We start from the raw sequence: 113,754 nt of genomic DNA, 5'->3' as shown, positions 1-113,754 counted from the left end.
CGGCGACGAACGCTCCCTCGTAGAGCATCGCCGCGGCCTCGGTGAAGGGCGTGAGGTCGAGTTCGCGGATCACGTCGCCTGCCGTGCTGAGCTGGGCCACCGCCTCCTCGTACGCCTGTGCCCAGCCCTCGTCCAGTTCGCCGAGCTGCTCACGCGGGGGGACCGCGATCCGCCAGGGGCCGGGGCGGCGGCCGGGGAGGGACGGGGCGGTGCCCGTCGTCATGTGCGCGAGGGCCTGTTCGGCCTCCGGGAGGGTGCGGGCGAAGACCGTCACGCAGTCGATCGAGGCGCAGGCCGGGACGACACCGGTGGTGGGGACCAGGCCCCGGGTCGGCTTGAGCCCCACGATGCCGTTGAAGGCGGCCGGGACCCGGCCCGAGCCCGCGGTGTCGGTGCCGAGGGCGAAGTCCACGATGCCCAGGGCCACGGCGACCGCCGAGCCGGAGCTGGAGCCTCCGCTGATCCGCGACGGGTCGTGGGCGTTGCGGACCGCGCCGTACGGGGAGCGGGTGCCGACCAGGCCCGTCGCGAACTGGTCCAGGTTCGTGGTGCCGAGCACGAGCGCGCCCGCCGCGCGCAGGGCGGCGACCACCGGGGCATCGGCCTCGGGGTGGTAGGCGTACGACGGACAGCCCGCCGTCGTGGGCAGCCCGGCCACGTCGATGTTGCCCTTGGCGGCGAACAGGCGGCCCGCGAGCGGCAGTTGCTCGCCCTGCGCGAGTCGTTCGTCGATCGCCGCGGCCTCCCGTTCGACCTCCTCCCGCGGGCGCAGGTCGATCCAGATCTCGGGGCGGTCCACGGCCTCGACTCGGTCGTAGGCGGCCCGTACCCGGGTGATGGTGGTGGACATGGTGCGCTCCTCTTTCACTGTGCGGGCGGGGCCAGGACGAGCAGTGCCGTCCCCGCCTCCACCTGGTCGCCCGGCCTGGCCAGGATCTCCGTGACCACGCCGTCGGCCGGCGCGTGCACCCTGGACTCCATCTTCATCGCCTCCAGGGCGAGGAGCGGCTGCCCGGCCGTCACCTCGTCCCCCGGCTCGACGTTCAACTGCCATACGGAGGCCGCGAACTCGGCCTCGATCAGACGGCCTCCCGCAGGCACGGCGATGTCGGCGGGAGCGGCCGCGGGTACGGCGGCCGACTCGGCCCGGGCGAACTCGCCCGCCGCCTCCCACGCGTCCCGCTCGGCGCCGAAGGCCGCCTGCTGACGGGTCCTGAACTCCCCGATGGACTGCGCGTGTTCCGCCAGGAAGGCCTGGTACTCGGCGAGCGAGAAGGTGCCGTCCTCGATGCGGGGCACGAAGCGTCCGGACGTGATGTCGGCGCGCAGCTCCAGGAGTTCGTCCGCCTCCACCGGGTACCACTTGATCCGGTCGAAGAAGCGCAGCAGCCAGGGCGAGCCCGGCTCGAAGGCGCCGCGCTGCTGCCAGGGCGACCACACCTGGGTCGTCCGGCCCACGAACTGGTAGCCGCCGGGGCCCTCCATGCCGTAGACGCAGAGATACGCGCCGCCGATGCCGACCGAGTTCTCGGCGGTCCAGGTGCGGGCCGGGTTGTACTTCGTGGTCACCAGGCGGTGGCGCGGGTCGAGGGGGGTGGCCACGGGGGCACCCAGGTAGACGTCTCCCAGGCCCAGGACGAGGTACTCGGCGTCGAAGACCGTGCGGTACACGTCGTCCACCGAGTCCAGGCCGTTGACGCGGCGGATGAACTCGATGTTCCAGGGGCACCAGGGGGCGTCGTCGCGGACGCCCGCCATGTAGCGGGCGATCGCCTCGCGGGTGGCGGGGTCGTCCCAGGAGAGGGGGAGGTGGACCGTGCGGGAGGGCACGACCAGTTGGTCGGACGGGGGGAGCGAGGCGGTGATCTCCCTTACAGAGGTGAGGAGTTGCTCTTGCGGGACGCGGCCCGGGTCCGTCTGGATCTGGAGGGAGCGGATACCGGGGGTGAGGTCGGTGATGCCGTCCGGGCCGCGCTCGGCCACCGCCTCCATCAGGGCATGGACCCGCATGCGGAGGGCCAGGTCCAGCTGCATGGGGCCGAACTCGACCAGCAGGTTGTCGTCGCCGCTGCGGCGGTAGGTCACATCGCCGTCGCGGGCGAGGATGCCGCCGTCCACGATGACCGGGCGTTCCGTTCCGTCCGTGTTCACGGGTACGAAGCGCACGGTGTCGCCCGGGCGCAGCTGGCCCAGTTTCCAGCGCTCGGTGCTGAGCACGGTCGCCGGGCAGACGAAGCCGCCGAGGGAGGGGCCGTCGGGGCCGAGCAGGACCGGCATGTCACCGGTGTAGTCGACCGCTCCGACCGAGTAGGGGGTGTCGTGGATGTTGGACGGGTGCAGGCCCGCCTCGCCGCCGTCGGTGCGGGCCCAGCGGGGTTTGGGGCCGACCAGGCGGACGCCGGTGCGGGCCGAGTTGAAGTGGACCTTCCAGTCGGCGGCGTAGAAGTCGCGGATGTCGTACTCGGTGAAGAACTCCGGTGCGGCGTGGGGTCCTTCGACGGCGGCGATGCGCCAGGTGGAGGTGTAGGAGGGGCGGTCGAGGGCCGGGGTGGTGGCCACGGCCGCGTCGGTGCCCGGCGTGCGGGGCGTGCCCACCGTCGGGGGCGTGCCCGTTGCCTGGGGCGTGCCCGCCGTCCGGGGCGTGCCCGTTGCCTGGGGCGTGCCCGTGCTGTCGATGCCGCCGTGCAGTACGTCTCCCGTGCGCAGGGCCCGTCCGCCGTGGCCGCCGAAGCGGCCCAGGGTGAAGGTGCTCGCGCTGCCGAGGAAGGCGGGGATGTCGAGCCCGCCGGCGAGGAGGACGTAGGTGCGCAGGCCGTGCTCGGCCGGTGCGCCCACCTCCAGGGTGCCGCCCGCCGGCACCCGGACCGGCTCCCACTGTGCGACCGGGGTGCCGTCCACGGTGACCGGGGCCGGGGCGCCCGTCACACAGACGGTCGTGGGGCGGGTGAACCGCAACGCCGGCCCCTGCAAGGTGCATTCGAGTCCGGGGGCGCCTTCCGGGTTGCCGAGCGCCAGGTTGCCGAGCCGGAAGGAGCGGTCGTCCATGGGGCCGCTCGGCGGCACGCCGACCTGCCAGTAGCCGGTACGGCCCGGCCAGTCCTGGACCGTGGTGAGGGTGCCGGCGGTCACGACCTCGATGCGCGGGGTCGGGTCGGTCACGCGGGCCAGGGTCGCCGTAGAGTGGGCCGCGGCCTGGAACGCGCTGTCCGACAGAGCCGCCCGGACCAGGCCCAGGTTGGTCTCGATGCCGTCGACGCGGGTGCGGGCCAGCGCCTCGTCCAGCCTGCGCAGCGCGTGGGCGCGGTCGGGGCCGTAGGCGATGATCTTCGCGAGCATCGGGTCGTACGACGTCGTCACCTCGGTGCCGGTCTCCACCCAGCCGTCGACGCGGACCCCGGTGGGGAACTCGACCCGCGTCAACAGGCCCGCGCTGGGCCGGTGTTCGCGCGAGGGGTCCTCGGCGTAGAGGCGGGCCTCGACGGCGTGACCGCGCGGGGAGCCGGGTTCGCGCACCACGTCCCGCTCGCCGCGGGCCAGCCGGAGCATCCACGCGACCAGGTCGACGCCGTAGATCTCCTCGGTGACCGGATGCTCGACCTGGAGGCGGGTGTTGACCTCCAGGAAGTAGGCCTCCTCGCGGGCCGCGTCGTACACGAACTCGACGGTGCCCGCGGAGCGGTAGCCGACCGAGGCGCACAAGTCGCGTGCGCTGGAGGCGAGTTGTGTGCGGACGTGGCCGGGCAGGTCAGGGGCCGGTGCCTCCTCCAGGACCTTCTGGTTGCGGCGCTGGAGGGAGCAGTCGCGGTCGCCGAAGGTGACGACCGTGCCCTCGCCGTCGCCGAAGACCTGCACCTCGACATGGCGGGCCCGCTCGACGAGCCGCTCCAGGAAGACCCCGGCGGAGGAGAAGGAGGCCGCGGCGACGCGCTGCACCCGGTCCCAGGCGTCGGTCAGTTCGGCGGCGGAGTGGCAGGCCGACATGCCGATGCCGCCGCCCCCGCCGGTGGCCTTGAGCATCACGGGGTAGCCGATGGTCTCCGCCGCCTCCAGGGCGTCCTCGACCGACGGCAGCAGGTCCGTGCCCGGCGCCAGCGGCACTCCCGCGGCCTGTGCCGCCGCCCGTGCGGTGTGCTTGGCTCCGAACAGCTCCAGTTGCCGGGGCGTGGGGCCGACGAACACGATCCCCGCCGCTTCGCACCGGCGCGCGAACTCGGCGTCCTCGGACAGGAATCCGTAGCCGGGGTGGACGGCACCCGCGCCCGAGTCCTTGGCCGCCTTCAGGACGAGGTCGGCGTCGAGGTACGACTCCTTCGCGGGGGCCGGGCCCAGGCGTACGGCGGTGTCGGCGAGGCGGACGTGGGGGGCGGAGCGGTCGGCGTCGGAGTACACCGCGACGGTTCTCAGGCCGAGTTGGCGGGCGGTGCGGATGATGCGGACGGCTATCTCGCCGCGGTTGGCGACGAGGAGGGTGTTGAAGGTCATGCGCCGGCCCCGATCGCGGTCTGTACGGCGCCGGTGGTGGTCCCGGCGGCGCCGGTGGTGGCTCCCGCAGCGCCGGTGGTGGTCCCAGCGGTTCCGGTGAGACCTCCCGCAGCGCCGGTGGTGGCTCCCGTGGCTTCGATGGTCATCTCCACCGGCGTGGGGTCGAAGCCGTTGCAAGGGTTGTTGATCTGGGGGCAGTTGGAGACGAGGACGAGGACGTCGCGCTCGGCACGCAGGGTCAGGGAGAGGCCGGGGGCGGAGATGCCGTCGACGATGCCGAGGGTGCCGTCCTGCTCGACGGGCACGTTCATGTACCAGTTGATGTTGGAGACCAGGTCGCGCTTGCCGAGGCCGTGCTTCGCGCCCTCCGCGAGGAAGTTGTCCACGCAGGCGTGCTGCGACCAGGTGTGGTGGCCGTAGCGCAGGGTGTTGGACTCCTTGGAGCAGGCGCCGCCGACCGTGTCGTGGCGGCCCACGTCGTCGGCGGTGACCGTCATCAGCGGGGTGTGCTCGTTGGACATCAGCACGCTGCCGGTGGTGAGGAAGATGCCGCCCTGTGCCTGGATGGTGTCGGGGGCGCTGTAGCGGACGGCCGTGTCGTGGGCGTCGTAGACGAGGAAGTCGACGGCCTGGTTGCCGCGCAGGTCGGTGACGGTGAGCGACTCGCCCTCGCGGATGACGGCGGACCAGGCGGCGCGGGCCGGGACGACCGCCGTCCTGAGCGGTGCTCCGGCCTTCGAGAGGGTCTCCTCGGGCTTCGGGAGTGTCTCCTCGGGCTTCATGCGCGTCCCTTCGAGGCGAGGAAGTCGGCGGTGTTGAGGAAGGCGCGGCGGCCTTCGGGGGTGGCGTCCCAGAGCGGGTCGCCGGGGCGGGTGGGCTCGGCACGCCAGGCGAGCACTTCGAGGGGAGTGCTGACGTAGTCGGGGCGCGGGTCGGCGGGGTGCGGGACGTTCGCGATCAGAACGGTCACGTCCTGCTCGGCGCGGAGGGTGACACCGGCGCCGGGGCCCGCCGAGCCGGTGAAGTCCAGCGTGCCGTCCTCGCGGATCCGCACGCCCTGGAAGAAGGAGAGGGAGGGCGGCAGGTCACGGGGGTCGAGGCCGTTCTTCGCCGCCGCCAGCTTGAAGAGTTCGCGGCCGGCGGGGGAGGGGCTCTGCGGGGTGCCGTCGCCGTAGCGCTCGGTGTTGCGGACCAGGGTGGAGGTGCCGCACAGGGCATCGTGTCGGCCGGAGGTGTCCTGGGTGACGCTCGCGAGGACGCGGCCCTGGTCGGACAGCAGGAGCTGGCCCTCGCCGAGGTAGGCGTTCCACTGGACCTTGACAGTGTCGGCGACGTTGAGGCGCTCCCAGGGGCGGCCGTCCGCGTACAGCAGGAGGTGGGCGCAGGCGTCCCCGCGGAGGTCGGTGAGGCGGAGCTCGGTGCCGCGGGCCAGGACGCGGTGGGTGTAGTTGCCGCCCGCGACGGTCTCCGCCCACACCAGGTGGCCCGCCGCGCAGGGAGGGTCCGGCCAGGCCGCGGCGGGGACGACGGGCATGGCTTCGGCGCGGGTGCCGTCCTGTGCGCGGGCGTGGTCTCGCGCTCCGTAGGTGGTCTCTGTGGCCATGGCGGGACCTCCGGCTGCGGGGGATTTCTGTCGCTTGACAGAAATTAGGGGCGCGGCGGGTCGGGGGGGTTGCTCGGGTGTTGCCGGTTGGTTACCGGGGGCTCACGGGGGTGTGGGCTGGGGCGTGGTGGGGATTCGGGTGCGGCTTGGCGGGCGCGGGGGCGGGGTTGGGTGCGGGGTGGCGGGTGGCTGCGGGTGCGGGCTCATGCGGGGTGGGGTGGGTTCGCTCACGATGTGTCCCGGGTGTCGCTTGAGGCGCCCTCTGCCAGGGGCGGGCGGGCCTCGCGCGCCGCGGGCGTGGCCTAACGGAGTCCTCCGCACCGTGTCGGATTCCTCCGGACCGTGTCGGATTCCTCCGGACCGAGCCGAGCCCTCCTGCCCGTGGCGGGACTGTGCGAGGTCGGTCGGAGATCGTCGCGTGCCCTGTGTGCGAGGATCGAACGCATGGGTACGACAGGTGGTGCGGCGGAGTCGGGGCGGCGGGTCGGGAGGCCCCGTGCTGCTCGGCGGCCGGAGAGCGGGCTCGCGCCGCGTGCGGAACTCCTCGTCGCCGCCGCCGAGTTGTTCACCACCCTCGGCTACGCCGCCACCAGCACCCGTGCCGTCGCCGAGCGGGCCGGCATGCGGCAGGCGTCCATGTACCACTACGTCTCCGGCAAGGAGGAACTCCTCGCCGAGCTCCTGGAGTCCACCGTCACGCCCTCGTTGGCGTACGCCCGCGAACTGCTCGCCGACGACACGGTTGAGCCCGAGCGCCGGCTGTGGGAGCTGTGCCGTGCGGACGTCGAGGTGCTGTGCGGGGGGCCGTACAACCTCGGCGGCCTCTATCTGCTGCCGGAGGTGCGCACGGAGCGGTTCGCCGGCTTCCACGCCGTCCGCGCCGAACTCAAGGACGCCTACCGCCAGTCGATCGCGGCGACGGTCGCGGGCGGCGCCCTCGCCAAGACCGAACTCGACCTCCGTACGGACCTCGTGTTCGGCCTGATCGAGGGCGTGATCCTCGTCCACCGCTCCGATCCCGAGCGCCCGGTCTCCGTCTTCGCGGAAGCCACCGCGGACGCGGCGCTGCGGATCGCCGGGGTCTGAGGCCGCCGGAAGACTCCAGCAAGACGTCGGAAGGCTCCAGGAAGACACCGGGAGGCTCCCGGAAGACGCCGGAGGCGTTCGTCACCCGCCACGGTGAGTGAGTTTCGCACTCCCGTGCCTCATGACTCACCGTGTGCGATTGATGCCTGTGCGTGTAAATGGGCCGAGGGTACTCCAGTCCGGATGTCCGTTTCAGGCGCTTGCTGAATATGACACGGCGATGATCCGGTCGGACTAAGCTCGCCCGCAGCGCACCGAGTTGATGTGTATTCGTGCGCTTGTTCCCTATATGTGCGACTCCCCGTCGATACGTCTCAGAGGGCCCACATGGTGAGTGTTCAGTCCCCCCCAGGACGCCGTGAACTGCCGTATGCGCGCGTGCTGTTGCTCCCCGCCATAGTCATGGCCGCGGCGACCGGGGCCGCCGTCGCGGCAGTGCAGCAGTCCGCGCGGGTCGCCGTGGGCGGCTGCGGTGTCGTCGCCACATTGCTGGTGATCGCGGTGGCGGCAGAAGCCGTCCGGCGCGGTCGTGAACTGCGCGAGCAGCGCATCGAGCACGACGGTCGCGTCGCCGCGCTCCAGCAGCGCATCGCCGACCACGACCGGGAGCAGATCCGGTTCGCGAAGGAGATCGCTCCGGCGGCCCTGGACCGGATGCGGCGCGGAAGTTCCCCCGGAGAGGTGATTCGCCGGCTCGGTGAGATCGACCCCTCATGGGCCGACCTGCCCGACGCGCAGATCCGCCTCCTCAAGACGGTGCTCCACATCGTGGACACCGAGGACATCATGCGGGACGCCGCACAGCGCTCCTTCGTGAACATCGCCCGCCGCGTCCAGGCCATCGTGCACCAACAGGCCAACGAACTGCGGGAGATGGAGGAGGACCACGGCCGCAACCCCGAGGTCTTCGACGACCTCCTGCGCATCGACCACGGCACCGCGCTGATCGGCCGCCTCGCCGACTCCATCTCCGTCCTCGGCGGCGGCCGCCCCGGCCGGCAGTGGCCCGAGCCCGTCGCGCTCTACAGCGTGCTGCGCGGTGCCATGTCCCGGATCCTGGAGTACCGACGCATCGACCTGACCTCGATCGCCAAGGTCAACGTCAAGGGCACCGCGGTGGAGCCCGTGATCCACGCGGCGGCCGAACTCCTCGACAACGCCACGCGCTACTCGCCGCCGCAGAGCAAGGTCCACGTCACCGCCACCGAGGTGCAGACCGGCGTCTGCATCGAGATCGAGGACGCCGGCGTCAGCCTCAGCGAGGAGGCCCGCCTCAGGGCCGAGGGCATGCTGGAACGCGCCAAGGCGGGCGTGGACTTCCAGGACCTCGGGGAGTCGCCGCGCCTCGGCCTCGCCGTCGTGGGCCGGCTCTGCGCGGCGTACGACATGCAGGTCTCGCTGCGTGCCTCCGCGTACGGCGGGGTCCGCGCGATCCTCGTCGTACCCAGCAACATGCTCACCGACGAGCCCGGTGTCGGACTCGCGCACGGCATCGGCGCCACCGCCGTGCCCAAGGCCGAACTCGGCGCGCTGCCCGGCCCCAAGCGCACGATCAAGAAGCGCCGGCCCACCAGCCCCAAGTTCACGACACCGGTGTCCATGGAGGACGACGTCCCCGAGGTCACCGAGTGGACCGCCAACGGGCTTCCGCAGCGCCGCAGTCGGGTCAAGGCCTCCTTCACGCAGCGCTACGCCGAGCAGGCCGAGATCGAACGCGCCGAGCGGGAAGGCCGCCCGACCATCTGGTCGACGGCCCGGCGCGAGCCCGAACCCGAGCCGAAGCCGGACGACACCCCGCCGGGCCTGTGGGTCCAGGCGTTCATGGACGGCCTCAAGCGCCCCACCTCTTCAGCAGTCACCCAAGCGACCGACGAACCGGCCCGTACCGAGGCCGAAGACGAGGGGAACCTCAAGTGATCCAGCAGCGAGGCAACTTCGACTGGATGCTCCAGGACCTCGCCAAAGGCGTTCCGGGCATCCAGATGATCGTGGTGCTCTCCGCCGACGGCCTGCGCATCGCCCGGCACGGCGGCGACCCGGACACCGCCGACCGCGTCGCGGCCGCCTGCGCGGGCCTCCAGAGCCTGGCGGGGGCCGTCGCAAGCGAGATCCCGGGCAGCGACGGCAAGATGAAGATGGTCCTCATCGAGATCCACGGCGGCTACTTCTACCTGATGGCCGCGGGTCCCAACGCCTATCTGGCGGTGCTCTCCGACATCATCACCGAGCCCGGCCACATGAGCGCCCGCATGAGCGACCTGGTCGTCCGGATCGGCGCGCACCTCACCAGTCCGCCCCGGCGCAACGGGCAGACCGTATGACTCCTCCGCAACGCCGACGGCGATTCCCCAAGACCAGTCCGGAACCGGCACCGCAACCCCCGCAGGAGGGCCAGGACACCCCCGAGGGACCCAAGAAGAACCCCGAGCGGCTGTACGTCATCACCGGCCCCGACGGGACCGAGCGCTCGGAACTCGACCTGGTCACCTTAATCGTGGCGCACGCCGACCCACCGCCCTCCGCCACGCCTGAGCAGGCGGCGCTGCTCAGGCTCTGCACGGCCCCCCTGTCCGTGGCCGAGCTGTCCGCCTATCTCAGCCTGCCGTTCAGCGTGGTGACCGTCCTGCTCACCGAGCTGCTGACGGCCGAACTGGTCACGGCCCGCGCCCCTGTGATCCGCCAGGCGCTGGCCGACCGTTCCCTCCTCGAAGCGGTGATGCATGGACTTCAACGGCTCTGACACCATCCCTGGTCCACGAACCGAGGACCACCTGCCCCACACCGCCCAGGCCGCGGTGAAGATCGTCATCGTCGGCGGCTTCGGCGTCGGCAAGACGACCATGGTCGGCTCGGTCAGCGAGATCAAACCGCTGACCACCGAGGAGACCATGACCCAGGCCGGCATCGGCGTCGACGACAACTACGGCTCCGAGACCAAGACGGCCACCACCGTGGCCATGGACTTCGGCCGCATCAGCATCACCGAGCAACTGGTGCTCTACCTCTTCGGCACCCCGGGCCAGGAACGCTTCTGGTTCCTCTGGAACGGCCTGTTCGAAGGCGCACTCGGCGCGGTGGTCCTGGTGGACACACGGCGGCTCGAGGTCAGTTTCGACGTCATGGGGCGGCTGGAGGAACGCGGCGTCCCGTTCGTCGTGGCCGTCAACACCTTCCCGGACGGCCCACGCCACGACATCGAGGAACTGCGCACCGCGCTCGACCTGAGCCCGGAGATCCCGATCGTCGAATGCGACGCGCGACGGCGGGCGTCGAGCCGGGACGTGCTGATGACCCTGATGAAGTTCCTCCATTCGCTGGCGGTGGAGAAGGCTCCTGTGTGAGCCGGCGCTCAGTGCAGCCCTACTGCCGCAGCCCTCTCCCACGCTCCCGTCCTCGCTCGGCCCGCGCGGGCCGAGCCGCCCCATGCCTCCCTTCAGACCAGATCGACTCAGCTTCGGAGCGACAATCGTGACGCCTGAACCCATTTCTCCGGCCGGTACGGACGCCCCCCTGACCGCCCCGCCCCCTGGCTGCCCCGCGCACGGCGTCGGCGTCGGCGGGCTGCGTCGGCTGTACGGCCCGGGGGCGGAGAACCTGGAGGCCCTGTACGAGGAACTCCGCGCCGAGCATGGGCCGGTGGCGCCCGCGCTGCTCCACGATGACGTGCCGATCTGGGTGGTGCTCGGCCACAGCGAGAACATGCAACTGCTGCGCTCTCCCTCGCACTACAGCCGGGACACCCGGTTGTGGACCCCAATGCTGGACGGCGCGGTCCGGCCCGACCACCCGCTCATGCCCCACCTCGCCTGGCAGCCCCTCTGCTGCTACGCGGAGGGCGACGAGCACCTGCGGTTGCGCGGCGCGGTCGGCGGCGCCATCTCGACCATCGACCACCGGGGCATCCGCCGCCACATCAACCGCGCGACTCAGCACCTCGTGAACAAGTTCTGTGAGCGAGGTGAGGCGGACCTGGTCAGCCAGTTCGCCGAACGTCTGCCGATGATGGTGATGTGCGAGATCCTCGGCATGCCCGAGGAGTACAACGACCGGCTGGTAGCGGCGGCCCGCGACCTGCCCAAGGGCACCGAGACGGCCATCGAGAGCAACGCGTACATCATGGACGTCCTCACACGGCTCACCGTTCGCCGCCGGGCCGCACTCGAGGACGACTTCACGAGCCACCTCATCAACCACCCGGCTGGGCTCAACGACGAGGAGGTGAGCCAGCACCTGCGCCTGATCCTGATCGTCGCCTACGAGAGCACGGCCAACCTTCTCGCCAACGTACTGCGGGTGGTGCTCACCGACCCGCGGTTCCGCGCGCAGCTCAACGGCGGCCAGATGACGGTGCCCCAAGCGGTGGAGCAGTCCATGTGGGACGAGCCGCCCTTCAGCACCGTACTCGGCTACTTCGCCAAGCAGGATGCCGAGCTGGGAGGCCAGCGTATTCGTAAGGGCGACGGCCTCCTCATGGGTATCGCGCCGGGAAACGTCGACCCGCGCGTCCGCCCCGACACCAAGGCCAACATGCAGGGCAACCGCTCCCACCTCGCCTTCAGCGGCGGTCCCCACGAGTGCCCGGGTCAGGACATCGGCCGCGCCATCGCCGACGTGGGCGTCGACGCACTGCTGACCCGGCTTCCCGACGCCGAACTCGCCATTGACGAGGATGAGTTGGAGTGGCAGGAAAGCATCTCCAACAGGCACCTGGTGACCCTGCCGGTGCAGTTCGCGCCCAAGTCCCAGCAGGACGTCATGGCGCCCCCGGCGCACCGGACGCCATCCCAGCGCTCCAGCGACTGGCAGATCAGCTCGCCCCCGCCGCAGGCTGCTGCTCCGGAGCCCAGTGTGCCCGCCCCTGCGCCCACACCCGAGCCGATCCGGCAGCCCGCCGGGCTCTTCCAGCGTCTCCTGCGCTGGTGGCGTGGCGACTGAGCCCTCGGCACCGGGGTCAACCCGTCGCCCACTCCTCGTAGGACGACCATGCCCGCAGTACGCGCCGGCTGACGAACCGGTGCTCGCGTCCCGTCACCGGGTCGGTGAACTCAAGTGCACGCGCCAGGAGTTGGAGCGGGCGCCGGAAGTCCCCAGGTGCCAGGGGGTCGGTGATCACCGGGTAAAGGGGGTCGCCGAGGATCGGCACACCCAGGGCGCTCATGTGCACCCGCAGCTGGTGCGTCTGCCCGGTACCCGGCGTGAGCCGGTACCGGGCACGCTCGCCCCGGATCTCCTGCAACTCGATCAGGGTGACGGCGTTGGGTTCCCCCTCGACCTCCTGCGCTGTCAGGACTCCGCGCTCCTTCACAATGCGGCTGCGCACGGTGCGGGGCAGGGCCAGCGCCGGGTCGTACGGGGCCACGGCTTCGTACTCCTTCGCCACCCGTCTGTCCCGGAAGAGGGACTGGTAGGTGCCGCGCTCCTCAGGTCGCACGGTGAACATCACCAGTCCGGCCGTCAGACGGTCGAGCCGGTGTGCGGCGCCCAGCGTGGGGATGGCCAGTTCGCGGCGCAGCCGTGCCAGGGCCGTCTCGGCGACATGGCTGCCGCGGGGGGTGGTGGCGAGGAAGTGCGGTTTGTCGGCGACCACCAGGTGTTCGTCCCGGTAGACGACGTCGATCGGGAACGGGACACGTTCCTCCGCGGGCAGTTCCCGGTGGAACCACACGAACATGCCCGGCACGTACGCCGTGTCGCGCGTCACCGGGCCGCCGGCGACATCCACGATCTGCCCCGCCTCCAACATCCCGTCGATGATCTCGACCTGAGCCGCGAGCCGCGCCACGAGATGGTCCCGCACGGTTGCCCAGGAGTCACCTGGTGGCAGCCGCACCCGCACCGGATCGACCCCGTCGCGCTGCGGCAGGGGAGAGGGCGGGGGCGGAGTGCGGCGTCTCATCGTTGTCGAGTCTATGAGGCGGAACTGACGGAGGGCCGTGGCTATGTCGGGAACCTGCTCGGTGGGCGAGCCGGATGTTGTCCTTGCTCACGGCTGGGGGCGCATGCCGAACCAGCCGGTTTCGGGCCGGAGCCGATAGCGCGGAGTCTCCTGATGCCAGTGAAGACTGCCGCTGATCCACAGGGCCAAGTCCTCCAGCGACTCTTCGACGACCTCCCATTCCGTATCGGTGACCTCGTAGAAATCACGCATGGTGCGCAGGTCGCCGCAGGCGGTCAGAAAGTCGGCGGTGGCTTCGTGAATCATGCGGGCTGCCTTGCTGGCGGCCTCACCCCAGGAACCTCGTCGAGCCTCGCGAAGCACGGCGGTGAGATGGTCGGAGTCGCCTACCGCACAATCCTTGGGTAATGAGTACAGATCATTGGTCCAGCCAATCGCGTCGTTCGCGGCGAATCGCACCATGCGGTACAAGTCGCTCGCGGCCACGCTTTCGGGCAGTTCCCGGTCATGGCCGACTTCCAGGAGGTCGAAGGTCATCTCGGCCCCTGAGTGCAACCTTCGGCGGCGGATATAAGTTGGCACGCTCACGAGTGCGCGACGGCCTTGCCGGTGTGGGCGCGCGCGGAGAGAGAGGGCCAGCCAATCCCGGTAGTGGGAGCGGTATCGACTGCGCCACGCCCGCGAACGTGCTGGTGCTGTCCGGAGCCACAGGTCCGCAGCGGCTGCGGCCAGCGGTCCTTGAGGTTGCGACCGGACTCCGAGGTCCACCGGCATTTGCGCCAGTAGATCCGCGGCCAGCGCGTGCGCCTGTCCGTCGTCGGTGCCCGGGTGGTCAAGGACGTCGTCAACCATCCAGTTGTGGCCGTGCCACCACGCCACCGTCTCCAGGCTGCGTACCCGGGGATAGGTGTAGCCGGCGAAACGGGCGAAGCCGCTGTGCGCGAATCGTTCTCGCTGCCGGGTATCCATGAACAGGCCATGGGAGGCTGCCCATTGAAGGAGGCTTTCCTCTGCGTGATCGGCGTCCGGGTGCATTCGCACTTCGACCGGACCATGGAGAGGGGGAGCGCTGAAACCCTCCGGCATCATGAGAGCATCATTGGCAATCGTCATGATGACGCTTCCCCCCTTTCATCATCGCTGCCGGGGTGATGTGAGTCTTTCTTCCCACCTCGTTTCCTCAGAACCGGGGGTAGTTCAGCGCCTCCAACCGGGCAGCCGAGTTCATCGGTGCAGAGACGCAACTGAGCAGGGCCAGAGCCTTTCACGATGCCCTCCGAATGGCGGAGTCGACCAAGTCCGTGAACTACGCGCTGTACTCCGTACGCCGGATGCGGCGTGTCCGACATGTACAAAAAAGCATCTGTTGCCGAGCCGGCCGCACAGGGCTATGCCAACCGCATACCGGCCGATGCCGTCAGCCGTGGCCTCCGAAGCGGACGCCGGACGGCGTTGACCATACCTGGGCGCCACGGCCACGACAGCAGCGTCGCGGCCGTGGATCATCTCAACCTTCCGGTGTCCCCGTGGGTTTCGTCAACGGTTCAGGGTGGCCGGAAAAGCGACCAGGGCTTCGGCACGCAGCGCCGCCTAGAGCAGGCCGGGCACCAGCCGGTGTTGCGTTCTCGGTAAGCCTCCGAAGGCTCGGACCGGCAGAGACCGACAGCCATGACTGCACCGCTTCGCATTCGTACAGCGACGCACCCACCACACCGGTGCGTCGTGCGGCACACGTTCCGGAGACGCACAGCCGTCAGACGCAGGCATTCGGCCACCACCCCACGGGCCCGGGTGCGACACCGCTCATGCTCGCAATTGCCCTGACAGCCCACCACTTCGCACCATGCGACGATTTCTGGCCGGGCAACAGGGGGCGCAGCCCCGGCGCACGGTGCGGAGTCCCTGGCCGCCGGATGCACGGCCGCGCATTTCAGCCTGCCGGTGCGCTGCGGGTACCACCCCCGTTTGCGGCAGTTGGGGAGCAAGGTGACCTCGGAGGCGGGACGTCCGCATCCAACGGCCTTGATCTGGAGCGTGGTTGGGCGGGCGAGGGTCAGTGGGGGTCGGGGGTCCTCTTGCGTCGGCGGAAAAACCTTTGGGGCGGGCTTCGCGTCGTTGGCAGGATGCGGGCCATGCCGTATCTCACCGCACCGGTCCTGCTCCCCGGCACCCTCTCCGCCACCCTCCAGCCCACCCTCCCCACCCACGACGGGCTGCTCCTGCGACCCTGGCGTCCCGAGGACGCGCCCGCCGTCCACGCCGCGTTCCAGGACCCGGCGATGCACCAGTGGCACGCCCGTGCCGCCGACTCCGTGGAAGAGGTCGGCGGCTGGATCGAGGAGTGGACGGCGGCCTGGGCCGGGGAGACGGCGGCGCAGTGGGCCGTCGTGGAATCCGGCACCGATCTGCTGCTGGGCCGGGTGGCCCTGCGGGAGATCCGTCTCTCCGACGGACAGGCCGAGATGGCGTACTGGACGACCGTCGGGGCTCGCGGACGCGGTGTCGCGGCTCGTGCCGCCGCCGCGCTCGCCCGCTGGGCCCTCGACGACATCGGGTTCCACCGCCTCGAACTGCTCCACGCCGTCCGCAACGAGGCCTCCTGCCGTGTCGCCGCCAAGACCGGGTTCGCGCTGGAGGGAACCAAGCGCAGCGCGGTCCTGCATCCCGACGGCTGGCACGACATGCATCTCCACGCCCGCGTGAGCGACGACCCGAAGGGGCCGCGAGCGGGGGAGCGCTAGGCCGGCGTGCGCCTGCGCAGCGCTCGCCAGGCCACTCCCGCCGCCAGTGTCGCGGCCAGGAACAGCACCGTGAACCACTGGAAGTACCAGTGGCCGCCCGCCGGGTCGTACACCTCCGCCCTCGGCCAGGCCAGGTTGACGGTCATGAGGAGGCCGTAGAGGAGGGCCAGGACGTTGACCGGTGTGCCCCAGCGGCCCAGGGAGAACAGGCGGGCGCCCGTCTCGTCCGTGCCCGACGAGGTGAACTCGCCCTTCACGCGGCGGACCAGCAGGGGGCCCGTGACCATCGCGTACGCCAGGTACAGCATCACGATGCAGGTCGTGCCGATCGCGAGGAACGCCTCGGGCGAGGCGAAGTTGAGGAGGAGCAGCGCGGCCGCCAGGGCACCGACCACCAGGGCGGGCGCGGTGGGCATGCCCGTGCGCGGGTTCACCCGGGCCAGGCGGGCCGCGAAGGGCAGTTGGCCGTCGCGGGCCATCGAGAAGAGCATCCGGCAGGCCGCCGTCTGGATGGCCAGGGTCGCCACGGCGATCGCCACCACCACGTCGGCCAGCAGCACCTTGCCGACCCCGTCGCCGAGGCTGCTCGTCAGGACGTAGCTGAGGCCGTCGACCCCCAGGTGGCCGTCCGTCAGGCTGGGCGCCGCCAGGAGGCCGCCCAGGACGATCAGGCCGCCCAGCAGGCCCGCCGCGCCCAGGGCGGTGAGGATCGTGCGCGGTGCCGTGCGGCGGGGGTTGTGGGTCTCCTCGCTCATCTCGCCCGCGCTGTCGAAACCGATCATCACGTACGCCGCCGTGAACGAACCGATGAGCAGGGCGCCGAACAGACCGTTCTGCGGGATGCCCTCGGTGTGGAAGGTGATGCTCGGCGTGCGCTCGGAGTGCGTCAGCAGCAGCACGATGATCAGCACCGCACCGATGATCTCGGCGGTCACGCCGACCCGGTTGATCAGGGACATCACCCGGTTGTCCACGACGTTCACGAGGGTCGTCAGGACCAGGAGGAGCACGCCCAGGACGGCCGCGTTCGCCGCCCCGTCCGCCGAGGTCGGCGCCGGGTCGGTGCCGACCAGCTGGAAGCCGGACCAGATCGCCGGCAGCACCATCTGCAATGCCAGTGCGGCCGCCGCGACGACCACGATCTGCCCGATCACCATGATCCAGCCGGCGAACCAGCCGAACGTGGGGGTCGAGAGGCGGGACGACCACTGGTAGATCGCGCCCGAGATCGGGTAGCGCGCCGCGAGTTCCGCGAAGCAGGCCGCCACCAGCAGCTGACCGACCAGTACCGCCGGCCAGGCCCAGAAGAAGACCGGGCCGCCGAAGGAGTACCCGAAGGCGAAGAACTGGAAGACGGTCGTCAGGACCGAGATGAAGGAGAAGCCCGCCGCGAAGGACGCGTACCGGCCCAGGCTGCGGTGCAGCTCCTGGCGGTAGCCGAACTCGGCGAGGGACCGGTCGTCGGAGGAGGGGGAAGGGGAGTGGGGCGGATCGGGGCGGACATCGGAGGGACTGGTCGTCGTCACGGCGGCACCTGCCTTCGGCGGGCGAATTCCTGTCGGGCGACAGAAATTAGGTAGGCGCTGTTTCGGGTGCGTGACGCGGTCGTGTCGGAGGTGGGCCCAAGTCCTCACGGCCGGGGCGAACGGGTTCGCTCGGGCCGCGGCGAGTCCGTCGCAGGGCTGGACGAGGCCGACGCGGTCCCCCGGGCACGGCGAAGCGGCGGCACCTCGAAGGTGCCGCCGCCTGGGAAACCGTAACGCCGAAGCCGAGGCCGAGACCCAGGTTGAAGCCGCCGTATGCCTGAGCCGCCGTACGGCTGGGCCGCCGTACGCCTAAGCCGCCGGGGCCGTCCCCTCCTGCTCCGCCTCGATGCGCGCGTTCCACTCCCGCTTGGAGGCCTGCCAGCCGTCCTCGTTGTGGCCCAGGCGCCAGTAGCCGGAGATCGAGAGGTCCTCGCGCGGGATCTCGCGCTCGACCCGCAGCAGATGGCGCAGCTGCTTCACGAAGTGCGCCTCGCCGTGCACGAACGCGCACAGCCGGCCCTCCGGGAACTCCAGTGCGCGTACGGCCTCCACCAGCCGCTCGCCGACCGGGCGGGAGCCGCGGTGCAGCCAGACGACCTCCACGTCGGAGTCGATCTTCTGCTCCTCCTCGGGCCCGGAGACCTCGATGAAGGCGTGCGCGCGGGTGCCGTCGGGCAGCGACTCCAGGGAGCGGGCGATCGCGGGCAGCGCGCTCTCGTCGCCCACGAGCAGGTGCCAGTCGGCGTCCGGGTTCGGGGTGTAGGCGCCGCCCGGGCCCATGAAGTGCACGGTCGCGCCGGGCTGGACGCGGGTCGCCCAGGGGCCGGCGAGGCCCTCGTCGCCGTGGATCACGAAGTCCAGGGTGAGCTCGCGGTGTTCGGCGTCCCAGTGGCGCACGGTGTAGGTGCGGGTCACGGGCCACTGCTCGCGCGGGAACTCCTCGCGGATGCGCTCCATGTCGAAGGGTTCGGGGTAGGTGGCGCCCCCGGCCGGGAAAAGGATCTTGACGTAGTGGTCGGTGCAGGTGTCCGCCGCGAAGTCGGCGAGTCCGTCGCCGCCGAGCACCACGCGCTGCATGTGCGGGGTGAGGCGCTCGGTGCGGACCACCTGTGCGGAGCGAGGTTTCCGCGGCTTGCGTCCCGGTCCTTCTGCCATGGCGGCCTCCCAGTCCATATGCTTAGGCTTGCCTAAGTTAGCATCAACCCCCCTGGCGACGACGTGCCACTCGTGGAAAGCGAGGGCAATATTTACGCGCCCGGACCCACCATCGGCCCCGGAATCACGCGCCCAACGTCGCCACCCGCCCCCGCGTCACGCGCCCAGCGTCGCCACCAGCCGATGCAGTGACCCGCCCAGCCCCCACCGCGTCCCCAGCGCGTCCAGCATCTCCGGATCACGCGGTGCGCGCGGCAGCGCGGTCTCGACCTGCGGCAGCGGGACGTCACCGGCCACCCGCACGACCTTCGGCGCCACGGCCACGTACGGCCGCGACTCGTCCAGCCGCTTGCGCTGCGACGGCGTGAGCTTGGCCTTGGGATCCTCGACCGCGGCCATGATCCCCGCCAGGTCCCCGAACTCGGCGAGCAGCTTGGCCGCCGTCTTCTCGCCGATCCCGGGCACGCCCGGCAGACCGTCGCTCGGGTCGCCGCGCAGCAGCGCCAGGTCCGCGTACCCACGGCCGTCGACCCCATACTTCTCGCGCAGCCAGGTCTCGTCGGTCAACTGGAGCGTGCCGACGCCCTTGAGGGGGTACAGCACGCGCACCTCGCGCTCGTCGTCGACCAGCTGGTACAGGTCGCGGTCGCCGGTGACGATGTCGACCGGGCCCTTCGCCAGCGCGGTGAACGTGCCGATCACGTCGTCCGCCTCGTAGCCGGCCACGCCCACCCGCGCGATGCCGAGCGCGTCCAGGACGGCCTCGATGATCGGGACCTGCGGGGAGAGGGTGTCCGGCACCTCCTCCTCGTCCGGGCCGACCTCGTGCTCCTCGGCGACGCGGTGCGCCTTGTAGGACGGGATCAGGTCGACCCGCCACTGCGGGCGCCAGTCGGCGTCCATGCAGGCCACCAGGGCGTCGGGATGGTGGTCCTTGACCAGGCGGTCGATGAATTCGAGGAGGCCGCGCACGGCGTTCACCGGCGTGCCGTCCGGCGCCTTCACGGACTCCGGCACGCCGAAGTAGGCACGGAAGTAGAGCGAGGCGGTGTCGAGGAGCATCAGTCGTCCGGTCACGCCTCGCATCATGCCGTACGGCACCGACAGCGGCTGTCCTCGCCGTACGGCACCGACACCGGCCGTCGCCGCTCGACCCGTCCGGCGTGTGTGCGTCCTGTGAACCCCGACATCGGCGTGTTTGGCCGAAAGGCACATGGGCAGGCGCGGCCTCGGAGCGAGGCAGGTTGCATCTTCAATTGTTCGCGGCCCCTCGTCTCCCGCCCAGTGGTCCAGAGTCAAGAGGTACGCGTGTCATCACGGCTTGAGGCAGAGCAGCTGTACAAGGTCTTCGGAAGACGGCCCCAGGAGGCCGTCGAGCGGCTCCGCGAGGGCGCCGACCGGGAGAGCCTGCGCGCCGAGGGCATCACCGCCGCGGTCGTCGACGCCTCCTTCACCGTGGACCCGGGTGAGATCTTCGTCGTCATGGGCCTGTCCGGCTCCGGCAAGTCCACCCTGCTGCGCATGCTCAACGGCCTCCTGGAGCCGACCGCGGGCCATGTCCGCTTCGACGGCCAGGACCTCACCGCGCTCACCGACCGCGAACTGCGGGCCGTACGAGCCCAGAAGATCAGCATGGTCTTCCAGCACTTCGCGCTCTTCCCGCACCGCAGCGTCCTGGAGAACGCCGCCTACGGCCTCGCCGTCCAGGGCGTCGCCAAGGCCGAGCGCCTCGAACGGGCCACCGAGGCCCTGGAGCTGTGCGGGCTCAATGGCTGGGAGCAGTCCTGGCCCGACGAGCTGTCCGGCGGCATGCAGCAGCGCGTGGGCCTGGCCCGCGCCCTCGCCACCGACGCCGACCTGCTCCTGATGGACGAGTCCTTCAGCGCGCTCGACCCGCTGATCCGCCGGGACATGCAGGACCAGCTGCTCCAGCTCCAGAAGACCCTGAGGAAGACCATCGTCTTCATCACCCACGACCTCAACGAGGCCATGCGGCTCGGTGACCGCGTCGCCGTCATGCGCGACGGCCGGATCGTCCAGATCGGCAGCGCGGAGGACATCCTGGTACGGCCCGCCGACGACTACGTGGCCTCCTTCACCAAGGACGTCGACCGCTCCCGCGTGCTCACCGCGGCCGCGGTGATGGACACCGACCTGGGCAGCGCCGAGGCCGACTGCGACTGCGCGGACGACTGCGAGACCGCGACGCCCGACACGCCGTTCACCGAACTCTGCGCGATCAGCGCGCGCTCCACGCACCCGGTGGCCGTCCTCGACGACGAGCGCCGGCTCGTCGGGGTGGTGCCCCAGCAGCGGCTGGTGGGCTTCCTCGGGGACGAGGAGGCCGCCCATGCCTAGGATTCCGCTCGGCGACTGGGTCAACGACACCGTCGACTGGCTGCTCGACCACGTGGCCTGGCTCTTCGACTTCTTCAAGACCGTCTTCACCGGCACCTACGACGGCATCGACACCGTCCTCCAGGCGCCCCAGCCTCTGCTCCTCGCGGGCATTTTCGCCGTGATCGCCTTCTGGCTGCGCGGCACCCTCGCCGGCCTCCTCACCTTCGCGGGCTTCGCCTTCATCGACTCCCTCGACCTGTGGGAGGACGCGATGACGACCCTCTCGCTGGTCCTCGTCGCCACGATCATCGCGCTGGTCATTGCCGTGCCCGTGGGTATCTGGGCGGCCCGCTCGGACCGCGTCGGCGGGCTGGTGCGGCCGGTCCTGGACTTCATGCAGACGCTGCCCGCGATGATCTACCTCATCCCGGCGATCCTGTTCTTCGGCACCGGCGCCTCCGCGGGCATCGTCGCGACCCTGATCTTCGCGCTCGCCCCCGGTGTCCGTATGACCGAGCTCGGCATCCGCCAGGTCGACAAGGAGCTCGTCGAGGCCGCCGAGGCGTTCGGCACCACACCGCGCGACACCCTCCTGCGCGTCCAGCTGCCGCTGGCCCTGCCCACCGTGATGGCCGGCGTCAACCAGGTCATCATGCTCGGCCTGTCCATGGCCGCGATCGCCGGCATGGTCGGCACCGGCGGCCTCGGCGGTGACGTCAACGAGGCCATCGGCCAGCTCAACGTCGGCCTCGGCTCCGAGGCCGGTGTCGCCATCGTGATCCTCGCGATCTACCTCGACCGCATGACGAGCGCGCTCGGCACCCAGGTCTCCCCGCTGGGCCGTCGTGCCGCCGCCAAGGCCCGTGCGACCCAGGGCCTCAGGATCTGGTCCTACCGGCCCAGCCCCCAGATCGCCGTGGTCGGTGTCGTCGTGCTCGCCCTCGTGGCGGGCGGTATGGGAATCTTCGGCAGTACCTCCAGTGAGGCCACGGCCGTCTCCGACGGCAAGGACGTCGGCCAGGGCAAGAAGATCAGCATCGGCTACGTCCCCTGGGACGACGGAGTCGCCTCCACCTTCCTCTGGAAGGAGGTCCTGGAGGAGCGCGGCTACCAGGTCGACGCCGAGCAGTTCGACGCGGGACCGCTCTACACCTCCGTCGCCTCCGGCAACGTCGACTTCATGACGGGCGCCTGGCTGCCCACGACCCACGAGCAGTACTGGAAGAAGTACGGGGGCAAGCTCGACGACCTCGGCGCCTGGTACGACAGGACGTCTCTCGAGCTGACCGTCCCGTCGTACATGAAGGACGTCAGCTCCCTCGCCGACCTCAAGGGCAAGGCCTCGCGGTTCGGCGGGAAGATCACCGGCATCGAGTCCAGCGCCGGTGAGACGGCCCTGCTCAAGAGCAAGGTCCTCAAGGCGTACGGCCTCGACAAGGAGTACGAGGTCGTCGACAGCTCCACGCCCGCCATGCTGGCCGAGCTGAAGCGGGCGTACGCCAAGAAGGCCCCGATCGTCGTTCCGCTCTGGTCGCCGCACTGGGCGTACAACGACTACGACCTGAAGAAGCTCAAGGACCCCAAGGGCGCCTGGGGCTCGGGCGACGGCATCCACACGGTGGCCCGCAAGGGCTTCGCCGAGGACGACCCGGTCGTCGGACGGTGGCTGAAGGACTTCAAGCTGGACGAGAAGCAGCTCACCGGCCTGGAGGCAGAGATCAACAAGGCCGGCAAGGGCAGGCAGCAGGACGCCGTCCGGGCCTGGCTCAAGCAGCACCCCGGCCTGGTCGACAAGCTGGCTCCCGTCCAGAAGACGGCGGCGGAGACCAAGCGGCCGGTGAACGTGGCCTGGTTCCCCTGGGACGAGGACATCGCCGTCACCTACCTGTGGAAGAACGTCCTCGAGAAGCGCGGCTACCGGCTCGACCTCAAGCAGATGGACGTCGGCCCGGTCTACACCGGCCTCGCCTCCGGGGACCTGGACGTCAACTTCGACGCCTGGCTGCCGTACGCGCAGAAGAACTACTGGGACCAGAGCAAGGACAAGCTCAAGGACCTCGGCACCTGGTACCGGCCGACGTCCCTGGAGGTCGCCGTGCCCTCGTACGTCAAGGGTGTGAAGTCGTACGAGGATCTCAAGGGCAAGGCCTCGGAATTCGGCGGGAAGATCATCGGGATCGAGCCGGGCACCGGCGAGATGAACCTCCTCAAGACCAAGGTCCTGCCGGGCTACGGCCTGGACAAGGAGTACGACGTCGTCGACGGCTCCACGCCCGCGATGCTGGCCGAGCTCAAGCGGGCGTACGCCAAGAAGCAGCCCGTCGCCGTCGTCCTGTGGTCGCCGCACTGGGCGTACAGCCAGTACGACCTGACCAAGCTGAAGGACGACAAGAAGCTCTTCGGCGAGGGCAACACCATCCGGACCATCTCGAACGAGGACTTCCCCTCGCGCTACCCGCAGCTCACCCGGTGGATCAAGGGCTTCCACATGAGTGAGGCGGAGCTCGGCAGTCTGGAGGCCGAGATCAACGAGCGCGGCCAGGGTCACGAGGAGCAGGCGGTCGCCGCCTGGCTCCAGGAGCACCCGGAGATGGTCGGGCGGATGACACCGTCATAACCGCTCCCCGAGCACGGTAAGGATCCGGCCAACCACATAGAGCTACGCCATCGCCCGAACTCTGGTGCCGACTAGGGGACTTGACGGGCCGAGGGCGGGCGCGTGACCAAAACCCGGCCCCCTGGAACACTTCCAGGGGGCCCTTCGGCTGGCGCGAAGTGTGAGGTACGGTCACCCGCCGTATGACATCGATGTGAAGGCCGCATGAAACAGTTTGCCGAACATGCGTAGGGTGCAGACAACTCATCAGGGGACGGGCCACGGGACCGACGAGCGGAGGAGGGAGCCGGAGCCATGGGCGACCACAAAGAACAGCCCCTTCGGGTCGGCGCGGCCGTGCGCCGCAGGCGCCGCGCGCTGGAGCTCACCCTCGCCGTCGTCGCCGAGCGCAGCGGCCTCTCGGTGCCCTTCCTGAGCCAGATCGAGAACGAACGCGCCCGCCCCAGCCGGGGCTCCCTGGAGAAGGTCGCCGACGCGCTGCGCACCACGGCCGTCGAACTCCTCGCCGCCGCCGACCCGGCGTGCAGCGTCGACGTCGTGCACGCCGACGGGCCCGAGCCGGACGGTCTGCCCCGGATGCGTTCCCTGGTGCGCGGCCACCACCAGATGCACGCCCAGGAGTTCACCGGCGACCATGACGCCGGGCGCGAGTTCCAGTACCGCAACGACCAGCTGATGTACGTCGCAGACGGCGCGGTGGACGTCGAGGCGGAGGGCCGCGCCTACCGTCTGGGCCGCGGCGACACCCTGTACCTGACCGGCGGGGTACGGCACCGCTGGCGGGCGACCGTGGCCGACACCCGGGTGGTCGTCGTCGCCGTCGCCGAGCACATCGAGGCGGTCCAGGACCGGCCCCGGCAGTGAGAGTCGTCTCCCTCGTCCCCTCGCTCACCGAGGCGATCGCCGCCTCGGCACCCGGCGCCCTGGTCGGCGCCACCGACTGGTGCACCCATCCGGCCGACCTCGACGTTGCCCGGATCGGCGGCACCAAGAACCCGAAGCTGGAGCGGATCGTCTCCCTCGCCCCCGATCTCGTGATCGCCAACGAGGAGGAGAACCGGGCGCCGGACCTCGCCGCGCTGCGGGAAGCGGGCCTTGAGGTCCTGGTCACGGAGGTGCGGGACGTCCCGGGGGCCTTCCGGGAACTGGCGAGGGTCGTCGAGGCGTGCGGAGTCTCCGTACGGCCGAGCTGGCTGGACGAGGCCGAGGAGGCCTGGTCCACCCAGGTGCTTCCCGCGCCTCGGGCAACGGCGGTCGTGCCGATCTGGCGCCGGCCCTGGATGGTCCTCGGCCGGGACACCTTCGCGGGCGACGTCCTGGCCCGCCTGGGCGTGGACCACCTCTACGTCGACCACGAGGACCGCTATCCCAAGGTCCCGCTGGAGGAGCTGCGGGCGGCGGCCCCCGACGTGGTCGTGCTGCCCGACGAGCCCTACCGCTTCACGCCCGACGACGGTCCGGAGGCCTTTCCCGGCCTGCCCTGCGCCCTCGTCAGCGGGCGGCACCTGACGTGGTACGGGCCGTCACTGGCCGAAGCACCACGGGCGCTGGGCGAGGCCCTGCGAGCAGCGCTCCGCTGACCAGGCCCCGCGCGGTGTGCAGGGCGGCCGTGCCCCAGGCGGCCACCAGGACGCCGTACAGCCCGACGGCGAGCCACGCGTAGACGACGAGTCCCGTGTGCCGGGCGAGCGCCTCGGCGCCCGTGACACAGGTGCCGACCGGGAAGGTGAACGCCCACCAGGTCATCGAGAACCGCATCCCGAGCCGCCACGCCCGGACGACGTGCGCGGCGGCGAGCGCCAGCCACAGCAGCGCGAACCCCATGACCGGGACGCCGTACAGGACCGCGAGGGCGCCGAAGCCCTGGCTGTAGGGGTCGGGGACGACACCGGGGGCCACGTCGGCGAACTTGCCGACGGCGGTGGTGGACTGGCCGAGCGGACCGAGGACGAGGAAGAGCGTCGGGGTGAGCGCGAGCGGGAGCGGTCCGCCGGTGAGGACCCGGGCGAAGACGAGCGGCAGCATGAGCAGGGTCGCGAGGAGGCTGAGCCCGAACATCGCCAGACAGGCGAGGAGCAGGGTCTCGCGGGGTTGCCCGGCCGGCAGATGCGGCACCAGGAGCGGCCCGAGCGCGGCGGACACCATGGGCGCGACGAGCGGCAGCAGCCACACGGGAGTGGCCTCTCGCGGGTCCGCCCTGTGGTGCACGGCCATGAGGTACGGCACGACGAGGGCGGCCGCGAGCCCCAGGGCCGTACCGGCGGTGAACAGCACGGCGTCGAGCGCGACCGCGGCTGTCGTCCCGATCCAGTACCGGCCGACGGTGAGGGCGCCACCGCCGACCGCCAGGAGGGCCATCGCGAGGCAGCCGTAGAAGGGGGCCGTGGCGGGGTCGAGGAGGTGGGCGCGGGCCTGGTCGGCGTGGTGGCGCCAGTGCAGGGCGCGGGCGCCGAGGAGGACGAGCAGGAGGGCGAGGGACAGCAGCCAGACGGCGGCGCAGATCGTGCGGGCGCCGGGGAGGTGCACGGGGAGCGCGACGCCTGCGGTGGCGACGATCGCGGTGCCCATGACGGTGGCGTACCAGTTCGGCCCGAGGTGACGGACGGCGGTGACCATGTCTTCACGGTGCCGTCGGGGGCGGGCCGCCACCAGGGAGGATGGCTCTATGAGGACATAAGCTGGTCTTATGAGCGGTGGCAGCGGTGGCACGGGTGACAGCGGAGTCGAGGGGCTGCGGCCGACGGTGGGCGGGATGCTCGCGCACCGGGTGCCCGATCTCGGCGCGCTGGAGTTGCTGCTGGCCGTGGCGCGGCTGGGCAGTCTGGGCGGGGCGGCGCGGGAGCTCGGCATCACGCAGCCCGCCGCGAGCAGCCGGATCCGCTCGATGGAACGGCAGCTGGGAGTCGCCCTGGTCGACCGTTCGCCCCGCGGGTCCCGGCTCACCGACGCGGGCGCGCTGGTCACCGACTGGGCCCGGCGGATCGTGGAGGCGGCGGAGGCCTTCGACGCGGGGGCGCAGGCGCTGCGGGACCGCCGGGACTCCCGGCTGCGGGTGGCGGCGAGCATGACGATCGCGGAGTACCTGCTGCCGGGGTGGCTCCTCGCCCTGCGCGCGGGGCGTCCGGACACGGCGGTGTCGCTGCACGCGGGCAACTCGGCGACGGTGGCGGAGCGGTTGCTGTCGGACGAGGCGGACCTGGGATTCGTGGAGGGCCTGACCGTTCCCTCCGGTCTCGACTCGGTGGTGATAGGCCACGACCACCTGATCGTGGTGACGTCCCCGGCCCACCCCTGGGCCCGCCGACGACGCCCCCTGGAGGCCGGCGAGCTCGCCGCGACCCCGCTGATCCTCCGCGAGAAGGGCTCGGGCACCCGCCAGGTCCTGGACGCGGCCCTGGGCGGCCTGGCCCGTCCGCTCATCGAGCTCTCGTCCACCACGGCGGTCAAGGCCGCGGCGGTCGGCGGGGCGGGACCCGCGGTCCTGAGCGAACTCGCGGTCGGAGAGGAACTGGCGATGCGGCGCCTGGTCGCGGTCCCCGTGGCGGACGTCTCCCTGGCCAGGGATCTGCGCGCGGTATGGCCCACGGGCCACCGCCCGGTGGGCCCGGCGAGGGACCTGCTGTCGCTGACGCGGGTCTAGGACCGGGCCGGAGAACGGCGCTGACGCCGGCCCAGGACTGACACGGGTCTAGGACCGGGTCGCCGCCGACACCAACGCCTGCATCACCCTCAGGTCCCCGCCCATCTCCGGGTGCCACTGCACCCCCAGCACCCAGGGCGGGCCCGGGAGTTCGACGGCCTCCACCGTGCCGTCCGCGGCCTGCGCCGACACCGTGAGGCCGGTTCCGAGGCGGTCCACGGCCTGGTGGTGGTAGGTCGGCACGGAGGTCTCCTCCGGGACGACGGTGCCGTACAGCGTGCCCGGCACGGGCTTGACGGTGTGATGGCCGAAGACGCCCGGCACCTGCGCGTGGCCGTCGATGTGCTGGACGAGGGTGCCGCCGAGGGCGACGTTGAGGAGCTGCATGCCCCGGCAGATGCCGAGGAGCGGCAGGCCGGCCGCCAGCGCCTCCTTGATCAGCGCCAGTTCCCAGGCGTCCCGGGCGCGGGCGGGCGGACCCGTGCGCGGGTCGGGGGTGGCGCCGTAGTGGACCGGCTCCACGTCCGGCCCGCCCGCGATGACCAGGCCGTCCAAGCGGGCCACCGTCGCCGCCGCGTGCTCGGGGGCGTCCGGCGGGAGCATCGCGGCGAGGCCGCCCGCGCGCTGCACGAGCCGCGGATACCCGGCCGGCAGCAGCGCCGCCTCCAGCTCCCACAGGCCCCAGCGCGTACCGGCCTCCAGATAGGTGCTGACGCCGATCAGCGGTCGTACGGTCACTCGGCCCTCCCAGGCTTGCAATGGCCCACGGTCATACCTTTGTGCCTCGGTGGGGCCGGAAGCAAGGTCACGCCAGAAATCCCCGCAGCAGTGCCGCCGTACCCGCGCAGTGCTCCCGCATCATCTCCCGCGCCCCGTCCGCGTCCCCGTCCAGGACCGCCTCGACCAGCGCCGCGTGCTGGCGCTGGGAGTGCTCCAGGTTGCGGACCAGCAGCGGTATGCAGTCCAGGAGGTCGTTCACCGAGGCCCGTACCGCCGCGTACTGGGCGGTCAGGGTCGGTGAGCCGCACAGCTCCGCCAGGGTGAGGTGCAGCAGCGTGTCCAAACGGCGGTAGTCGGTCAGCGGGGCCTCCTGGGTGGCGGCCAGCGCCTCCCGCAGCCGCCGCGCCTGCTCGTCGGTGAGACCGTGCGTCGCGCACAGCCCCGCCGCGCCCACCTCCAGCACCTCCCGGAAGCGCAGCACGTCCTCGATGTCCGACTCCGCCATCCGGCGCCGCAGTTCCTCCTCGCCGACCGCGTCCGGCGTACGGGGCAGCACGAACGTGCCGCCGTACCGCCCGCGCCGCGACTCCACGAGCCCCTGGTCCTGGAGCACCTTCAGCACCTCGCGCAGCGTCACCCGGCTGATCCCGAGCCGCTCCGCGAGTTCCCGCTCGGCCGGCAGCCGCTCGCCCCCCGGCACCAGCCCGAGCCGCACGACCTGGAGGATCTGCTCCAGCGCCTCCTCGAAGCCGTTGCCCGCCCTGACCGGCCGCAGCACCGGAGTCAACCGGTCGTCCGGCCCGCCGTCAGCGTCCACCGACATCTGGCCGACCCCCCTTCCCAAGCAATGGTCGTGAGCAATACCTTATGGCTCCCGACCCGGTCGGAAAAACGCAGTAGCCGAAGGAGTTCTCCCGTGGCAGACCGCACACCCCCGCTCAGCGTCGAGGAGCTGCACGCCTTCGTCGCGAGCGGTGAGATCGACACTGTCGTCCTGGCCTTCCCCGACATGCAAGGCCGTCTCCAGGGCAAGCGGTTCGCCGCCCGTTTCTTCCTCGACGAGGTGCTCCACCACGGCACCGAGGGCTGCAACTACCTCCTCGCCGTCGACACCGAGATGAACACCGTCGACGGCTACGCGATGTCCTCCTGGGACCGCGGCTACGGCGACTTCGCCATGCACCCCGACCTCGCCACCCTGCGCCGCGTCCCCTGGAACGCCGGTACGGCCATGCTGATCGCCGACCTCGCCTGGGAGGACGGCTCGCCGGTCGTCGCCGCGCCCCGCCAGATCCTGCGGCGCCAGCTGGAGCGGCTCGCCGAGCACGGCTTCACCGCCCAGGTCGGCACCGAGCTGGAGTTCATCGTCTTCAAGGACACCTACGAGCAGGCCTGGGACGCCAACTACCGAGGCCTGACCCCGGCGAACCAGTACAACATCGACTACTCGGTCCTCGGCACCGGCCGCATCGAGCCCCTGCTCCGCCGGATCCGCAACGAGATGGCCGCCGCCGGGCTCACCGTCGAGTCCGCCAAGGGCGAGTGCAACCCCGGCCAGCACGAGATCGCCTTCCGCTACGACGAGGCCCTCACCACCTGCGACCAGCACGCGATCTACAAGACCGGCGCCAAGGAGATCGCCGCCCAGGAGGGCGTCTCCCTCACCTTCATGGCCAAGTACAACGAGCGCGAGGGCAACTCCTGCCACATCCACCTCTCGCTCGCCGACGCGGCCGGCAACAACGCGATGGCCGGCCCGGACGGCATGTCCGACGTCATGCGGTACTTCCTCGCCGGACAGCTCGCGGCCCTGCGCGACTTCTCGCTGCTCTACGCCCCCAACATCAACTCCTACAAGCGGTTCCAGCCGGGCTCCTTCGCCCCCACCGCCGTCGCCTGGGGCCACGACAACCGCACCTGCGCGCTGCGGGTCGTCGGCCACGGCCGCTCGATGCGCTTCGAGAACCGGCTGCCCGGCGGGGACGTCAACCCGCACCTCGCGGTCGCCGGGCTCGTCGCGGCCGGCCTGTACGGCATCGAGCACAAGCTGGAGCTGCCCGAGGTCTGCACGGGCAACGCCTACACCGGCGAGTACGACCATGTCCCCACCACCCTGCGCGAGGCCGCCGAGCTGTGGGAGAACAGCCCCATCGCCAAGGCCGCCTTCGGTGACGAGGTCGTCGCGCACTACCGCAACATGGCCCGCGTCGAGCTGGACGCCTTCGACGCGGCCGTGACCGACTGGGAGCTGCGCCGCTCCTTCGAACGCCTGTGATCCCGAGTGTCCGAGAAAGGTCCTGCGTTGTCGCACGAGCACGATCCGACCGTCGAGCATGAGCTGACCGTCCTCAACCCGGCCACCGAGGAGGTCGTCGCCACCGTCCCCGCCGCCACCGCCGCCGATGTGGACGCGGCCGTGGCGCGCGCGGCCAAGGCGCAGGAGGGGTGGGCCCAGGCGGCGCCCGCCGACCGGGCCCGGCTGCTGCGCCGGTTCGCCGACGTCGTCGACCAGCACGTCGAGGAACTGGCCCGGCTGGAGGTCCGCGAGGCCGGCCATCTGCTCGGCAACGCCCGCTGGGAGGCCGGCAACGTCCGTGACCTGCTGGAGTACGCGGCCGGGGGAGTGGAGCGGCTCAGCGGCCGCCAGATTCCGGTGCCGGGCGGCCTCGACATCACCCTCCTCGAACCCCTGGGCGTGGTCGGCGTCATCGCGCCCTGGAACTTCCCCCTGCCCATCGCCGCCTGGGGTACGGCCCCCGCGCTCGCCGCCGGCAACGCGGTGCTCCTCAAGCCCGCCGAGACGACCCCGCTGACCGCACTCCGCCTCGCCGAACTCGCCCTGGAGGCAGGGCTCCCGGAAGGCCTCCTCCAGGTGCTCCCCGGCCACGGCCCGGTCGCGGGGACCGCGCTGGTCGAGCACCCCGGTGTCGCGAAGATCGTGTTCACCGGCTCCACCCGCACCGGCCGCGACGTCATGGAGCGCTGCGCCCGCCAGGTCAAACCGGTCACCCTCGAACTCGGCGGCAAGAGCCCCAACATCGTCTTCGCCGACGCGGACCTGCGCACCGCCGTCGACCCCTTCTCCTTCCTCGACAACTCCGGCCAGGACTGCTGCGCCCGGACCCGGATCCTGGTCCAGGAGCCGGTCTACGACGAGGTCCGCGAGCTGCTCGCCGAGGCCGTGGCCTCCGTGGTCGTGGGCGACCCCGCCGACGAGCGGACCCAGATGGGCCCGCTGATCTCCCGTCAGCAACTGGATCGCGTACGGCAGTTGGTGCCCGCCGACGCTCCCGGTCTGCGGGGCAGCGCGCCCGACGGGCCCGGCTTCTGGTTCGCGCCGACCGTCCTCACCGGCGAGGCGCCCGACTCCGCCGCCGCCTGCGAGGAGATCTTCGGACCGGTCGCCGTCCTGCTGCCCTTCACCGACGAGGCCGACGCGATCCGGCTCGCCAACGACACCCCCTACGGCCTCTCCGGCTCCCTCTGGACCCGCGACCTGGGCCGCGCCCTGCGCGTCTCCCGGGCGGTGAAGGCCGGCAACCTGTCCGTCAACTCCCACTCCAGCGTCCGCTACTGGACCCCCTTCGGCGGCTACAAGCAGTCCGGACTCGGCCGCGAGCTCGGCCCGGACGCCCTGACCGCCTTCACCGAAACCAAGAACGTCTTCATCAGCACGGAAGGCCCCGCACAGTGACCTCTTCGACCTCTCCGTCCTCTTCGAGCGACCAGATCGTGTGCCGTCGTCTCGTCGGCCGGACCGCCGTCGTCACCGGAGCCGGCAGCGGCATCGGTCTCGCCACCGCCCGCCGGCTCGCCTCCGAGGGCGCCAACGTCGTGTGCGCCGACGTCGACGAGGCCCGTGGCAAGGCCGCCGCCGAGGAGGTCGGCGGACTCTTCGTCAAGGTCGACGTCACCGACCAGGAGCAGGTCGAGGCGCTGTTCAGGACGGCGTACGACACCTACGGCAGCGTCGACATCGCCTTCAACAACGCCGGCATCTCCCCGCCCGACGACGACTCCATCCTGGAGACCGGCCTGGAGGCCTGGAAGCGGGTCCAGGAGGTCAACCTGACCTCCGTGTACCTGTGCTGCAAGGCCGCGATCCCCTACATGCGGCAGCAGGGCAAGGGCTCGATCATCAACACGGCGTCCTTCGTGGCGAGGATGGGCGCGGCCACGTCCCAGATCTCCTACACCGCCTCCAAGGGCGGCGTGCTGGCCATGTCCCGTGAGCTGGGCGTGCAGTTCGCGCGCGAGGGCATCCGGGTCAACGCCCTGTGCCCCGGCCCGGTCAACACCCCGCTCCTCCAGGAACTGTTCGCCAAGGACCCCGAGCGCGCCGCCCGCCGTCTGGTCCACATCCCGGTCGGGCGGTTCGCCGAGGCCGAGGAGATCGCCGCCGCCGTCGCCTTCCTGGCCAGCGACGACTCCTCCTTCGTCAACGCCAGCGACTTCCTCGTCGACGGCGGCATCTCGGGGGCGTACGTCACGCCGCTGTAGGGCGGGCCGGGGGGACTGCGTCCAGTCGCCGGCCTTCAGGCCGGGGACGGCACTGGGCCCGGGGCGGCACCGCCGTCGTCGTGCGCTTCGTGGGGGGCCGCCAACCGGAAGGGCCGCCGGTCACCGACAGGGGCCGGATCACCTGGTGGATCCGGCCCCTCGACCGCCGACCACCTGGAGGATCCGGTTCGTCGACCGCCGACCACCTGGAGGATCCGGTTCGTCGACCGCCGACCTACAGGAACGTGTGGCCTTCGCCGCGGTACGTCGGGACGGTCGCCGTCACCGCGTCCCCCTCGATCAGCCGCAGCACCTCGAACCGCTCGCACAGCTCACCGGCCTTGGCGTGCCGGAACCACACCTTGTCGCCGATCAGCAGGTCGTCCGCGGGTGCGCCGAGCAGCGGTGTCTGCACCTCGCCGGGCCCCTCCTGGGGGTCGTACTTCAGGCCCTCCGGCAGATACGGCACCGGCAGCCGGTCGGGTCCGGCCGCACCCGAGGCCGGGTAGCCGCCGCCGAGGACGGTCACCACGCCCACGCCCGGCCGGCGCACGACGGGCTGGGCGAACAGGGCCGCCGGACGCCCGCTGAAGGACGTGTAGTTGTCGAACAGCCGCGGCACGTACAGCCCCGACCCGGCCCCGATCTCCGTGACCGAGTCCTCCGCCGCGGTGTGCTGCACACTGCCGGTCCCACCGCCGTTGACGAACTCCAGATCCGGTACGACGGCCCGCACCGCGCGCACCACCGCGGCCCGCCGCTCCGCGAGCTCCTTGCGGGCGGTGGCCTGCATCAGCCGTACGGCACGGGAACGCAGCGGCCGCCCGGCCACCGAGTCACCGACACCGGCGATGTGCCCCTCGTAGGCCATGATCCCCACGACCTTGAACCCGGGGCGCCGGGCCACCGCGCGGGCCATGTCGGCGACCTGGGCGGGGGAGTGCAGCGGCGAACGCCGGGCGCCGACGCGGACCTTGCCGCCGAGGAGCTTCAGCGAGGTGTCCAACTCCAGGCAGACCCGGATGACTTCGGTGCCGCCGGCCCGGGCCGCGTCGATGAAGGCGAGCTGCGCGGGGTCGTCGACCATGACCGTCACGGCGGCGGCGAGCTTGGGATCGGCGGCGAGTTCGGCGTATCCGGCGCGGTCGGCGGACGGGTAGGCGAGCAGCACGTCGTCGAAACCGCTCCTGGCCAGCCACAGGGACTCGGCGAGGGTGAAGGACATGATGCCCGCGAAGCCGTCCTTCGCCAGGACCCGTTCGAGCAGGGCCCGGCACCGCACGGACTTGCTGGCGACGCGGATCGGTTTGCCCGCAGCCCGGCGGACGAGGTCGTCCGCGTTGGCGTCGAAGGCGTCCAGGTCCACGATCGCGAGGGGGGCGTCGAGATGGGCGGTGGCCCGGTCGTAACGGGCCCGGTCGGCGGCGCGCGCAGTCATGAACGAAGCCTGCCAGACAGGATTACCGCAGGGTAGGGGGACGTTCCGGGCAGATGCCCCCGGCCTGGTGGACTGGTTCCCGGTCGGCCCGCCACAACCCGTAGAGTGACGCGCACGTACGCAGGGCTGTTCGCCCTCCCGACGCCGCCGCGCCGGGATGCCGGACCTCCCGTGCGGGTATGCGTGCCCGGACGGCGGTCGTCCACACCGACGACACCGACGCGGGGCCCGCGCGAGACCGAACGGCCCGGACATGAGGAAACGGGGGGTGCATGAGCACGGACGCACGCCGCGCCTCGATTCCTCCACGGCCGGCTCAGCCGCCGAGGGCGGGAGAGGGCGAGTCCGGTTCCGCTTCCGCCCCGGCGCCGTCGTACCAGCCGTCCTCCCGGTCGTCGGAGGAGGCGGCGGGCCGGGAATCCGGGGCGTCCGGCGGCCGTGTGACGGACACCACGGAAACCACTGAATGGCAGGCCTTCGGCGAACGCGTCCGACGCGGCGCGGCAGCGCCGGGGCGGCCGAGCTTCGGCGGCTTCGACTGGCAGGGAGCCGGAGAGAACGCCGGCCGCACATCCGACGGCGCGGGCAGCGCGCCGGGCGGGGACCGGGTTTCCATGCCGAACCCCACGCCGCGCCCCCCGATACGCACCCCGAACGCCGAGGGCGCCGTTTCCACGCCGTCCGGCACGGCCACGGGCGTGGGTGCTGTGCCGACGCCGTCCGGCAGTCAGGCGGGCGTGGGTGCCGTGCCGACGCAGAGCGGCAGCCAGACGGCCGGGGGTGCTGTGCCATCGCCGTCCGGTAGTCAGGCGGGCGTGGGTGCCGTGCCGTCGCAGAGCGGCAGTCAGGCGAGCGTAGGTGCCGTGCCGTCGCAGAGCGGCGTCGACGACCGGCCCGCTTCCGGCGCTCAGGGTGCCTACCGTCCCGGCTCGCCGAAGCCGGGTGTCTCGTTCTCCGACAGTGCTCCGCCGCCGCCCCCCGCTTCGGCCCGCTTCCCGGACACGCCCCCGCCTCCCGGCGCCGGTGCGGGTCGTCCGGCCCCTCGCTCGACGGGCGCGCGGACGTCCGGCCCCGGTCCCATGCCACCCGAGTCAGGGCCCGGTGCCCCCTCGCACGGCGCCGAACCGACGGTGCCCGGTGCCGTGCCGCCCCGGCCGACTTCCCGGCCCTCGGTGCCGCCGGCCCGTCCCGGTGCCCCCGCCGAGGCCGCCTCCGAGACGACCTTCCGGATGCGGCCGGTACCCGGCGGCAGGGAGACCGGTGAGGGACGTACGGGCTCGCCGTCCGCGGCCGCCGAAGCGCGGACCACCCCGTCGGGCGGCCCCGCGACCCCGCCCAAACCCAAGACGCGCCCCGACGCCACGCCACCCGTGCCCGACACCAGCCGCACGGCCTCCGGACCCGTGCGCCCGTTCGTGGACTCCCCCCGCACCGCCCCCGGCCGTCCCGCGGCCGACGCGGGCGGAACCGGTTCCGTGCGCCCGTTCGTGGACCCCAGCCGTACCGTTCCCGACCGTCCCCCGGCCGACGCGGGCGGAACCGGTTCCGTGCGCCCGTTCGTGGACCCCAGCCGTACCGTTCCCGACCGTCCCGCAGCCGGCGCGGGCCGAGCTGCTTCCGGGACCGGCCACCTCTCCGCGGACCCGGGCCGTGCCGCTCGCTCCGCGGCCATGCCCCCGCCCCCGGCTGCCCCACCGCGCCCCCCTTCGAGCCCCACCCCCATGCCCGCCACGCCCCCCGCACCCACCCAACCCCCCTCCAACCAGGCGGCATCGGCCCCGGGACCCCGCGCCACCCCCCTCTCGCCCGACCCCGCCCTCTCCTGGAGCGCCTCGCTGCCCCCGCAGGCCGGACCTCCCGGCAGCGGGCGGCCCGTCGTGTCGTTCGGGGAGCCCGAGGTCGGCTACCGGGAGCGGTCGTGGCGGTTGCGGATCCCGCTGAGGATCGCCGCCGCTGCCGGGTCCGTCGTGCTCGGTCTCGGGCTCATCGGCGGTGCCGTGACCGGGAGTTGGCTGATCGGGGACTCGGGCGAGGACGGCGGCGGCGACCGCTTCGCGCAGGCCGGTGAACTCTGGCACAGCGTGCCCGTGGACCAGCTGTTCCCGCCGACCGTGGACGGCCAGGGCGCCGGTCCCGGCGGAGCCGACCGCACGTGGACGCGGATCGCCGTCGCCCCCGACAGCGGCTGCACCGGCGCGTTCGACCCCCTGCTGCGCAAGGCCCTCGCCCCCGTCGGCTGCGAACGCCTGCTGCGCGCCACCTACACGGACGCCACCCAGAGCTACGTCACCACCGTCGGCCTGCTGTTCACCGACGCCGACGCCACCGCCATGCGCGAGCTCGACCAGCGCTTCACGAAAGAGGGCCTGGACAAGCGCACCGACCTGATGCCCCTCCCGTACGCCGCGAAGAACACCCTCGCCGCCGACTTCGGCGCACGGCAGCGGGGCTCGTGGACGATCTCCGTCCTCACCGACGCCCCGGTCGTCGCCTACGCGGTCTCCGGCTGGGTGGACGGCCGTGCCGTCGACACCCCGGAGCCCGCCGCGAAGGCCATGGAGCCGGGCGACACCAGCCCCGCCGCGCAAGCCGGGCTCGGCAACGAGGCCAAGGGCCTGGCCGACCGTGTCGAACGCGCCCTGCGCAAGACCGTCATCTCGCCCTCGGAGCAGCCGTCATGAGCGTCACGACCCGCAGGGCAGGTCTCCTGAGCGTCCTCCTCGCCGCCTCCGTCGCCCTCGTCCCGCCCACCGCCGCGCACGCCGACGGCATCCGCGCCAAGCAGTGGGCCCTGGACGCCATGCACACCCAGCAGGCCTGGCAGACCACCAAGGGCGCCGGTGTCACCGTCGCCGTCCTGGACACCGGCGTCGAGAACGACCACCCCGACCTCGTCGGCAACGTCCTCACCGGCAAGGACATGATCGGCTTCGGAGCCGTACGGGGGCAGCGGCCCTGGGCCCGCCACGGCACCGCCATGGCCGGCATCATCGCCGGCCACGGGCACGGCGTCGGCAACGACGACGGTGTCATGGGCATCGCCCCCGAGGCCAAGATCCTCCCCGTGCGCGTGATCCTGGAGGACGACGACCCGGCCCGTGCCAAAGCCCGCAACACCCGGGGCAACGCGCTCGCCGAGGGCATCCGCTGGGCCGCCGACCACGGCGCGAACGTCATCAACCTCTCCCTCGGCGACGACTCGGCCTCCGCGCACCCCGAGGCCGGCGAGGACGACGCCGTCCAGTACGCCCTCAGGAAGGGCGCCGTCGTGGTCGCCTCGGCCGGCAACGGTGGCGAGAAGGGCGACCACATCTCCTACCCGGCGGCCTACCCGGGCGTCATCGCGGCCACGGCCGTCGACAAGTTCGGCACCCGCGCCTCCTTCTCCACCCGCCGCTGGTACGCCACGGTCGCCGCCCCCGGCGACGACGTCGTCATCGCCGATCCCGACCACAAGTACTACGAGGGCTGGGGCACCAGCGCAGCCTCCGCGTTCGTGTCCGGCGCGGTCGCCCTGATCAAGGCCGCGCACCCGGACCTGACGCCGGCCCAGATCAAGCGCCTCCTGGAGGAGACGGCCCGCAACGCCCCCGCCGGCGGCCGGGACGACTCCCGCGGCTTCGGCTTCGTCGACCCCGCGGCCGCGCTCAAGGCTGCGGCCCGGCTGCGGCCGTACGACCTCCAGCCGGCCGCCTACGGCGAGAAGTACTTCGGTTCGGGCCCGGACACCGCCACCTCGCAGGACGACACGGCGAGTTGGGCAGCCCCGCTGGCGGGAGGCGTCGGCGTCGGCCTGCTGGTCGTCGCGGTGGTCCTGTGGCGCGGCCGCCGACGCTCCCACGAGGACTTCTGAAACAGCCGCGGCTCAGCGGGACACGGCCGCGGCTCAGCGGGACACGGCCGCGGCCGACGCCCCCGTATCCGTATCCGACTCCGTGAACACCGACACCGCCGCCTTCGCCGCCGCCTCCACCAGCGAAATCCCCTCCGCCTGCGTGGAGTTGCCGTTCGACAGCACGGCCACCAGATACGCGTGCCCGTCAACCGTGACCCTGCCGATGCTGTTCACGTCCCACAGCCCGGTCGTACTGCGGGGCAGCCACCCGTTCTTCAGCGCGAACCCGGAGCCGTCGGCCGCGGCGGAGACCCCCCACCGCTGATCGGCCTCGATCTGGCCCATCAGCCCCTGGAGATACGACCGCGAGGCCTGGTTCAGCGCGGAGTCGTCCCCGAACACCTGCTGGAGCAGCGCGAGTTGGTCGGCCGCCGTGGTCTGCGTCAGTCCCCACAGCGCGCCGTCACCCCCCTCGGTGCCGGTCAACCCGAACGTCCTGTTGGCGGCGTCGAGCCCCGCCGCCTTTCCGATCGCGTCCCACAGTGCCGACGCCGAGGCGTTGTCGCTGTTCTCGATCATCGAGGTGGCGTACGCCTTCTCCCGGGCGCTGAGCGAGGTCCCGGCCTCCTGGTGCCGGAGCAGCAGCGCGGCCAGGATGTCGACCTTCACGATGCTCGCCGTGTCGAAGGCGCCCTCGCCGTACACCGCGCTGTCGCCGGAGTCCACGTCGAGCACCGCCACCGACACCTTGGCCCGGCCCGGCACGGTCACCGACTTCATGGCAGTCGCGAGCCGCTCGTCGAAGTCCACCACCGGCTCCGCCACGGCCGCCTCCTGAGTCGTGGTCGCCGGCGGCGGGGAGGCCGACGGCGTCGCGGCCGACGATACGGCCCCGGCTCCCGAGTGCGCCTGCGCCTTCACGTAGACCGTCCCCGCGGCCGTCGCGCCGACCACGGCGACCGAGGCCAGCGCGAGGGACAGCAGAGGCCGGTGGGACCTGCGGGCGCGGCGCCTTGTGGCTCTGGAGGACTCCATGGCGCCGATGCTCGGGCCGCCGACTGTGCGGGACGTTGGACGGACGTTAGAGCTGTGTCAGCGATCGCTGAAAAACCTGTGAAAGCCGTCACGGACCGGTTTCCGGGCCCGCACAACCGCAAGAGCAACCCCCCGATAGGGTCGGTGACCGTGGCGAACAAGAACATTCCCGACCCCGGCTTCTCCGACGACGACGGCTCCGCCGATCCACGGCTGAGCGCGGCGCTCGCGGCCTGGGCCGAGGACCGCGCCGCCGTGGGCCCCGTCCTGGAGGCGCTCAAGGGCGCCCGGCTGCTCGTCCCGGTGGTCGCCGTGCTCGGCGAGGTCGAGGAGGACGAGAACGGACTGCGCCGCGAGAAGACCAGCGACATGGCCGTGCCGACGCTGAAGGCCGGATCCCGGACCGCCCTGCCCGCCTTCACGTCCACCGACTCCCTGGCCCGCTGGGACCCCGAGGCCCGCCCCGTCGCCGTCCCCCTGCACCAGGCGCTCCAGGCGGCGGCGCACGAGAGGGCGGACACCGTCGTACTGGACCTGGCAGGACCGGTGCCCTTCGAGCTGACCGGTTCCGCCCTGCTGGCGCTGGCCGAGGGCCGCTCGAACGCCGATCCGCTGGCCGATCCGGCCGTGATCGGGGCCGTACGGGACGCCGTGGCCGCCGAGTCCGCCGTGCTGCGCGCGCACCTCGGGCCGGGGCAGGCGGACGGCACCCTGGCCCTCGTGCTGGAGCCGTCCGCGACGCCCGCGGACGCCGCACGGGCCGTGGCCGAGCGCCTGGCCGCCGACGAGACGCTGAGGGCCCGCCTGGTGCGCGGCCTCGACCTTGCAGTCCTGCCGGCCGGGGCCACGCCTCCGGGCGAGCCCTTGTACGTACGGGGATGAAGCACGTACGGGGATGAAGCACGTACGGCATGACCCGGCCGTAGGTCCGGGTCATCCCAGGGAGCCGACCTAGCCGTAGATCGGCCCGGTGTACTTCTCCCCGGGGCCCTGGCCCGGCTCGTCCGGGACCAGGGAGGCCTCGCGGAAGGCCAGCTGGAGGGACTTCAGACCGTCCCGCAGCGGGGCCGCGTGGAAGGAGCTGATCTCCGTGGTGGACGCGTCCAGCAGGCCGGCCAGGGCGGTCACCAGCTTGCGGGCCTCGTCCAGGTCCTTGTACTTGTCGCCCTCCTCGGTCAGACCGAGCTTCACGGCGGCGGCGCTCATCAGATTGACGGCGACCGTCACGATCACCTCGACGGCGGGGACCTCCGCGATGTCGCGGGTCATCTCGTCGAAGCCGGGGGAGTCAGGGGACGCGGGAGGGGTGTCACTCATGTCCCACACGATAGGGCCCGGTGCAGGCCGGTTCGCACCACCCCCTGGATGCTGCTAACCTTGTGTGACGACCGGCCGGACACACTTGTGTGTAAGTGTGACCGGCCCACAAGTGGAGGCTCCGATCTCCCACCCGACCCCCCTTCGGGGAGGCGGGTCACCCCGGTCAGGCGGCCACCATCGTTCCGTACGGACGATGGAGTCGCCCGAAAGCGCGCCCCGCGTCCTCGCGGCGGTGCTCCGGCAGTGTTTGGAGCCCCGTCTGTGATCGTCCGGGGCATTTTTTGTGCTTCGGCGCGGTTAGGTCTTTAGGAAAAAGACATACGCGGCTGTCCGCCAGACCGCCGTGTGGTGCTAACCGAGGAGGATCCATCAGCGCCGAGCCCCGCATCAACGACCGGATTCGCGTTCCCGAGGTGCGACTTGTCGGTCCCAGTGGCGAGCAGGTGGGCATCGTCCCGCTGGCCAAGGCACTGGAGCTTGCGCAGGAGTACGACCTGGACCTGGTCGAGGTCGCGGCGAACGCCCGTCCGCCCGTGTGCAAGCTCATGGACTACGGGAAGTTCAAGTACGAGTCGGCCATGAAGGCCCGTGAGGCGCGCAAGAACCAGGCGCACACGGTCATCAAGGAGATGAAGCTCCGGCCGAAGATCGACCCGCACGACTATGACACCAAGAAGGGTCACGTCGTCCGGTTCCTCAAGCAGGGCGACAAGGTCAAGATCACGATCATGTTCCGTGGTCGCGAGCAGTCCCGGCCGGAACTCGGCTACCGACTGCTTCAGCGTCTCGCGGAGGACGTCCAGGACCTCGGTTTCGTCGAGTCGAACCCGAAGCAGGACGGCCGGAACATGATCATGGTTCTCGGTCCGCACAAGAAGAAGACCGAGGCGATGGCCGAGGCCCGCCAGGCGCAGGAAGCCCGCAAGGCAGACGCGAAGGCCAACCCCGGCAAGTCGCAGAACGCCGCGGAGTCCGACCACGACGAGGTCGTGGCCGACGTCGAGGCTCCTGCCGAGGCATCCGCCGAGGCGTGATCCGACGGGACGCGAGTCCCCGACGACATAACCGACACAACACGACGTTCCACCGTGCCCGGTTTCACGACCGGGCACCGGAACGCCACCGACGAGGAGAGAACGGCGCTATGCCGAAGAACAAGTCGCACAGCGGTGCCAGCAAGCGCTTCAAGATCACCGGCTCCGGCAAGGTGCTCCGCGAGCGCGCCGGCAAGCGCCACCTGCTCGAGCACAAGTCGTCCCGTGTGACGCGTCGCCTCACCGGCAACGCCGAGATGGCCCCGGGCGACGCCGCGAAGATCAAGAAGCTTCTCGGCAAGTGAGGCCGGGCGCCCAGCGCCTGAAGCACCTCTAGACCGGGACCCAATCGATACCGGGCCGTGTGAGTCCAACCACGGCCCCGCTACAAGGAGTTAACAAGTGGCACGCGTCAAGCGGGCAGTCAACGCCCACAAGAAGCGCCGGGCGATCCTCGAGGCGGCCTCCGGCTACCGCGGTCAGCGTTCGCGCCTGTACCGCAAGGCCAAGGAGCAGGTCACCCACTCGCTGGTCTACAACTACAACGACCGCAAGAAGCGCAAGGGTGACTTCCGCCAGCTGTGGATCCAGCGCATCAACGCCGCTGCCCGCGCCAACGGCATCACGTACAACCGCTTCATCCAGGGTCTGAAGGCCGCGAACATCGAGGTCGACCGCAAGATCCTGGCCGAGCTGGCCGTCAACGACGCGACCGCGTTCGCCGCGCTGGTCGAGGTGGCGCAGAAGGCCCTGCCGGACGACGTCAACGCCCCCAAGGCGGCCTGACGCCGCGCTGGGCCCAGGCCGAGTGACTGAACGGACCCGCGGGCTTCTGCCTGCGGGTCCGTTGCGTTGAACAGCGGGTTCTCTGCTGCGGGCCCGCCGCGTCGAACCGATGGTGAGAGTGAGTCCGATGAGTGCTGCCCCCGAGCTGATCTCCCCCCGTTCCGCCCGCGTCTCGGCGGCCCGGCGGCTCGCCCGGCGGAACTTCCGGGGCAAGGAGCGGCTGTTCCTGGCCGAGGGGCCGCAGGCCGTGCGGGAGGCCGCGGGGCACGGACTGGTGGAACTGTTCGCCACCGTGGAGGCGGCGGAGCGGTACGCCGACATCATCGAGGACGCGCGCGCCGTGGGCGCCCGGGTGCACCTCGCCGCCGAGGACGTCATCGCCGACATCTCCACGACCGTCACCCCGCAGGGCCTCGTCGGCGTCTGCCGGTTCCTGGACACCCCCTTCGAGGAGATCCTCGCCGCGCGGCCGAAGCTCGTCGCCGTGCTCGCCAACGTGCGGGACCCTGGCAACGCCGGCACCGTCCTGCGCTGCGCCGACGCCGCCGGCGCCGAGGCCGTCGTACTGACCGACGCGTCCGTCGACCTCTACAACCCCAAGGCCGTACGCGCCTCCGTGGGCTCCCTGTTCCACCTGCCCGTCGCCGTCGGGGTCCCCGTGGAAGAGGCCGTCGAGGGGCTCAAGCGGGCCGGGGTGCGCATCCTCGCCGCCGACGGGGCCGGTACCGACGACCTCGACGACGAACTCGACCAGGGCACCATGGGCGGCCCGACCGCCTGGGTGTTCGGCAACGAGGCCTGGGGGCTCCCGGAGGAGACCCGCGCCCTCGCGGACGCCGTGGTGCGCGTCCCGATCCACGGGAAGGCCGAGAGCCTGAACCTCGCCACCGCCGCCGCCGTATGTCTCTATGCGTCAGCCCGTGCACAGCGCGCCTCCGGAGGGTGCCGCTCCGTCACCGAGAACCAGTAGGGTGACCAGCTCGGGGGCCCCTCAGACGCCTGAGAGGTGGGGTGCGGGGATGAGTGTCGGCACGAGGAGCGCGCACGGCGTGTCCGAGGCCAGCGCCGGTGGTCTCGTCGAGCTCGGCATCGATCCCGACCAGCTGCCCGACGGGCTGGTCGTCGCGGACGAACAGGGCCGGGTGATCTGCTTCAACGCCGCCGCGGCCCGCATCACGGCCCTCCCCGCCGAGGACGCCCTCGGACAGCGGCTGGAGAAGGCCCTCCCCTTAGAGGACCTGGAGGGCCGGCGCTGGTGGCAGCTGACCGATCCCTACGGCGGCCTCGCCATCCGCAGCCGGCAGCCCGAGCGGAACCTGCTGCTGCCCGGCGGCCGTGAGGTCCTGGTCTGCGCTCAGTACGTGCGCACCGAGCCCACCGGACCCGTCCACCGGGTCGTCGTGACCCTCCGGGACACCGAGGCCCGCCGCCGTACCGAACGCAGCCACGCCGAGCTGATCGCCACCGTGGCCCACGAGCTGCGCTCCCCGCTCACCTCCGTCAAGGGCTTCACCGCGACCCTCCTCGCCAAGTGGGAGAGGTTCACCGACGACCAGAAACGGCTGATGCTGGAGACCGTCGACGCGGACGCCGACCGGGTCACCCGGCTCATCGCCGAGCTGCTCGACATCTCCCGCATCGACTCCGGGCGCCTCGAGGTGCGTCGCCAGCCCGTCGACATCGGCGCCGCCGTCGGCCGCCACATCCAGGCGTACGTCGCCGCGGGCCTCGCCGCCGACCGGTTCCTGCTGCGCCTCGAACAGCCGCTGCCCGCGCTCTGGGCCGACCCCGACAAGATCGACCAGGTGCTCAGCAACCTGCTGGAAAATGCGGTGCGGCACGGCGAGGGAACCGTCACGATTGACATCACGCCCACGGCGTCCCCCCGGGAAGGGGAGGACACCGGTACGTCGGTCACGGTGAGCGACGAGGGCCCCGGCATCCCGGAGGAGTCCATGAACCGCGTCTTCACCCGCTTCTGGCGGGGCAGCAAGCGCGGCGGCACCGGACTCGGGCTGTACATCGTCAAGGGCATCGTCGAGGCCCACGGCGGCACCATCACGGTCGGCCGCGCCCCCGAGGGCGGCGCTGAGTTCCGATTTACGTTGCCTGTGAGCGCTCCGGCCTATCTGAGCTGAGTGCCCGCGGGCTCATTCGTACAGCTCCACCCCGTTAGACTCGGCCTTTGGCACCCATGTGTCCTGCACACGGCCCTCTGCGCCGCTCACGGGGACCATCCGCCAGCCAACCGGAAGCACGGGAAGAGATGTCGGCACCGAATAAGTCGTACGACCCGGTAGAGGTCGAGGCCTTGAAACCGGAAGAGATCGAGCGCATGCGGGACGAGGCGCTCGCCGCCTTCACCGCCGCGGACTCGCTCGAAGCGCTCCAGGAGGCCAAGGTCGCCCACACCGGCGGTACCTCCCCGCTGGCGCTCGCCAACCGCGAGATCGGCGCCCTGCCCCCGCACGCCAAGGCCGCCGCGGGCAAGCTCGTCGGCCAGGCCCGGGGCGCGGTGAACAAGGCCCTCGCCGGACGCCAGTCCGAGCTGGAGGCCGAGCGGGACCAGCGCGTGCTGGTCGAGGAGGCGGTGGACGTCACGCTGCCGTACGACCGCGTACCGGCCGGCGCCCGGCACCCGCTCACCACCCTCTCCGAGCGCATCGAGGACGTCTTCGTGGCCATGGGCTACGAGGTCGCCGAGGGCCCGCAGGTCGAGGCCGAGTGGTTCAACTTCGACGCGCTGAACATCGGCCCGGACCACCCGGCCCGCGGCGAGCAGGACACCTTCTTCGTCCAAGGCCCCGAGGGCGGCACCGAGTCCGGGGTCGTGCTGCGCACCCACACCTCGCCCGTGCAGATCCGCTCGCTGCTCTCCCGAGAGCTGCCGGTCTACGTGATCTGCCCCGGTGTCGTCTACCGCACCGACGAGCTGGACGCCACGCACACCCCGGTCTTCCGCCAGGTCGAGCTGCTCGCCGTCGACGAGGGCCTGACCATGGCCGACCTCAAGGGCACCCTGGACCACATGGTCCAGGCGCTGTTCGGCGAGGGCATGAAGACCCGGCTGCGCCCGAACTTCTTCCCCTTCACCGAGCCGTCCGCCGAGATGGACATGGTGTGCTATGTCTGCCGCGGCGAGTCCGTCGGCAACCCGGACCGCCCCTGCCGTACCTGCTCCTCCGAGGGCTGGATCGAGCTCGGCGGCTGCGGGATGGTCAACCCCAAGGTGCTCACCGCGTGCGGCGTGGACCCGGAGAAGTACAGCGGCTTCGCCTTCGGGTTCGGCATCGAGCGGATGCTGATGTTCCGCCACAACGTCGAGGACATGCGAGACATGGTCGAGGGTGACGTCCGGTTCACCCGGCCGTTCGGGATGGAGATCTGATGCGGGTCCCGCTTTCTTGGCTGCGGGAGTACGTCGACCTGCCGGCGACCGAAACCGGCCGTGACGTCCAGGCCAAGCTCGTTTCCGCGGGTCTTGAGGTCGAGACCGTCGAGCACCTCGGCGCCGACCTCAAGGGCCCCCTGGTCGTAGGCCAGGTCCTGACCATCGAGGAGCTGGAGGGTTTCAAGAAGCCGATCCGCTTCTGCACGGTCGACGTCGGCCAGGCCAACGGCACCGGCGAGCCCCAGGAGATCGTCTGCGGCGCCCGGAACTTCTCCGTCGGCGACAAGGTCGTGGTCGTGCTCCCGGGTGCCACGCTGCCCGGCGGCTTCTCGATCTCCGCCCGCAAGACGTACGGCAAGACCTCCCACGGCATGATCTGCTCCGGCGACGAGCTGGGCATGGGCGACGACGGCAGCCACGGCATCATCGTGCTGCCCCCGGAGACCGAGGTCGGCAAGGACGCCATCGAGCTCCTGGAACTGGTCGACGAGGTCCTGGACATCGCCGTCACCGCCAACCGCGGCGACTGCCTGTCCATCCGGGGCGTGGCCCGCGAGGCCGCCATCGCCTACGGCCTGCCGCTGAGCGACCCCGCGCTGCTCGACGTGCCCGGCCCGAACGCCTACGGCTACCCGGTCGAGGTCTCCGACCCGCTCGGCTGCGACCGCTTCACCGCGCGCACCGTCACCGGTCTGAGCCCCGAGGCGCGCTCGCCGATCTGGCTCCAGCGCCGGCTCCAGAAGGTCGGCATGCGCCCGATCTCGCTCGCCGTCGACGTCACCAACTACGTGATGATGGAAGTCGGCCAGCCGCTGCACGCCTACGACCGCTCCCTGGTCCAGGGCACCATCGGCGTCCGCCGGGCGGCCGAGGGCGAGCAGATCAAGACCCTCGACGGCGTCGAGCGGAAGCTGCACGCCGAGGACCTGGTCATCACCGACGAGCGCGGCCCGATCGGCCTCGCCGGCGTGATGGGCGGCGCCAACACCGAGATCGCCGACCACTCCGAGGCCGAGGGCACGACCGACGTCGTCATCGAGGCCGCGCACTTCGACGCGGTCTCCATCGCGCGTACGGCCCGTCGCCACAAGCTGTCCTCCGAGGCGTCCCGGCGCTTCGAGCGCGGTGTCGACCCGGCCGCCGCCGCGGCCGCCGCACAGCGCACCGTGGACCTGCTGGTGCTGCTCGCGGGCGGCACCGCCGAGGCCGGCGTCACCGAGGTCGTCACCCCGTCGGCCCCGCACACCATCAGCGTCCCGGCGGACCACCCCGACAAGGTCGCGGGCGTCTCCTACGGCCGCGAGACCGTCGTACGGCGGCTCCAGGAGGTCGGCTGCGACGTGTACGGGCAGGACGAGCTGATCGTCACCGTGCCGTCCTGGCGTCCCGACCTCCAGGAGATCAACGACCTGGCCGAAGAGGTCATCCGCCTGGAGGGCTACGAGAACCTGCCCTCCACGCTGCCCAGGCCCCCCGCGGGCCGCGGCCTGACCCGGCGCCAGCGGCTGCACCGCCGGGTGGGCCGGGTGCTGGCCGGTGCCGGGTACGTCGAGGCGCCGAACTACCCCTTCCTCGGTGAGCAGGTCTTCGACCAGCTGCTGCTGGACGCGGACGACCCGAAGCGCCGGGTCGTGAAGCTCACCAACCCGCTCAACGACGAGGAGCCCGCGCTCCGTACGTCCCTGCTGCCGGGCCTGTTCGGGGCGCTGCGGCGCAACGACGGGCGGGGCTCGCACGATCTGGCGCTGTTCGAGACGGGGCTGGTCTTCCTGCCGCGCGAGGAGCAGAAGATCGCCGCGGTGCTGCCGGTGGACCGGCGTCCCACCGACGAGGAGATCGCCGAGCTGGACGCCGCGCTGCCCGAGCAGCCCCGCCATGTGGCCGTGGTGCTCGCCGGTGCGCGCGAGCAGGCCGGCTGGTGGGGCAAGGGCCGTCCGGCCGACTGGGCGGACGCGGTCGAGGCGGCACGGGTCGTCGCCCGCGAGGCCGGGGCCGAACTGGTCGTCCGCGGTGGGCAGTACGGGCCGTGGCACCCGGGTCGGTGCGCCGAGCTGGTGGTCGGCGACACCGTCGTCGGTCACGCCGGTGAACTGCACCCGCGGGTCGTGAAGGCGTTCGGGCTGCCCGCGCGCACATCGGCGATGGAGCTGGACCTGGACGCCCTGGAGGCGGCCGGCGACGACACCCCGCAGGCGCCGCGCATCTCCACGTTCCCGGTGGCCACGCAGGATGTCGCGCTGGTCGTGGACAAGTTCGTGCCGCATGCCGAGGTCGAGGCGGCGCTGCGTGAGGGCGCGGGTGAACTCCTGGAAGGGATCCGGCTGTTCGACGTGTACGAGAACGAGGAGCAGCTGGGTGACGGTCGGAAGTCGCTGGCGTACGCGCTGCGGTTCAGGGCCGGTGATCGGACTCTGACCGTGGATGAGGCTTCGGCGGCTCGGGATGCGGCGGTTGCGCTTGCGGGGGAGCGGACGGGAGCTGTGCTGAGGGCCTAGGCGCCGTCGGGGTGCTGCGGAAGTCTGGCGGCTGCGGCTGCGTCGTGGCTTGTCGCGCAGTTCCCCGCGCCCCTGGGGGGTGCGGGGCTGCGCCCCGGCACCCCCCATATCCGGTCACCTCACTCGATAGGGTGAGTTCTTCCGGCGATCTGGTCCCTTTGGTCCATACGCTCGACAGAATCGGACCGGCCTTTCGAGGCCGGTCCGATTGCGTGTGCAGGGCCTAGTTGGGGGGCCATCGGCATGATGCGCTTCAAGGCTGCGGTTCCCCGGCGGGGATTGCTGCGCCGTGTGCTCTCGGTGGGGCTGCCCACCATGTGGGGTGCCGTCGCGATCACCTACAAACTGACCTGCCCGCTCGCCCAGGAGAACGGCCTCGGGGCACGGGTCGCCACCAGCGCCGTGTTCTTCGCCGTGGGCACCGGGCTGATCATCCACGTCCGGCGCGCCCTGCTCCGCGAACTGCGACAGGCCCGGCAGATCGCGGGAGCCGCCCAGAGCGTGCTGCTGCGGCCGCTGCCCCCGCGCATCGACGGCCTCACCGTCGCCGCCGCCCAGCTCTCCGCCGACCGGGGCGCCACCATCGGCGGCGACCTGTACGAGGTCGTCGCGACCGAACACGGCGTGCGGGCCGTCATGGGCGACGTGCGCGGCCACGGCCTCGCCGCCATCGGTACGGCGGCCGCGGTCCTCGGCAGCTTCCGCGAGGCCGTCCACGACGAACCCGACCTCGGCGGAGTGCTTCGCAGACTGGACCGCGCACTCGCCCGCCACCTCCGCGACCGCGCCGAGCGGGACGGCACGGCCGCGGAGGACTTCGTGACCGTGCTGTTGCTGGAGATCGGGCGGGACGGTGAGCTCAGGGCCCTGAACTGCGGTCACCCGTGGCCGTACTTGCTCAGCGGGTCGGTCGTCGAACCGCTCTCCTGCGCGGACCCGATGCCGCCCCTGGGCCCCTTCCCCCTGCCCGCCGACATATCTGGTCTCCAGTGCGGCCACCTGCTGCCGGGAGAGACCCTGGTCCTGCACACGGACGGCGCGGAGGACGCGAGAGACGCTCTTGGCCGCTTCTTTTCCCTGCCGGGGGCCCTGCAAGGGTCCGCGGGGGCTGCGCCGCAGGCGGTGTTGGGCCGGGTCTTCACGGCGTTGCTGAACCACACGGGCAGCACGCCGAAGGATGACGTGGCCTTACTGGCACTTCGCAACGACCGTCAACCGCAACCCCCTAAAGGGGCGCGGGGAACTGCGCGACCAGCCACGAAGCACCCGCAGCCGACAACGCACCTCTAGCCGCACCCCAGATGTCGCACCGTCAAGCCGCCGGCCAGGCCACCGCACTGTACGAGGGGGAGCCGGCGGCCCGGCCGAGGCCTCTTGCGAGGCATTTCAGTCAACCGGCCCGAAACTCTCCGCAACAGCGCGCACACCCTGCGGATTCGCGCACTCCGATCACACCCCGTGTGAAGGCGGACCCACTAATCTGACGGCACCGAGCCACCCGGGGGGCATTCATGCAGCCCAACACTCTGCTCGACGCGATCCTGGACGAAGCCGGGATCTCGCACGCGGGGCTTGCCGCACATGTGAACCAGGCCGGCAGGGCACGCGGCCTCGCACTCAGGTACGAACACACCGCTGTGGCGCGGTGGTTGAAGGGCCAGCGTCCGCGGGGCCAGGTGCCCGACCTGATCTGCGAGGTGCTGGCCGGCCGGCTCCGACGCCCCGTCACCCTCGACGACATCGGCCTCGGCGTGCCCGGTGAGCCCTCCGCCCCGCACGGCACCTCGCTGTCCGGCTTCGTGGAGCGGGCCACCGCCCTGTGGCGCTCCGACGAGCAGCAGCGCCCGCACATCCTGGGCGCCCCCGCGGTCACCGGCACCCCCGCGGTCATGCCGGTGTGGGAGTGGGAGAACCCGCCCGAGGACGTCGACGTCTCCCGCGGCGGCCGGCACCGCGTCACCCGCGCCGACATAGAGATGCTGCGCGCGGCCCGCACCCACTACGAGCAGATGTACCGCAAGGCCGGCGGGGTGGCGACGCGGAGCCGGATCGTCGGCTTCCTCAACGCCGAGGCGGCCCCGTTGCTGCGCGGCAGCTACACCGACGAGACGGGCCGCCAACTGCACCGGGCCACCGGCGGGCTGGTGGCCGTCGCCGGCATCTGCGCCTACGACTCCGACGCGCACGGTCTCGCCCAGCGCTACTTCCACCAGGCCCTCAGGCTCGCCAAGGCCAGCGGGGACAGGGGGCTCGGCGCCTATGTGATCGCGCTGCTGGTCAACCAGTCCCTGTTCATGCGGGAGTACCGCCAGGCGGTCGCCTTCGCCGAGGCCGCGCTGCGGGCCGCCGGCAAGCACATCACCCCCGCGCTCGCCTGCGACCTCTACGCGATGCAGGCCAAGGCGTACGCCCACCTCGGCGACGGCACCACCGCGCTGTCCTGCATCCGGCGGGCCGAGCAGGCCGCCGAACGCATCCGGCGCGGATACGAACCCGACGAGACGGGCTATGTCCAGCCGGGACTCGTCAACGTCCAGGTGGCGGAGGCGCTGCTCAGTCTCGGTGAACTCGCGGCCGCCGCCGCGCACGCCGCGGCCGCCGTCGACAACCCCGCCCACGACCGGGGCCGGGTGCACCGGCTCGCGATGCTCAGCACGATCGAACTGCGCCAGGGCAACGCCGACAAGGCGGTGGCCACCGCCGTGCAGATGGCGGAACAGGCACGGGGAATGGAGTCCCAGCGCCTGCGCGACAGACTCAGAGCGGTCCGTGAGCATCTGGTCCGGAGCGGCTGCGCGGGCACGTCCGAGGCAGCCGAACTGATCGACGGCGCACTGCGCGTGCCCCTGTAGGTCGGCACGCGGACGCCGACACCCCACAGTCCCTGCTGCGATATTGCCACTTACTCGACGGAAGGTGGCAGAACCGTGCAGTGGACGAAACAGAACGAACAAACCGTGTATGAAAACCGCTGGTTCAGCGTCAATCTCGCCGATGTCGCCCTACCGGACGGGCGGCACCTCGACCACTTCCTGATACGGCTGAGGCCGGTCGCGGTCGCCACGGTGGTGAACGAGGCCAACGAGGTCCTGCTGCTGTGGCGGCACCGCTTCATCACCGACAGCTGGGGCTGGGAGCTCGCCGCGGGCGTGGTCGAGGACGGAGAGGACATCGCCGTGGCAGCCGCCAGGGAACTCGAGGAGGAGACCGGCTGGCGGCCGGGGCCGCTCCAGCACCTGATGAGCGTGGAGCCCTCCAACGGGCTCACCGACGCCGTGCACCACATCTACTGGGCCGACGAGGGCGAGTACATCGGGCACCCCGTGGACGACTTCGAGTCGGACCGCCGGGAGTGGGTCCCGCTGAAGCTCGTTCCCGACATGGTCGCCCGTGGGGAGGTCCCGGCCGCCAACATGGCGGCCGCGTTACTGCTGTTGCACCATCTGAGGCTCGGTCAGGACATCCTGTCCTGATCCCCCACCCGGCCGGCCCGAGGCGTCAGTGTCCGAAGGCCTGCCAGACCGCCACGACGAGCGCGCCCACGGCGGTGATCGCCGCGACCGCGGGGAGCGGCCAGCGGGCGTGCTCCAGGGCGATGATCCGTGCGCTCAGATCGTCGATCTCCTTGTCCGTCTCCTTCGTACGATGACTGAGAAGGGCGAGGCCGCCCTCGACCCGTGCGTACGCGACGTCGAGGCGACGTCGTAACTCTGCGAGTTCTCCATGGACCACGGGATGCTCCGGTTCGGCGGTCACAGGTCCGCTCCTTTCCGTAGTCGTCACATCCCTTGCATGCGCATCAAGAGTCAACTCGCCTGGTGGGTGCGTGGGGAGAGTGTGCGAGGGGCATATGCGGGCCCGGGGCGCACACGGTGTGTGAATGACACGGGCCCGGCGCTTCGAGGAGAGCCGGGCCCATGGCCGTAGCACTGTGTCATCGGCACCCTGGAACGGACAGGGTGCCGGCCGGGCACAGGGGGTACGGGTCAGCCGTAGGTGTAGAAGCCCGAGCCGGACTTGCGGCCCAGCCGGCCCGCGTCGACCATGCGCTGCAGGAGCGGGGGAGCGGCGTACAGCGGCTCCTTGTACTCCTCGTACATCGAGAAGGCGACCGAGGCCACGGTGTCCAGGCCGATCAGGTCGGAGAGCTTCAGCGGGCCCATCGGGTGGGCGCAGCCGAGCTCCATGCCGTTGTCGATGTCCTCGCGGCTCGCAATCCCCGACTCGAACATCCGGATCGCGGACAGCAGATACGGGATCAGCAGCGCGTTGACCACGAAGCCGGAGCGGTCCTGGGCGCGGATGGCGTGCTTGCCGAGGAGCTTCTCGGCGAAGGCCTGGGCGCGGGCCAGGGTGCCCTCGGAGGTGGTGAGCGCCGGGATCAGCTCGACGAGCTTCTGCACCGGGGCCGGGTTGAAGAAGTGGATGCCGACGACCTGGTCGGGCCGCGAGGTGGCCACCGCCAGCTTCACCAGCGGGATGGAGGAGGTGTTGGAGGCCAGGATGGCGTCCGGGCGGGTCACCACCTGGTCGAGCACCTGGAAGATCTCGGTCTTCACCTGCTCGTTCTCCACCACGGCCTCGATGACGAGGTCCCGGTCCGCGAACTCGCCGAGATCGGTGGTGAAGGAGAGCCGGGCCTGGGTGGCGGCCAGCTCGTCCGCGCTGATCTTGCCGCGTTCGGCGGCCTTGGTGAGGGAGTTGAACAGCCGGGTGCGGCCGATCTCCAGGGCCTCGCCGGTGGTCTCGGCGACCTTCACGTCCAGACCGGCGCGGGCGCACACCTCGGCGATGCCCGCCCCCATCTGGCCGCAGCCCACCACTCCGACGCGCGCGATGTCTCCCGCCGGGAAGTCCGTCACTTCGTACCTTTCGCTGGTCTTCGCCTGCCGGCAGGTTCGCCGTGGTCCGGCTCCTGCTCCGTTCGAGCACGTTACTCCCAAGTATCGATGATCGATCGCCTGGGGCGGTCATCCGTCGGGCATTCTGGGGCGCTGAGACGATCCGTGACCGAGCGGATCCATGGTGTTGGGGGAGTGTGCACATGGGACGTCTGTCGCGCCGGGCCTTCGCGCTGGCCGCGTTGTCGACCCTCACGACGGCCTCGGGAGCGGTGGCCGCGCCCCGGCGTCCGTGGTGGCTGCCGACCGAGATGCGGGGCGTGTGGCTGGCCACCGTGTCCAACCGGGACTGGCCCTCCAAGCCCGGGCTGACCGCCGCACAGCAGCGCGCCGAGCTGATCGCCCACCTCGACCGGGCCGCGGCGGACCGTCTGAACACGGTGATCCTCCAGGTACGGCCCACCGCCGACGCCCTGTGGCCCTCGCCCTACGAGCCCTGGTCGCAGTACCTCACCGGGACGCAGGGCAAGAACCCCGGCTGGGACCCGCTGGGCACGGCCGTCACCGAGGCGCACCGGCGGGGCCTGCAACTGCACGCCTGGTTCAACCCGTACCGCGTCGCCAACCACACGGACCCGACCAAGCTCGCCGCCTCCCACCCCGCCCGCAAGCACCCGGACTGGGTGGTGCCGTACGGCGGCAAGCTCTACTACAACCCCGGGCTGCCCGAGGTGCGCGCCTTCGTCGAGAAGGCGATCCTCGACGCGGTCCGCAAGTACCCCGTGGACGCGGTCCACTTCGACGACTACTTCTACCCGTACCCGGTGGCCGGCCAGACCTTCGACGACGACGCGGCCTACGACCGCTACGGCGGCGCCTTCGTCAACCGGGCCGCCTGGCGGCGGGACAACATCGACAAGCTGGTCCGGGAGACGGCGGCGGCCGTGCGGCGGATCCGGCCCACCGCGCAGTTCGGCATCAGCCCGTTCGGGGTCTGGCGCAACGCCGTCACCGACCCGCTCGGCTCGGACACGCGCGCGGGGGTGCAGTCGTACGACGACAACTTCGCCGACACCCGCAAGTGGGTGCGCGAGGGCTGGATCGACTACCTGGTGCCGCAGCTCTACTGGAACATCGGGTTCGCCGCCGCCGACTACGCCAAGCTGGTGCCCTGGTGGGCGGAGCAGGCGCGTGGGAGCAGGACGAAGCTGTACCTGGGCGAGGCCCTCTACAAGGCGGGGGATCCGGCACAGTCCGCCGCCTGGCAGGATCCCGCGGAGCTGTCCAGGCACCTCACGCTCGCGCGGCAGTACCAACAGGTGCGCGGACATGTCTTCTTCGCCGCCCGAGAGGTCGCCTCCGACCCGATCGGGGCGATGGCCCGCGTGGGGGCCGACCACTACCAGGTGCCGGCGGTGCCACCGCGTTAGACCAGGGACCGGTCCTGTGCAGGCGGTGCCACCGCGCCGGATCAGCGACCGGTTCGGTGCAGGCGGTGCCTGATCTCGGTGTCGGGGCCCGGTGAGCACACGCCCTCGTGCCCGTCCTCGAAGCGGACGCGGTACGGGGGGTTGCCCTCCTGCCCCATCACCTCGACGATCTCGCCGACCTTGTCCTGCTGTCCGACCACCCTGCCGTGCTGGACGAGCTGGTCGCCCACGGTTGCGCGCATCAGCCGTGCCTCCTCACCGAGTGAGCGGTCCGTGGCCTGATTTTACGGCGCGGGGGCCCACCGGGAACGGCGCGTACGCGCCGCTCAGCCCCGCGCCCGCTGGGTGACCGCGATGCACACCAGCACCGCCGCGGCCGTCAGCGGGGCGGCCACCGTCAAGTGCTCGCCGAGCAGCAGCACCGACCACACCAGTGTGAGCAGGGGCTGGGCAAGCTGCAACTGGCTGGCCTTGGGGATGCCGATCGCCGCCATGCCCCGGTACCAGACGACCAGGCCGAGGAACTGCGAACCTGCCGCCACCCACAGCAGCCCGGCCACGCTGTGCGCGCCGAGGTGCACCGGCTCGTGGGACAGGGCGAGCGCCGCCGCGGGCACGCTGAGCGGCAGGCACAGCACCAGCGCCCAGGCGATGACCTGCCAGCCGGGCATGGTCCGGGCCAGTCGGCCGCCCTCGGTGTAGCCGGCCGCGCACACCAGCAGCGCAGCGAAGAGATACAGGTCGGCGGTGGTCAGGGCGCCGCCGCTCTGCTGCACGGTGAAGGCCACCACCGCGGCCGCGCCGGCGAGCGCCGCCGCCCAGAAGGTCCGCGAGGGGCGGGTGCCGACGCGCAGGGCCGACAGCAGCGCGGTCGTCAGGGGGAGCAGACCGACCACGACGGCCGCGTGGGCGGTGGTCGACGTCCGAAGGGCCAGCGTGGTCAGCAGCGGGAACCCGACGACCACCCCGGCCGCGACCACCGCGAGCCCGGGCCAGTGCGCGCGGGCCGGCAGCGGGATCCGCAGCGCCAGCAGACAGCCGCCCGCGACGAGTGCCGCGAGAACGCTGCGCACCGCGACCAGGGACCAGGGCCCGAACCCCTCCAGACCCCACGCGGTGGCGGGGAAGGTGAGGGAGAACGCGGCGACTCCGAGGGCGGCCTGGACCGTGCCGAAGGACCTCGCGGGGGCGGGAACCGCTATCCGGGTCGGTGCGGTAGCGCTACTCTGTGCTCTCATGCAAGAGCGTAGCAGCGTCGATGAACTGGCGGAACGGCTGAGGCGAGAGCTGGACCGCTACTCTCCGGGTGGAAAGCTCCCGTCGAGCCGGGTCCTCGTCGACCGCTTCCGGGTCAGCCCCGTGACCGTCTCCCGCGCCCTCGCCCAGCTCGCCGCCGAGGGGCTGGTGGTGACCCGCCCCGGCGCCGGTGCGTTCCGTGCCCGGGCCCGTACGGCCGCCACCGCGACCGGGGACACCTCCTGGCAGGAGGTCGCGCTGAGCGCGGACGGCGCCGCCGACCTCGTACCGCGCTCCGTCGACGCGTCCGGCGTCCTGGTGTCGCTGGCCGCTCCGCCGCCCGGTGTGATCGAGTTCAACGGCGGCTATCTGCACCCCTCCCTCCAGCCCGAGCGGGCGATGTCCGCGGCCCTGGCCCGCGCGGGCCGCCGCCCCGGCGCCTGGGGCCGACCGCCCACCGAGGGTCTGCCGGACCTGCGCGAGTGGTTCGCGCGCATCATCGGCGGAGCCGTCACCGCGGCCGAGGTGCTGATCACCGCGGGCGGCCAGTCCGCGCTCACCACCGCCCTGCGCGCCCTGGCCCCGCCCGGCGCCCCCGTCCTGGTCGAGTCGCCCACCTACCCCGGCATGCTGGCGATCGCCCGCTCGGCGGGCCTGCGCCCGGTCCCCGTCCCCGTGGACGCGGACGGGGTGAAGCCCGCCCTCCTCGCCGACGCGTTCCGGGCGACCGGTGCCCGGGTCTTCGTCTGCCAGCCGCTCTTCCAGAACCCGACCGGCGCGGTGCTGGCCCCCGAACGCCGCGGCGAGGTGCTGCGGATCGCCCGCGAGGCCGGCGCGTTCGTCGTCGAGGACGACTTCGTACGGCGGCTGGTGCACGAGGACGCCGGTCCGCTGCCGCGCCCGCTGGCCGCCGACGACCCCGACGGAGTCGTGGTCCATGTCGGCTCGCTGACCAAGGCGACCTCGCCGAGCTTCCGGGTCAGTGCCCTGGCCGCGCGCGGGCCGGTGCTCCAGCGCTTGCGCGCGATCCAGATCGTCGACACCTTCTTCGTGCCCCGCCCGCTCCAGGAGGCGGCCCTGGAACTCGTCGGCTCCCCGGCCTGGCCCCGCCATCTGCGGTCCATCTCGGCCGAGTTGAAGGCCCGCCGCGACACCATGACCACCGCGCTCCGGCTGGAGCTGCCCGAACTGTCCCTCCCGCACGTCCCGTCGGGCGGCTACCACCTGTGGCTGCGGCTGCCCGACGGCACGGCCGAGACCGCTCTGACGACGGCCGCCCTCCGTGCGGGCGTCGCGATCACCCCCGGCCGCCCCTACTTCAGCGCCGAACCCCCGGCCGGCCACCTCCGCCTGAGCTTCGCAGCGGTGGCGGGTCCCCAGGAGATCCAGGAGGGCGTACGACGCCTCCGCAGGGCCTGCGAGGAGGTGCTCCGGGCTCCCGGCACGCAGCCCTGGACGGGGTCGGTGTGACGCGGTGCGGGAAAACCGTTCGACGTCGCCCGCCCCGGCTTGTCAGTCTCCCGGCATGAACGACACCCCGCCCCTCGCCCCGGGCTACGAGATCTCCACCGACGCCGAGCGCCTCGACGTGGACCTGGTGCACCACTGGCTGTCCACCGACGCGTACTGGGCGATCGGGCGCTCCCGGGAAAGGCAGGACCGGGCGATCGCCGGGTCGCTCAACTTCGGGGTGTACGACACGGCCTCGAGGGAGCAGGTGGCCTACGCGCGCGTGGTCACCGACATGGCCACCTTCGCCTGGCTCTGCGATGTCTACGTGGACCGTGCCGTACGCGGCAAGGGGATCGGCGTGGCGCTCGTCGGAGCCGTCCGGGAGCATCTGCGGCCGTACGGCCCGAGGCGGATCATGCTCGCCACCCGGGACGCGCACGGCGTGTACGAGAAGCTCGGGTTCGCCCCGCTCGCCCAGCCCGACATCTGGATGGCGCTGACCGATCTGTGACCGTAAGCCCGCGGGCACCCAGGGTAAATCCCGGGTAACGCCTCTTGACCTGCGCACTTTCGCGGCTCACGATCACCGCATGCAACTTCGGGTCACGTTCGTCGCCGCCGCGCGCAGCTCCTCGCTGCTCACCGAGCGGTTCGAGGACGACCGTCCGCTCGACCAGGCGGGCTGGGACCAGGTGCTGGCCGTGGCGCCCGAGCTGCTGCCGCTCGCGGCGGCCGAGCTGCGGTACTGCTCGCCCACGCCCCGCAGCCGTGCCACCGGCGACGCCCTCGGATACGCGCCCCTCGTCCAACTCGCCCTGCGGGACTGTGACATGGGGCGCTGGCGCGGGCTGACCCTCGGCGAGGCGATGGCCCGCGAGCCGGAGTCCGTGGACGCCTGGCTGGCCGATCCGCGGTCCACCCCGCACGGCGGCGAGTCGCTGCTCGCATTCGTCGCCCGGGTGGGGGAGTGGCTGGACACCCGGCCGATGGAGGACGGCGGCCGGGTCGTCGCCGTCGTGGAGCCGGCCGTGGTCAGGGCCGCGCTGGTGTACGTCCTGAAGGCGCCGCCGTCGACGTTCTGGAACATCGACGTCCGCCCCCTGTCGGCCATCACGGTGACCGGCCGCGCCGGCCGCTGGAACCTCCGCTTCGAGGGGGTCTCGGCACAGCACACGCGGGCGTAGGGCAGTCACGAGCGGCGGGGCGTTCGGCCCACGCGTGCGTACCCGTTCGTCAACGTGTTCCCTCCACGCGCGTGTACGCCGTCCTCAGGACCAGGTCCTTCGCCGGGCCGCCGACCCGCCACACCGTGCGCCAGTGCTCGGGGTCCAGGACGGTGAACTCGCCGCGGTACAGGTCCGCCACGCACGGATGGTCGGCGACATGGCGGCCGGAGCCCAGGTCCAGGTCGTGGAAGGGCCGTCCGTCGGAGAAGCGGACGTCCGCCGTGCCCGGTGTCGTGCCCGGCAGGAACCGGAGCGTCCGTTCGGCGGGGCGCGCAACGCCCTGCCAGACGAAGGTGCCCGACTCCCGGGACAGCAGCCCGCCGCCCTCCAGTCGGCCGAAAGCGGTGGTTCCGGAGAACGTGCCGTCCGACCCGCTCGCCAGGTCCCGCACGGTCCGCTCGGTCCGCCACTCCCCGGCCAGATAGGCCAGCACGTCCGGCACTGGCCAGAACCCGCCCATGTGCCCCTCGCTTCCGATCACTTCCGACACTTTCGGTACCGCGCGACCCGTTGACGCTCCGGAATTCCCCTCCCTATGTTGCCGTTCGATGTGCTGATCAGTGTCCGATATTTCGAACCCACTTCGGTACAACCCAGCTTCGACAGAGCCCCGCTTCAGTAGAACCCCACTTCGACAGAGCCGCGGAGTATCCATGTCACGCACCCGCTGGAGACTCGGTCTCAGCGCCACCGCCCTGCTCGTGCCGGCAGGAACGATCCCCCCGTCCGCCCATGCCGAGGACGTCACCGACTACGCGATCACCGTCGACCCGAGCGCCAGGGGCGCGACGATCGACGACACGATGTACGGCGTCTTCTTCGAGGACATCAACCGGGCCGCCGACGGCGGTCTGTACGCCGAACTCGTGCAGAACAGGTCCTTCGAGTACTCCACCGCCGACAACGCCTCCTACACCCCGCTCACCTCGTGGACGGTCGACGGCACCGCACGGGTCGTGGACGACGGCGGCCGCCTGAACGAACGCAACCGCAACTACCTCGACCTGGGCGCCGGTTCGTCCGTGACGAACGCCGGATACAACACCGGCGTCCCCGTCGAGACGGGCAGGAAGTACGACTTCTCGGTGTGGGCCCGCGCGGCCGCCGGCACCACCCTCACCGTCTCGCTCCAGGACTCCGGCGGCACGCTCGCCACCGCCCGCAAGGTCGACGTCACCAAGAGCGGCTGGACCCGGTACCGGGCCACCCTCACCGCGACCCGGACCAGCAGCGACGGCCGCCTCACCGTGGCCTCCTCGGCGGCTGCCGCACTCGACATGGTCTCCCTGTTCCCGCGCGACACCTACCGCGGCGAACCCAACGGCCTGCGCAAGGACCTCGCCGAGAAGGTCGCCGCCCTGCACCCCGGCTTCGTGCGCTTCCCCGGCGGCTGCCTGGTCAACACCGGCTCGATGGAGGACTACAGCGCGGCCTCCGGCCACCAGCGCAAGCGGTCCTACCAGTGGAAGGACACCGTCGGCCCGGTCGAGACCCGCGCGACCAACTCCAACTTCTGGGGCTACAACCAGAGTTACGGACTCGGCTACTACGAGTACTTCCGGCTCGCCGAGGACATCGGCGCCATGCCGCTGCCCGTCGTCCCCGCCCTGGTGACCGGCTGCGGCCAGAACAAGGCCGTCGCCGACGACGCCCTGCTCAAGCGGCACGTCCAGGACACCCTCGACCTCATCGAGTTCGCCAACGGCCCGGCGAGCTCCACCTGGGGCAACGTGCGGGCCAGGATGGGCCACCCGAAGCCCTTCCACCTCACCCACATCGAGGTCGGCAACGAGGAGAACCTGCCGAACGAGTTCTTCGCCCGCTTCAAGGAGTTCCGGGCCGCCGTCCAGGCGAAGCACCCGGAGATCCAGGTCATCTCCAACTCCGGCCCGGACGACTCCGGTACGACCTTCGACACGGCCTGGCAGCTCAACAGGGACGCCAAGGTCGACATGGTCGACGAGCACTACTACAACAGCCCGCAGTGGTTCCTCCAGAACAACGACCGCTACGACTCCTACGACAGGAACGGCCCGAAGGTCTTCCTCGGCGAGTACGCCTCCCAGGGCAACACCTTCAAGAACGGGCTCACCGAGGCCGCGTTCATGACCGGCCTGGAACGCAACGCGGACGTCGTGAAACTCGCCTCCTACGCCCCGCTGTTCGCCAACGAGGACTACGTCCAGTGGCGCCCGGACCTGATCTGGTTCAACAACCACGCCTCCTGGAACTCCGCCAACTACGAGGTCCAGAAGCTGTTCATGAACAACGTCGGCGACCGCGTGGTGCCCTCGACGGCCACCGGCACGCCCTCGCTGCTCGCCCCGATCACCGGCGCCGTGGGCCTTTCGACGTGGGCGACGACGGCGGCGTACGACGACGTGAGGGTCACGGACGCCGACGGCAGGGAACTGCTCACCGACGACTTCTCCTCCGGCGCCTCGAAGTGGACGCACACCGGAGGCGGCTCCTGGAGCGTCCAGGACGGGCAGTACGTGCAGACCGACGTGAACGCCGAGAACACCATGGTCTCGGCCGGTGACCCGTCCTGGCACGACTACGACCTGAAGGTGAAGGCCACCAAGAAGGCGGGCAAGGAGGGCTTCCTGGTCGCCTTCGGCGTCAAGGACACCGGCAACTACTACTGGTGGAACATCGGCGGCTGGAACAACACCCAGACCGCCGTCGAACAGGCCGTGGACGGCGGCAAGTCGACCCTGATCTCCAAGGCGGGCTCGGTCGAGACGGGCCGTGCCTACGACGTCGACGTCAAGGTGCGCGGCCGCCAGGTCACCCTCTACCTCGACGGTCAGGAGTGGGGCAGCTTCAGGGACGACAAGCCCGCCGAGCCGTTCCGCCAGGTCGTCACCGAGGACCGCAGGACCGGGGAGCTGATCGTCAAGGTCGTCAACGCACAGGACTCGGCGGCCCGTACTGCCGTCGACCTGGGCCGCGCCAAGGTCGCGTCCAAGGCCCGGGTCACCACACTGGCCGCCGCCCCCGACGCCGTGAACAGCGAGACGTCGACGGCGGTCGCCCCGGTGCGGTCCACCTTCGACGGGGCCGCCGGGAAGTTCACGTACACCTTCCCGGCGAACTCGGTCACCTTCCTGAGGATCAGGCAGAGGTAGCCGACGGGTTCCTGAGGATCAGGCAGAGCTAGCCGACGGGTCGGTGGGCTGCTGTCCGACGGGCAGCAGCCCCCGCTCGCCGAAGACCTTCTTCGCCACCGCCGTGGCGTTCAGGGCCCTCGGGAATCCGCAGTAGCCGGCCGACTGCAACAGCGCCTCGACGATCTGCTCGGGAGTCAGGCCCACGTTCAGGGCCGTGTTGATGTGCACCTCCAGCTGGGTCTCGCAGCCGCCGAGCGCGGTGAGCATGCCCAGGGTGACCAACTGGCGGTCCCGCGGCACGAGTTGTGGCCGCGAGTAGATCTCCCCGAATCCCCAGGCGATGACCTGGTGGCCCAGCTCCGGGCTGATGTCGGCGAGCGAGTCGACGACCAGCTGTCCCACCTCGGGGTTGACGCTGCCCAGCATCTCCAGGCCCCGCGCGAAGCGCTCCTCACGGGTGGTGCTCTCGCTCATGTCAGCTCCTTCTGTCCGCACGGTTTCCCTCGGCCTCCGTCGCCTGCGGGTCGTACGGAATTCACTTCACCGCCATCGGCGGTCGGACAACCAACCGTATGCACCCCCTGTCTAAATCGACGCAGTGACGACGCACGGGGCGAACGCCCCGGACGGGGGCTTGAATTGACCAGCGAACAGGGCGTGCGACCGACCATCCCGCCCGAACCGAGGACCGCGCACGACCGGCCGGCCCGCCTCACCCCCGAACCTCCGCCGGGGCGACCGCCCGGCCCGGGTCAGGCCGCCCTGCTCGCCGCGGCGATCACCGTCGCGGTGCTCTGCGCCGCCGACGCCGTCGCGCGCAGCTACCCCTTCGGCCCGCGCACCCGGAACGTCAGCGACCTCGGCAACCAGTACGTGCCCTTCCACGCCCACCTGTGGGACCTGCTCCACGGACGCGGCAGCGGCGGGCTCCTCGTCAACTGGCAGTCGGGCTACGGGGTCGGCTTCCTGCCCGACCTCGGAACCTATCTCACCAGCCCGTTCGCCCCGCTCGTGGCGGTGTTCCCGAGGGACGAGATCGACCTCGCGGTGTACGTGATCACCGTGCTGAAGATCGCGTGTGCCGCGGCCGCCATGACCTGGCTGCTGCTGCGACTGCGACCCGGTCGCTGGTGGGCGGCCGGCCTGCTGGGCGCGTCGTACGCCCTGTGCGGCTGGACCGTGGCGACCGCGTCCTACAACCTGATGTGGCTCGACGGACTGATCGCCCTGCCGCTGCTCTGCCTGGTCGGCGAGTGGGTGCTGACCGGCCGGCGCCCGCTGCTCGGGGTGCTGGTCGTCACGGCCGCCTGGATCGCCAACTTCTACACCGCGTACATGGCCACCCTCGCCGCCGCCCTGGTGTTCCTGCTGCGGCTGTGCCTGGCCGACCTCCCGGCCCGCCGCAGGCTCACCGCCGCGGGCCGGGCCGCCCTGACCTTCGCCCTGGGCATCGGCCTGGCCGCGCCCCTGGTCGCGGTCGTGTACTTCGGCAGCGCGCACGCCTCCCCGGGCCGTTTCACGCAGTTCGCCCGGGTGGACACCGAGGACCTGCTGGCCCGCCTGCTGCCGACGACGTACAGCTTCGGTTCCCCGGCGCTCTTCGTCGGCACCACGGCCCTGCTGCTCGCCCTCGCGCTGCCCTTCCACCGAGCGGCCCCCCGCCGGGTGCGCGCCGGGTGGACGCTGCTGGTGGTCGCGGTGACCCTGTCGATCCAGTGGGGCCCGACGCATCTGCTCTGGCATGCCTTCGCCGCCCCGCAGGGCAGCTCGTACCGCCAGACCTTCGTGGTGTGCGCCCTGCTGGTGATCGCCGCCTGGCACTCCCTGTCGTACGGCCCGCTCGACCGCCGGGCACTGGCGGCGGCGGCCGGACTGCTCGCGCTCGTCGCGGTCGTGGCGAGCGGCAGCCAGCTGGTGCGCTTCTTCGCCTGGCCCGTCTTCCTGACGGCGTTCGTGGGCGCGCTGCTCGGGCTGCTCCTGCTCGGCCGTCGGCGCCCCCTCCTGCGCACGGCCCCCGCCGCGCTCGCCGCCGTGCTCCTCATCGGCACGCTGGCCGGCGAGGCCACCGCCACCTCTGCCGTGGCCACCCGGATGCGGCTCGGGCACATGGACGACTACGCCCCGTGGGGGGACCGGCAGCAGGAGCAGGCGGACGCGATCGCCCAGGCCGACGGCTGGCCCCGTTACCGCACCGACCCGGGCCGGGAGCAGACCGTCGGCAACGACCCGCTGGAGGTCGGCGGCCAGGGCGCGCAGTACTACAGCAGCCACACCTCCGCCGTGTTCAGCAGCACGCTCACCGCACTGGGGTACGGCTGGACCTCGGGCGGGCGCAGCCTCCAGAGCCTCGACAACGCGGTCACCGACGCGATCTTCTCCGTGGGCGCCCGGGTGCACTCCCCGCCGGACCCGCACCAGAACTGGTTCCCGCAGGACGGCAGCGGGGTGACCGTGACCAGGGAGGACGTACCGCCCCTGGTGACCGTACGGCCGTCCCCCGCGACCGGCGCCTTCGGTCCCTCGCCGTACCGCAACCAGGAACTCCTGCTCGGCGCCCGCGTCTACACCGTGCCCCGCGTCACCGTCCTGAACGGAGCCGGGAGGCCGGCGGACCACAGCACGGACCAGCGCCGGGGCGTGCGCGTGGGAGGGCGGGCGACGCTCACCGCCCGGTGTCCCGCGGGCGACGAGGTCTACCTCTGGGCGCCGCACTTCGGGGGCAGCGCACGACTCGCCGGGCCCACCGCCGACGGCCTGACCGGCCGGTTCCGCGCCGACTGGCCCGTCACCAAGATCGCCGCCGTGCAGCGCCTCGGCACGGTCCCGGACTCGGGGCGCCTGACCGTCGAGCTGTCCCCGTACCGGATGGGTGTCGTGCCGGACCGGGCGATCGGCTGCCTGGACACCGGCCGGCTGCGGTCCGCCGTACGACAGCTCAAGGCCACCGGCGCCACCGAGGTGACCGTCTCCGGCTCCGGGGGCACGATCCGGGCGCAGCTTCCGGCGGGCAGCACGGGGGTCGCGGTCGTCGCGGCGCCCCGGATCGCCGGCTGGCGCTGCGCCACCGGTGCCGCCGACGCCGTACCCGCGAAGCAGTACCACGGCCTGATCGCCGTACCGCTGGACGGCAGCTCGACGCGTGTCACCTGCGACTTCCGTCCCCCAGGGCTGCGGCTCGGCTCGACCGTCGGGGCCGGGGCGCTGGTCTGCCTCCTCGGGATCGGCGGGTTCAGGGTGGTGCGCCGGAGGAGAGGCGTGAGTATGCACGTGGTTGCATAAACGTGCAGCGAAACGTATAGTCATGCCATCCAGGAGGAGGATGACATGGCGGTACGTGCGGCGGTGGCCGGAGCGAGCGGATACGCGGGCGGTGAGGTCCTGCGGCTGCTCCTGGCGCACCCCGAGGTCGAGATCGGCGCCCTGACCGGCAACTCCAACGCCGGACAGCGGCTCGGCTCGCTCCAGCCCCACCTGCTGCCGCTCGCCGACCGCGTGCTCCAGGAGACCACGGCGGACGCCCTCGCCGGCCACGACGTCGTCTTCCTGGCCCTGCCGCACGGCCAGTCCGCCGCCGTCGCCGAACAGCTCGGCCCGGACGTCCTCGTCGTCGACATGGGCGCCGACTTCCGGCTGAAGGACGCGGTCGACTGGGAGAAGTTCTACGGCTCCGCGCACGCCGGCACCTGGCCCTACGGCCTCCCCGAACTGCCGGGTGCCCGCACCCGGCTTGCGGGGTCCAAGCGCATCGCGGTCCCCGGCTGCTACCCCACCGCCGTCACCCTCGCCCTCTTCCCGGCCTACGCCGCCGGCATCGCCGAGGACCAGGCCGTGATCGTCGCCGCCTCCGGCACCTCCGGCGCCGGCAAGGCGCCGAAGCCGAACTTGCTGGGCAGCGAGGTCATGGGCTCCATGTCGCCGTACGGCGTCGGCGGCGGCCACCGGCACACGCCGGAGATGATCCAGAACCTCAGTGAAGTGGCCGGCGCGCAGGTCTCCGTCTCCTTCACGCCCACCCTCGCGCCGATGCCCCGCGGCATCCTCGCCACGTGCAGCGCCGCCGCCAGGCCCGGTGTGACCGCGGAGGGCGTCCGGGCCGTCTACGAGAAGGCCTTCGCCGACGAGCCCTTCGTCCACCTGCTCCCCGAGGGCCAGTGGCCCGCCACGGCGTCCGTCTACGGTTCGAACGGCGTTCAGGTGCAGGTCGCCCTCGACGAGGCCGTGGGCCGCATCATCGCGATCAGCGCCATCGACAACCTGACCAAGGGCACCGCGGGCGGTGCCGTCCAGAGCATGAACATCGCCCTCGGACTCCCCGAGGAGCTCGGTCTTTCCACGATCGGAGTCGCACCGTGAGCGTCACGGCAGCCAAGGGATTCCAGGCGGCGGGCATCGCCGCCGGAATCAAGGAGAACGGCAACCCGGACCTGGCCCTCGTGGTCAACACCGGGCCCCGCCGCGCCGCCGCCGGCGTCTTCACCTCCAACCGCGTGAAGGCCGCGCCCGTGCTGTGGTCCGAGCAGGTCCTCAAGAGCGGTGAGCTGACCGCCGTCGTCCTCAACTCCGGTGGCGCCAACGCCTGTACCGGACCGAAGGGCTTCCAGGACACGCACGCCACCGCCGAGAAGGTCGCCGAGGTCCTGGAGATCGGCGCGGGCGAGGTCGCCGTCGCCTCCACCGGTCTCATCGGCGTCCTGCTCCCGATGGACAAGCTGCTGCCGGGAGTCGAAGCAGCGGCCGCGTCCTTGAACGAGCACGGCGGCGAGAAGGCCGCCATCGCCATCAAGACCACCGACACCGTCCACAAGACCTCCGTCGTCACCAAGGACGGCTGGACCGTGGGCGGCATGGCCAAGGGCGCGGGCATGCTCGCTCCCGGCCTCGCCACCATGCTCGTCGTCCTCACCACCGACGCCGACCTGCCGAGTGACGTACTGGACAAGGCACTTCGGGCCGCGACCCGCACCACCTTCGACCGCGTCGACTCCGACGGCTGCATGTCCACCAACGACACCGTGCTGCTGCTCGCCTCCGGCGCCTCCGAAGTCGCTCCGGACCACGAGGAGTTCGCGGAAGCCGTACGGCAGGTCTGCGACGACCTCGGCCAGCAGCTCATCCGGGACGCCGAGGGCGCCAGCAAGGACATCAAGGTCGAGGTGGTGGGCGCGGCCAGCGAGGACGACGCCGTCGAGGTCGGCCGCTCCATCGCCCGCAACAACCTCCTCAAGTGCGCCATCCACGGCGAGGACCCCAACTGGGGCCGCGTGCTCTCCGCGATCGGCACCACGAAGGCCGCCTTCGAGCCGGACCGGCTGAACGTCGCCATCAACGGCGTCTGGGTCTGCAAGAACGGCGGTGTCGGCGAGGACCGCGACAAGGTCGACATGCGCTACCGCGAGGTGCACATCGTCGCCGACCTCGCGGCCGGCTCCGAGACCGCCACCATCTGGACCAACGACCTCACCGCCGACTACGTCCACGAGAACAGCGCGTACTCGTCATGAGCAATGTGACCCGCAAGCACACCGCGCTCCCCAAGGCGCAGATCCTCATCGAGGCGCTGCCCTGGCTGGTCCGCCACAACGGCAAGACCGTCGTCATCAAGTTCGGCGGCAACGCCATGATCGACGAGGACCTCAAGGCCGCCTTCGCGCAGGACGTCGTCTTCCTGCACCACGCCGGGCTCAGGCCGGTCGTGGTGCACGGCGGCGGCCCGCAGATCAGCGCAGCACTCGACAAGCACGGCATCGTCAGCGAGTTCAAGGCCGGCCTGCGCGTCACCACCGAGGACGCCATGGACGTCGTACGGATGGTGCTCGCCGGGCAGGTGCAGCGTGAGCTGGTGAACCTGCTCAACGAACACGGGCCGCTCGCCGTCGGGTTGACCGGCGAGGACGCCCACACCATCACCGCCACCAAGCACCAGCCCGAGATCGACGGCGAGTTGGTCGACATCGGGCGGGTGGGCGAGATCACCGCGATCGACACGGGCGCGATCGAGGCACTGCTCGCCGACGGCCGGATCCCGGTCGTCTCCTCGATCGCCCGGAGCCAGGACGACGGACATGTCTACAACGTCAATGCTGACACGGCGGCTGCGGCACTCGCTGCTGCTCTTGGAGCGGAGACTCTCATGGTCCTCACGGACGTCGAGGGCCTCTATGAGGACTGGCCGCACAGCGACGAGGTGATCAGCCGCCTCACCGCTTCCCAACTGGAGAAACTGCTGCCGGAGTTGAGCTCCGGCATGGTCCCGAAGATGGAGGGCTGCCTGCACGCCGTGCGCAACGGCGTCACCACGGCCCGGGTCATCGACGGACGGGTCCAGCACTCGATCCTGCTGGAGATCTTCACCGACGAGGGCATCGGCACCATGGTCGTGCCGGACGCGCAGGAGGGGGACGCCGAATGACCGGCAACCAGGAGCTCACCCAGCGGTGGCAGGGCTCGCTCATGAACAACTACGGCACTCCCCGGCTGCCCCTCGTGCGCGGTGCGGGCACCAAGGTCTGGGACAGCGAGGACAACCAGTACCTCGACTTCGTCGGCGGCATCGCCACCAACGCGCTCGGTCACGCCCACCCCGCGATCGTCGAAGCGGTCGGCAACCAGATCGCGTCCCTCGGCCACATCTCCAACTTCTTCATGGCGGAGCCCACCGTCGCCCTCGCCGAGCGGCTGCTCCAGCTCTTCGGCCGGGACGGCAGGGTCTTCTTCTGCAACTCCGGCGCCGAGGCCAACGAGGCCGCCTTCAAGATCGGCCGCCTCACCGGACGCGGCCACATGGTCGCCACCGACGGCGGCTTCCACGGCCGGACCATGGGCGCCCTCGCGCTCACCGGCCAGCCCGGCAAGCGGACCCCCTTCCTGCCCCTGCCCGGGGACGTCACGCACGTGCCCTACGGCGACGCGCAGGCCCTGGCCGCCGCGGTCACCGAGGACACCGCCCTCGTCGTCATCGAGCCCATCCAGGGCGAGAACGGCGTCGTGGTGCCCCCCGCCGGCTACCTCAAGGACGCCCGGGCGATCACCGCGGCCAAGGGCGCCCTGCTGGTCCTCGACGAGGTGCAGACCGGCATCGGCCGCACCGGGCACTGGTTCGCGTACCAGGCCCACGAAGGCGTGCTGCCGGACGTGGTCACCCTCGCCAAGCAGCTCGGCGGCGGACTGCCGCTCGGCGCGACCGTCGCCTTCGGCCGGACCGCGGAGCTGCTCCAGCCGGGTCACCACGGCACGACGTTCGGCGGCAACCCGGTCGCCTGCGCGGCCGGACTCGCCGTCCTCGACACCATCGAGACCGACGGGTTGCTGGAGAACGTCAAGCGGCAGAGCGAGAAGCTGCGGGACGGAATCGAGTCGCTGGGACACCCGTTGATCGACCATGTCCGGGGTGCGGGGCTCCTCCTGGGTATCGTGCTCACCGAGCCGCTGGCACCGCAGGTGCAGAAGGCGGCTCAGGACGCCGGTCTCCTGGTGAACGCGCCCGCCCCCGATGTCGTACGACTGATGCCGCCGCTGAACCTCGGCGACGACGAAGTGGACGCGCTTGTTCAGGCTCTTCCCGGCATCCTGGGTGCCGCCGAGGGAGACGGATGATCCGGAGAATGAGACGACGATGAGTCATGCGCAGGAGCACGAGCACAACGGGGGCGCCGGGCCTGCCGTGCCGCAGACGCGTACCGCGCGCCACCGCCGGATCGTGGACATCCTCAACCGGCAACCGGTGCGGTCGCAGAGCCAGTTGGCGAAGCTGCTGTCCGACGACGGGCTGAGCGTCACCCAGGCGACGCTCTCCCGGGACCTCGACGAGCTCAACGCGGTGAAGATCCGCAACACCGACGGCGACCTGATCTACGCGGTGCCGAGCGAAGGGGGTTTCCGGACCCCTCGGGCGCCGCTCGGGGAGTCGGCGAAGGAGGAGCGGATGCGGCGGCTCTCGCAGGAGCTGCTGATCTCTGCGGAGGCTTCGGCGAATCTTGTGGTGCTTCGGACGCCCCCGGGTGCGGCTCAGTTCCTCGCGTCGGCCATTGATCAGGCTGAGCTGCATGACATCTTGGGGACGATCGCCGGTGACGACACGTTGATGCTGATCAGCCGGAATCCTACGGGGGGTCAGGCGCTGGCTGAGCATTTGTTGCGGTTGGCTCAGAACGGGCACTGAGGTTGTTTGTCGGGCGCGGGTCTGTGGGGGCTTGTCGCGCAGTTCCCCGCGCCCCTAAAAAATCTCAGCCGAGCCTGGCTGCCAAGCCCCCCGTGATCAGCACCTCGTCGCCTGCCGTGATGAGCAGAGCCTCTACGTCCGGCAGGCTCTCCAGCCAGGTCAGGCCCTCCCTCGAACCCATGGCGAAAGCCGCTGTCGCCCAGCAGTCCGCCCAGGTGAGAGTGGGCGCTACTACCGTCACCGCCACCAGGTCCGTGACGGCCGAGCGGCCCGTTCTGGGGTCGACGATGTGGGCGCCCCTCTCGGCCGTGCCCGATGTCGCCACCGCCAGTTCCGCCGCTCCCGCCGCCGAGACCACGGCCGCCAGGCCGCCGGGGCGCAAGGGGTCCGAGACGCCTACGCGCCACGGGCGTTCGGGGCCCGGTACGCCCAGGAGCTGGACGTCCCCGCCGCCGTTGACGCTCACCCCGGTCGCGCCCGCGAGAGCGACGCGGCGGGCCGCGCGTTCCACCGCCCAGCCCTTGACGATGCCGGTCGGGTCGAGGCGGCCCTCGTAGCGCATGCTGAACCAGCCGTCGCTCAAGTGCTCGGCCTCGGCGCCGAGTTCGAGGACCTCGGCGACCTCGGGGTCGCACTCGGCGACCGTCAGCTCACCGCGGGCCAACCGGGAGACCTGGCTGTCGTCGCGGTAGGTGCTGAACACCTCGTTCACGCGGTGCAGTTGCGCCACCGCCTCCCGGACCGCCGTCTGTACGGCGACGGGTTCCCCGCCGCGGACGTCGAAGGAGAAGACCGTCCCCATGACCTCCTCCACGTGACGTACCGCGGCGGGAGCTTGTGCCGGCTCGGCCACCGTGTCAGCCACCGGCCTGGTCCAGCGCGGACTGGAGCGACTTCTTGTAGCCCTCGCTGGTGTAGGTCGCCCCGGACACCGAGTCGATGTCCGCGCTGCCCGCAGCCACCGCCTCCTGGTTGAGCTTCGGGATCGACAGCTCCGTCTTCTGGTCGCTGGTCCCGCCCTTGGGCGCCTGGACCGCCTCGGCGTTGGTGATCTTGCCGCCGCTGACCGTGATGCGGACCTGGACCGGCCCGTACTGCGTCTGGGCCACCGCGCCGGTGACCGTCTTGGCCGCCGCCGCTCCACCGCCGCCCGCGGGCTTGGAGGGCTGCGCCGACGGCTGGGCCTGCTGGGCGGCCGCGTTCGCCTTGTCGATCGCGGACTGGAGCGACTTCTTGTAGCCCTCGCTGGTGTAGGTCGCCCCGGACACCGTGTCGACGTCGGACTTCTGCTCGGCGACCGTGGCCGCGGTGAGCTTGGGGATGGACAGCGCGGTCTTCGCGTCGCTCTCGCCGCCCTTGGGCGCCTGGACCGCCTCCGCCTTGGTGATCCTGTTGCCGCTGACGGTGATCCGGACCTGGACCGGGCCGTACTGCGTCTGGACCACGTCACCGGTGACCGCGCCGCCGGCGGCCGCCCCCGTGCCGCCCTGGGCCGACTCCTGCGCCGCCGCCGTCTGCTGCGGCAGCGTGCCGCCCGCCTGGGCGGACGCCGGGTCCGAGGAGGGCTTCAGCGACAGCATCAGCACGACACCGGAGACGGTGGCGGCGGTCGCGAGCACGACTCGACGGACGGGGTGAGACTTCCTCATCGCTTCAACAGCTCCTGGATTCCCGTCGCTCACATCTCGAACGACTCGTGATGGATGCGGCGGGCGGGCACACCCGCCCCGCGCAGTGCTTCGTACACGGCCTGCGCGAAGCCGTTCGGCCCGCACATGAACACGTCGTGCTTGTCGATGTCGGGGAGCTTTCGCTGGAGGGACTCCGCGGAGATGTCCGGGCGCTCCCCATCCGGACTGTTGACCGCGTACATCAGCCGGGCCCCGCGCTCCTCCGCGATGACGGCGAGCTCGTCCCACAGGGCCAGGTCCTGGGTGGTGTTGGCCCGGTACAGGAGGGTGATGTCACCGGCCGCGCCCGGCAGCGTCTCGAACAGGGCCCGCATCGGCGTGATGCCGACACCGCCGGCCACCAGCAGGACCTTGCCGCGGCTGCGGCGCTGGGCGGTCATGGCGCCGTAGGGGCCCTCGGCCCACACCTTGGTGCCCGGCTCCAGCTCGCGCAGCCGTTCGCTGTGGTCGCCGATCGCCTTCACCGTGATCCGCAGCATGCCCGGTCGGGGCGCCGCGGACAGCGAGTAGGGGTGGGAGCTGAACCGCATGCCCGGTGCGAGGAACCGCCAGCGGAAGAAGTGGCCCGCCTCCGCGCCCATCCGGTGCAGCTTGCGGCCGCCGATCAGGACCGACACCACGCCGGGCGTCTCCTCGATGACCGCCTCGACGTACATCCGGTGCCGCAGGTTCAGCCGGATCGGGGTGAGGATGCGGTACCAGACGACCAGCGCGGTGACCGAGCCGTACAGCCCGTACCAGACGGTCTTGGCGACCGGCTCGACCGCGAAGTCGTTGCCGGTGGTCAGCTGGTGCCAGAAGGTCAGGAAGACCGCCGCGTACGTCAGCAGGTGCACGTGGTACCAGGTGTCGTACGGAATCCGCCGGCGCACCCCGCCGATCGAGATCAGCCCGATGAGGAACAGCAGGCCGGTGCCGATGGCGGCCTTGCCCATGTCCGGCAGCTGGTTGATGGAGTCCGTCGTCTGCTGGACGATGTCGCCGAGGCTCTTGCCCGCCTGGAGGGCGTAGCCCCACATGATCAGGAAGACGTGGGCGACGACCAGGCAGAGCGTGTAGCGGCCGGTCATCGCGTGCCAGCGGGCGACCCGGTCGGATCCCACCCGGCGCTCCAGCGCGGGCACCCGGGCCATCTGGAGCACCACGAGGGCCATCAGATAGCCCGCCAGCAGGCCGGTGATGCGGCCCGCGTTGAGGATCTTGCTGTTGTCGTCGGCCACGGACGGGGTGTTGTGCCACCACAGCCACAGCACACCGGCCGCGCCCGCCCATACGGCGATCAGCAGGACGGTCGCCGGGGAACGGCGCGGGCGGATGCGGCGCATCGTCTGGCGGCGGGCGGCGCGGCCGCCTGCGAGCGTCGTGGTCACGTTTCCTCCGGATACGGGGGCAAGGGGGGTGGGCGTGGTCCCTTGGTCCTTGGATACGTGCCGTGACGCCGGTGTGTTCAGCCGCCTGCCGAGTCCAGTGCGGACTGAAGTGACTGGCGGTAACCCTCACTCGTGTACGTGGCCCCGGAGACCGTGTCGATGTCCGCGCTCTGGGCCGTCAGCGCCTCGGTCCGCAGCCGGGGGAGGGCATAGCTGTTGATCTCCTGGTCCCGCGGGTTGTCCGACGGGTAGCTGACCGCGGTGACCTCGGTGAGTCTGCCGTCCTTGATGGTGACGCGGACCTGGACCGGACCCCAGCGGGTCTGGATCGTGTCGCCGGTGACGGTCTTCGTGCCGGTGGTGGCCGAGCCGCTGCCGCTCGACGCGCTCGCACTGCCCGAGGGCGCGGGCAGTGCCAGGGCGGCCTGCGGCGAGGCATGCGGCTTCAGCGACAGCAGCATCACCATTCCGGAGACAGTGGCGGCGCTCGCCAGCACGATCCGGCGCAGCGGACGGTTCTTCTTCAGTGCGTGCACTTCTACGGCCTCACAGGTCTCAGAGTTCGAACGACTCGTGGTGGATGCGGCGGTCCGGGACCCCGGCGGCCCGTAGTTCCTCGTACAGGTCCCGGGCGAAGCCGTGCGGGCCGCAGATGTAGACGTCGTGGCCCGCGAGGTCCGGGACGGCGGACCGCAGGGCGGGGGCGCTCAGATTCGGGCGGCGGCCGTCCGGTCCGTTGAGCGCGTACAGCACCTTCGCGCCGCGCCAGCGGGCCAGGGCCTCCAGCTCACCCCCGAGAGCGAGGTCCTCGGCGGTGCGGGCCCGGTAGAGCAGGGTGACCTCGCCCGGGAGGGTCTCGAACAGGGCCCGCATCGGGGTGATGCCGACACCGGCGGCCACGAGCAGCGACTTGGGCGAGGACTGCCGGTCCCCGGTCAGGGAGCCGTACGGCCCCTCCGCCCACACCCTGGTGCCCGGCCGCAGCAGTGCGACGGCTGTACTGTGGTCGCCCAGTGCCTTGACGGTGATCCGCATGCGGTCACGGCGGGGCGGCGCCGACAGGGAGTACGGCGTCGAGGTCCATCCCATGCCCTCCCCGAGGAACCGCCAGCGGAAGAACTGCCCCGCCCGCGCGCCCAGTTCGTCCAGCCGCCGGCCGTGCACGACGACCGAGTACACGCCGGGCGCCTCCCGGTGCACCGACTCCACCCGCAGCCGGTGCCGCAGGTTCAGCCGCACCGGGGCGAGGACCCGGAACCACAGCACCAGTGCGGCGACGCCGAGGTACAGCGCGTACCAGGCAGCGGTCGCCGCCGTGTTCCCGTTGAAGTCGTTGCCGAGGGCCAGTTGGTGGCCGAAGGAGAGGAACACGGCCGCGTAGGTGAGGAGGTGGACGTAGTACCAGAACTCGTGGCTGGTGCGGCGGCGCACCGCCCGTGCCGAGGTGACGCCGACCGCGAGGAGGATCACCGTGCCGGCGGTCGCCTTGAGCATCTCCGGGTAGTCCAGGACCACGGTGACGGTCTCGTGCCACAGCGAGGCGCCGTCCTGGGCCGCGTACCCGGCGAGGATCAGCCCGACGTGCGCGAGCAGCAGGCAGACGGTGTACCGGCCGGCCATCGCGTGCCAGCGGGCCACCCGGTCCGAGCCGACCCGCCGCTCCAGCAACGGGACCCGCGCCATCAGCCCGACCAGCACCGCGCAGGCGTACCCGCACAGCAGCCCGGCGATCCGCCCGGCCCCGGTCAGCCACCCGGCCGCACCGACCACGGAACCGGTGTCCGTCCACCACAGGGCGAGCACGGCCGCCGCCCCCGCCCAGAGCAGGGCCAGTACGACACCCGCGGGTGATCGTCGCGCGGGCGGCGCCACGGCCGGTGCCGCCCGCCGCTCGTACACGGTGGTCATAGGGGTGTCCTTTCGCCTGTCCTGGCACCACTGTGCGAGGACAACCTCTGAGGACCCTCTGAACGGGCACCCGCTGAGCCCACTCAGAGGAAACTCAGAGCATCCCGCGCTGTCCGACGCCTGCGCCGGGGGAGATCCTGGAAAGGCCATGAACACGACCCGCTCCGGCCGCCCCGCCCTCACCCGCCCCGACGGCACCCCGCTGCGCGTCCTCGTCGTCGACGACGACCCGGACCTCGCCGAGGTCCTCTCCGGCGCCCTGCGCTACGAGGGCTGGCAGATCCGCACGGCCGGGGACGGCGCCTCGGCGGTGGCCGCCGCCCGGGAACTGCTGCCCGACGCCGTGGTCCTGGACGTGATGCTCCCGGACACCGACGGCTTCGCCGTCCTGCGGGCCCTGCACACCGTGAAGGCGGACGTCTGCGTGCTCTTCCTGACCGCCCGGGACGCCGTCGAGGACCGCATCAAGGGCATCACCGCGGGCGGCGACGACTACGTCACCAAGCCGTTCAGCCTGGAGGAGGTGGTCGCCCGGCTGCGCGGACTGCTGCGCCGCGCGGGCATGGCCCGCCAGCTGGACGAGGGCCCGCGGCTGACCGTCGGCGACCTGGTCATGGACGAGGAGGCCCGCGAGGTCACCCGCGGCGGCGAGCTGATCGAACTGTCCCCGACCGAGTTCGAGCTGCTGCGCTTCCTCATGCGCAACCCGCGCCGGGTGCTCAGCAAGGCGCAGATCCTCGACCGGGTCTGGTCCTACGACTTCGGGGGCCGCGCCCACGTCGTCGAGCTGTACATCTCCTACCTGCGCAGAAAGGTGGACGCGGGCCGCGAGCCGATGATCCACACCGTGCGCGGGGCGGGCTACGTGCTCAAGCCGGTGGCGTCGTGAGGATCCCGTGGCCGCACACCCTGCGGGCCCGGCTCACCCTCGGCCTCGTGGTGCTGCTGGCGGTCAGCTGCGCCGCGGTCGGCGGCGCCGCGGTGCTCGGCCTGCGGGGCTTCCTCACCAGCCGCCTCGACGAGCAGCTGACCGAGGCCGGGAACAGGTTCGCGGTGAGCCTGGAGCACCGCGGGCAACCGGTGAAGGACGACCACGACGGTGACGAGCACGGCGACACCCGAAGGCAGGCCACCGGCACCTTCGGCGCCCGCCTCGTGGACGGCACCGTCACCAACGCGGCGGTGGTCCGCTCCACCGGCACCCTGAACGTCGGCCTCACCGCCGCCGACCGCGCCCGGCTCGCCGCGATCCCGGCCGACGGCCGGGGCCACAGCGTCGACCTCTCCGCGCTGGACGACTACCGCATGCTCGCCTCCCGCGGCCTGGACGGTGACGTCCTGGTCACCGGCCTGCCCCTGGAGCCCGTGGAGGCCACCGTCCACCGGCTCGTCCTGGTCGCCGGGATCGTCTTCGGCGCCGCCCTCACCGCCACCGGCGTCGCGGGCGCCCTGTGGGTGCGCTGGGCCCTGCGGCCGCTCAGCCGGGTCGCCGCGACCGCCACCCGGGTCAGCGAACTCCCGCTGGCCAGCGGGGAGGTGGCCCTGCCGCCCCGGGCCCCCGAGTCGGACCCGCGCAGCGAGGTGGGCCGGGTCGCGGGCGCCTTCAACCGCATGCTCGGCCATGTCGAGGACGCCCTGACCAAACGGCACGCCAGTGAGGAGCGGCTGCGCAGCTTCGCCGCCGACGCCAGCCACGAACTGCGCACCCCGGTCGCCTCGGTGCGCGGCCACGCCGAACTCGCCCTGCTGCACCCCGGCCCGGTGCCGCCCGAGGTCACCCGCGCCCTGGAACGCATCGCCGCCGAGTCCACCCGGATGGGCGCGATGGTCGACGACCTGCTCCTGCTGGCCCGCCTGGACGCGGGGCGCCCCCTGGAGTCCGCCCCTGTCGACCTGACCCGTCTGGTCCTCGACGCCCTCACGGACGCGCGGGCCACCGGTTCCGGGCATCGCTGGGAGCTGGACCTCCCCGAGGACCCGGTCACGGTGGCGGGCGACGAACACCGCCTCCACCAGGTCCTGGCCAACCTGCTGTCCAACGCCCGTCTGCACACCCCGGCGGGCACCAAGGTGACGGTGGCCCTGGAGACCGACGGCACCACGGCCACGCTGACGGTCCACGACGACGGCCCCGGCATCCCGGACGACATCCGGCCGGGCGTCTTCGAACGCTTCACCCGGGCCGACCGCAGCACCAAGGCCCCCACCGGCGGCGCGGGCCTCGGCCTGTCGATCGTGGCCGCGGTGGTGGAGGCGCACGGCGGAGAGGTGACCGTGGAGAGCGGGCCGGGATCGACGACGTTCACGGTCCGGCTCCGGACCGGGTGAATGTCAGACCGTGGAGGGTGGCAAGGGGTCAGACCCTGGAAAGCGGCAGGAGTCAGACCGTGGAAGGCGGCAACGGCAGCGGCAGCCCGGGGAGCCCGTCCAGGCTCGTGGCGATGTGCTCCTTCTTGGCGAAGTACGCGCTCAGCGAGTCGTCGTCCTCGCGTGCGAAGCGCTTGCCGTGCAGCTCGCGGTCGCCGTCGTACGACATGTAGGGCACCGCGTAACCGCAGGAGTCCCGGACCACCTCGGCCGTCACGACGACGATCGCCCGCAGGCCGTGCCGGGTCGGGTCGATGTCCGGGAAGCGGGAGAGCAGGTCCGCGAAGCGCGGGTCGTCCCGGAAGACGGGTTCACCGCGTCCGTGCACCCGCACGATGTTCGGCGGCCCCTGGAACGCGCACCACATCAGGGTGATCCGGCCGTTCTCCCGCAGATGCGCGATGGTCTCGGCGTTGGATCCGGCGAAGTCGAGGTAGGCCAGGGTGAGTTCGTCGAGGATCACGAAGGAGCCGCGCAGGCCCTTGGGGGAGAGGTTGACCGTGCCGTCGCCGGAGAGGGGGGCGGTCGCGGTGAAGAAGAGGGGCTGCGCCTCGATGAAGGTGCGCAGCCGGCCGTCTATGCGCTCATAGGTCTTTCCCATGTCTAAGCATTATGGGTGCAAACCTTTTGACTGTCTAAGGAATTCGGGCGTCCACTTGCGCGGACCTGCCCGTGGCCGCCCCGGCCGGCGCTCACACGGGGCGGCCACAGCGCCTGTCACGTCACTTGGTGAGCGTGCAGGCGGCCAGGGAGTCGAGGCCCTGGGGCTTCGCCGCGGTGCGGCCGATGGAGATGGCGATGCGGTCGATGGTCGACTTCCGCTTGTCGGCCAGCGGGCCGAGGATGGCGTTGTTGACGAAGTTGGGGCCGCCCTGTCCGACGGTGTCGACGAGGCGCTTGTTGGCCTCGTTGATCTGGGTCTGGAGCAGGGTCAGGTTGCGGGTGACCTCGGCCTGGGCGGTGGCCGGGATCGCGGGCAGCTTCGAGGCCACGTCCGGGCAGGAGATCGTGCCGACCGCGGCGTTGCCCCCGGCGTTGGCGTTGCCTCCCGCGTTGGCGTTCCCCTTGCCCGCGTTGCCGTTCGCGTTGCCGTTCCCCTTGCCGGCGTTGGCGTTGCCACCGGCGTTGGCGTTCGCGTTGCCGTTGTTGGCGCCCGCCGCGCCGGCGCCGTTCAGAGTGCAGGGCGCGAGCGCGTCCAGGCCCTGCGGCTTGGCCGCGGTACGGCCGATGGCCGTGGCGATGCGGTTGACCGTGGCCACGCGCTTGTCCTTGAGCGGGCCGAGGATGGCGTTGTTGACGAAGTTGGGGCCGCCCTGTCCGACGGTGTCGACGAGGCGCTTGTTGGCCTCGTTGATCTGGGTCTGGAGCAGGGTCAGGTTGCGGGCGACCTCGGCCTGGGCGGAGGCGGGGATCGCGGGCAGCTTCGAGGCCACGTCCGGGCAGGAGATGCTGCCGGGGGAGGCGAGGGTGCGGGCGGTGGTGGTGTTGCTGCCGCTCTTGGAGGTCTCCCCGGCGAGGGCGGTACCGGCGACGATCGCGCCGGTCAGTGCCACGGCGGCGGCGCCACCGATGATCGCCACGCGGCGCTGGTTGTACTTAGGAAGAGCCCTGGACATGCGGATGCCTCACTCGGGGTCGGGAGTGGTCTTCGTTGACAAACGCGGCGCCTGCGTTCGGCGTGAAGTACGGGCAAGCGGTTTCAGGCGTTCAAAGGGACCGCAAATTCTCCGCCCGCGATCCCGAATTGACGAATCATGCAGAGCTCTGCATAATCATGCATAACGTTGAGTGCAGCGGTGAGGAGCAACGCAAGTGAGCAGCAACAGCGGTGACGTCCGGCTCTGGGGCGGTCGTTTCGCCGACGGCCCCGCCGAGGCCCTGGCCAAGCTGTCCGCGTCCGTCCACTTCGACTGGCGGCTCGCGCCCTACGACATCGCCGGTTCGCGGGCCCACGCGCGCGTGCTGCACAAGGCGGGCCTGCTGAGCGAGGACGAGCTCCAGCGCATGCTCGCCGGACTCGACCAGCTGGAGGCCGACGTGGCCGACGGCTCCTTCGTGGGCACCATCGCCGACGAGGACTGCCACACCGCCCTGGAGCGGGGCCTGCTGGAGCGCGTCGGCCCCGACCTCGGCGGCAAGCTGCGCGCGGGCCGCTCCCGCAACGACCAGATCGCCACCCTCTTCCGCATGTACCTGCGGGACCACGCCCGGATCATCGGCGGCCTGATCGCCGAGCTCCAGGACGCGCTGATCGGCCTGGCGGAGGCCCACCCGGACGTGGCGATGCCCGGCCGTACCCACCTCCAGCACGCCCAGCCGGTGCTGTTCGCGCACCACGTCCTGGCCCACGTGCAGTCCCTGTCGCGGGACGCCGAGCGGCTGCGCCAGTGGGACGAGCGCACGGCGGTCTCGCCGTACGGCTCGGGAGCGCTCGCGGGCTCCTCCCTCGGCCTCGACCCGGAGGCGGTGGCGAAGGACCTCGGCTTCGAGCACGGCTCGGTCGGCAACTCCATCGACGGCACGGCCTCCCGTGACTTCGTCGCGGAGTTCGCCTTCATCACCGCGATGATCGGCGTCAACCTCTCCCGGATCGCCGAGGAGATCATCATCTGGAACACGAAGGAGTTCTCCTTCGTGACCCTGCACGACGCCTTCTCCACGGGCTCGTCGATCATGCCCCAGAAGAAGAACCCGGACATCGCGGAGCTGGCCCGGGGCAAGTCCGGCCGCATGATCGGCAACCTGACGGGCCTCATGGCCACGCTCAAGGCCCTGCCCCTCGCCTACAACCGCGACCTCCAGGAGGACAAGGAGCCCGTCTTCGACTCCTGCGACCAGCTTGAGGTCCTGCTCCCCGCCTTCACCGGCATGATGGCCACCCTCACGGTCAACCGGGAGCGCATGGAGGAACTGGCCCCGGCCGGCTTCTCCCTCGCCACCGACATCGCCGAGTGGCTGGTCAAGCAGGGCGTGCCCTTCCGGGTCGCCCACGAGGTCGCCGGCGAGTGCGTCAAGGCCGCCGAGGCCGAGGGCAAGGAACTGAACGACCTGACGGACGAGCAGTTCGCGAAGATCTCGGCCCACCTGACGCCCGAGGTCCGCACGGTACTGAACGTCCCCGGCGCCCTGGCCTCCCGCAACGGCAGGGGCGGCACGGCCCCGAGCGCGGTGGCGGTCCAGCTGGCGGAAGTGAAGACGAACGTGGCAGCGCAGCATGAATGGGTTCGGGCGAAGGGCCTTTAGGGGCGCGGGGCTGTATCGATGTGCGGCTCCGCCGCGTGGGCGCGACCAGCCACGCGCCTGGGTTTTTTTGGGGGCGCGGGGAACTGCGCGAGCAACCACGACGCTCCCGCAGCCGCCGAACCACCGAACAACCCACCCCGTGAGGCGAACGGGCATCCCGCGTTACGTTGGCGGCATGCCCTTCGCCAGACTCGCCACCGCCACAACCCCCACCTCCCACATCGGCCTGGGCCTCGCCGCAGTAGGCCGCCCCGGCTACATCAACCTGGGCCGAGACGAAGACCTGGGAGAGGACCGGAGCGTCGAGACGCTACGAGCCCGCACCCACGAACTCCTCGACGCCGCCTACTTCCAAGGCGTCCGCTACTTCGACGTGGCCCGCTCCTACGGCCGCAGCGAGGAGTTCCTCGCGACCTGGCTCCAGAACAACCCCGGCCGAAACGACGTGGTCATCGGCAGCAAGTGGGGCTACACCTACACCGCCAACTGGACCACCGACGCCGAGAAGCACGAGGTCAAGGACCACGGGGTCCGGACGTACGACCGTCAGCGCGCCGAGACCGCCGAACTCCTCGGCGACCACCTGGACCTCTACCAGATCCACTCGGTGACCCCGGACAGCCCGGCCCTGACCGACAAGGAACTGCACGCCAGGCTCGCGGAGGCGGCAGCCGAGGGCACCACCATCGGCTTCTCGACCAGCGGCCCGGCCCAGGCCGACGCGATCCGCGCCGCGCTGGAGGTGACGGTCGACGGCGAACCCCTCTTCCGTACGGTCCAGTCGACGTACAACGCCCTGGAGACCTCGGCCGCCCCCGCCCTCGCCGAGGCCCACGACGCCGGACTCACGGTGATCGTCAAGGAGGGCATGGCCAACGGCAGGCTCGCCGCACCCCACGCGCCGGACGCCCTGAAGGCCGTCGCCGAGGAGACGGCACTCGGCTGTGACGCGGTGGCCCTCGCACTGGTCCTCCGGCAGCCCTGGGCCGGAGTGGTCCTGTCCGGCGCGGCCACCACGAGCCAGCTCGCCTCCAACCTCCACGCCGCCGTGGTCGACCTGGACGACGAGCAGCTGGCCCGGCTCGCGCAGCTGGCGGAGGAGCCGCAGGCCTACTGGCAGCGGCGCGGGCAGCTGCCCTGGCACTGAGCGAAACGCGGCCTGGGCCGACGTGGATGAGACCTCCGTACCTCGCATGAGACAACAATGTCTCATGCGAGGTACTCTTGTCTCATGGCTGTCGATCGTGACCACGTGCTGCGCAGTGCCGCGGCCCTCCTGACCCGCAAATCCACCGCGACCATGGACGAGGTCGCGAAGGCCGCCGGGATCAGCCGGGCCACCCTGCACCGCCACTTCGCCGGACGCGAGGCCCTGGTGAAGGCGCTGGAGGAGCACGGCATCGCCGAGTGCGAGGCGGCCCTCGACGCGGCCCGCCTCGACGAGGGGCCCGCCGGCGAGGCCGTCCGCAGGCTCGTCCGCGAGATCGAGCCCGTCGCCGGACTGCTGGCCTTCCTCTACGGCGAGAACGAACTGTGGGAGGACGGCGGCGGCGACCCCTGGTCGCGGCTGGACCTCCGGATCGCCTCGGTGTTCGTGCGCGGCCAGCAGAGCGGCGAGTTCCGCATCGACCTCAGCCCGGTCTGGCTCACCGAGGCGCTCTACGGTCTGGTCGCCTCGTGCGCCTGGGCCACCCAGGCGGGCCGCGTCGCCCCCAAGGACTTCACCCACATGATCACCGAGCTGCTGCTCGGTGGCGCACTACGGAGAGAGGAATCATGACCAGCACCCTGCGGCCGGCGACCACGACCGAGGCGGTGCAGCGTCCGGGCCGTTGGCTCGCGCTGTCCGTCCTGGTGCTCGCCGTGCTGCTGGTGGCCGTCGACGCGACCGTCCTCGGTCTCGCGACCCCCTACATCAGCGAGGACCTGAAGCCCACCGGCACCCAGCTCCTGTGGATCGGTGACGTCTACTCCTTCGTCATCGCGGGCCTGCTCGTCTCGATGGGCAGCCTCGGCGACAGGATCGGCCGCAAGCGGATCCTGCTGCTCGGCGCGACGGCGTTCGGCGCGATGTCCGTCCTCAACGCCTATGCGACGACACCCGAGTTGATGATCCTGGCCCGGGCCCTGCTCGGCGTCGCCGGCGCGACCCTCATGCCCGCCACCCTGGCCCTGATCCGCAACATCTTCCACGACCCGCGCGAGCGCAGCCTCGCCGTCGGCATCTGGGGCGCGACCGCGTCCGCCGGTACGGCCGTCGGCCCCATCGTGGGCGGCTTCCTCCTCGAACACTTCTGGTGGGGCTCGGTCTTCCTGATCAACCTGCCGGTGATGGCGGTCCTGGTCCTCGTCGGCATCAAGCTGCTGCCGGAGTCCCGCAACCCGAACCCGGGCCCCTGGGACATGATCAGCGTCGTCCTGTCCCTGGTCGGCATGATCGCCGTCGTCTACGCGGTCAAGGAGGCCGCCTCCCACGGCGTCACCGGGGAGCCGATCGCCGCGGGTCTCCTGGGCGCGGCGGCCCTCTACGCCTTCGTGCGCCGCCAGTTGACCCTGCCGACCCCGCTCCTCGACATGCGGCTCTTCCGCAACCGCGGTTTCAGCGGTGCCGTGCTGGCCGACCTGCTGACCATCCTCGGCCTCTCCGGCCTGGTCTTCTTCCTCTCCCAGTACCTGCAACTGGTCCAGGAGAGGCCCCCGTTGGAGGCGGGTCTGGCCGAACTCCCGGCGGCGGTGGGGGCGGTGGCGGCCGGTCTGGTGGCCGGAGCGACGGCCCGCCGCTACTCGGTGCGCGCGGTGGTCTCGGGCGGTCTCGCGGCCATCGGCCTGGCCCTGGCATCCCTGACCGTGCTCGACGAGTCCACGGGCTACCCGGTCCTGGGCGCGGCCCTGCTGGTCGTGGGCGTGGGCGCGGGCTTCTCGTTCACGGTCACGGCCGACGTGATCCTGTCGAGCGTCCCGAAGGACCAGGCGGGCGCGGCCTCGGCGGTCTCGGAGACGGCGTACGAACTGGGCGCGGCCCTGGGCATCGCGGTCCTGGGCTCGATCGTGACGGGCGTGTACCGAGGCTTCACGGCCCCGCCGGGCACACCGACCGGGGCGCACGAGTCGCTGGGCGGCGCGGTGGAAGCGGCTTCGGGCATGCCGATGAACACGGCTCAGGACCTGCTGGCGTCAGCTCGGGGAGCTTTTGTGGACGGCCTCACCATCGCGGCGGGTGCAGGAGCAGCAGTCCTGCTCGCAACAGCGTTGGCGGCTTGGTTCATGCTGAAGAACCAACGGTTGGGCCTTTAGGGGCGCGGGGCTGTGTCGACTTGCGGCTCCGCCGCGCGGGCGCGACCAGCCCCCACGCACCCGCACCCGACAACGAACCGACCGACAACGAACCGACTACGCAGCCTTCGCCTTCGTCGCATACATGTCCACATACTCCTGCCCCGACAACTGCATGACCTCAGCCATCACGGAGTCCGTCACGGCCCGCAGCACATACCGGTCCCGGTCCATCCCGTCATAGCGGGAGAACTCCATCGCCTCACCGAACCGCACGGTGACCCGCCCGGGCCGCGGCATCCCCGAACCGCCCGGCTGCAACTTGTCCGTGCCGATCATCGCGAACGGCACGACGGGCGCGCCCGTCATCAGGGTCAGCCGGGCGATCCCGGTACGGCCCCGGTACAGCCGTCCGTCGGGCGACCGGGTCCCCTCGGGGTAGATGCCGAAGATCTTCCCCTCCTCCAGGATCCGCCGGCCCGTCATCAGCGCGGCCGCGCCGCCACGGCCACCGTCGCGGTCCACCGGGATCATGCCGACCCCGGTGAAGAACCAGGCCATGAGGCGGCCCTTGAGGGACTTGCCGGTGACGTACTCGTCCTTGCCGATGAAGAACACCTGCCGGTCGCACACCAGCGGAAGGATCATCGAGTCGATGAAGGTGAGGTGGTTGCCGGCGAGGATGACGGGACCGTCGCCCGGGATGTGCTCCGCGCCCTCCACCTGCGGGCGGAACATCAGGCGCATGATCGGTCCGAGCACTGCCTTGATGAGCACGAAGCGGGACAACGGGCCCTCCGATGTCAAGAGAACGGCCAAGGAAACTGTATGAGTCTGTGCAGGTGAGGACATTACTCGCGGCTCGGGGAATCGTGCACATCGAGCACCGCGGGTTCACCGAGGTCTTACGCGTTGTTGACGCTCGTTTACCTGCGGCGAGGCCGCGTTGCCTGCCGGAAACCCGGTCGGAACGATGTGACCGACGTCGCCCCGACGGACGCGTACCCCGGCTCCCCGCCCCGATGCCGACGAGTCGTCAGACATCTGTTCCCATGCGACATCCCACGTCACCCGCGTGTTCCGCCGCAGGTCTCCCGTCCGTCACGGACGCCGACCTACGATCGGCCCGCAGCGAAGAGGCGACGGAAGAAGGGGCCCACATGGGATCGCAGGACGCGCACACGGACGGCACCGGACGACGGGCACTTCTCGGAGCCGCGATGCTCGGCGCCGGGGGAGCGGTCCTGGGACTCTCGGGCACGGCGAGAGCCGCGACCGCGGGGTCCGCCGGGCACGGCAAGGGCGGCCTCGGGAGCCTGCCCGTGCCGACGGTCATCGGGCACCGGGGTGCCAGCGGCTACCGCCCCGAGCACACCTTCGGCTCCTACCAGCTCGCCCTCGACCTGGGCGCCGACATCGTCGAGGCCGGCGACCTCGTCCCGACCAGGGACGGCCACCTGGTCTGCCGTCACGAACCGGAGATCGGCGGCACCAGCGACGTCGCCGACCACAAGGAGTTCGCCGACCGCAGGACGACCAAGGTCCTCGACGGCGTCTCCGTCACCGGCTGGTTCACCGAGGACTTCACGCTCGCCGAACTGAAGACGCTCCGCGCGATCGAACGCATCCCGGCCAACCGCCCGCACAACACGCTCTACAACGGCCGCTGGGAGATCCCCACCTTCGAGGAAGTCCTCAAGTGGCAGGACGAGCAGACCCGCAAACGCGGCAAGCAGGTCTGGATCTACCCCGAGACCAAGCACCCCACCTACTTCCGCAAGCTCGGCCTGGGTCTCGAGGAGCGGGTCGCCAAGCTCCTCCACAAGCACGGCAAGGACCGGCGCAACTCGCCGGTCATCCTCCAGTCCTTCGAGCCCACCAGCATCCAGCGGCTGAACAAGCTCGTCGACAACCCCCTCGTCGTGCTGCTGTCCGCGGCGAACACCCGCCCCTTCGACTTCGTCGAGACCGGTGACCCGCGCACGGTCGCCGACCTGATCACCCCCAAGGGCCTCAGGGAGATCGCCGGCTACGCCCAGGGCATCGGCCCGACCCTGGATCTCGTGATCACGAAGAAGGCGGACGGCAGCCTCGACAAGGAGACCACCCTGGTCGCCGACGCCCACAAGGTCGGGCTGATCCTGCACCCCTACACCATGCGCAACGAGAACCCGTTCCTGCCGGCCGAGTACCGCAAGGGCACCGACGCGGACGCCTACGGAGACGCCTTCGGCGCCTTCCGGCGCTACTTCGCCACCGGCATCGACGGCGTCTTCACCGACAACCCGGACACCGGCGTCCTGGCCCGCCAGGACTTCGTCAACCGCTGAGCCTGCGGCCCCCGATGGGGGTGACTTACGGCCGCCCGGGCAACCCACGCCCCGGGCGGCCGTGTCGTACCGCATATGACGCACGACTTGGTCACCACCCTGCGCCCGCTGCTGACGGCCGAGGCATCCGCTGAGGCACATGCCACCGGTACGGAACCGGGCGACCTCGAGCAGGCGGTCTGGGTCCGCCTCCTGGAACACCTGGAGACCCAGGGCCCGCCTCTCGACCCGCCCGGCTGGCTCCGCCGGGCCGTCCGCTCCGAGTCCCGCCGCAGCCGTCGTACGACCCGTCTCGAACGGCCCTACGACACCGAGCCCGTGGCCGACGACGACCACACCCCCGAGCAGCTCACCCTCGCGGCGGCCCGCCGCAGGGCCGTCCATGACGCGGTCCGCCGGCTGCCCGGCCGCTGCCCCTCTCTGCTGGCCGCCCTCCTCTCCCCGAAGGACCTCACGTACCGCGAGATCGCGGGGGAGTTGGGTATCTCACAGGGCAGTCTCGGTCCGGAACGTTCCAGATGCCTGGGATGTCTTCGCAGATTGCTCACACCGGAGGTTGCGGCACGCCGGGGGCGGGGATAGGAGTGGGGGACAACAGGCGATCAGGTGAGCGGGAGGCGTGCGCACATGGGCATGAGCGTGACCATCTCTGCGGCGGCCGAGCAGGACGCGGAGCAGATCTTCAGGCTGCAGTACCTGTGCTTCCAGAGTGAGGCGGCGCTGTACGGCAACTACCGCATCGACCCGCTCGTCCAGACCCTGGACTCGGTCCGCGCGGAGGTGGCTTCGGACTGCGTCTTCGTGGCCCGCCTGGGCGACGAGGTGGTCGGCTCGGTCCGCGGCCGTGTCACCGAGGACGGCTCGGCCGCCATCGGCAAACTCTGCGTCCACCCCCGCCTCCAGGGCCACGGCATCGGTGCCCGTCTCCTGCGCGCGGCCGAGTCGGCCCTGGCCGAGCAGCGGGGCGCCACCAGCTTCCGCCTCCACACCGGCCACCGCAGCGAGGGCAACCTCCGCCTCTACCGCAAGGTCGGCTACCAGACGGTGGGCACGTCGGAGGGCGAGGACGGAGTCCCGATGATCGTCCTGGAGAAGCCCGCAGGAACATACGCGGCCACCGCATGATCTTTTAGGGGCGCGGGGCTGTGTCGATTTGCGGCTCCGCCGCGTGGGCGCGACCAGCCACAACGGACAGGGTGCCGCCCGACAAACCTCAGGCGGCATCCCCCTTGGGCGCACCCTTCCGCAACCAGTAGATGGCGGACAGCGGCAGCAGCACGGGGATGAACAGATACCCCATCCCGAAGTCCGACCACACGGTCGCATCAGGAAACGCGGACGGCTCGATCAACGTCCACGTGCCGACGGTCAGTACACCCACCAGCTCCGCGATGCAGCACGCGAGCGCCACCTTGCGAGCCGTCTCTCCGCCCCGCACCAGCGTGTACGTGATGAACCCGTACACGACACCTGCCACCGCGGACAGCGAATACGCCAGCGGCGCCCGGTCGAACTCGGTGGAGATCTGGTACGCCGACCTCGACACCGCTCCCACGACCATCACGCCGTACAGCCACACGAGAAGCGTCCCCGGCCCGCTGGCCAAGCGCCGTCGCCGACTCACCTCAGCCTCCCCAGATGTCATAGAGCCGCACCTCCAGAACGGCCAGCACCACCCCGCCGGCGGCAACCGTCACCGACCCCCACCGCGTCCGCTCCGCGAGCGACATGAACCCGGCCGCCGGCACACACGCGAACGCCCCCAGCAGATAGGCGACGAAGATCGTCGTACCCTGCTCCGGCTTCTCGCCCCGCGCGAGCTGCACGATCCCGATCACCAGCTGGACCAGCGCCAGCACCGACACCGCGGCCATCCCGATGAAATGCCAGTCCTTGGTCGGCTGGTCCCGGTACGCGGCCCAGCCGCACCAGGCGGCCAGCAGCAGCGCGGCAACGCCGGTCACCAGCGTCAGGGCATCAAACATGCGGCGAGCCTATTACGGCCCAAAAGACCTGATGCGGCCGCCCCCGCCCGGCACCGTAGGGTCGAAGCCATGAAGATCCATGCCGAAGCCCTTCTGTTCGACAACGACGGAACCCTCGTCTCCTCCCTCGAATCCGTCCACCGCTGCTGGACGCGCTGGGCCGAGGAGTTCGGCATCACCCCCGAGGCCTTCGCCCGGGTCGAACTGCACGGGCGCCCGGCCGTCGAGATAGCCGCCGAACTGCTTCCCGCCGACGTGGTGCCGCAGGCTCTGGCCCGGATCGAGCAGCTGGAGGTGGAGGACGTGCCGAACGGGGGTGTCCATCTGCTCCCCGGGACCAGGGACCTCCTCGACTCGCTGCCCGCGCACCGCTGGGCCGTCGTCACCTCCGCCACCCGACGACTCGCCGAGGCCCGTCTCGAAGCCGTCGGCATCCTCCCCAAGACGCTGATCGCCGCCGACGACGTCACCCGTGGCAAGCCCGACCCCGAGCCCTACCTGCTCGCCGCCAGGGAACTCGGCGTGGACCCGGCCCGCTGTGTCGTCTTCGAGGACGCCCCCGCCGGACTGCGGGCAGGGCGCGCCGCCGGAATGACCACCGTGGCGTTGACCACAACCCACGCGTCCCACGAACTGGACGCCGATCTCGTGGTCGAGGACCTGTCGGCCCTGTCCGCGCTGGTGACGTCCGGCGGAGTGGAGATCGCCCCGCGCCGCTGACCTGTCCGCCGCTGTCCAGCATGTGGACAGCGGCGCTTTGTCAGGACCGTACTTCTGCTTTACTGATCGCATGACCACGACGAGCTGCCGCACCCTTGCGACCGAGGCGACCCTGACGCCCGGTGCTCGTTGTATGTGTCGAATGCGCGCCTGTTAGAGGGCCCCCGCACCACCCCTGTGAGCCTCGCGCCCCGAAGCGAGCCGCCCCGGCACGTCCGTACGCCGTGAACATCCCGTACGTGACCCCTGTGCCCGCGCACGACTTCCTCCCGTACCAGGGCACACCCACGCCCTGCGGTACTCGACAGTGATGGAAACCCAGTGATCACGACATCAGGCCTCACGAAGGTCTACCGCTCGCGCGGCCGTGAGGTCACCGCCCTGGACGGCGTCGACCTCCATGTCCGCGAAGGCGAGGTGTACGGCGTCATCGGCCAGTCCGGCGCCGGCAAGTCCTCGCTCATCCGCTGCGTCAACCTGCTGGAGCGCCCCACCGCCGGCACCGTGACCGTCGCCGGACAGGACCTCACCGCCCTCGCCGGGCGCGGACCTCGGGCCGGCCGGGAACTGCGGCAGGCGCGCAGCCGGATCGGCATGGTCTTCCAGCACTTCAACCTGCTCTCCACCCGGACCGTCCAGGACAACGTCGAGCTGCCGCTCGAGATCCTCGGCACCTCCGGCAAGGAGCGTTCCCGCAAGGCACTCGAACTGCTGGACCTGGTCGGGCTCGCCGACAAGGCCAAGGCCTACCCCGCCCAGCTCTCCGGCGGCCAGAAGCAGCGCGTCGGCATCGCCCGCGCCCTCGCCGGCGACCCCAAGGTGCTGCTGTCCGACGAGGCGACCAGCGCGCTCGACCCGGAGACCACCCGCTCGATCCTCCAGCTGCTGCGCGACCTGAACCGGCAGCTCGGGCTCACCGTGCTGCTCATCACCCACGAGATGGACGTCGTGAAGTCGATCTGCGACTCGGCCGCCCTGATGGAGAACGGACGCATCGTCGAGTCCGGGACGGTGAGCGAACTGCTCGCCACCCCCGGCTCCGAACTCGCCTCCGCGCTCTTCCCCGTCGGCGGCGAGGCGACCGGCGAGGACCGTACCGTCCTCGACGTCACCTTCCAGGGCGAGGCGGCCACCCAGCCCGTCATCTCCCAGCTGTCCCGCACCTACAACATCGACATCTCGATCCTCGGCGCGGCCATCGACACCGTCGGCGGCCTCCAGGTCGGCCGGATGCGCATCGAACTGCCCGGCCGCTACGAGGACAACGTCGTACCGGTCGGCTTCCTGCGCGAAAAGGGCCTCCAGATCGACGTCGTCGGTGAGTCCCAGCTGGTGAAGGAAGGTGCCAAGTGACCTGGTCCGAGATGCAGCCCCTGCTGGAGCAGGCGTGTTGGGACACCCTCTACATGGTCGGCTGGTCCACGGTCATCGCCGTCGTGGGCGGCCTTCCGCTCGGTGTGCTCCTCGTCCTCACCGACCGGGGCGGACTCCTCCAGAACGTCGTCGCGAACAAGGTCATCGGGCAGGTCGTGAACGTCGCCCGCTCGATGCCCTTCATCATCCTGATGGTCGCGCTCATGGGCTTCACCCGCTCGATCACCGGCACGACCATCGGCCGCGAGGCCGCGATCGTGCCGCTCGCCATCGGCGCCATCCCGTTCTTCGCGCGCCTCGTCGAGACGGCGGTCCGCGAAGTGGACGGCGGACTGGTCGAGGCCGTGCAGTCGATGGGCGGCAACACCTGGACCATCGTCCGCAAGGTCCTCGTCCCGGAGGCGCTGCCCTCGCTGATCGCCAGCACCACCACCACGATCGTCGCGCTGATCGGCTACTCCGCGATGGCCGGCACGGTCGGCGCCGGCGGCCTCGGCGACATCGCCATCCGCTACGGCTACCAGCGTTTCGAGACCCAGCTCATGTGGATCACGGTCGCGATCCTCGCCGTCGTCATCTCGCTCATCCAGTTCGCCGGCGACTACGCGGCCCGCTCGCTGCACCGCCGCGGCGGACGCTCCGGACCGGCGCCCAAGCTGCGGCTGTTGAAGGCGGCCACGGCGGACACCAAGACCGTCTGAGCCACCCCCTGTTCGTCCCGTGCACCCCATCACGGGATCGCTGTACCCAAAAGGAAAGGCACTTTTCGTGCGTAACACCGTAAAGTTCACCACTGCCGCGCTCGCCGCCGGAGCCCTCACCCTCGGGCTCAGCGCCTGCGGTTCGTCCGACTCTGGCTCCGCCTCGGACACCAGCGGCCCCCTCGTCGTCGCCGCGAGCCCCACCCCGCACGCCGAGATCCTGAACTACGTCAAGGAGAACCTGGCGAAGAAGGCGGGCCTCGACCTGGAGGTCAAGGAGTTCACGGACTACGTGACCCCCAACACGGCCACCGAGGACGGCTCGGTCGACGCCAACTACTTCCAGAACCAGCCGTACCTCGACGACTTCAACAAGAAGCGCGGCACCCACATCGCGCCCGTCGTCACGGTCCACCTGGAGCCGCTCGGCCTCTACTCCCACAAGGTCAAGAGCGCCGACGCCCTCAAGAGCGGCGCCACGATCGCCGTCCCGAACGACAGCGTGAACGAGGCCCGTGCCCTCAAGCTGCTCGCCGCGAACGGCCTGATCACCCTCAAGGACGGCGTGGGCAACGAGGCGACCCCCTCCGACATCACCAAGAACCCGAAGAACCTCAAGTTCAAGGAGCTGGAGGCGGCCCAGACCCCGCGCTCCCTCGACGACGTGGACGCCGCGGTCGTCAACGGCAACTACGCCATCGAGGCCGACCTCAAGCCCGCCAAGGACGCCCTGGTCCTGGAGTCCGCGAAGAACAACCCCTACGGCAACTTCCTCGCGGTGAAGGAGGGCAACCAGGACGACCCGCGCGTGAAGAAGCTCGCCAAGCTGCTCACCTCGCCCGAGGTCAAGAAGTTCATCCAGGACAAGTACGCCGGTTCGGTCATCGCGTCCTTCTGACCGCCGCAGGGCCGCCCGGCGCGTATACGACGTATCGCCACGCACGGGGTCCACTCGCTCACCATGTGTGGACCCCGTGATGCGGTGCGGTGCTTTCATGCTGCATGCTGGGCAGTTCAGCAGGCACTGAGGCAGGCACTGAGGCAAGCCCTGAGGTTCCCCACGGTTACGGAGCGGCGCATGACAGGCACCTTCCCCAACATCTCCATCAGCACGGAGCGGTTGGTGCTGCGCCCCCTCGACGAGGACGACGTGCCCGCGCTGGCCGAGATGATGAACGACGAGCAGGTCGGGGCCTGGACCGACGTCCCGCAGCCCTACTCCGAGGAGCAGGCGCGCGGCTGGATCACCCGGTACGCGCCCTCCGAACGGGAGTCCGGCCGCGGACTCGACCTCGCCGTCACCGAGTTCCTCACCCAGCGCCTGGTCGGCATCGTCCAGCTCGCCAAGACCGACTGGCACGTCCGCTCCACCGAGCTGTCGTACATCATCGCCCCCTGGGCCCGCGGCGAGGGCTACGCCTCCGAGGCGGCGCTGGCCACCGCCCAGTGGCTGTTCACCGACCAGAAGTTCGAGCGCATCGAGCTGCGCACGGCGGCCGACAACACCGCCTCCCAGCAGGTCGCCCAGAAGATCGGCTGTATCAGCGAGGGCGTCCTGCGCGGCGCCTGCATAGCGCACGTCCGCGCCGAGGACGGCACCTGGAGCGACGTCCGCACCGACTTCATCGTGTGGAGCCTGCTGCCCGAGGACCTCGACGGCGCGGGCGAGCAGTTGGCCGACGCGGACGGCTTCACGCCCTACTCGGACTGGAACTGACCGAGTTCGGCGAAAGCGCTTCCCCGTCCGACGGGGTAACCTCCCGACGAACCACTGCGCATATTCCTGGAGACTGAGACACGATGGCCGACCGGGTCACGGTGATCGGCTGGGACGGCTCGCCGCTGACCGCCGCGGCACGCTCCGCCCTCGGCGCGGCCACCCTCGTGGCGGGCGCCGCCCACCACCTGGCACTTCCCGAGGTGCCGCCCACCGCCGAACGCATCCGTCTCGGCAGCGTCGCCCTCGCGGCCCGCCGCATCACCGGCCACCGCGGCACCGCGGTCGTGCTCGCCGACGGCGACCCCGGCTTCTTCGGCGTCGTACGGACCCTGCGCGCACCCGAGTTCGGCCTGGAGGTCGAGGTCGTCCCCGGTGTCTCCTCGGTCGCCGCCGCCTTCGCCCGCGCCGGGATGCCCTGGGACGACGCCCAGGTGGTCGTCGCCCACCGCCGCACCCTGCGACGCGCGGTGAACGTGTGCCGCGCCCACACCAAGGTCGCCGTCCTCACCTCACCCGGAGCCGGCCCCGCCGAGCTCGGCCTGCTGATGGAGGGCGTCCACCGCACCTTCGTCATCTGCGAGGAGCTCGGCACCGACCGCGAACAGGTCACCGTCGTCACCTCCGACAAGGCCGCCGACCACACCTGGCGCGACCCGAACATCGTCATCGTCATCGGCGGCACCGCCCCCGTGACGCCGGACGGCGGCTGGATCGCCGGCCGTGACCCGGCCGCCGCACCGCGCGGCTGGACGCTGCCCGCCGAGTCCTACGGCGGCCTCATGGGCGAAGGCGAACTGGAACCGCTCCGCGCGGCCCAACTCACCCGGCTCGGACCGCGCGTCGGCGACCTGGTGTGGGACATCGGCTGCGGCAGCGGCGCCTTCGCCACCGAGGCCGCCCGGGCCGGGGCCGCCGTCATCGCCGTCGACCGCGACCTCAGGGCCTGCGAACGCACCGAGGCCAACGCCCGGGCCTTCGGACTCCAGGTCCAGATCGTCGCCGGCACCGCCCCGCACGTCCTGGAGAACCTCCCCGAACCGGACGTAGTCCGCGTCGGCGGCGGGGGAGTGGCCGTGGTCTCCGCGGTCGCCGACCGCCGACCGCAGCGGATCGTCGCCCACGCGGCCACCCGCGACGAGGCCGAACTCGTCGGCCGGGACCTCACCGAACACGGCTACCGCGTCGAGTGCGCCCTCCTCCAGTCCGTCGAACTCGACACCAGGGCCTGGACGGAGACGGAGCGGAGCGTCGCGTTCCTGCTCAGCGGGGTCCTTCCGGACCGTACGGTCTGACCCGGTTCGCCGTCCCCGTGATCCTGTTGTCGTACTGCGCGCGGTAGGCTGGCCGACCGTTGTACCGCAGCAAGCTGCCCGGCATTCGTTCGTCAATGTCCGGAAAGCGCGCCCGTTTTGGGGTGGGTGCGGTACGGCACAACCGGAGGACGCGCAACGTGGCGCAGTCCACAGCGGGTCGTCGCGGATCAAGCTGTCGCGACGGGGGAACGGCCGGGACAATGCCAGTTAATGGCTTTGTCGTCTTTCTCGGCGGGCCGTTCGTGCCGCTGGGCACGCACGCTCGTTCTTCACTGCGGGGGCGGTCGGTGCGCCGTCCCCGGTGAGCTGGTCGTAGAAGCACTAACCGATGGGCGAGGGGTACGCATGACCGACACCGGCCAGGTTCCGGGCGAGGGACTGCCGGAGAACGCAGGCATGGTGGAACAGCCGGGCGTCCCGGGTGCGTACACCTACCTCTCCGAGACCCCCGCCGAGGACGAAGACCTGTTGCTGCTGCCGGGCGCCCAGAGCCCCTGGGGCAACGAGGTCGCCCCGCCCGCGCCGGAGCCGGTCGTCGAGACCCTCCACGAACCGGGACCGCACGAGATGGCCGGCCGCGACAGCGGGGCGCACGACCTCAGCGCCGTCCGCACCCCCCAGCCGCAGGCGCCCAAGGTGCCGATCCCGCCCATCACCCCCCGTCGGCCGCTGCACCTCGGCCCGCCGATCCCCGACTCCTCCGCGAGCCCGGTCCGTTCCCTCGCCGACCGCGGCCCCGCCGGCGCGCCGGTACGGCAGCCGGTCACGGCCGGTCCCGAGTACTTCGACGCCCCCCAGCCGCAGGGCGCGGTCCCGTGGGGCGCGCCGACCGCCGTCCAGACGCCGGTGAGCGCGGTGGCCCCGGCTGCCGAAACGGTTATTCCGGCGCCGGCTCCTGTCGCGGAGCCGGTGGGTGCGGCGCAGGCGGCCGTGGCCCGGCTGACGTCCGAGGCGGGCGCCGTCGGGTACGCGCCCCAGGAGCAGGCTCCCGTGGCCGTTCCGGAGGCCGCGCACGAGGCGGCCCCCGAGCCGCTGCCGGGCCCGGAGACGGGCGCGGTGGCCGACCTCGGCCCGGACGGGGAGCAGGCCGTGAGCGCCGAGGCGGCTCCGGTCGTGGCCGAGGAGTCGGACCCGGGGCAGCTGCCGGGTGACGGCGATCTGCCCGAGGCGGTTCCGGCGGTGGAGGGCGATGCCGCCGACGCCGGGCAGGCGCCCGGGGATCAGGACGTCCCCGGCACCGACCTGGCCGCGGTCGACGGACCCGTGCCCGCGCAGGAGCAGGTCCCGGGTGCCGAGCCGGTGGTCGAGGGTGCGGAGGTGGGCGAGGCCGCGCAGGTGGGCGAGGTCGCCGAACCCGCACCCGAGCTCCCGTCCGTCGCGGTGGACGGGGAGACCGCGGCGGCGGAGCCGGAGGCGGCCCCGCAGGCTGCCGCACCGGAGTCCGAGGCTGCCCCGGTGGCCGAGGCTGCTCCGGCGGTCGACGCCCTGCCGGAGGCCGCCGTTGCCGCGGAGGCCGCCGAGGCCGCCGTTGCCGCGGAGGCTGTCGAGGTGCCGGAAGAGGTCGGCGCCGCCGAGGAAGCCGACGCTGTCGCGGAAGCCGTCGTTCCGGAAGCGGCTGCTGTGGAGGAGCCGACTGTTCCTCCGGTCGCCGAGATCGCCCACGAAGTGACCGCGGCCACGGAAGCGGACGTCGTCCAGGAAGCGGCCCCGGAAATGCCCCAGGCCCAGGCCCCGGAAGCCGACGCCCCCCAGGAGCCCGTAACCGCCCCGCTCGCTGAGGAAGCCCTCACCGCACCCGAGGCGACCGCGCCGGAATCCTCGCTCGCTGCCGAGGACGTCGAAGACACGGCACCCGCAACCACCCCGGCCGTCTCCGAGACCGTCCCCCTCCCGGACCCCACGGAGACCGAGCCCACCGCTCAGCCGACGGAGCCCGCGGCACCCGTCGAGGCCGCTCCTCCCGCCGAGGAACCGTCCTTCGCGGAGGCACTGCCCGAGCCGCTCCCCCAGCCCGCTCACGCAAGCCACTATGACGCCCCGGAGCCGACCGTGGTCCCGGAAAGCGCCCCGCAGGGCCCGCAGCCCGCCGCCCAGCCGCTCCTGGCCGATGTCGCCGACGCGCAGGGTCAGTTCGCGGTGCCCGGCAGCGCGGAGACCCCCGGAGTGCTGCCCAGCGCGGTGCCCATGGAGCCCCACCCGGGCCAGCCGCTCGGCGAGTTCGTGGCGGTGGACGGTTCGGTGCCCACCACCCCGCACCTCGCGCCGACCCCGCCCCACCCCCTGACGCTCCCCGAGGAGCAGGCCGTGGTCCCGGGCCCGCGGGAGGCGGACGGCGACGCCGGACTCGTACAGCAGGCGGACGACCTGGACACCAGGGCGGCCGATCAGGAGGACCAGGAAGCACCGGAAGTGAGCACGGCCCCCGTGGCAGAAGCACGCCAGTCCACGGGTCCCGCCGCGCCCGCCTACGACGACGCCGAGCGCGAGGCCGTGCTCAAGGTCATGCGGGAGCGCCGGGACATCCGCAACGGCTTCCGCAGCGACCCGATCCCGCACGAGGTGCTGCTCCGCGTCCTGGAGGCCGCCCACACCGCGCCCTCCGTGGGCCACTCGCAGCCCTGGGACTTCGTCGTCATCCGCTCCGCCGAGACGCGCGGCGCGATGCACGAACTGGCCCAGCGCCAGCGCGACGCGTACGCCAGGTCGCTGCCCAAGGGCCGGGCCAAGCAGTTCAAGGAACTGAAGATCGAGGCGATCCTCGACACCCCGGTGAACATCGTCGTCACCGCCGACCCCACCCGCGGCGGCCGCCACACCCTCGGCCGGCACACCCAGCCGCAGATGGCCCCGTACTCCGCCGCCCTCGCCGTCGAGAACCTCTGGCTCGCCGCTCGCGCCGAGGGCCTCGGGGTCGGCTGGGTCAGCTTCTTCGACGAGCGCGAGATGGTCCGTGCCCTCGGCCTGCCGGAGCACCTGGAGGTCATCGCCTACCTGTGCGTCGGGTACGTCGACGAGTTCCCGGACGAGCCCGAGCTGATGCAGGCCGGCTGGTCCAAGCGCCGCCCGCTGTCCTGGGTCGTGCACGAGGAGACGTACGGCCGCCGCGCCCTGCCCGGTGAGGAGCCGCACGACCTGCTGGGCGAGACCGTCGCGCAGATCCGCCCGCTGGACGCCAAGGCGCTCGGCGAGGCCTGGGAACGGCAGAAGCGGATGACCAAGCCGGCCGGCGCCCTCGGCATGCTGGAGATCATCTCGGCGCAGCTGTCCGGGCTCTCCCGGCAGTGCCCGCCGCCGATCCCGGAGCCCGCGGCCGTCGCGATCTTCGCCGGCGACCACGGTGTGCACGCCCAGGGCGTCACCCCCTGGCCGCAGGAGGTGACGGCCCAGATGGTCGCCAACTTCCTCGGCGGCGGCGCGGTCTGCAACGCCTTCGCCGGCCAGGTGGGCGCCGAGGTCTGTGTCGTGGACGTCGGTGTCGCGGCCGAACTCCCGGCCACGCCCGGTCTGTTGCCCCGCAAGATCCGGGCCGGCACGTCCGACATGACCACCGGCCCCGCGATGACCCGCGAGGAGGCCAAGCAGGCCATCGAGGTGGGCATCGAGACGGCCCGCGACCTGGTCGCCGCCGGCAACAAGGCCCTGCTCACCGGTGAGATGGGCATCGCGAACACCACCGCGTCCGCCGCCCTGATCTCCGTCTTCACCGGCACCGACCCCGCCGAGGTCACCGGCCGCGGCACCGGCATCAACGACGAGACGCTGGCCCGCAAGACCGAGGTCGTGCGGCGCGCGATCGAGGTCCACCAGCCGGACCCCGCCGACCCGATCGGCGTCCTCGCGGCCATCGGCGGCTTCGAGCACGCGGCGATGGTCGGCCTGCTGCTCGGCGGCGCCTCGCTTCGCACCCCGGTCATCCTCGACGGCGTCAGCGCCGGCGCCGCCGCCCTGGTCGCCCGTGCCATCGCCCCGGAGGTCCTCGCGGCCTGCATCGCGGGCCACCGCAGCGCGGAACCCGGTCATGTCGCCGCCCTGAACAAGCTCGGCCTGCGCCCTCTGGTCGACCTCGACCTGCGCCTCGGCGAGGGCACGGGCGCGCTCCTGGCCCTGCCGCTGGTCCAGAGCACGGCCCGGGCCATGCACGAGGTGGCGACGTTCGACTCGGCGGGGGTCACCGAGAAGTAGCTCCGGAACCGGGGTGGGGTACGCGTCACTGCGTGCACCCCACCCCGGCCGTACGCTGAACCCACCTCTTAAAATCCGCACGTCAGGGCTGCTCCAGCGCCGTAGCACCCATCGCCTTGCCAGGACGAGGAGCCGCACCTCATGGCCGAACACCCCGCCTACCCCGTAGGCCTCCGCCTCACCGGCCGCAAGGTCGTCGTCCTCGGCGGCGGCCAGGTGGCCCAGCGCCGCCTCCCGGCCCTGATGGCGGCCGGCGCGGACGTCCTCCTCGTGTCCCCGGCGGCGACCCCCTCCGTGGAGGCGATGGCGGACACGGGCGAGATCACCTGGGAACGACGGCCGTACCGGGAAGGCGACCTGGAGGACGCCTGGTACGCCCTGATCGCCACCAGCGACCCCGAGGCGAACGCCCGTGCCTCCGCAGAGGGGGAGCGGCACCGCGTCTGGTGCGTCCGTTCCGACGACGCCGACGCCGCCACCGCCTGGACCCCGGCGACCGGCCACAGCGAGGGCGTCACGGTCGCCGTGCTCACCACGAACGCCAAGGGCCGCGACCCCCGGCACACCGCGGCCGTCCGGGACGCCGTGGTCGAGGGCCTGCGCGACGGCACCCTCGTCGCCCCCCACTACCGCACCCGCACCCCGGGCGTCGCCCTCGTCGGCGGCGGGCCCGGCGACCCGGACCTCATCACGGTCCGCGGCCGCCGCCTCCTCGCCGAGGCCGACGTCGTGATCGCCGACCGGCTCGGCCCCCGGGACCTCCTCGCCGAACTCCCCCCGCACGTCGAGGTGATCGACGCGGCGAAGATCCCCTACGGCCGTTTCATGGCCCAGGAGGCCATCAACAACGCCCTGATCGAGCACGCCAAGCAGGGCAGGTCGGTCGTACGGCTCAAGGGCGGCGACCCCTATGTCTTCGGCCGGGGCATGGAGGAGTTGCACGCCCTCGCCGAGGCCGGCATCCCCTGCACCGTCGTGCCCGGCATCTCCAGCTCGATCTCGGTCCCGGGCGCGGCCGGCATCCCGGTCACCCACCGCGGGGTCGCCCACGAGTTCACCGTGGTCAGCGGCCATGTCGCCCCCGACGACGAGCGCTCCCTGATCGACTGGCCCGCGCTCGCCCGGCTCACCGGCACCCTGGTGATCCTGATGGGCGTCGACAAGATCGGCCGTATCGCCGAGACCCTGATGGCCCACGGCAAGTCGCCCGAGACCCCGGTCGCGCTGGTTCAGGAGGGCACGACGGCCGCCCAGCGCCGGGTCGACGCGACCCTGGCGACGGTCGCCGAGGTGGTCGTCGCCGAGGACGTGAAGCCCCCGGCCGTCATCGTGGTGGGCGAGGTCGTCGCCGTAGGGCCGAAGCCGTTGGCGTAACCCGGGGTAACACAACTCGTTCCCAGCCGTTGGCACCGCTCCCAGGACAAGGCAGTATCACCCTGTGGCCGATCTCATCACCGTCGAGGACCCCGACGACCCGCGCCTCCACGACTACACGGGCCTGACCGACGTGGAACTGCGCCGCAAACGCGAACCCGCCGAGGGCCTGTTCATCGCCGAAGGCGAGAAGGTCATCCGCCGGGCCAAGGACGCGGGCTACGAGATGCGCTCCATGCTGCTCTCCGCCAAGTGGGTCGACGTCATGCGGGACGTCATCGACGAACTGCCCGCCCCCGTCTACGCCGTGAGTCCCGAACTCGCCGAACAGGTCACCGGCTACCACGTGCACCGCGGCGCGCTCGCCTCCATGCAGCGCAAACCCCTGCCCACGGCGGCCGAACTGCTCCAGACCGCCCGCCGCGTGGTGGTCATGGAGTCGGTCAACGACCACACCAACATCGGTGCGATCTTCCGCTCGGCGGCGGCCCTCGGCATGGACGCGGTCCTGCTCTCGCCGGACTGCGCCGACCCGCTGTACCGCCGTAGCGTCAAGGTCTCCATGGGCGCGGTCTTCTCCGTGCCCTACGCCCGTCTCGACACCTGGCCCAAGGGCCTGGACTCGGTCCGCGAGGCCGGCTTCACCCTCCTCGCCCTCACCCCGGACGCCAAGGCGAAGACCCTCGACGAGGCCGCCCCGCACAAGATGGACCGGGTCGCCCTGATGCTCGGCGCCGAGGGCGACGGCCTCACCACCCAGGCCCTGGTCGCCGCCGACGAATGGGTCCGCATCCCGATGGCCCACGGAGTCGACTCCCTCAACGTGGGCGCGGCGGCGGCCGTCGCCTTCTACGCGGTGGCCACGGGACGGCCGCAGGCCTGACCAGGGCCGCGAGGCCGGTGGGCCGCGCGTGACCGGGGACGGCGGGGTCAGTCCGCTGCGCCGCCGGCCGGCTGCCGCCGCGGGTCCTGCTGCGTCCCCGGCGGCGGTGCGTGCACCTGCCCCTGCGGCTGCTCCCGTACGACACCGCTGTCACCGCCGAGGCCACGGGACGGCCCCTCGCATCCCTGCGCCGCCGCGATGCCCAGCGCCACGAACAGGGTGACGACGACGAAGACGAACAACCGCTGGCGCAGCAGCCGGGGGTTGGCGGGCCGACGTCCGGTACCGGTGTTCCGCGGCGCGGGACGCCCGGTGCCGCTGCGGGGGGCGGGACGGCTGCCGCTGCCGGCACGGGTCGTATTCCGCCCGGACGGCGTGGGCCGCGTCGCACCGGAACGCGGCGCGGGCGTGCCGTTGCCACGGACGGGCCCGCTGCCGCCCCGGGACGGGACGCCACCGCGCGGCGAAGTGCCGCCGCGCGCCGGGCCGGAACCGCGGGACGGGCTGTCGCCGCGGCTTCCCTGCGTCCCCTGCGTCCCGGGCTGTCCCTGCGGGCGGCGCTGCGCGGGCCGGTCGGGGTAGGTGTCGGCGATCCGCCCGGTGGGCCGGTCCGCCTCGGCGGCACGCGGCGCGGGCGGACGCAGATCGGGCAGACCCTGCGCCTCGCGGGCTGCGATCTCCTTGAGCCGCAGTGACAGTTGGAGCGTGCTCGGCCGCTCCTCGGGGTCCTTCGCCAGACAGGCGCGGATGAGCGGGGCGACCGCGTCGGGCACGCCGTGCAGCTGCGCCTCCTCGTGCACCACGCGGTACAGCATCACCTCGGAACTGCCGTGCCCGAAGGGCGAGTCACCCATCGAGGCGTACGCCAGGGTCGCGCCCAGGGAGAAGACGTCCGTGGCCGGCGTCACCGCGGCGCCGCGCACCTGCTCCGGAGCCAGGAAGCCGGGCGAACCGACGGCGGTCCCGACGTGGGTGAGGGTCGAGGCCCCGGTCGCCCAGGCGATACCGAAGTCGATGATCCGCGGGCCCTTGGGGGACAGCAGGATGTTCGACGGCTTGAGGTCGCGGTGCACCACCCCCGCCTCGTGCACGGCGACGAGCCCCTCGGAGAGGGCGGCCCCGATCGCGGCGACCTCGGCTGCGCCCAGCGCACCCTCGTCCACGACCTTGTCGTGCAGGGAGGGCCCGGGGACGTACTGGGTGGCGAACCAGGGACGGTCCGCCTCCAGGTCGGCCGCGACGAGCCGGGCCGTGCAGCCGCCGCGGATCCGCCGGGCGGCCGAGACCTCGCGCGCGAACCGCGACCGGAACTCCTGGTCCTCGGCCAGATCCGGCCGGATGACCTTCAACGCGACCCGCTGCCCCTTGCGGTCGGAGCCCAGGTAGACGACACCCATCCCACCCGCGCCGAGCCGTCTGTGAAGCCTGAACGAGCCGACGACGCGCGGGTCCTCGCGCCTCAGGCGCATCATCGCCATGTTCATCCCCGCTGCCCGGTCCGTGTGACGAGCGACAGCTTACGTAGTGACGGGCCGCCGCGCGCAGAGGCCGCGCCCTCTCGTCCCGATGGATTGTCAGTGCCGGGTGGGAGAATTGAGAGGTGGTCAGGGAGCCGGAGGGCGGGCGGACTTCGGTTCGGATGTGATCCCAACCACCCGTCCAAGAAGGGGGATTGAACGCGTGAAGGGTGATCGCGTGGAGATAGTCGTGGACGCAGGGGACACGACACGTACCTATGAGGTGGTGGCGAGCAGGGCAGGCCGCCGGGTGGAGACGGCGGTACGACGGGGCGTGGTGGAAGTGAGCGAAGTCACTCGCAACGGCTCGGTGGTCCGGACGGCCCGTTTCATGGCGACGAGGGTGCTGGCGCTGGTCGAGCAGCCGGTGCCGCGCGAGGACGGCTCGGAGAAAGCGGCACAGACCGGGCGACCCCTCCGGGAAGACCCGGAGTCCTAGGTCCTCGTCTCCACCCATGGGAGTACGTCAGCGGTGACGGCTCATCCTCGGGGAGGCCCGGCAATCGGTACGAAGGCATGACGTGCCGCAGGGCCGTGACGCCTAGATTTGAGGTCAAGCGGCGGGTGCAGCACTCGTCCCCCGAGGTCAGACACCCGCCGCTGCCAACGACAACAGAACGGTCAGGAGAGGGACCATGGCTCTTACGGCACCGCGGACACTGTCCCGCACACGTCAGCCCCGCCGTACGGGCCGCCGTCACCCGCTGGTGGCGACGCTCATGGCCCTCCCGCTGGCGGTCCTGCTCCTCGTCGTCTTCGACGGCTGGGAGACAGTGGCCACACAGGCGTCGTCCGTGGGAGTGATGCTGGGGCGCTGAGCGGCGACCCCAGGCCCGGAAGAGCGGTCCGGGCGGGGACATCCACCCATGAAACCCCGTGGGGACGGGGGTGCGGCGGACGGCAAAATGCCGGCGCAGCTGGGGAGCTGCGCCGGCATTGCTTTTGCCTCCGGCGGTTGAGCCGGTTCTGTGTGCGGGTGCGACTCGATGGGGGCGGGCGTTCTGCGCAGGTTGACTGCAACTCCCCAGGGGCGCGGGGAACTGCGCGACCAGCCACGACGGATCGTAAGTCGCCCGACAACCGAACCCGGCACCCTCATAGGCGCCCGGCCCGAGCCCAGCGCAGCGGGGGCGCGGGGAACTGCGCGACCAGCCCCCACGCACCCGCACCCGCCGAACAACCGCACCTGGCACCCCGTAGGCGCCCGGCTCAAGCCCAGCGCAGCGGTCCGGCACATACTGAGGCGCCAGACCCCACAGTCCAGGGAGCCCAGTGACGCACCACCCCCTCCTCACCGAGCTCACCCTCAGAGTCAGAACCGAGGCTCACTCGAGGGACCCCGCGACCTGCCCCTGCGCCGCAGCCACCCTCGCCGACCGCCCCGACGCCACCGTCGTCCGGCACGCCCGCACCGTCGCGAAGGCCCACGCTCCCGACACGGTCGCCGCCGACCTCGCTCCCCGCCTCACCGCGGCCGCCCACCTCCCCGGCATCCTCCTGCCCCCGCTCCGGCCGACGCACGTCGACCTGCACGGGCGGCTCGTCACGTTCTGGCCGTACGGCGAACCCGTGGACCCGGAGGATCCCGACGCCGCCCCCTGGGAACCCGCCGCCACCCTCCTCGCCCGGCTCCACCGCACCCCCGCCCCACCCGGCCTGCCCGCCATGCGGGGCCCGGCCAAGGCCGCCCTCGCCGTCGCCCGGCTGCTCGGCGCCGCCCGGCAGGACCACCACCCCGCCCTCGCCCCCGTTCTCCGAGCCTGGTCCGCGCTGCCGTCCTGGGCGCGGGGAGAGAGCCCCATGCGGGACACCACGACCCTCTGCCACGGCGACCTGCACCTCGGGCAACTCGTGCGGCACCCGGCCCCGGACGGGCCCTGGCGCCTCATCGACGTCGACGATCTGGGCGTGGGGGAGCCCGCCTGGGATCTCGCCCGTCCGGCCGCCTGGTACGCCTGCGGCCTGCTGTCCCCGGAGGACTGGGCCCTTTTCCTCGCCGCCTACCGCGCGGGCGGCGGACCGGCCGTTCCCGCCGACGGCGACCCCTGGCCGGCCCTGGACGTGCCCGCACGCGCACTCACCGTGCAGACCGCGGCACGGGCCGTCGCCAAGGCGATCGACGCCGGCCGGCCGCTGGACGACGTGGAGCGGGCCGTCGTGGACGCCTGTGACCGAATGAGTTCGGTCCCGCCGGAGTTGGCTGACCGTTTCGCGAAGTAAGGTGCAACCGACCAGGGCTGGAACGAGTCTGTCCTGGGGTAACGCCAAGCAGGACCAACGGGCGAGGAGTTGAGCCGACGATGCAGTGTCCGAAGTGTCACGCACCGATGCACACCTACAACCGCAACGGTGTCCAGATCGAGCAGTGCAGCGGCTGCCGCGGGATCTTTCTCGACTACGGCGAGCTGGAGGCGCTGACCCGCCTGGAGGGCCAGTGGGGCGGTGGTCCCGCCGTTCCGCCGCCGCCGGCCGCTCCGCAGTACCCGGCCCAGCCCGGCGCACCGGCCTGGGGTGCCCCGCAGCACGGCGGCGGCCACTACGGCGGCCACGGCGGTCATCACGGCGGCCACCACCGCAACCGCGGCTTCGGCCACATGCTGTTCTCCAGCTGACCGAGGCCGGCTGACGGAGCGACGAAGAAGCCCCCGGCCGCTGGGCCGGGGGCTTCGGTGTGTGCGCGATACTGGGATTGAACCAGTGACCTCTTCCGTGTCAGGGAAGCGCTCTCCCGCTGAGCTAATCGCGCGGGAACCACGATCGGGATCGTGTCTGCTGCGTGCGCGATACTGGGATTGAACCAGTGACCTCTTCCGTGTCAGGGAAGCGCTCTCCCGCTGAGCTAATCGCGCGGGTCAGACCTTCGATGAACTGCTCGAAGATCCAGTGGACGATACTGGGATTGAACCAGTGACCTCTTCCGTGTCAGGGAAGCGCTCTCCCGCTGAGCTAATCGTCCGTGGAGGTGGAGACGGGATTTGAACCCGTGTAGACGGCTTTGCAGGCCGTTGCCTCGCCTCTCGGCCACTCCACCAGGAGTGTTGGGGGTCGGGATGATCCCCTTGCTCTTCCGAGCGAACGACGAGGTTCGAACTCGCGACCTCAACCTTGGCAAGGTTGCGCTCTACCAACTGAGCTACGTTCGCCTGTCCTTCCGATCCGCTTGCGCGGCTCGGCGACGTGTTGAACTCTAGCGGATTCCGGGGCCAGTACAAAAACGCGTTTGCGCAGCGTGCTGCGGTGCGCATGTCGACGTGCGTGGTCAGGGCGCCCTGAACGACATGGCCAGGTCACCTGCGGGACACCCGCCATAGACTCGTCCACGTGCTCGACCTCGCTCCTCTCGCCCGCTTCGGCGACCGCGTCGCCACCGGCCTCCTCGATGTCACCAGCGACCCCGCGGCGCTGGACTCCGCCGGTTTCTGGGCCGTCGCCGCCGATTTCGAGGGCGGTCTGACCTGCGCCCGCTTCGCCGACGTACGCCACGAACCGGTGCCCGCTCCGGTGCCCGGGGCATGGCGGGGGCCGGGCACCGGTGACTGGACGTCGTCCCTCGATCGCGCCGCGTACATGGAGGGCGTACGGCGGATCCGCGCGCACATCGCGACCGGCGAGGTCTACCAGGCCAACCTCTGCCGTGTCCTGAGCGCGCCGCTCACGCCCGGCGCTGACGTGGACGCGCTGACCGCGCTGCTCGCCCGGGGCAATCCGGCGCCGTATGCAGGAACGATTCGGTTGCCCGGGCACGGGGTGGAGATCGCCACCGCGTCCCCCGAGCTGTTTCTGCGCCGGGCCGGGCGGGTCGTGGAGTCGGGGCCGATCAAGGGCACCGGGCGGACCGAGGACGACCTGCTGGCCAAGGACTACGCCGAGAACGTGATGATCGTGGACCTGGTCCGCAACGACCTGGGGCGGGTGTGCGCCACCGGCAGCGTCACCGTCCCCGACCTGTGTGCCGTCGAGAAGCATCCGGGACTCGTCCATCTCGTGTCGACCGTGCGGGGCGAGCTGCGCGAGGGAGCCGGCTGGACCGAGCTGCTCGACGCCGCCTTTCCCCCCGGCTCGGTCACCGGCGCGCCCAAGTCCAGTGCGCTGCGGATCATCGACGCCCTGGAGACCGCGCCCCGGGGGCCGTACTGCGGCGGGATCGGGTGGGTCGACGCCGACCGGGGCACCGCGGAGCTGGCCGTCGGCATACGGACATTCTGGATCGACCGCGCCGAGGGGGCGCTGCGCTTCGGGACCGGCGCCGGGATCACCTGGGGCTCCGACCCCGAGGGGGAGTGGCGGGAGACCGAACTGAAGGCGGCCCGGCTGCTCGCGGTAGCGTCGGGGGCGTACGAGGCGAGTGGAGGGACCCTGACGTGAAGATCTGGCTCGACGGCGGGCTTCAGGACATCGAGACCGCCCGCGTCTCGGTCTTCGACCACGGGCTGACCGTGGGCGACGGCATCTTCGAGACCGTGAAGGCGGTGGACGGCCGGCTCTTCGCGCTCACCCGGCATCTGGACCGGTTGACCCTGTCGGCGCGGGGACTCGGGCTGCCCGATCCCGACCACGACGAGGTCCGTCGCGCCTGCGCCGCCGTACTCGATGCCAGTCCGATGCCGCTCGGCCGACTGCGCATCACCTACACCGGCGGTCACGGTCCGCTCGGCTCCGACCGGGGTGAGCACGGGCCGACCCTCGTGGTCGCGCTCGGCGAGTCCGCCCCGCGGCCCGACTCCACGGCCGTGATCACCGTCCCGTGGACCCGCAACGAGCGCGGCGCGCTCACCGGCCTCAAGACCACCTCGTACGCCGAGAACGTCGTCGCGCTCGCCCGCGCGCGTGCCGACGGTGCCTCCGAGGCGCTGTTCGCCAACACCGTCGGGCAGTTGTGCGAGGGCACCGGGTCGAACGTGTTCGTGGTGCTCGACGGCGAGATCCACACCCCGCCGCTCGCCTCCGGCTGTCTCGCGGGCATCACGCGCGCGTTGACCGTCGAATGGACCGGGGCCAGGGAGACGGACCTGCCGCTGGACGTCCTCGAGCGGGCCGACGAGGTCTTCCTCACCTCGACCCTGCGGGACGTCCAGGCGGTGCACCGCGTGGACGCGCGCGAACTGCCGGGCGCACCGGGGCCGGTGACCGCGAAGGCCATGCGGATCTTCGAGGAGCGGGCCGGGGACGACCTCGACCCGTGAGCGGCCCTGTCCGTGTCAGGCGCCGTACCCGTGAGGGGCCGTAAAGGGCCGCGATATTGAGCTGCCTCCGCGCCCGACAGCGGGTAGAACTCCGTTGATGACCACCACCCTGCGGCCGACCGAGCCGCTTCAGCGCGGTGCCGACGGGGCGCTGTCCCGGCACTACACGGTGTGCGTGAACAGCCGTCCCGTCGGAGCGATACATCTCGCGACCCACCCCTCCTTCGGGCGGACCGTCGCCCAGATCAAGGATCTGCGGATCGACGAACCGGACCGCGGACGCGGCCGGGGCGCGGTCGCCGCGCTCGCCGCCGAGGAGGTGGCACGAGGCTGGGGCTGCGGGCAGGTGGAGATCAGGGTCCCGGCCGACGCCGCTCCCGCGCTGCGGCTCGCCACCGCGCTCGGGTACGTCCATCGCAACCGCGGCATGGAGAAACGGCTCGGCCCCACCGCGCCCGAACTGCCCGCAGGCAGCCGCAGCAGGCCCATGACACAGGCCGAGTTCGGCCCGTGGGCGGAGCGCGGCATCGAGGAGTACGCGCGGGACTGGAGCGAGCGCGGGGTGCCCGAGGCCGAGGCGAGGGCGAGGTCGCGCAAGGACCACCACCAGCTCGTCACGCGCGGCCTGGTGACCGACGAGGCCCTCTACAGCATCCTGGAGCACGACGGCGTCCGGGTCGGGTTCCTGTGGGTGGAGTTCATCGGCGAGAAGGCGTTCGTCTACGACGTCGAGGCCGAGGAGCCCTTCCGCGGCCGCGGGCACGGCCGTTCCTTGATGCTGCTCGCCGAGGGCCAGGCGATCGCCTCCGGGCGGCACCTCCTCGGCCTGAACGTCTTCGCGGGCAACACACCGGCCGAGCGGCTGTACGAGTCCCTCGGGTACGAGACGGTCGGCTACTCGATGTACAAGAGCCTTGTCTGACCAGGAGAGCCTGCTTCGTGCAAGAGCCTCGGCCGACCAGGGGAACCTGCTTCGTACAAGTGCCTCGGCCGACCAGGGGAACCTGCGCCGAGGCGGGTTCAGTCTCAGTCCTGTTCGGCGAGCAACCGGTCGGCGATCTCCTCGATCCGCTCGCGCAGCCCGTCCTGGCTCTTGCCGCCGTCGAGACGCTCGCCGCCGATGACGTACGTCGGGGTGCCGGTCACGCCGATCGCCTTGCCCTCGGCCTGGTCGGCGTCCACGATCAGGATGTGCCGGCCGTCGATCAGCGCGGTGTCGAACTCCTCGGCGTCCAGACCCAGTTCACGGGCGACCTCGACCAGGAAGGGTTCACCCTGACGGTCCAGCTCCTCGACCCGCCCGAGCACGGCCTCGGCGTACTCCCAGCCCTTGCCCTGTTCCAGCGCCTCCTCGGCGGCCTGAGCGGCGGCGAAGGAGTGCTTGTGCTTCTCCAGCGGGAAGTGCCGCAGCCGCAGTTCCAGCCGGTCGCCGTAACGGGCCCGCAGGGCGCGGAGGTCGTCCAGGGCGGTTCGGCAGTCGGGGCACTGCAACTCGCACCACACGTCGAGCACGGGTGCGGCGGGGGAGAGGTCGCTCATACCCCCAGTCTCCCAGCTCCCAACCACCGCTCCGAATCGCCCCCGATCACTCCCCGCGCCGGTCGCACCCCGCGGCCTCGCCCCGTGCCCGGTCTAGCCCCCGCGCCGGTCGCCCCCCGGTCTAGCCCCCGCACCGGGCCGCGCCCTGCCCCGGCCATGTCCCGTGCCTGGCCTCGCCCCCCCGCCCCCGGTCACCGGTCTCGCCTCCGCGCCGAGCCGCCCCCGGCCTCGCCTCCGCGCCGAGCCGCTCCCGGTCACGCCTCCGGCCACGCCCGCCCCCGTCACACCCCACGCCCGGTCTCGCCCCGCGCCGGGCCCCCGGATTCCTCCGGAGCCGGCTGCCTCCTCCGTACGCCCCGGACCGGCACCCTGGGAGGAGGCGACCCGGAGATGTCCCTGATGTCCTGCCGGAGGATGGCTCGGCGGGGGCCGGGAGGTGCAGGATGGACAGTGACGAAGTGGCACACAGACTGCCGAACCCCGCCTGGAGGACCGGATGATTGCCGAGACCGTCTGTTCCGCAGTCGCCGCGGCCGGCCTGGGCATCGCGGCGGTCACCGCGTACCGCAAGCGCTTCCTAGCGGCCACCCGCATCGCCGCCTACTCCCTCGTCCCGCTCGGCCTGGTGATGACCGGGGTGGTCGACTGGCTCGCGGACACCGCGTTCAGCCCGACCGCGTGGGCGGGCTTCGGCGTGCTCGGCCTGTCATGGGTGCTCTTCTCGACCACGCGCGCGGTGGAGCGCCGCAGGGGCGGCACCCGCAAGGAGCGCAGGGCGGCCCGGGGCGCCGGGTCCCAGGAGGCGGTGGCCCCCACCGCGTCGGCTCCCTCGCTCGGACCCGCTGCCCGCACCCCGGCCGCGCGTCCCGCGAACAGGCCGCAGGCCGCCGAGCGGCCCACGGACGACTTCAGCGACATCGAGGCCATCCTCAAGAAGCACGGCATATGACGTCCGCCGGACGGACGGAAACGTTCGCAGGGGGACGCAGGCCCGTCCGCAAGTGATCACGAACCGAAACGGACATCACGGAATTCGGCGAACTCCCGCCCATTCCGGGCGTGTTGATCGCGTCGGGGGTGTCGGCTGCGTCATCATCGCGGCGAGATGCTGGATACGACACAGAGCGACGCCGCGCCGCCTCAGGACGAGCCGCGTGGATGCCTTTTCGCCCTTTCCCAGCCACCGCTGATGATCTTCCTTGCGGTGATCGGGTGTCTGCTGCTCATGGCTGCGCTGCACGACCTGCTGCTGCTCTGAGCCGTACCCGTGGTCCCCGGCGCCACCCGCCGGGGACCACGTCGCGTGCTGTGGCCGGGCTCAGCCCGCGGCCTCCTTGCGTCGCGCCCGGTACGCGGCCACATGCAGACGGTTTCCGCAGGTCCGGCTGTCGCAGTAGCGCCGTGAGCGGTTGCGGGACAGGTCGACGAAGGCGCGCCGGCAGTCCGGGGCCTCGCAGCGCCGCAGCCGTTCCTGTTCGCCGGCGACCACGAAGAACGCCAGGGCCATCCCGCAGTCGGCCGCCAGATGATCGGCGACCGAGGCGCCCGGGGCGAAGTAGTGCACATGCCAGTCGTAGCCGTCGTGGTCGGTGAGCCGGGGCGTGGTGCCCGCGGCGGCGACGAGGTCGTTGATGAGGTTCGCGGCGGTCCGGGCGTCCGGGGCGGCGAAGACGGAGGCGAACCGTCCGCGGATCTTGCGCACCGCCGACAGGTCGAACTCCGAGAGCACCCCGACATCGCTGATGTCGTGGTTTCGTACGAAATCCTCCAGCGCCGCGACATCGGGCAGCGCGTCCGGCGCCGCGTCGTCCTCCGGTGCGGTGTTCACCAGATCGACCACGGTGTCGAGGGCGCACCGGGTGTCGTGGGTGATCAGCACGATTCGCTCCCTGGCCTGGGGGTCGGGCGGACGCCCGCCGATGCTGGCCGATGGTAACGGCTCGCAGGGCCCCGGTGACGGGCCGCACGACAGGCGCCGTGGCTGCGGAGCGCTCCGCAGCCACGGCGCCTGTCATTCTCTATTCGGTTGTGCGAGCCCGAGCCGTCTCCCCGAGTGGACGGCGCCGGGCGGCTCTGTGCGGTCTCGCCCCTAGCTTTCCGCCAGGATGTGCGAGAGCTCCTGATCCAGATCGAAGTGGCGGTGCTCGGTGCCCGGGGGCACGGCGGCGTCCGTCCGCTTCAGGAAGGACTCCAGGGCCCGCGCCGGGGCCTCGAGCAGTGCCTCGCCCTCAGGGGAGCTCAGGGCGATGCAGACGACGCCCTGACCATGACTGCGCGACGGCCAGACTCGGACGTCGCCGGTTCCGGTGGGCCGGTGGAGGCCCTCCGCGAGAAGGTCGCGAGCGAAGACCCACTCGACGGTCTCCTCGGCTCCGGTGTGGAAGGTGGCGTGCACGGCGTAGGGGTCGGCCGTGTCGTACCGCAGGCCTGCGGGGACAGGCAGGGAGGACTCGCTCGACACAACGAGGCGCAGGTGCAGCTCGCAGCTGACCGTGGTGTTCATAAGCGCCAGGGCCTTTCGCTCAGTGTGCGCTCGGGGATTCGCACGTCGGCGAAATCGACATGCCACCTACGGTGCCGTTGTAAACCCCTCTGAGTGTTTTGCGTGCCTTTACGTAACTCTTCCGGCCGAGAGCCTCTTCGGGAGGTACGACCATTCCGGTGATCGGTTTCTCTCCGGTAGGGTTTGTCTGTATGAATACGGGGAGTGACGAGCCGCGCGAGGTCGCCGTGGCACCTGACGAGCAGAGCGGCCGGCAGCCGGACGAGACGCCGGCCGAACAAGGGCTGGGTTCCAAGGCGCCGGAGTTCATCAAATCGAGGCGCCTGCTGCATCTGAGCTGGCAGGTTCTGGTCTTTGTCATCGGTCTCGCGGTCGTGGTCGCAGGCATCATCATGCTGCCGCTGCCGGGACCCGGCTGGGTCGTGATCTTCGCCGGTATGGCGATCTGGGCGACCGAGTTCGTCTGGGCGCAGCTCGTGCTCCGCTGGACCAAGCGGAAGGTGACCGAGGCGGCCCAGCGGGCCCTCGATCCCAGGGTGCGCCGCCGCAACATCATCCTGACCTCGATCGGCCTGGTGGTCATCGCCGCGATCCTCGGGGTCTACCTCTGGAAGTTCGGCTTCGAGATGCCCTGGAACATCAAGGACCAGTGAGCCGCGCGGGGCGGACGGGGGAGACCCGAGGGACCTCCGCGTCACCTCGCGGGACATGACACAGGGCACCCCCTGACATGGGGTAATGTTCTTCCTGCGTCCGGGCGATTAGCTCAGTGGGAGAGCGCTTCGTTCACACCGAAGAGGTCACTGGTTCGAACCCAGTATCGCCCACCCGGACCGACGGCCCGTCTGCGAGATAGCGGACGGGCCGTCGGCGTGTGTGGCCCGGCCGTCGGCATGTGTGGCCGGGCAGTCGCTGTGCGTACGGGCGGGCCGTCGGCGTCTGCACGGCGGACGCCGAGGCTTCCAGCTGGAGCACCTCGACATAGCCGAGGCCGAGGCCGTTCTCGCTGGGCAGGCCGGCGGGCTTCGCCATGTGTACAGCCTGACGTCGAGGCCCGGCAGGCCGCCTCCGCCGCGTGTGGCGGTCCGCGGCGAGCGCCGCCCTCGGCGCCCCCGCCGCCCGTCGTTTTCCGGCCGGGTACTGATCGCGCGCGACGGCGGGTGTCCCGTTCGGCCGGTCGATCCGACGTCTCTCACCTGCGGCATCGTCAGATTGCGCACCGCGCAAGGCGGTTGGAGGCGCACCGGCCTCTCACCAGACTCTCAAGAAATTCCTGTCCGAATCATTGACGCATCTCCGGGCCCTCCGTAGCTTGTGCCAGCAAGCGCTTACTTGAAACGATTCATGCAGGCGGCGACGCTGCGGGGAGGGGTCCGACCGTGGGAACCAGCAGAAATGTCGAGCGGCGAACGATCTTGAAGGCGGCCGGGGCGACGGCGGCGACGCTGGGGCTGGCCGCGACGACCGGGTGCGGTGGCGGCAGCGGCAGTTCCGGAGACGGGACCGTGACACTCCGTTATGCGTGGTGGGGTGGCGAGCCGCGCACCATCGCCATCAAGAAGTCCATCGCGCTCTTCGAGAAGAAGTACCCGAAGATCAAGATCAAGCCTGAATTCACTGACTATCAGGCGTTCTGGGAGAAGTTCCAGACCCAGGCCTCCGGCGGAAATCCGCCGGACGTTTTCCAGAATGCCGTCGGTTTCCTGCGCAAGTACGACAAGCGCGGTGTTCTGCTGGATCTCAAGACGCAGGCGGACGCCGGGAATCTGAGCCTGGACAACTTCCGCAACGGTGTTCTGGCGAACGGTCAGGTCGACGGGAAGCAGCTCGGCGTTCCCGTCGGAGCCAACACCATGGCCCTCGTCATCGACCTCAAGGCCTTCAAGAAGGCGGGCGTCGAGGCGAAGTTCGGCTGGACCTGGGACGAGTACTTCGACGCCCTCCAGACCGTCCAGGACAAGCTGAAGATCGCCGGAGACACCGGCTATTTCAGCATCATGTACCTCTACGACCTGTATCTGCGTCAGAACGGCAAGGCCTTCTTCACCGACTCCGCTCTCGGCTTCACCGAGGACGATCTGACGCAGTGGTGGGCGGACGGCTACAAGCGCGTGAAGTCCGGGCTGGTCGCCGACCCCAAGAAGATCGAGCAGGTCCAGCCCAAGTCGGGCCTCTCGGCCGGTCTCGCCGCCTCCGAGTTCACCTGGGACAACTTCTCCATCCGTTACGAGGGCGAGGGCGCGTCGGACTACGGCCTCGCGCCGATCCCCACCACGGACGGCAAGCAGACCGGCCAGTACCTCGGCTCGCTGATGCTCAGTGCCTTCGCCGGGACCAAGCACCCCAAGGAGGCGGCCCAGTTCATCTCCTTCATGGTCCACGACCCCGAGGTCGGCAAGATCATGGGCTACGACCGAGGCATCCTCGCCACCACCGAGCAGTACGACGCCTTCAAGCCCACCGACCCCAACAACAAGGGTGTCGCGGCCTACGAGGACGAGGTCGCCAAGGCCGGAGTGCTCGGGAAGATCACCCCGCACCCGTCCGGCGCCGACGTCGTCGAGGCGGCCTTCCTGCGCATCGGCAGCGAGGTCGCGCAGGGCAAGACCAAGCCGGCCGACGCGGCCAAGGCGCTGTTCGGCGAGGCCAAGGCCGCGTTCGCGGGCTGAGGGGACGTACCACCATGACGCTCGTCAAGGAAGCGCCCGTGCGCCCCGCCGGGAAGCGGCCCGCCGCTCCCGCCGCCGGGCGGCACGGGAGGCGCCGCGAGAACCTCGTCGGCTATCTCTTCATGTCGCCCTGGATCGCGGGGTTCCTGCTGCTCACGGCGGGGCCGATGATCGCGTCGCTGTACTACGCGTTCACCCGGTACAACCTGTTCACGCCGCCCGAGTGGGTCGGCCTCGACAACTTCACCACGATGTTCCAGGACCCGCGCTGGCAGAAGTCGGTGGAGGTCACGCTCAAGTACGTCGTCGTGGCCACCCCGCTCAAGCTGCTGCTGGCCCTCGGCGTCGCCATGCTGCTCGCGCAGAAGCGGCGCGGACAGGGCCTGTACCGGGCCGCGTTCTACATGCCCTCGCTCATCGGGGCCAGTGTCTCCGTCGGCTTCGTGTGGCGGGCGCTGTTCTCCGACGACGCGATCGTGGACCGTACGCAGAAGGTCTTCGGCATCGACGTGGGCGGCTGGATCGGCAACCCGGACTACGTCCTCTACTCCCTGGTGGCCTTGAGCGTCTGGCAGTTCGGGGCGCCGATGGTCATCTTCCTGGCCGGTCTCAAGCAGGTCCCGCAGGAGCTGTACGAGGCCGCCGAGATGGACGGGGCCGGGCCCCTGCGGCGGTTCTGGAACATCACCCTGCCGATGATCTCCCCGGTGCTCTTCTTCAACGTGCTGCTGGAGTCCATCCACGCGTTCCAGGTGTTCGGCTCCGCGTACGTCGTCTCCAACACCCAGTGCGGGCCGGCCGACGCCACCCTCG

Annotated in this window: 104 protein-coding genes, 6 tRNA genes and 1 pseudogene (1 of these 111 running past the window's edge); 70 read left to right on the top strand and 41 right to left on the bottom strand. The window is 71.4% G+C overall.

What is annotated here, in order from left to right; translation table 11 throughout:
• The 4 genes in view from atzF to AQJ54_RS27070 are tightly spaced (at most 14 nt apart) and all read right to left on the bottom strand, a layout consistent with a single transcriptional unit that may run on beyond the window.
• Positions 1–850: the 5' portion of an allophanate hydrolase gene (gene atzF / locus AQJ54_RS27085; protein ID WP_062241651.1), read on the bottom strand. The gene continues 797 nt to the left of window position 1, outside the view; the window shows 850 of its 1,647 coding nt (coding positions 1–850); it begins with the start codon at positions 848–850; its stop codon lies beyond the left edge, outside the window.
• A gap of 14 nt (positions 851–864) precedes the next feature.
• Positions 865–4,482 (bottom strand): 5-oxoprolinase/urea amidolyase family protein, encoded by a 3,618-nt coding sequence (locus tag AQJ54_RS27080; protein WP_062241649.1) that lies wholly within the window; start codon positions 4,480–4,482, stop codon positions 865–867.
• The gene (locus tag AQJ54_RS27075; RefSeq protein WP_428843805.1) at positions 4,479–5,264 is read right to left on the bottom strand and encodes an urea amidolyase associated protein UAAP2; all 786 of its coding nucleotides are present in this window, start codon (positions 5,262–5,264) and stop codon (positions 4,479–4,481) included. The genes AQJ54_RS27080 and AQJ54_RS27075 overlap by 4 nt, the downstream gene beginning before the upstream one ends.
• Positions 5,261–6,085: an urea amidolyase associated protein UAAP1 gene (locus AQJ54_RS27070; RefSeq protein ID WP_062241647.1), complete on the bottom strand. Its 825-nt coding sequence runs from the start codon at positions 6,083–6,085 to the stop codon at positions 5,261–5,263. Before AQJ54_RS27070 ends, AQJ54_RS27075 begins: the two co-directional genes overlap by 4 nt.
• A 444-nt stretch (positions 6,086–6,529) precedes the next feature.
• Here AQJ54_RS27070 and AQJ54_RS27065 point away from each other — a divergent pair, with 444 nt between their 5' ends.
• The 6 genes from AQJ54_RS27065 (at position 6,530) to AQJ54_RS27040 (ending at position 12,106) form a co-directional block, all read left to right on the top strand.
• A complete protein-coding gene (locus AQJ54_RS27065) occupies positions 6,530–7,171 on the top strand; it encodes a TetR/AcrR family transcriptional regulator (protein ID WP_062241645.1) in 642 nt (213 codons plus the stop codon).
• Positions 7,172–7,498: 327 nt separating this feature from the next.
• Entirely contained in the window at positions 7,499–9,088 is a 1,590-nt protein-coding gene (locus tag AQJ54_RS27060) for a sensor histidine kinase (protein WP_207917447.1), read from the top strand.
• A complete protein-coding gene (locus tag AQJ54_RS27055; protein WP_062028436.1) occupies positions 9,085–9,492 on the top strand; it encodes a roadblock/LC7 domain-containing protein in 408 nt (135 codons plus the stop codon). The genes AQJ54_RS27060 and AQJ54_RS27055 overlap by 4 nt, the downstream gene beginning before the upstream one ends.
• On the top strand, positions 9,489–9,911 hold the full coding sequence (locus tag AQJ54_RS27050; protein ID WP_062241642.1) for a DUF742 domain-containing protein: 423 nt from the start codon (positions 9,489–9,491) through the stop codon (positions 9,909–9,911). The genes AQJ54_RS27055 and AQJ54_RS27050 overlap by 4 nt, the downstream gene beginning before the upstream one ends.
• Positions 9,892–10,512 (top strand): GTP-binding protein, encoded by a 621-nt coding sequence (locus AQJ54_RS27045; RefSeq protein WP_062241640.1) that lies wholly within the window; start codon positions 9,892–9,894, stop codon positions 10,510–10,512. The genes AQJ54_RS27050 and AQJ54_RS27045 overlap by 20 nt, the downstream gene beginning before the upstream one ends.
• A 127-nt stretch (positions 10,513–10,639) precedes the next feature.
• Positions 10,640–12,106: a cytochrome P450 gene (locus AQJ54_RS27040; RefSeq protein WP_062241639.1), complete on the top strand. Its 1,467-nt coding sequence runs from the start codon at positions 10,640–10,642 to the stop codon at positions 12,104–12,106.
• Positions 12,107–12,122: 16 nt separating this feature from the next.
• On the opposite strand, the gene AQJ54_RS27035 is transcribed toward AQJ54_RS27040, so the two are convergent.
• Both AQJ54_RS27035 and AQJ54_RS45760 read right to left on the bottom strand, forming a co-directional pair.
• The gene (locus AQJ54_RS27035; RefSeq protein WP_079070025.1) at positions 12,123–13,067 is read right to left on the bottom strand and encodes an RluA family pseudouridine synthase; all 945 of its coding nucleotides are present in this window, start codon (positions 13,065–13,067) and stop codon (positions 12,123–12,125) included.
• A gap of 87 nt (positions 13,068–13,154) precedes the next feature.
• Entirely contained in the window at positions 13,155–14,180 is a 1,026-nt protein-coding gene (locus AQJ54_RS45760) for a terpene synthase family protein (RefSeq protein WP_159055558.1), read from the bottom strand.
• Positions 14,181–15,199: 1,019 nt separating this feature from the next.
• On the opposite strand from AQJ54_RS45760, the gene AQJ54_RS27025 reads away from it, so the two are divergent.
• A complete protein-coding gene (locus tag AQJ54_RS27025; RefSeq protein ID WP_062241633.1) occupies positions 15,200–15,808 on the top strand; it encodes a GNAT family N-acetyltransferase in 609 nt (202 codons plus the stop codon).
• Here the strand turns inward: AQJ54_RS27025 and AQJ54_RS27020 are convergent.
• From AQJ54_RS27020 to AQJ54_RS27010, 3 genes are all read right to left on the bottom strand, one after another.
• On the bottom strand, positions 15,805–17,334 hold the full coding sequence (locus AQJ54_RS27020) for an amino acid permease (RefSeq protein WP_062241631.1): 1,530 nt from the start codon (positions 17,332–17,334) through the stop codon (positions 15,805–15,807). The two genes, AQJ54_RS27025 and AQJ54_RS27020, sit on opposite strands and share 4 nt — an antisense overlap.
• A gap of 309 nt (positions 17,335–17,643) precedes the next feature.
• Positions 17,644–18,489 carry a siderophore-interacting protein gene (locus AQJ54_RS27015; protein WP_062241882.1) on the bottom strand — a complete coding sequence of 282 codons (846 nt, stop codon included), beginning with the start codon at positions 18,487–18,489 and terminating at the stop codon, positions 17,644–17,646.
• A gap of 156 nt (positions 18,490–18,645) precedes the next feature.
• On the bottom strand, positions 18,646–19,575 hold the full coding sequence (locus tag AQJ54_RS27010; protein WP_062028878.1) for a 5'-3' exonuclease: 930 nt from the start codon (positions 19,573–19,575) through the stop codon (positions 18,646–18,648).
• Between the two features lie 222 nt (positions 19,576–19,797).
• Here AQJ54_RS27010 and AQJ54_RS27005 point away from each other — a divergent pair, with 222 nt between their 5' ends.
• The 4 genes from AQJ54_RS27005 (at position 19,798) to AQJ54_RS26990 (ending at position 25,026) form a co-directional block, all read left to right on the top strand.
• Complete coding sequence (locus tag AQJ54_RS27005; protein WP_062241627.1) at positions 19,798–20,847, top strand: quaternary amine ABC transporter ATP-binding protein; 1,050 nt, start codon at positions 19,798–19,800, stop codon at positions 20,845–20,847.
• Positions 20,840–23,446 (top strand): ABC transporter permease/substrate binding protein, encoded by a 2,607-nt coding sequence (locus tag AQJ54_RS27000; protein ID WP_062241625.1) that lies wholly within the window; start codon positions 20,840–20,842, stop codon positions 23,444–23,446. Before AQJ54_RS27005 ends, AQJ54_RS27000 begins: the two co-directional genes overlap by 8 nt.
• Positions 23,447–23,740: 294 nt before the next feature.
• Positions 23,741–24,310, top strand: a complete 570-nt coding sequence (locus tag AQJ54_RS26995) for a helix-turn-helix domain-containing protein (RefSeq protein WP_062028419.1) — start codon at positions 23,741–23,743, stop codon at positions 24,308–24,310.
• Positions 24,307–25,026 carry a helical backbone metal receptor gene (locus tag AQJ54_RS26990; RefSeq protein ID WP_062241623.1) on the top strand — a complete coding sequence of 240 codons (720 nt, stop codon included), beginning with the start codon at positions 24,307–24,309 and terminating at the stop codon, positions 25,024–25,026. Before AQJ54_RS26995 ends, AQJ54_RS26990 begins: the two co-directional genes overlap by 4 nt.
• Here the strand turns inward: AQJ54_RS26990 and AQJ54_RS26985 are convergent.
• Entirely contained in the window at positions 24,938–26,062 is a 1,125-nt protein-coding gene (locus AQJ54_RS26985) for a TDT family transporter (protein ID WP_062241621.1), read from the bottom strand. The two genes, AQJ54_RS26990 and AQJ54_RS26985, sit on opposite strands and share 89 nt — an antisense overlap.
• A 70-nt stretch (positions 26,063–26,132) precedes the next feature.
• Here AQJ54_RS26985 and AQJ54_RS26980 point away from each other — a divergent pair, with 70 nt between their 5' ends.
• The gene (locus AQJ54_RS26980) at positions 26,133–27,086 is read left to right on the top strand and encodes a LysR family transcriptional regulator (RefSeq protein ID WP_062028413.1); all 954 of its coding nucleotides are present in this window, start codon (positions 26,133–26,135) and stop codon (positions 27,084–27,086) included.
• A gap of 48 nt (positions 27,087–27,134) precedes the next feature.
• Here the strand turns inward: AQJ54_RS26980 and AQJ54_RS26975 are convergent, their stop codons facing one another.
• Entirely contained in the window at positions 27,135–27,824 is a 690-nt protein-coding gene (locus AQJ54_RS26975) for a gamma-glutamyl-gamma-aminobutyrate hydrolase family protein (RefSeq protein WP_062241619.1), read from the bottom strand.
• A gap of 67 nt (positions 27,825–27,891) precedes the next feature.
• The gene (locus AQJ54_RS26970) at positions 27,892–28,629 is read right to left on the bottom strand and encodes a FadR/GntR family transcriptional regulator (RefSeq protein WP_062241617.1); all 738 of its coding nucleotides are present in this window, start codon (positions 28,627–28,629) and stop codon (positions 27,892–27,894) included.
• A 93-nt stretch (positions 28,630–28,722) separates the two neighbouring features.
• On the opposite strand from AQJ54_RS26970, the gene AQJ54_RS26965 reads away from it, so the two are divergent.
• From AQJ54_RS26965 to AQJ54_RS26955, 3 genes are read left to right on the top strand one after another with little or no spacing between them, the layout of a single operon-like run.
• Entirely contained in the window at positions 28,723–30,081 is a 1,359-nt protein-coding gene (locus AQJ54_RS26965) for a glutamine synthetase family protein (RefSeq protein WP_062028408.1), read from the top strand.
• Between the two features lie 27 nt (positions 30,082–30,108).
• Complete coding sequence (locus AQJ54_RS26960) at positions 30,109–31,500, top strand: aldehyde dehydrogenase family protein (protein WP_062028406.1); 1,392 nt, start codon at positions 30,109–30,111, stop codon at positions 31,498–31,500.
• Complete coding sequence (locus tag AQJ54_RS26955; RefSeq protein WP_062028404.1) at positions 31,497–32,306, top strand: 3-oxoacyl-ACP reductase; 810 nt, start codon at positions 31,497–31,499, stop codon at positions 32,304–32,306. The genes AQJ54_RS26960 and AQJ54_RS26955 overlap by 4 nt, the downstream gene beginning before the upstream one ends.
• Before the next feature lie 235 nt (positions 32,307–32,541).
• Here the strand turns inward: AQJ54_RS26955 and AQJ54_RS26950 are convergent, their stop codons facing one another.
• Entirely contained in the window at positions 32,542–33,744 is a 1,203-nt protein-coding gene (locus AQJ54_RS26950; RefSeq protein WP_062028402.1) for an amino acid deaminase/aldolase, read from the bottom strand.
• 316 nt (positions 33,745–34,060) lie between these two features.
• Positions 34,061–34,198 (bottom strand): hypothetical protein, encoded by a 138-nt coding sequence (locus tag AQJ54_RS45755; protein ID WP_159055557.1) that lies wholly within the window; start codon positions 34,196–34,198, stop codon positions 34,061–34,063.
• 625 nt (positions 34,199–34,823) lie between these two features.
• Here AQJ54_RS45755 and AQJ54_RS46815 point away from each other — a divergent pair.
• Positions 34,824–36,425, top strand: a complete 1,602-nt coding sequence (locus AQJ54_RS46815; RefSeq protein WP_282959637.1) for a hypothetical protein — start codon at positions 34,824–34,826, stop codon at positions 36,423–36,425.
• Positions 36,422–37,597: a type VII secretion-associated serine protease mycosin gene (mycP, locus tag AQJ54_RS26935; RefSeq protein WP_062241611.1), complete on the top strand. Its 1,176-nt coding sequence runs from the start codon at positions 36,422–36,424 to the stop codon at positions 37,595–37,597. Before AQJ54_RS46815 ends, mycP begins: the two co-directional genes overlap by 4 nt.
• A gap of 33 nt (positions 37,598–37,630) precedes the next feature.
• Here the strand turns inward: mycP and AQJ54_RS26930 are convergent, their stop codons facing one another.
• Positions 37,631–38,614 (bottom strand): serine hydrolase, encoded by a 984-nt coding sequence (locus tag AQJ54_RS26930; protein ID WP_062241609.1) that lies wholly within the window; start codon positions 38,612–38,614, stop codon positions 37,631–37,633.
• Positions 38,615–38,764: 150 nt separating this feature from the next.
• Here AQJ54_RS26930 and AQJ54_RS26925 point away from each other — a divergent pair, with 150 nt between their 5' ends.
• Entirely contained in the window at positions 38,765–39,496 is a 732-nt protein-coding gene (locus AQJ54_RS26925) for an SseB family protein (RefSeq protein ID WP_062028876.1), read from the top strand.
• Positions 39,497–39,565: 69 nt separating this feature from the next.
• Here the strand turns inward: AQJ54_RS26925 and AQJ54_RS26920 are convergent, their stop codons facing one another.
• Positions 39,566–39,931, bottom strand: a complete 366-nt coding sequence (locus AQJ54_RS26920; protein WP_030321270.1) for a DUF1844 domain-containing protein — start codon at positions 39,929–39,931, stop codon at positions 39,566–39,568.
• A gap of 346 nt (positions 39,932–40,277) precedes the next feature.
• On the opposite strand from AQJ54_RS26920, the pseudogene infC reads away from it, so the two are divergent.
• The 10 genes and pseudogenes from infC (at position 40,278) to AQJ54_RS26870 (ending at position 51,113) form a co-directional block, all read left to right on the top strand.
• A pseudogene (gene infC / locus AQJ54_RS26915) lies at positions 40,278–40,968 on the top strand (translation initiation factor IF-3).
• A 110-nt stretch (positions 40,969–41,078) separates the two neighbouring features.
• Complete coding sequence (gene rpmI / locus AQJ54_RS26910) at positions 41,079–41,273, top strand: 50S ribosomal protein L35 (protein WP_003977225.1); 195 nt, start codon at positions 41,079–41,081, stop codon at positions 41,271–41,273.
• Positions 41,274–41,370: 97 nt separating this feature from the next.
• On the top strand, positions 41,371–41,754 hold the full coding sequence (gene rplT, locus AQJ54_RS26905; RefSeq protein WP_020137982.1) for a 50S ribosomal protein L20: 384 nt from the start codon (positions 41,371–41,373) through the stop codon (positions 41,752–41,754).
• A gap of 127 nt (positions 41,755–41,881) precedes the next feature.
• Positions 41,882–42,724 (top strand): TrmH family RNA methyltransferase, encoded by an 843-nt coding sequence (locus tag AQJ54_RS26900; RefSeq protein WP_062028388.1) that lies wholly within the window; start codon positions 41,882–41,884, stop codon positions 42,722–42,724.
• A 49-nt stretch (positions 42,725–42,773) separates the two neighbouring features.
• Positions 42,774–43,892, top strand: coding sequence for a sensor histidine kinase (locus AQJ54_RS26895; RefSeq protein ID WP_062028386.1), 1,119 nt, complete (start codon positions 42,774–42,776; stop codon positions 43,890–43,892).
• 128 nt (positions 43,893–44,020) lie between these two features.
• Positions 44,021–45,142: a phenylalanine--tRNA ligase subunit alpha gene (gene pheS, locus AQJ54_RS26890; RefSeq protein WP_062241608.1), complete on the top strand. Its 1,122-nt coding sequence runs from the start codon at positions 44,021–44,023 to the stop codon at positions 45,140–45,142.
• A complete protein-coding gene (pheT, locus tag AQJ54_RS26885; RefSeq protein WP_062241606.1) occupies positions 45,142–47,640 on the top strand; it encodes a phenylalanine--tRNA ligase subunit beta in 2,499 nt (832 codons plus the stop codon). Before pheS ends, pheT begins: the two co-directional genes overlap by 1 nt.
• Positions 47,641–47,883: 243 nt before the next feature.
• Entirely contained in the window at positions 47,884–48,930 is a 1,047-nt protein-coding gene (locus AQJ54_RS26880; RefSeq protein ID WP_062241604.1) for a PP2C family protein-serine/threonine phosphatase, read from the top strand.
• Positions 48,931–49,151: 221 nt separating this feature from the next.
• Positions 49,152–50,492 (top strand): NsdA family TPR-like regulatory protein, encoded by a 1,341-nt coding sequence (locus AQJ54_RS26875; protein ID WP_020137988.1) that lies wholly within the window; start codon positions 49,152–49,154, stop codon positions 50,490–50,492.
• 75 nt (positions 50,493–50,567) lie between these two features.
• Positions 50,568–51,113: an NUDIX hydrolase gene (locus AQJ54_RS26870; protein ID WP_062028379.1), complete on the top strand. Its 546-nt coding sequence runs from the start codon at positions 50,568–50,570 to the stop codon at positions 51,111–51,113.
• Positions 51,114–51,138: 25 nt separating this feature from the next.
• On the opposite strand, the gene AQJ54_RS26865 is transcribed toward AQJ54_RS26870, so the two are convergent.
• Together AQJ54_RS26865 and AQJ54_RS26860 are read right to left on the bottom strand one after the other, a co-directional pair.
• The gene (locus tag AQJ54_RS26865) at positions 51,139–51,396 is read right to left on the bottom strand and encodes a hypothetical protein (RefSeq protein WP_062241602.1); all 258 of its coding nucleotides are present in this window, start codon (positions 51,394–51,396) and stop codon (positions 51,139–51,141) included.
• Positions 51,397–51,626: 230 nt separating this feature from the next.
• On the bottom strand, positions 51,627–52,502 hold the full coding sequence (locus tag AQJ54_RS26860) for a 3-hydroxybutyryl-CoA dehydrogenase (protein WP_020137991.1): 876 nt from the start codon (positions 52,500–52,502) through the stop codon (positions 51,627–51,629).
• A gap of 182 nt (positions 52,503–52,684) precedes the next feature.
• Between AQJ54_RS26860 and AQJ54_RS26855 the strand changes: the two genes are divergently transcribed.
• Positions 52,685–53,911 carry a glycoside hydrolase family 10-like protein gene (locus tag AQJ54_RS26855; protein WP_062241600.1) on the top strand — a complete coding sequence of 409 codons (1,227 nt, stop codon included), beginning with the start codon at positions 52,685–52,687 and terminating at the stop codon, positions 53,909–53,911.
• A 41-nt stretch (positions 53,912–53,952) separates the two neighbouring features.
• On the opposite strand, the gene AQJ54_RS26850 is transcribed toward AQJ54_RS26855, so the two are convergent.
• Together AQJ54_RS26850 and AQJ54_RS26845 are read right to left on the bottom strand one after the other, a co-directional pair.
• Positions 53,953–54,153: a DUF1918 domain-containing protein gene (locus tag AQJ54_RS26850; protein WP_020137993.1), complete on the bottom strand. Its 201-nt coding sequence runs from the start codon at positions 54,151–54,153 to the stop codon at positions 53,953–53,955.
• A gap of 84 nt (positions 54,154–54,237) precedes the next feature.
• Positions 54,238–55,149 carry a DMT family transporter gene (locus AQJ54_RS26845; protein WP_062241598.1) on the bottom strand — a complete coding sequence of 304 codons (912 nt, stop codon included), beginning with the start codon at positions 55,147–55,149 and terminating at the stop codon, positions 54,238–54,240.
• Here AQJ54_RS26845 and AQJ54_RS26840 point away from each other — a divergent pair.
• From AQJ54_RS26840 to AQJ54_RS26830, 3 genes are all read left to right on the top strand, one after another.
• Positions 55,148–56,617 carry an aminotransferase-like domain-containing protein gene (locus tag AQJ54_RS26840; RefSeq protein ID WP_062241596.1) on the top strand — a complete coding sequence of 490 codons (1,470 nt, stop codon included), beginning with the start codon at positions 55,148–55,150 and terminating at the stop codon, positions 56,615–56,617. The genes AQJ54_RS26845 and AQJ54_RS26840 overlap by 2 nt on opposite strands.
• A gap of 55 nt (positions 56,618–56,672) precedes the next feature.
• Positions 56,673–57,110, top strand: coding sequence for a GNAT family N-acetyltransferase (locus AQJ54_RS26835; protein WP_062241594.1), 438 nt, complete (start codon positions 56,673–56,675; stop codon positions 57,108–57,110).
• 79 nt (positions 57,111–57,189) lie between these two features.
• Entirely contained in the window at positions 57,190–57,783 is a 594-nt protein-coding gene (locus AQJ54_RS26830; protein WP_062241592.1) for a histidine phosphatase family protein, read from the top strand.
• 49 nt (positions 57,784–57,832) lie between these two features.
• On the opposite strand, the gene AQJ54_RS26825 is transcribed toward AQJ54_RS26830, so the two are convergent.
• Positions 57,833–58,285, bottom strand: a complete 453-nt coding sequence (locus tag AQJ54_RS26825) for a DUF6314 family protein (protein ID WP_062241590.1) — start codon at positions 58,283–58,285, stop codon at positions 57,833–57,835.
• Positions 58,286–58,478: 193 nt separating this feature from the next.
• On the opposite strand from AQJ54_RS26825, the gene AQJ54_RS26820 reads away from it, so the two are divergent.
• Positions 58,479–60,956 carry an alpha-L-arabinofuranosidase C-terminal domain-containing protein gene (locus AQJ54_RS26820; protein WP_062241588.1) on the top strand — a complete coding sequence of 826 codons (2,478 nt, stop codon included), beginning with the start codon at positions 58,479–58,481 and terminating at the stop codon, positions 60,954–60,956.
• Positions 60,957–60,974: 18 nt separating this feature from the next.
• Here the strand turns inward: AQJ54_RS26820 and AQJ54_RS26815 are convergent, their stop codons facing one another.
• Positions 60,975–61,412 carry a carboxymuconolactone decarboxylase family protein gene (locus AQJ54_RS26815; RefSeq protein ID WP_062241586.1) on the bottom strand — a complete coding sequence of 146 codons (438 nt, stop codon included), beginning with the start codon at positions 61,410–61,412 and terminating at the stop codon, positions 60,975–60,977.
• Positions 61,413–61,595: 183 nt separating this feature from the next.
• Between AQJ54_RS26815 and AQJ54_RS26810 the strand changes: the two genes are divergently transcribed.
• Genes AQJ54_RS26810 through AQJ54_RS26785 form a run of 6 tightly spaced genes read left to right on the top strand, consistent with a single transcriptional unit; the run spans position 61,596 to position 69,096 of the window.
• Positions 61,596–64,217 (top strand): YfhO family protein, encoded by a 2,622-nt coding sequence (locus AQJ54_RS26810; RefSeq protein WP_107121150.1) that lies wholly within the window; start codon positions 61,596–61,598, stop codon positions 64,215–64,217.
• Positions 64,218–64,262: 45 nt separating this feature from the next.
• Positions 64,263–65,291 (top strand): N-acetyl-gamma-glutamyl-phosphate reductase, encoded by a 1,029-nt coding sequence (gene argC, locus AQJ54_RS26805; RefSeq protein ID WP_062241585.1) that lies wholly within the window; start codon positions 64,263–64,265, stop codon positions 65,289–65,291.
• Positions 65,288–66,439 carry a bifunctional glutamate N-acetyltransferase/amino-acid acetyltransferase ArgJ gene (gene argJ / locus AQJ54_RS26800; protein WP_062241582.1) on the top strand — a complete coding sequence of 384 codons (1,152 nt, stop codon included), beginning with the start codon at positions 65,288–65,290 and terminating at the stop codon, positions 66,437–66,439. Before argC ends, argJ begins: the two co-directional genes overlap by 4 nt.
• Positions 66,436–67,347, top strand: a complete 912-nt coding sequence (argB, locus tag AQJ54_RS26795) for an acetylglutamate kinase (protein WP_062028354.1) — start codon at positions 66,436–66,438, stop codon at positions 67,345–67,347. The genes argJ and argB overlap by 4 nt, the downstream gene beginning before the upstream one ends.
• The gene (locus AQJ54_RS26790) at positions 67,344–68,531 is read left to right on the top strand and encodes an acetylornithine transaminase (RefSeq protein ID WP_062241580.1); all 1,188 of its coding nucleotides are present in this window, start codon (positions 67,344–67,346) and stop codon (positions 68,529–68,531) included. Before argB ends, AQJ54_RS26790 begins: the two co-directional genes overlap by 4 nt.
• 19 nt (positions 68,532–68,550) lie before the next feature.
• Positions 68,551–69,096 (top strand): arginine repressor, encoded by a 546-nt coding sequence (locus tag AQJ54_RS26785; RefSeq protein ID WP_020138005.1) that lies wholly within the window; start codon positions 68,551–68,553, stop codon positions 69,094–69,096.
• A gap of 64 nt (positions 69,097–69,160) precedes the next feature.
• Here the strand turns inward: AQJ54_RS26785 and AQJ54_RS26780 are convergent, their stop codons facing one another.
• From AQJ54_RS26780 to AQJ54_RS26760, 5 genes are all read right to left on the bottom strand, one after another.
• Positions 69,161–69,961: an FAD:protein FMN transferase gene (locus tag AQJ54_RS26780; protein WP_248845447.1), complete on the bottom strand. Its 801-nt coding sequence runs from the start codon at positions 69,959–69,961 to the stop codon at positions 69,161–69,163.
• Positions 69,954–70,745: an FMN-binding protein gene (locus AQJ54_RS26775; protein ID WP_062241576.1), complete on the bottom strand. Its 792-nt coding sequence runs from the start codon at positions 70,743–70,745 to the stop codon at positions 69,954–69,956. The genes AQJ54_RS26780 and AQJ54_RS26775 overlap by 8 nt, the downstream gene beginning before the upstream one ends.
• Positions 70,746–70,774: 29 nt before the next feature.
• Positions 70,775–72,157, bottom strand: coding sequence for a ferredoxin reductase family protein (locus AQJ54_RS26770; RefSeq protein ID WP_062028346.1), 1,383 nt, complete (start codon positions 72,155–72,157; stop codon positions 70,775–70,777).
• A gap of 77 nt (positions 72,158–72,234) precedes the next feature.
• On the bottom strand, positions 72,235–72,693 hold the full coding sequence (locus tag AQJ54_RS26765) for an FMN-binding protein (RefSeq protein WP_062241574.1): 459 nt from the start codon (positions 72,691–72,693) through the stop codon (positions 72,235–72,237).
• Between the two features lie 19 nt (positions 72,694–72,712).
• A complete protein-coding gene (locus tag AQJ54_RS26760; RefSeq protein ID WP_062241572.1) occupies positions 72,713–74,065 on the bottom strand; it encodes a ferredoxin reductase family protein in 1,353 nt (450 codons plus the stop codon).
• Between the two features lie 148 nt (positions 74,066–74,213).
• Between AQJ54_RS26760 and AQJ54_RS26755 the strand changes: the two genes are divergently transcribed.
• On the top strand, positions 74,214–74,954 hold the full coding sequence (locus AQJ54_RS26755; RefSeq protein WP_062241570.1) for a response regulator transcription factor: 741 nt from the start codon (positions 74,214–74,216) through the stop codon (positions 74,952–74,954).
• Positions 74,951–76,393, top strand: coding sequence for a sensor histidine kinase (locus AQJ54_RS26750; protein WP_062241568.1), 1,443 nt, complete (start codon positions 74,951–74,953; stop codon positions 76,391–76,393). The genes AQJ54_RS26755 and AQJ54_RS26750 overlap by 4 nt, the downstream gene beginning before the upstream one ends.
• A 52-nt stretch (positions 76,394–76,445) precedes the next feature.
• On the opposite strand, the gene AQJ54_RS26745 is transcribed toward AQJ54_RS26750, so the two are convergent.
• Together AQJ54_RS26745 and AQJ54_RS26740 are read right to left on the bottom strand one after the other, a co-directional pair.
• Entirely contained in the window at positions 76,446–77,033 is a 588-nt protein-coding gene (locus tag AQJ54_RS26745) for a pyridoxamine 5'-phosphate oxidase family protein (protein WP_062241566.1), read from the bottom strand.
• 121 nt (positions 77,034–77,154) lie between these two features.
• The gene (locus AQJ54_RS26740; RefSeq protein WP_079070023.1) at positions 77,155–78,048 is read right to left on the bottom strand and encodes a hypothetical protein; all 894 of its coding nucleotides are present in this window, start codon (positions 78,046–78,048) and stop codon (positions 77,155–77,157) included.
• 196 nt (positions 78,049–78,244) lie between these two features.
• Here AQJ54_RS26740 and argH point away from each other — a divergent pair, with 196 nt between their 5' ends.
• The 4 genes from argH to AQJ54_RS26720 all read left to right on the top strand — a co-directional run bounded on the left by argH (position 78,245) and on the right by AQJ54_RS26720 (position 82,969).
• A complete protein-coding gene (gene argH, locus AQJ54_RS26735; RefSeq protein WP_062241563.1) occupies positions 78,245–79,675 on the top strand; it encodes an argininosuccinate lyase in 1,431 nt (476 codons plus the stop codon).
• 175 nt (positions 79,676–79,850) lie between these two features.
• Entirely contained in the window at positions 79,851–80,822 is a 972-nt protein-coding gene (locus AQJ54_RS26730) for an aldo/keto reductase (protein WP_062241562.1), read from the top strand.
• An 84-nt stretch (positions 80,823–80,906) separates the two neighbouring features.
• Entirely contained in the window at positions 80,907–81,455 is a 549-nt protein-coding gene (locus AQJ54_RS26725; protein WP_062241560.1) for a TetR/AcrR family transcriptional regulator, read from the top strand.
• On the top strand, positions 81,452–82,969 hold the full coding sequence (locus AQJ54_RS26720; RefSeq protein ID WP_062241558.1) for an MFS transporter: 1,518 nt from the start codon (positions 81,452–81,454) through the stop codon (positions 82,967–82,969). Before AQJ54_RS26725 ends, AQJ54_RS26720 begins: the two co-directional genes overlap by 4 nt.
• Before the next feature lie 96 nt (positions 82,970–83,065).
• Here the strand turns inward: AQJ54_RS26720 and AQJ54_RS26715 are convergent, their stop codons facing one another.
• Positions 83,066–83,737, bottom strand: coding sequence for a lysophospholipid acyltransferase family protein (locus tag AQJ54_RS26715; RefSeq protein WP_062241556.1), 672 nt, complete (start codon positions 83,735–83,737; stop codon positions 83,066–83,068).
• 371 nt (positions 83,738–84,108) lie between these two features.
• Here AQJ54_RS26715 and AQJ54_RS26710 point away from each other — a divergent pair, with 371 nt between their 5' ends.
• The 3 genes from AQJ54_RS26710 to AQJ54_RS26700 all read left to right on the top strand — a co-directional run bounded on the left by AQJ54_RS26710 (position 84,109) and on the right by AQJ54_RS26700 (position 86,403).
• Positions 84,109–85,278, top strand: coding sequence for a glycerophosphodiester phosphodiesterase (locus AQJ54_RS26710; protein ID WP_062241554.1), 1,170 nt, complete (start codon positions 84,109–84,111; stop codon positions 85,276–85,278).
• Between the two features lie 75 nt (positions 85,279–85,353).
• Entirely contained in the window at positions 85,354–85,860 is a 507-nt protein-coding gene (locus tag AQJ54_RS26705; protein WP_062241552.1) for a sigma-70 family RNA polymerase sigma factor, read from the top strand.
• 45 nt (positions 85,861–85,905) lie between these two features.
• Entirely contained in the window at positions 85,906–86,403 is a 498-nt protein-coding gene (locus AQJ54_RS26700; protein ID WP_020138022.1) for a GNAT family N-acetyltransferase, read from the top strand.
• 88 nt (positions 86,404–86,491) lie between these two features.
• Here the strand turns inward: AQJ54_RS26700 and AQJ54_RS26695 are convergent, their stop codons facing one another.
• Together AQJ54_RS26695 and AQJ54_RS26690 are read right to left on the bottom strand one after the other, a co-directional pair.
• Positions 86,492–86,923, bottom strand: coding sequence for a hypothetical protein (locus AQJ54_RS26695; protein WP_062241550.1), 432 nt, complete (start codon positions 86,921–86,923; stop codon positions 86,492–86,494).
• On the bottom strand, positions 86,904–87,263 hold the full coding sequence (locus AQJ54_RS26690) for a hypothetical protein (protein WP_030321366.1): 360 nt from the start codon (positions 87,261–87,263) through the stop codon (positions 86,904–86,906). Before AQJ54_RS26690 ends, AQJ54_RS26695 begins: the two co-directional genes overlap by 20 nt.
• Positions 87,264–87,332: 69 nt before the next feature.
• On the opposite strand from AQJ54_RS26690, the gene AQJ54_RS26685 reads away from it, so the two are divergent.
• The 9 genes from AQJ54_RS26685 to AQJ54_RS26645 all read left to right on the top strand — a co-directional run bounded on the left by AQJ54_RS26685 (position 87,333) and on the right by AQJ54_RS26645 (position 99,530).
• A complete protein-coding gene (locus AQJ54_RS26685; RefSeq protein WP_062241548.1) occupies positions 87,333–87,983 on the top strand; it encodes an HAD family hydrolase in 651 nt (216 codons plus the stop codon).
• A gap of 321 nt (positions 87,984–88,304) precedes the next feature.
• Positions 88,305–89,336, top strand: a complete 1,032-nt coding sequence (locus AQJ54_RS26680; protein ID WP_062241546.1) for a methionine ABC transporter ATP-binding protein — start codon at positions 88,305–88,307, stop codon at positions 89,334–89,336.
• Positions 89,333–90,058 carry a methionine ABC transporter permease gene (locus AQJ54_RS26675; RefSeq protein ID WP_062241543.1) on the top strand — a complete coding sequence of 242 codons (726 nt, stop codon included), beginning with the start codon at positions 89,333–89,335 and terminating at the stop codon, positions 90,056–90,058. The genes AQJ54_RS26680 and AQJ54_RS26675 overlap by 4 nt, the downstream gene beginning before the upstream one ends.
• 67 nt (positions 90,059–90,125) lie before the next feature.
• Positions 90,126–90,956, top strand: coding sequence for a MetQ/NlpA family ABC transporter substrate-binding protein (locus tag AQJ54_RS26670; protein WP_062241541.1), 831 nt, complete (start codon positions 90,126–90,128; stop codon positions 90,954–90,956).
• Between the two features lie 180 nt (positions 90,957–91,136).
• Positions 91,137–91,775 (top strand): GNAT family N-acetyltransferase, encoded by a 639-nt coding sequence (locus tag AQJ54_RS26665; protein WP_062241539.1) that lies wholly within the window; start codon positions 91,137–91,139, stop codon positions 91,773–91,775.
• A gap of 83 nt (positions 91,776–91,858) precedes the next feature.
• On the top strand, positions 91,859–93,070 hold the full coding sequence (gene cbiE, locus AQJ54_RS26660; protein ID WP_062241537.1) for a precorrin-6y C5,15-methyltransferase (decarboxylating) subunit CbiE: 1,212 nt from the start codon (positions 91,859–91,861) through the stop codon (positions 93,068–93,070).
• A gap of 366 nt (positions 93,071–93,436) precedes the next feature.
• Positions 93,437–97,273, top strand: coding sequence for a nicotinate-nucleotide--dimethylbenzimidazole phosphoribosyltransferase (gene cobT, locus AQJ54_RS26655; protein WP_062241534.1), 3,837 nt, complete (start codon positions 93,437–93,439; stop codon positions 97,271–97,273).
• Positions 97,274–97,414: 141 nt separating this feature from the next.
• Positions 97,415–98,647 (top strand): uroporphyrinogen-III C-methyltransferase, encoded by a 1,233-nt coding sequence (gene cobA, locus AQJ54_RS26650; protein ID WP_062241532.1) that lies wholly within the window; start codon positions 97,415–97,417, stop codon positions 98,645–98,647.
• Positions 98,648–98,711: 64 nt separating this feature from the next.
• A complete protein-coding gene (locus AQJ54_RS26645; protein ID WP_062028312.1) occupies positions 98,712–99,530 on the top strand; it encodes a TrmH family RNA methyltransferase in 819 nt (272 codons plus the stop codon).
• A 47-nt stretch (positions 99,531–99,577) separates the two neighbouring features.
• Here the strand turns inward: AQJ54_RS26645 and AQJ54_RS26640 are convergent, their stop codons facing one another.
• Entirely contained in the window at positions 99,578–101,014 is a 1,437-nt protein-coding gene (locus AQJ54_RS26640; protein WP_062241530.1) for a serine/threonine-protein kinase, read from the bottom strand.
• A 196-nt stretch (positions 101,015–101,210) separates the two neighbouring features.
• Between AQJ54_RS26640 and AQJ54_RS26635 the strand changes: the two genes are divergently transcribed.
• From AQJ54_RS26635 to AQJ54_RS26620, 4 genes are all read left to right on the top strand, one after another.
• The gene (locus tag AQJ54_RS26635; RefSeq protein ID WP_030321392.1) at positions 101,211–101,486 is read left to right on the top strand and encodes a hypothetical protein; all 276 of its coding nucleotides are present in this window, start codon (positions 101,211–101,213) and stop codon (positions 101,484–101,486) included.
• 196 nt (positions 101,487–101,682) lie between these two features.
• Complete coding sequence (locus tag AQJ54_RS26630) at positions 101,683–101,865, top strand: hypothetical protein (protein ID WP_028809711.1); 183 nt, start codon at positions 101,683–101,685, stop codon at positions 101,863–101,865.
• Between the two features lie 454 nt (positions 101,866–102,319).
• The gene (locus tag AQJ54_RS26625) at positions 102,320–103,267 is read left to right on the top strand and encodes a phosphotransferase family protein (protein ID WP_062241528.1); all 948 of its coding nucleotides are present in this window, start codon (positions 102,320–102,322) and stop codon (positions 103,265–103,267) included.
• An 80-nt stretch (positions 103,268–103,347) separates the two neighbouring features.
• Positions 103,348–103,659, top strand: coding sequence for a TFIIB-type zinc ribbon-containing protein (locus AQJ54_RS26620; RefSeq protein ID WP_037899326.1), 312 nt, complete (start codon positions 103,348–103,350; stop codon positions 103,657–103,659).
• Positions 103,660–103,721: 62 nt separating this feature from the next.
• Here AQJ54_RS26620 and AQJ54_RS26615 read toward each other — a convergent pair.
• The 5 genes from AQJ54_RS26615 to AQJ54_RS26595 form a co-directional block, all read right to left on the bottom strand.
• Positions 103,722–103,793: transfer RNA gene (locus AQJ54_RS26615), tRNA-Val, on the bottom strand.
• Between the two features lie 31 nt (positions 103,794–103,824).
• A tRNA-Val gene (locus AQJ54_RS26610) sits at positions 103,825–103,896 on the bottom strand.
• A gap of 35 nt (positions 103,897–103,931) precedes the next feature.
• A tRNA-Val gene (locus AQJ54_RS26605) sits at positions 103,932–104,003 on the bottom strand.
• Between the two features lies 1 nt (position 104,004).
• Positions 104,005–104,078, bottom strand: a tRNA-Cys gene (locus AQJ54_RS26600).
• A 39-nt stretch (positions 104,079–104,117) separates the two neighbouring features.
• A tRNA-Gly gene (locus AQJ54_RS26595) sits at positions 104,118–104,190 on the bottom strand.
• A 178-nt stretch (positions 104,191–104,368) separates the two neighbouring features.
• On the opposite strand from AQJ54_RS26595, the gene AQJ54_RS26590 reads away from it, so the two are divergent.
• The 3 genes from AQJ54_RS26590 to AQJ54_RS26580 all read left to right on the top strand — a co-directional run bounded on the left by AQJ54_RS26590 (position 104,369) and on the right by AQJ54_RS26580 (position 107,152).
• On the top strand, positions 104,369–105,412 hold the full coding sequence (locus AQJ54_RS26590) for a chorismate-binding protein (protein WP_062241526.1): 1,044 nt from the start codon (positions 104,369–104,371) through the stop codon (positions 105,410–105,412).
• Positions 105,409–106,230, top strand: a complete 822-nt coding sequence (locus tag AQJ54_RS26585) for an aminotransferase class IV (RefSeq protein ID WP_062241524.1) — start codon at positions 105,409–105,411, stop codon at positions 106,228–106,230. Before AQJ54_RS26590 ends, AQJ54_RS26585 begins: the two co-directional genes overlap by 4 nt.
• Positions 106,231–106,324: 94 nt before the next feature.
• Complete coding sequence (locus AQJ54_RS26580; RefSeq protein ID WP_062241522.1) at positions 106,325–107,152, top strand: GNAT family N-acetyltransferase; 828 nt, start codon at positions 106,325–106,327, stop codon at positions 107,150–107,152.
• A 104-nt stretch (positions 107,153–107,256) separates the two neighbouring features.
• On the opposite strand, the gene AQJ54_RS26575 is transcribed toward AQJ54_RS26580, so the two are convergent.
• Positions 107,257–107,769, bottom strand: coding sequence for a DsbA family protein (locus tag AQJ54_RS26575; protein WP_062241520.1), 513 nt, complete (start codon positions 107,767–107,769; stop codon positions 107,257–107,259).
• A gap of 496 nt (positions 107,770–108,265) precedes the next feature.
• Here AQJ54_RS26575 and AQJ54_RS26570 point away from each other — a divergent pair, with 496 nt between their 5' ends.
• Together AQJ54_RS26570 and AQJ54_RS46175 are read left to right on the top strand one after the other, a co-directional pair.
• Positions 108,266–108,718, top strand: a complete 453-nt coding sequence (locus AQJ54_RS26570) for a hypothetical protein (RefSeq protein WP_062241518.1) — start codon at positions 108,266–108,268, stop codon at positions 108,716–108,718.
• A gap of 156 nt (positions 108,719–108,874) precedes the next feature.
• The gene (locus AQJ54_RS46175) at positions 108,875–109,027 is read left to right on the top strand and encodes a hypothetical protein (RefSeq protein WP_020138043.1); all 153 of its coding nucleotides are present in this window, start codon (positions 108,875–108,877) and stop codon (positions 109,025–109,027) included.
• A 60-nt stretch (positions 109,028–109,087) separates the two neighbouring features.
• Here AQJ54_RS46175 and AQJ54_RS26565 read toward each other — a convergent pair whose 3' ends face one another.
• Entirely contained in the window at positions 109,088–109,648 is a 561-nt protein-coding gene (locus AQJ54_RS26565; RefSeq protein WP_062241516.1) for a CGNR zinc finger domain-containing protein, read from the bottom strand.
• 210 nt (positions 109,649–109,858) lie between these two features.
• Positions 109,859–110,272: an SsgA family sporulation/cell division regulator gene (locus tag AQJ54_RS26560; RefSeq protein WP_004002642.1), complete on the bottom strand. Its 414-nt coding sequence runs from the start codon at positions 110,270–110,272 to the stop codon at positions 109,859–109,861.
• A 191-nt stretch (positions 110,273–110,463) separates the two neighbouring features.
• On the opposite strand from AQJ54_RS26560, the gene AQJ54_RS26555 reads away from it, so the two are divergent.
• The 4 genes from AQJ54_RS26555 to AQJ54_RS26540 all read left to right on the top strand — a co-directional run.
• Positions 110,464–110,925 carry a TIGR02611 family protein gene (locus AQJ54_RS26555; protein ID WP_062241514.1) on the top strand — a complete coding sequence of 154 codons (462 nt, stop codon included), beginning with the start codon at positions 110,464–110,466 and terminating at the stop codon, positions 110,923–110,925.
• Positions 110,926–111,027: 102 nt separating this feature from the next.
• Positions 111,028–111,099: transfer RNA gene (locus AQJ54_RS26550), tRNA-Val, on the top strand.
• 552 nt (positions 111,100–111,651) lie between these two features.
• A complete protein-coding gene (locus AQJ54_RS26545; protein ID WP_062241512.1) occupies positions 111,652–112,941 on the top strand; it encodes an extracellular solute-binding protein in 1,290 nt (429 codons plus the stop codon).
• 14 nt (positions 112,942–112,955) lie between these two features.
• Positions 112,956–113,754, top strand: a 799-nt coding sequence (locus AQJ54_RS26540) for a carbohydrate ABC transporter permease (protein WP_248845446.1), incomplete at its 3' end; no start/stop codon positions are given.

Source organism: Streptomyces griseorubiginosus, assembly GCF_001514195.1.
GTDB classification, from domain to species: Bacteria; Actinomycetota; Actinomycetes; order Streptomycetales; family Streptomycetaceae; genus Streptomyces; species Streptomyces griseorubiginosus.
The sequence above is the reverse complement of the archived record's forward strand: the minus strand, read 5'-3'. Positions and strand labels throughout refer to the sequence as shown.

Bases quoted from the DNA above. Each gene is read 5' to 3' on its own strand.
- AQJ54_RS26745 (WP_062241566.1), bottom strand. From the start codon at position 77,033: ATGGGAAAGACCTATGAGCGCATAGACGGCCGGCTGCGCACCTTCATC.
- AQJ54_RS26755 (WP_062241570.1), top strand. From the start codon at position 74,214: ATGAACACGACCCGCTCCGGCCGCCCCGCCCTCACCCGCCCCGACGGC.
- AQJ54_RS26985 (WP_062241621.1), bottom strand. From the start codon at position 26,062: ATGGTCACCGCCGTCCGTCACCTCGGGCCGAACTGGTACGCCACCGTC.
- AQJ54_RS26875 (WP_020137988.1), top strand. From the start codon at position 49,152: ATGCAGCCCAACACTCTGCTCGACGCGATCCTGGACGAAGCCGGGATC.
- AQJ54_RS26555 (WP_062241514.1), top strand. From the start codon at position 110,464: ATGAATACGGGGAGTGACGAGCCGCGCGAGGTCGCCGTGGCACCTGAC.
- AQJ54_RS26775 (WP_062241576.1), bottom strand. From the start codon at position 70,745: ATGAGGAAGTCTCACCCCGTCCGTCGAGTCGTGCTCGCGACCGCCGCC.
- AQJ54_RS26830 (WP_062241592.1), top strand. From the start codon at position 57,190: ATGCAACTTCGGGTCACGTTCGTCGCCGCCGCGCGCAGCTCCTCGCTG.
- AQJ54_RS26790 (WP_062241580.1), top strand. From the start codon at position 67,344: ATGACCGGCAACCAGGAGCTCACCCAGCGGTGGCAGGGCTCGCTCATG.
- AQJ54_RS27000 (WP_062241625.1), top strand. From the start codon at position 20,840: ATGCCTAGGATTCCGCTCGGCGACTGGGTCAACGACACCGTCGACTGG.
- AQJ54_RS26620 (WP_037899326.1), top strand. From the start codon at position 103,348: ATGCAGTGTCCGAAGTGTCACGCACCGATGCACACCTACAACCGCAAC.
- AQJ54_RS46175 (WP_020138043.1), top strand. From the start codon at position 108,875: ATGCTGGATACGACACAGAGCGACGCCGCGCCGCCTCAGGACGAGCCG.
- AQJ54_RS27060 (WP_207917447.1), top strand. From the start codon at position 7,499: ATGGTGAGTGTTCAGTCCCCCCCAGGACGCCGTGAACTGCCGTATGCG.
- pheT (WP_062241606.1), top strand. From the start codon at position 45,142: ATGCGGGTCCCGCTTTCTTGGCTGCGGGAGTACGTCGACCTGCCGGCG.
- AQJ54_RS27035 (WP_079070025.1), bottom strand. From the start codon at position 13,067: ATGAGACGCCGCACTCCGCCCCCGCCCTCTCCCCTGCCGCAGCGCGAC.
- AQJ54_RS26570 (WP_062241518.1), top strand. From the start codon at position 108,266: ATGATTGCCGAGACCGTCTGTTCCGCAGTCGCCGCGGCCGGCCTGGGC.
- AQJ54_RS26665 (WP_062241539.1), top strand. From the start codon at position 91,137: ATGACAGGCACCTTCCCCAACATCTCCATCAGCACGGAGCGGTTGGTG.
- AQJ54_RS26560 (WP_004002642.1), bottom strand. From the start codon at position 110,272: ATGAACACCACGGTCAGCTGCGAGCTGCACCTGCGCCTCGTTGTGTCG.
- AQJ54_RS46815 (WP_282959637.1), top strand. From the start codon at position 34,824: ATGCCACCCGAGTCAGGGCCCGGTGCCCCCTCGCACGGCGCCGAACCG.
- AQJ54_RS26685 (WP_062241548.1), top strand. From the start codon at position 87,333: ATGAAGATCCATGCCGAAGCCCTTCTGTTCGACAACGACGGAACCCTC.
- AQJ54_RS26880 (WP_062241604.1), top strand. From the start codon at position 47,884: ATGATGCGCTTCAAGGCTGCGGTTCCCCGGCGGGGATTGCTGCGCCGT.
- cbiE (WP_062241537.1), top strand. From the start codon at position 91,859: ATGGCCGACCGGGTCACGGTGATCGGCTGGGACGGCTCGCCGCTGACC.
- AQJ54_RS26740 (WP_079070023.1), bottom strand. From the start codon at position 78,048: ATGTCCAGGGCTCTTCCTAAGTACAACCAGCGCCGCGTGGCGATCATC.
- AQJ54_RS26720 (WP_062241558.1), top strand. From the start codon at position 81,452: ATGACCAGCACCCTGCGGCCGGCGACCACGACCGAGGCGGTGCAGCGT.
- AQJ54_RS27015 (WP_062241882.1), bottom strand. From the start codon at position 18,489: ATGGCAGAAGGACCGGGACGCAAGCCGCGGAAACCTCGCTCCGCACAG.
- AQJ54_RS26950 (WP_062028402.1), bottom strand. From the start codon at position 33,744: ATGACTGCGCGCGCCGCCGACCGGGCCCGTTACGACCGGGCCACCGCC.
- argC (WP_062241585.1), top strand. From the start codon at position 64,263: ATGGCGGTACGTGCGGCGGTGGCCGGAGCGAGCGGATACGCGGGCGGT.
- AQJ54_RS27065 (WP_062241645.1), top strand. From the start codon at position 6,530: ATGGGTACGACAGGTGGTGCGGCGGAGTCGGGGCGGCGGGTCGGGAGG.
- AQJ54_RS26835 (WP_062241594.1), top strand. From the start codon at position 56,673: ATGAACGACACCCCGCCCCTCGCCCCGGGCTACGAGATCTCCACCGAC.
- AQJ54_RS26820 (WP_062241588.1), top strand. From the start codon at position 58,479: ATGTCACGCACCCGCTGGAGACTCGGTCTCAGCGCCACCGCCCTGCTC.
- AQJ54_RS26785 (WP_020138005.1), top strand. From the start codon at position 68,551: ATGAGTCATGCGCAGGAGCACGAGCACAACGGGGGCGCCGGGCCTGCC.
- AQJ54_RS26900 (WP_062028388.1), top strand. From the start codon at position 41,882: ATGAGTGCTGCCCCCGAGCTGATCTCCCCCCGTTCCGCCCGCGTCTCG.
- AQJ54_RS45760 (WP_159055558.1), bottom strand. From the start codon at position 14,180: ATGACGATTGCCAATGATGCTCTCATGATGCCGGAGGGTTTCAGCGCT.
- AQJ54_RS26730 (WP_062241562.1), top strand. From the start codon at position 79,851: ATGCCCTTCGCCAGACTCGCCACCGCCACAACCCCCACCTCCCACATC.
- AQJ54_RS26815 (WP_062241586.1), bottom strand. From the start codon at position 61,412: ATGAGCGAGAGCACCACCCGTGAGGAGCGCTTCGCGCGGGGCCTGGAG.
- argB (WP_062028354.1), top strand. From the start codon at position 66,436: ATGAGCAATGTGACCCGCAAGCACACCGCGCTCCCCAAGGCGCAGATC.
- AQJ54_RS26705 (WP_062241552.1), top strand. From the start codon at position 85,354: ATGACGCACGACTTGGTCACCACCCTGCGCCCGCTGCTGACGGCCGAG.
- AQJ54_RS26845 (WP_062241598.1), bottom strand. From the start codon at position 55,149: ATGAGAGCACAGAGTAGCGCTACCGCACCGACCCGGATAGCGGTTCCC.
- AQJ54_RS26930 (WP_062241609.1), bottom strand. From the start codon at position 38,614: ATGGAGTCCTCCAGAGCCACAAGGCGCCGCGCCCGCAGGTCCCACCGG.
- AQJ54_RS26895 (WP_062028386.1), top strand. From the start codon at position 42,774: ATGAGTGTCGGCACGAGGAGCGCGCACGGCGTGTCCGAGGCCAGCGCC.
- AQJ54_RS27050 (WP_062241642.1), top strand. From the start codon at position 9,489: ATGACTCCTCCGCAACGCCGACGGCGATTCCCCAAGACCAGTCCGGAA.
- mycP (WP_062241611.1), top strand. From the start codon at position 36,422: ATGAGCGTCACGACCCGCAGGGCAGGTCTCCTGAGCGTCCTCCTCGCC.
- AQJ54_RS26995 (WP_062028419.1), top strand. From the start codon at position 23,741: ATGGGCGACCACAAAGAACAGCCCCTTCGGGTCGGCGCGGCCGTGCGC.
- AQJ54_RS26725 (WP_062241560.1), top strand. From the start codon at position 80,907: ATGGCTGTCGATCGTGACCACGTGCTGCGCAGTGCCGCGGCCCTCCTG.
- AQJ54_RS27025 (WP_062241633.1), top strand. From the start codon at position 15,200: ATGCCGTATCTCACCGCACCGGTCCTGCTCCCCGGCACCCTCTCCGCC.
- AQJ54_RS26970 (WP_062241617.1), bottom strand. From the start codon at position 28,629: ATGTCGGTGGACGCTGACGGCGGGCCGGACGACCGGTTGACTCCGGTG.
- AQJ54_RS26700 (WP_020138022.1), top strand. From the start codon at position 85,906: ATGGGCATGAGCGTGACCATCTCTGCGGCGGCCGAGCAGGACGCGGAG.
- AQJ54_RS26630 (WP_028809711.1), top strand. From the start codon at position 101,683: ATGGCTCTTACGGCACCGCGGACACTGTCCCGCACACGTCAGCCCCGC.
- AQJ54_RS27075 (WP_428843805.1), bottom strand. From the start codon at position 5,264: ATGAAGCCCGAGGAGACACTCCCGAAGCCCGAGGAGACCCTCTCGAAG.
- rpmI (WP_003977225.1), top strand. From the start codon at position 41,079: ATGCCGAAGAACAAGTCGCACAGCGGTGCCAGCAAGCGCTTCAAGATC.
- pheS (WP_062241608.1), top strand. From the start codon at position 44,021: ATGTCGGCACCGAATAAGTCGTACGACCCGGTAGAGGTCGAGGCCTTG.
- AQJ54_RS27045 (WP_062241640.1), top strand. From the start codon at position 9,892: ATGGACTTCAACGGCTCTGACACCATCCCTGGTCCACGAACCGAGGAC.
- AQJ54_RS26840 (WP_062241596.1), top strand. From the start codon at position 55,148: ATGCAAGAGCGTAGCAGCGTCGATGAACTGGCGGAACGGCTGAGGCGA.
- AQJ54_RS27010 (WP_062028878.1), bottom strand. From the start codon at position 19,575: ATGCGAGGCGTGACCGGACGACTGATGCTCCTCGACACCGCCTCGCTC.
- AQJ54_RS26855 (WP_062241600.1), top strand. From the start codon at position 52,685: ATGGGACGTCTGTCGCGCCGGGCCTTCGCGCTGGCCGCGTTGTCGACC.
- cobA (WP_062241532.1), top strand. From the start codon at position 97,415: ATGGCCGAACACCCCGCCTACCCCGTAGGCCTCCGCCTCACCGGCCGC.
- AQJ54_RS26760 (WP_062241572.1), bottom strand. From the start codon at position 74,065: ATGACCACCGTGTACGAGCGGCGGGCGGCACCGGCCGTGGCGCCGCCC.
- AQJ54_RS26575 (WP_062241520.1), bottom strand. From the start codon at position 107,769: ATGAGCGACCTCTCCCCCGCCGCACCCGTGCTCGACGTGTGGTGCGAG.
- AQJ54_RS26850 (WP_020137993.1), bottom strand. From the start codon at position 54,153: ATGCGCGCAACCGTGGGCGACCAGCTCGTCCAGCACGGCAGGGTGGTC.
- AQJ54_RS26640 (WP_062241530.1), bottom strand. From the start codon at position 101,014: ATGAACATGGCGATGATGCGCCTGAGGCGCGAGGACCCGCGCGTCGTC.
- AQJ54_RS26920 (WP_030321270.1), bottom strand. From the start codon at position 39,931: ATGAGTGACACCCCTCCCGCGTCCCCTGACTCCCCCGGCTTCGACGAG.
- cobT (WP_062241534.1), top strand. From the start codon at position 93,437: ATGACCGACACCGGCCAGGTTCCGGGCGAGGGACTGCCGGAGAACGCA.
- AQJ54_RS26690 (WP_030321366.1), bottom strand. From the start codon at position 87,263: ATGTTTGATGCCCTGACGCTGGTGACCGGCGTTGCCGCGCTGCTGCTG.
- AQJ54_RS26710 (WP_062241554.1), top strand. From the start codon at position 84,109: ATGGGATCGCAGGACGCGCACACGGACGGCACCGGACGACGGGCACTT.
- AQJ54_RS26980 (WP_062028413.1), top strand. From the start codon at position 26,133: ATGAGCGGTGGCAGCGGTGGCACGGGTGACAGCGGAGTCGAGGGGCTG.
- AQJ54_RS27080 (WP_062241649.1), bottom strand. From the start codon at position 4,482: ATGACCTTCAACACCCTCCTCGTCGCCAACCGCGGCGAGATAGCCGTC.
- AQJ54_RS26695 (WP_062241550.1), bottom strand. From the start codon at position 86,923: ATGACATCTGGGGAGGCTGAGGTGAGTCGGCGACGGCGCTTGGCCAGC.
- AQJ54_RS27070 (WP_062241647.1), bottom strand. From the start codon at position 6,085: ATGGCCACAGAGACCACCTACGGAGCGCGAGACCACGCCCGCGCACAG.
- AQJ54_RS26825 (WP_062241590.1), bottom strand. From the start codon at position 58,285: ATGGGCGGGTTCTGGCCAGTGCCGGACGTGCTGGCCTATCTGGCCGGG.